Source organism: Streptomyces sp. NPDC028928, from assembly GCF_055564915.1.
Map to the genome: position 1 here is coordinate 1 of NZ_JBVHVI010000019.1, position 111,827 is coordinate 111,827.

Consider the following 111,827-nt stretch of genomic DNA (forward strand, 5'->3'; position numbering starts at 1 on the left):
CCCCCCCCCCCCCCCCCCCCCCCCCCCCCCCCCCCCCCCCCCCCCCCCCCCCCCCCCCCCCCCCCCCCCCCCCCCCCCCCCCCCCCCCCCCCGCCGCCGTAAAAGGAGGTGCGGCACCGCCGTCGTAGGGGGGTGCGGCCCCGCCGCCGTAAAAGGAGGTGCGGCACCGCCACCGTAGAAGGGGGGTGCGGCACCGCCGGCGTAGCAGAAACGTGTCCGCTCAGCCCTGGAGCAGCTTCTTCACCGCGGCGGCGACCCGGCCGCCCTCGGCCTGGCCGGCCACCTTCGGGTTCACGATCTTCATGACGGCGCCCATGGCCCGCGGACCCTCGGCGCCGGCCGCCTTCGCCTCCGCCACGGCCTGGGCGACGATCGCGTTCAGCTCGTCGTCGGACAGCTGCTTGGGCAGGTACTCGGCGAGCACCTCGCCCTCCGCCTTCTCCCGCTCGGCCTGCTCGGCACGGCCACCCTGCGCGAAGGCGTCCGCGGCCTCGCGGCGCTTCTTCGCCTCACGGGTGATCACCTTGAGCACCTCGTCGTCCGACAGCTCCCGCTTCTCCTTGCCGGCGACCTCCTCCTTGGTGATCGCGGCGAGCGTCAGCCGGAGCGTCGAGGAGCGCAGCTCGTCACGCTCCTTGATCGCGGCGTTGAGGTCGTCGTGCAGCTTCGACTTGAGCGTGGTGGTCATGGCCCGATTGTCGCAGGTGTACGCCCGGCCACGCCCGCCCATTTAACCGGGGGGCCGGTGCCGGTCGCGATCAACCGGAGGCCGATGCCGGTCTCACCGGGCCCAACCGGTCTGACACGATGGGCACATGCGCGCGCGATACGGAATTCCCCTGGGAGTAGTGGCGGCCGGCGCCGCCGGCCTGGTGTACGCGGCGGGTTTCGAGGCCCGCTCCTTCCGCCTCCGACGGGTCACCGTCCCGGTTCTGCCTCCGGGCATGCGCCCGCTGCGTGTGCTGCAGGTCTCGGACATCCACATGGTGGGCGGGCAGCGCAAGAAGCAGCGCTGGCTGCAGTCGCTGGCCGGGCTGCGCCCCGACTTCGTGATCAACACGGGCGACAACCTGTCCGACCCCGAGGGCGTCCCCGAGGTCCTGGACGCGCTGGGCCCGCTGATGGAGTTCCCGGGCGCGTACGTCTTCGGCTCGAACGACTACTACGGCCCCAAGCCCCGCAACCCCGCCCGCTACCTGCTGGAGAAGGTCCAGGGCCGCCACGGTCTGAACGGCAACCCGCCGGTCGTCGGCGCGATCCACAACCCGTGGGAGGACCTGCGGGACGGCTTCGACGCGGCAGGCTGGCTGAACCTCACCAACACGCGGGGCGTGCTGAAGGTCGAGGGCGTCTCCATCGAGCTGACCGGCCTGGACGACCCGCACATCAAACGCGACCGCTACGCCCAGGTGGCCGGCGGCCCGTCCGGGACGTACGACTTCTCGCTCGGCGTGGTCCACGCGCCGTACCTCCGCGCCCTTGACGCGTTCACAGCGGACGGCTATCCCCTGGTCCTGGCCGGCCACACCCACGGCGGCCAGGTGTGCATCCCCTTCTACGGCGCCCTGGTCACCAACTGCGACCTGGACACCGACCGTGTGAAGGGCCTCTCCACGCACACGGTGGAGGGCCGCACCTCCTACCTCCACGTCTCGGCGGGCTGCGGCACCAACCGCTACACCCCGGTCCGCTTCGCGTGCCCGCCGGAGGCCACGCTGCTGACCTTGGTGAGCCGGGAGCGGTAAGGGAACGGCAAGGGAGGGGTAACCCACCTGGGCGAATCCGCGTGGCCGCGCCCCTCCCCCCGCTCCTAGCGTGAGGGCATGACCGCCCCGATACCCAGGGACATCCCGGACCTGCCCGCGGTCCCGGGCCCGCCCCTGCTGCTGCCCGCCCCGGTCCCGGCCACGGCGGTGGTGGCCCCGGTCCGCCGCCCCGTGGCCGCGGTGTTCCGCCTCCTGACCGCCGTGGCGGCGGCCGGCGGCGTCGCCCTGGAACTCCTCCTGGGCCCCCCGACCCGCATGCTGAGCTACTTCAGCGTCCAGACCAACATCCTGCTGGCCCTGGTCATGTTCCTGTCGGCAAACCGGGCCTGGCGGGCCCGCCGCCCGCTCCCGTCGGCGGTGACAGGCGCCACGCTCCTCTACGCCCTCACCTCGGCCCTGGTCTACCACCTGCTCCTGGGCCACACGACGCCGCCGTTCTCCATGACCGGCGCGACGACACCCCCCGAACGCTGGCACGCCCAGTGGGCGACCCTGCAGATCCTCCACATCCTGGTGCCGGCGGCGGCCCTGCTGGACTGGCTCCTGCTCACCCCCGCGACCCGCCTCCACCTGCGCCAGACCGTGGCCTGGCTCCTCTACCCCCTGGCGTACCTGACCTTCTCCCTCACCAGGGCCGCCTTCCTCCCGCCCACCAGCCCGTCCCGCTACCTCTACCCCTTCCTGGACGTGACGGCCCACGGCTACCGCAGCACCCTCGCCAACGCCCTCCTCCTGGGCCTCGCGATCTACGCCCTGGCCGTCCTCCTGGTGGCCCTCGACCACACCCGCCCGACCCCGGTCCGCCACCCCGCCTGAATCGGATTTCGCCTACAGCCCCCGGTGGGCTAAAGTAAACGTCGTCGCCGCGACAAGCAGCGACACCGGGGTGTAGCGCAGCTTGGCAGCGCGCTTCGTTCGGGACGAAGAGGTCGTGGGTTCAAATCCCGCCACCCCGACGCTGGTCAGAGGCCCATTCACGTGATCGTGAATGGGCCTCTGATGTGTCCGGGGGCCAAACAGGGGGCCAAACGATTTTGATCAGGCCACCGCGTCGCCCTGTTCGTCGTCCGTCGCGTCATTCCCTTCCTGATCTTCAGCGAAGATGGCATCCATCGCTTCGGCACCCTGCGTGATCACGGGCCGCAGTTGCTTGCGGTAGACCGCCTCTGTGGTCGCCTGGCTGCTGTGCCCAACCAGCAGCGCGATCCGTTCCAGGGGGATGCCGTGATCGGAGAGCAGGGACACGAAGCTGTGCCGCAGCTCTCTCGGGGTCCACTCCGGCTTGAGCCCAGCCTTCTTCACGATGGCTTTGAAGTCGCGCCGGACGTTGGCCGCATCGAGCGGCTCACCGCTCCGGGTGGTGAAGACGCGGCCGGCCGGGTCCCACTCCATCCCCTTCGATGCCCGCTCCTGCTTCTGCCATCGCATGTGCTCTTCGAGGACGTCGACCACCTGCCTCGGCAGAGCGATGGTTCGGCGGCTCTTCCTGGTCTTGGTCTCGCCGTGCTTGCGCACCGAACGCCACACCGCGACGTGAGGCGGGATGCCGTCCGTCGTCTCCAGGAAGACGTGATCCCAGGTGAGGGGCCGCGCCTCTTCTGTGCGCACACCGCTGAGGAGCGAGAGCACGAGGTAGGCGTACAGCCGTGACGGACGCGCGGCAGTGAGCACGGCTTTCGCCTGCTCCAGATTCAGCGCTTTACTCGGTCGGCCAGGGCGCCCCTCCGGTGCGGTGACGAGTAGGGCGACGTTCCGCGCGGCCTTGTCCCTGCGCTGAGCGTGCGCGATGGAGCGGCGCAGGATGGCGAGCAGGTCACGCAGGCTGCGCGTCGCGAGGAATTCGGCCCTGCCGTCCAACCAGTCATCGACATCGTCCGCGCTGAGTTCCTTCAGCTTGGCCTTGCCGATGAACGGGATCAGGTGCTTATTCGCCATCGAGCGGTTCTTGCCGATGGTGCCCTTCTCGTCGCGCCCCTTCAGCCCACGCTCCAACCAGTCGTTCACCGCGTCCGCCACCGTGTAGTTGGCGGGCGCCTTGACGCCCGTCTGCACCTCCTTCTTCAAGTCCCGGATCTTGTTGCGGACTTCCGTCTTCGTCTTGCCGTACACCTTCGGCCGGCGGCGCTTGCCGTTCGGGGCGTATCCCAGGGAGACGGCTCCGACGTAGCTCTTCTTAGCAGGGTCCCAATAGATCGTGTCCGCACCGTGGCCGGCCCTTTGGGCACGCTTCGGGGTCTCGGTCATGCTGTGTTGTGCCTCCACATGGAACAGGGCCGCGCCCGGAAGACGCGGCCCTGTTGTTCGCGTTGCTGGGGATTCAGGCGGTGGCTTCCGCCTCGCTCTTGAGGAGTTCGACGTACTGCTCGATGTACTCAGGCGGCACAAGTCGGCGGCGGCCAATACGGACGGTCTTGAGGCGTCCGAGTCGGATCTCCTCGTAGACCATCGAGCGGCCAATCCGGAGAGCCTTTGCCGCCTCTTCAGGTCGGTAGAGGAGTTGTTCAGCAGGTTCAGCAACGGTGCTCATCCGGCGACTCCAGGGTGCTTCTGTCCGAGGTGCGGATTTCTGCGTCATCGCGTCACCTGCGTCATTCAGGGCGCTGACCTGCGGGTTTGAGTGACGAAGGGAGTTTCGGGGTGCGTCACCGGTGACGCGGCTGCCCGTCATCGGTGACGTGGATGACGCGGGGTGACGCACTCGCCGCGCGTCTGCGTCACCGCTCTCTCGGCAGGTCACGGGTCGTTTGCCGTCCGTGGGTGACGCAGGTGACGCAGCGTCTCTTTACTTCGGACAAGAGAGGGAGTGGTGTCTGTTGTAGTGCGCGGCTCAGAGCGTGACGAAGGAGCCGCTTCGCGGCGCGACCATCGCAGGGCGGCGCCGCCGCCGAACAGCAAGAGGAGCACGCCGGGCGGGTGCACGCCGGGCGGGTGCACGCCGGGCGGGTGCTCCTCTTGCTTGTGGCGACGGCAGGGTGCCGGCGGTCAGAATGCCGGTTCCTGCTCGTGTGCGGGCGGCGGGGCCGGGGGCCGGGTCATCTCGATGTACCGGGCCGCCTTGGTGCGTCCCCAGTCGATGAGGACGCCCCGGGCGGCGAGGGTGGGCTGAAGGCGCTTGAGCCGGTCTGAGAGGACTTTGCCGGTGGTCGGCCAGCCTTTTGGAAGGGGCCGGCAGTCCTCACCGCTGTAGAGGCCCGTGAGGGCGTGCAGCCACTCGGCAGAGGTCATCCGCTCCTCTGCCCCCGGAGCGATGCCGGCGGCGTGCTTCAGGACGGTCTGTGCCAGCAAGTCACCTTCAATGACGTCGTCGTTGAGGTCGTCCAGGCTGGCCCGGTAGGCGGCGAGGGCGCCGAACCCGGTGGCCGCGTCGAGTTGCGCGCACAGGTGGGCGAAGTCGGCCATGCGCAGGTCGGTGGGGATGTCCGCTTCGGCCGCACGCACCTTGACCGTGAGGTCGAGCAGGGAGCCGAGGATGATGGGCAGGGCTTGCGCGTACTCCGCCCACAGTTCCGCTTCGGTCCGCCGGACCTTGGGGCGTTCCAGGCGCAGCGGGAGGAGCCGTTCGGCGAGGTCGGGCCGGATGACACCAACGTCGATGCCGGTCAGCAGCAGGGGGCGGCGGTAGCGGGCCCGGACAACGTCCCCGTCCGTGTACAGGGCGCGTTTGACAGTCTCGGCCCCGGTGACGATGCAGCACATCGCGTCGGACAGGTCCGGCGCCAGGTGGGAGAGGTTGTCGAGGGCGGTGACCCATCCGGCGGCCACAGCCGCGATCAGGTTTTCCTCATCCTTCGGGGCGCGGCGCAGGTCTCCGCTCATGCCCTCGATGATCCGCACGAGCATCCGCCCGCCCGTCGACTTGCCCGCGCCCTGCGGGCCAGTGAGGAATGGGGCGGGGACGGGCACGGACGGACCGAGACAGCCGATCAGCCACGCAATGGCCAGGCATTCGGTCTCGGCGTTGGCGAAGTTGCACAGCCTCAGCAGGAGATCGATGCCCTTGCCGTCGGTGTCCTTGACCGGCATGGGCAGCTCGCCCGTGAGCTGCGTGCGGCGCCAGCACACCTCTGCCGGGTCGGGAGTGCGGATGTCCCACCCGGTGGGGTGGATGCGGACCGACTGTCCGTCGTCGCGGCCCAGGTCCAGCCATGTCGCCCCGTCGAACCCGGGCGCAACACGGATATGTACGGGCTGCACGTCCTGGCTCAGCGCGAGTGCCTCGATCAAGTCGAGTGCCTCCTTCAAGGCGGTGCCGTTGAAGACGCCATATCCGTCGCGGAAGAGGCCCACCATGAGTTCCTGTCGGTGGCTGCCCGAGGTGCCTTGGGAGCGGATCGGGCGGGCCACGGGGTGGCCGTTCTTCTGGGCGTACACGGTGCCGTCAGCGGTGCGGAAGTACCGGAAGTGCTCTTGCGCGTAGTCCGCGATGACGTCGCGGGCAGGGGTCTTGTCGTCGTCGGACATGACTCAGAGCCCCAACGCGGTGCGGGCGTTGGTCCACGCGTCCGTGCAGTGCCGCAGGGTCTCGCCTTTGGTCTGCGCGGCGGTGAATAGCCGGGTGACGTGAGCCTCGGTCAGGCAGCAGCACCGGCCGTGCCGGGACAGCACCGCGAGGAACGTCCGGTACACGGTCGCGTGGACCGCGCTGCGCGCCTCGGTGATGCGCTGCACGGCCATGGCGATGCCGCGTTCGAGGTAGGCGGGCGTGCGGTGCGGGCACTCACCGGGCCCGAACCTTGCGGGTACGGCGCCGGCGCGCGGCGCCGACCGGACGGGGGCAAGCTTCTTCACCGCGAGGACGCGCACGGCGTCCGGCAGCTCGGCCATCTGGCCGACACCGGGGCCGAGATAGCGGGCATAGGACATGGACGACTTGATGTCGACGCCGGGCCTGACCGCGTTGTGTGAGGTCATGGTGCCCCGGTAGATCCAGTGCTCACCGCGCGTCGTCGCCACCGTGCGGGTGGCCGCCAGGGCGGTATGGGCCCACGCGATGGCGTCGGCGTTGTCCAGGTCGACCACGGTCAGCCCGGCGGCGCCGGGGTGGTAGGCGACGCAGACGGCACGCCGCCACGCCGCCGCCCACGGGGGCGAGACGATGACCGCCGGATCGGTGGTGGCGGCGGCCCACGCGTGGCAGACGCCAGGGCACCGGCAGGAGCCCGGCGTTTTCATGTTCGGCCGACCGCCGCACGCGTTGGCCGTGCAGGTGGGGCAGTTGCCGAACGGGACCTTGCCCCGCCGCAGGGGCAGCACCGGCACACCGGCAGCAGCCAGTGCCAGCGCGGCCGGCAAGGGTTCGGGCAGCGCGCTCGTGCCGTCACGCCCTCGCCGGATCAGGGTCGGTTGCGTCATGCTGGGAGACCTCCACAGGTCAAGTGGTTGGCAGGTGGACAAGGGCGGCCCCGATTCTTTGGCGAGAGGGAGGGGCCGCCCTTGGCGTAGCTAGCTGTGGAAGTGGTTGCGCTTGATCACGGCCTTGCGAATGTTGACCGTGGTCCCGCCCCGGTGCCCGCTCGTGCCGAGCACCTGCACGGCGATCCAGCCGCCGAAGACCACGGCGGCGAGGATGATGAGCTGGCCGATGAACGCGGTCAGGGCGGCGATGAACGAGGAGAGCAGCACCAGACCGCCGCACACCGCGAGGAATCCGACGCCCCCGAGGGCGACGTTCACGGCCGTGCGGGACACGACCGGCTTGGCGGCGACCGGTTCGGGCTGTGTCGGTGCCACGGCGTAGCCGGTGACGACGCGGCCGTCCGGCAGGACGATGCTCGCCACGGCCGGGAGGTGGCCCGGTTGGACGGGTACGACCGGCGCCGCGTGCACGGCGGGGGTGATCGGGGTGGGGTGGTGGACCACGAGGGGCGTGCTGTGGTGGGTGGTGGTTTCGTTCACGGCTGGGGCTCCTCAGTTGCCGAGGGCGGACAGGGCGTCGGCGGATGCCTGCACGAGGTTGTGGATGGGCTCGTAGGCGCCGGTTCCGGCGGTGAAGAACCCGAAGAGGAACAGCACGAGCGCGGCGCCGCCGCCGGCGGACCTGGTCTTGACGGCGAAGACGGAGGCGGCGCCGAACAGCAGGACGGCGGAGATGTTGAGGATCATCGGGATCCTTCCGGGGTGTCGGTGCCGGCGCGGTAGATGCGCGCCCAGCGGTTGTAGAGCCACCGGCCGATGCGGATGCGCTTGCCGGTGGCGTAGCAGTGGCGGCAGTCCTTGCCGCGCTTCACGCGTCCCTTGCGGTCGGTCTTAAGGGCGTGGCCCATGCCACGGCAGCGGCGGCAGTCACCGAACGGCGACACCGCACACACACCGCCGTAACCGACCGTGATTGCGAGCAGGGAGGCGATAGCGAGCAGGGTGAGGGTCATGCGGGGCCCTTCCTGGCGGGTTTTCGGGGTTTGCGCAGGTGGGCCGCTATCCGCTAGCGGCCTGATCAGAGGCGGTTTGGTGCGCTAGCGGGGCCGCTAACGTTAGCGGGGGCTGCCGCTATCGTTAGCGGCCCCGGAGGCTCAGCCCGCGTCCCGCTTTCCGTCACGCTCCGCGATCACGGTCGTGATGTGGGAGCGGTCGACACCGCGCCGGTTGACGACCTTGCCGCTCACCCGGCGCCCGACCTGGATGGTGGACACGCCGTGCGGCTTGAGCGCGGCGGCGAGTGCGTCGGGGTCCCATCCGTCGTAGACCTCGGGGCGCAGGTCCGCGAGCCGGGTCACGATGGTTTCCGACCACGCCTTGGCCTCCTTGGCCGGGACCACCGCGAGGATGTCCGCGAGCAGGTCGTAGGCGGCCGTGGTCGGCTCGGGTGCCTCTCCGAGGGCGTGTCCGGCGAGCAGTCCGGCCTTCTCGCGGACGCGGCGGGCGCGGGCGGCGATGGTTTCGGCGCCGCCGGCGTCGACGTAGACGGAGCGCACGATCCGGGCGTCGGAGCCTTCGCCCACGAAGTAGTGGATGCCCTTGTCGCCCCAGGCGAACATGGTCGCCCGCACCCCGCGCTTGTAGGCGGAGGTGCCCAGCACCATGTCGTTTTCCAACTGGCCCATCACCTTCAGGCACCACCGCGCGGAGGCGTTCGCGCTGATGCCGGTGGGCAGCGACTTGGCGTCCGGGCGCTGCGTGGCCAGCAGGACCACGATGCCGGTGGCGGGGCCGCGCTTGACCAGGTCGGTGATGATCTCCTCGAACTCCTTGCCGTGCTCGGGATGTTCAAAGAGGACCTGGCACTCATCCACCCCGACCACGATCGGGTGCAGCCCCAAGGACCGCTTGTCCGCGAGAGCGCTGGTCACCTTGGATTCGGGGCAGATGTCCCGGGGCAGGGAGCGGATCACCTTCGTGCGGCGGCGCAGTTCCTCGCGCAGGGCCCGGAAGTCGTCCAACGCGTATTGCACGGGTTCGTCGTCGTCGCCGGCGGCGTGCCGGTAGCCGACCGCGTTGCCCACCGGGTCCAGGTCGCCGGTGCCCTTCATGTCGTACGTGTGCAGCTCCGCACGCGGGTCCAATGCCGCGATGAGCAGCAGCAACCGCAGCAGGAACGTCTTGCCCATGCGCGGGATGGCGCCGATGACGCCCGCGATGTACATGAGGGTGACCGCCGTCCAGCGTCCGCGCTGGTCGGTGCCGTAGGCGACCGGCTTGAACAGGTCCACCTGCCCGGTTTTCAGCAGCGGCCACGCCGGTTGCGACGCCCGCGACATGTCCTGGTCCCCGACCCACAGCACCAGGTGCCCGGTGTGCTCGTCGGGGACCGCCTCGGGCCACACGCACCCCAGCGGGCGGCGCAGACCGGACGCGAGCCGCTCACGGCGTTCGATGATGTCCGTCACGGTCACGCCGTAGGGCAGGTTGCCCTCTGCGCGCCAGCCAGGCCCGTCGCGGGTGATGGGGGCGGTGAACTCGAACCCGTCCCGGCCCTTGGCCTGCGCCTGGTTGATCGCGGGAATCCCCACTGCCCCCAGCGCCCGCAGCACAATGTCGCTGGTGAGCTTGGTGGCCTTGGGCAGTTCCACCGCCCGGTGCACGACCGGGGCGTCCGCCTTGCGGCCGGCGGCCCCCAGGGCGAGGACGACCGCGCTCACGGAGACGGCTTGCAGCCAGTCAGGGGCCAGCACGTACAGGGCGAGCGCCAGACCGAGACCGGTGAACATCGCGAGCGCGGCGACCAGGCTCCGCAGCCGGACCCGCCCGTCACGCTGCCGGGACAGCTTCAGGTACTCGGCGGCGTCCTCGCGGCGCACGGCGGCGAGCCGGACCGGCTCGCCCTCGCGGTCGGCCACCCACCGCAGCGTTCCCCCGACGAACTTCGCGGCGCCGGCCGGGGCCTGGAGGGCAAGGCGGGCGGCGTAGATGGGAGCACGCAGCGCGTGATAGCCGGCGGCGTGGGCGTAGTGGCGGGCCACCCACGCGGCGGCGGTGCGCAGCTCAGCCACGGACTTCAGCCAGAGGGGCACGACCGGGCGGCGACGGGCGCCGGCGAGCCGGCCGAGGTAGCCGGGACCGGTCGCCGCGGGCGCGGGCTGGTCGACCATGACCGGCGTGCCCGGGTCCGCCGGCTCCGGGCCGGTGGCGGGGGCCGGTTCGCGGGCGGCGCGGGCCTTGTCCAGGTCGACCACGTCGGCGCCCTGGTCGGCGGCCATCTCGGCTTCCAGGCGGTTGAACAGTTCGTGGTCGTCGTCGGGATGCTTCACTGAAACTTCCTTCTTTCGCAGAGGGAAGGCGGGGCCGGTCCGTCGCTGTAGGAGGTGAGCGGACCGGCCCCGCCGGGGCTTCAGGCGGCGTACTGCTCGGGGTAGGCGCACGGCACGCACGTGCCGAGCGTCGGGGGAATGACGTAGCCGGCGTCATGCCGGCAGGCGGGGCAGGTGCGCCGGGCGGTGTTGGCCTTGGCGAGCGCCGCCCACCGGGCCGGCGTCATCGGCCGGACCGGCTTGGCCAGGTCGACGCGGTAGAGGTAGGCGACCAGGGGCGGGCGGCCCCGCCGCCGGGGCCGTTCGAGCTGAGCGGCCACATCCTGACCACCGGGCCGCAGACCGAGGGCACGCAGTTGGCGGCGGGTGGCGTAGCCGTCCGGAGCCAGACGCCACCGGAAGACGGGCAGCGTGCTCACGCCGCGCCGCGCCGTCCGGGACGGCGGCCGGCAACCGACCCGAGCAGCCGCCCGAGACGGGCCCGGCGAGGACCGGACCGGCCGGACCGCTTCGCCGCGTACATGGCCTCATCGGCGCGGCGCAGCAGCGCGGACAGGTCCTCGCCCGGGTGATCGGCGGCCCGTACCCAACCCAGGGACACCGTGGTGTGCACCTCGGGGGCGGCGTCGACCGGCCGGGCCAGGACGCGGGCGAGGGTGTGCAACCGGTCGGCCATGGTGCCGTCACGGTCGACCACGACGGCGGCGAACTCATCCCCACCGAGCCGCCCGGTTACTCCGCCGGGGGTGGCGCCGTGGGCGAGGCGGGCGGCGACCGTAGTGAGTAGGACGTCACCAGCCGCGTGACCGTGGGTGTCGTTGATCCGCTTGAAGTGGTCGACGTCCGCCAGCACGACCACGGCGCGCGGGTCGCGCAGCAGGCGGCGGGCCCGCCGGGTGAACGCGTTCCGCGTCCACAACCCGGTGAGCGGATCACGTCGGGCGGTGGTCAGCCGTCCGTGCAGCCAACGGGCATGTACCGCCCACCCGATGACGGGCGGCACGGCCGGTAAGAGCGCGGCGAGGGTACTCACGCGGCCACCCGCTTCCACGCAGCCCGCAACCGGACCTCGGAGGCGGAGTGGCCGGCGGCGCGGAAGCGCACAGCCATCTCCCGGTAGGACAGGGGCGGCGTCTGGCTGTGCCGGATGTCGTGAACCAGCGTGTCCAGCGCACTATCCGACAGGGCCGGGGCCGCTGTCTCCAGCGCCGGAACCGGCTCGGTCGGTCCCCAGACGGGGAGTTCCCAACGGGACGTGACGCCAGGCGTGACGGAGGTCGTCACGCTGGTCAGCGCCCTGCCCGTCTCCTCGCCCCTGCGGGCGGTCTCCAGCGTCGACCAAGCCCCCGCGAGGGTCCGTGAGGTCTTGGCCTGGACGCGTGCGACGCGGGCCCCGGCTTCCGTCACGGCCGTCAGCCGCGTCTCCTCAGTGGCCGCTTCCGCCCGCAGCCGAGCACGGGCCACGGCCGCTTCGTCGCGCGCCTCCTGCTGGATTCCCCGGATCGCGTCCAGCGCGAGCGGCGTGAGCGCCGTGCGCTCCCACAGGCTGTGGACCAGCCACAGGGCCTTCGCCGCGATCGGCAACCACGCCACGGCCAGCCACGCGCCGGCGGAGTGCGCAGCGGTCAGCGCGTGCATGACCAGGACGCCGGCGGCGAGGATGCCGAAGGACCAGCCGACCGCCGTGACCGCACGGCTGTGGTCGCCCTGCGCGGCGAGACGCCGTTCGTAGGCGAGGGTGGCCAGCCATCCACCGTCGATGCCGAGACCCACGACCAGGGCAACCGGCCACGGCACCGCCGCACCCAGCCACATCATGACCACCGCGAGGGTAAGCACCATCGACACGGCCGTCATCGCAACAGCCGGAAGAACCGTCTTCGCCTTCACTGGGCACCTCCCGCCTGCCCCGCCGGGGCACGGTCGTTGACCGGCACGTCGGCATAGGCGGTCAGCATCATGACCGCGCCGGCGAACGGTCCCTCGGCCTTGAGCACGAGGGTGTGACCGTCGCTCTGGGTGCCGGAGTCGACCGCGTCCGGGGCGATGTGCAGTGCGGTGCGCCACTCCTCGAACGCCGCCAGGCTCTCGCACGAGGTGTCGTGGAAAACCAGCCGCAGCCGGTCCGGGTAGAGCGGGGACACGTCCACGTCGGGGGCGGGCAGGTGACCGAAGTCCACGGCCAGCAGCCGCAGCGCCCGCAGGGGGACCGCGAGGTCGTCCAGTGTCACGCGGCACCCCCGGGAAGGCTCGCACCCGCCGCGCGGTTGACCAGCGCGACCCGAGCGGCGAGCGCCCGACGGCGGGCCCGACGGATGCGCCGCTCGTCCAGCTCGGTCGGGGTGCGGTCCAGGGTGGTGATGTGCGCGTCCAACAGGTCGACGTCGGCCAGGATCACGGGCATTTCCAGCTCGATCGCGTCCAGCTCAGCAGCGGTCGGCTCGATGAAGTCGGCGAACGCCGTGATGGCGTCCTGAAGTGTGACAACGTGGTTCATGGGTCGTAGTTCCTTCCAGCGAGGAACGGCCCGAACAGAGCCCCCGGTGTTCCCGCACCGGGGGCTCGCGCCGTTGGAGTCATTCCGGCTCCCCGCACTCCCGCCCGTACGTCCCCGCGCAGCACGCGAGACGGACGGGCGAGAGAGGCAGCCGGCCGCAGCTCATCAGCTGCGAAACCAGAGACGGACCGGCTTGTCGTACAGCGCCGCCAGCCGGTCCGTCGCGGCGGCGCTCACGGTCTTCGTCGGTACATCAGGTGTCCTTTTCACGAGGTCAACAGAGGTGAAGCACTGCAAGGGGGACCACGTCCCCACTCTCCGGCCGTTGCTCGCGGTCGCCGGGCCACCTCGCCAGTACGGGCCGAAACCCTGTTCCACCTGGCCTTTAGCGGGATTGCAGCGTCCCCGCCCCGTGCGTTCGTGCAGATCCGGCGGCTAACTCCCGGAGTCCCAGAGAGGCCGCTCACTGACTAGCTTGCACTAGTGCGCTGTGGTGCACAACCTTTATGAGGTGATGCGCGCTAGTTCGCTGTGGTGGGTACGCTCAGAGCATGACTGTCACAGGAGGCCCCAAGCCGAAAGCGGTGCAGGTCGCGGACGCACTACGCGCTGACATCAAGAAGATGAAGCCGGGAGACAAGCTTCCGTCGCAGCGAGAGCTGATGGACCGATTCGGGTTCGCGAGCCAGACCATCCAGAACGGGTTGGCAGCACTTCGGGCCGAAGGGCTCATCGTCTCGGCCGGGAATCTCGGTAACTTCGTCGGTGACGGGTCGGCCCCCACCGGCGACGTACGCGACGACATCAAGGACATCCGCTCCCAGATTCAGGCATTGGCTGAACGGGTCGCAGCACTCGAAGAGCGCTCCGCCCCGGGTGGTGCGTGATCTGCAACCAGCATGCGAGGAACGGTAGTTGTGAGGTAAGTGACAGCCAGGGGACGGCACGGCGGAGGTGGGGACATGTCCAGTGACACCCCTCTGTCCCCTTCCCTGTCCCCCTGGCGCGCGGGTGAGACTCGGAGTAGGCACTCGGAGGAGGGCACATGACCGACGACAGGCCCGCATGGGCGCGGCGCATTGCTGCCGAACGAACGGCGCGCGACTGGTCGCAGCGTCAGGCAGTGAGGGCACTGCGGGCGCACGCTCCCACGGAGCTGCCGGCGGAGGACAGCATGATTCGCCAGTGGAAGCGCTGGGAGTCAGGCCAGATGCCGAACGACTTCTATCAACCGATCATCGCGGCCCTCTTCGGCACCGTGACGCACGCGCTCTTCCCGGCACCCTCGCGGCGGGATGGAGACAGGGAGATCCTTGCAGCGTCCGGCATGGAGACGCTGGAGATCGTGAGCCGTCTCAACCGGTCCGATGTCGACAACGCCACGCTTGATGCCTTGCGGATCACAGCGGACCGGCTTGCCTCGGAATACCCGTTCATGCCGAGTGAACAGCTCCTCATCGAGGGGCGGCAGTGGCTCCGCCGTGTCGTCGACCTCCACAGGAAGAGCCTCACGCTCGCACAGCACCGCGAGGTGCTCGCGCTGTCCGGCTGGCTCGCGCTACTGGTCGGCTGCGTCGAGTACGACACGGGCGACCGCCACGCGGCTGAGTCGACCCGGCAGGCCGCGCTCTCACTCGCGACCGAGGCTGATCACGCAGAGATCGCCGGTTGGGCACACGAGATGCGGGCGTGGTTCGCCCTGACGACCGGCGACTACCGGGGCGTCATCGCAGCGGCGCAGGCCGGAGCCGAGACGGCACAGCATCACGGCGTGGCCGTGCAGCTCGCAGGCCAGGAAGCCAAGGCGTGGGCGCGGATCGGAGACCGCCGGCAAGTCGAGGTGGCCTTGGACAAGGGGCGGCGGTTGCTCGAAGGGATGCCGTACCCCGAGAACCTGGACAACCACTTCGTGGTGGACCCAGCCAAATTCGACTTCTACGCGATGGACTGTTACCGCCTCGTTGGCGAAGACAAGCTTGCACGCACGCTCGCCGAAGAGGTGCTGAGGGCGGGAACGGACTTCGACGGCACCGAGCGTTCGCCGATGCGGAACGCCGAAGCGCGCGTCACACTCGGAGTCACAGCAGCGCGAGAGGGTGACTTGGAACAGGCGCTCGTCATGGGAGAGCGAGCGCTCGAAGGGGACCGTCAGTCGGTGCCGTCCCTCATCATGACCAGCCGGGAACTCGCCGCTGAGATGAGGCGCCGGTACAGCTCCGAACCGGCGGCACAAAACTACCTAGCGCGGCTTCACTCGCTCGCCGAGCAGAAGCCGGGGTTTATGCCACGGTGAGTGGCCGCGCTAATCAGCGAACTCGCCAGAAACAAGCTTCACCTTTACATACTTCGGTCGACGCGTCCCGGTCTCGACCAAAGCCCGCAATTTTCGAAGGTCTCTCTTCTTGGAGAAATCGAATTCGCGGGTCTCGAATGAAAGAAGTGGCCACCCGAGATTCCACACCCACTTGCGATACCCATACGGAACATTCGGGGGCCAAGGAATCTTCTGAGCAAGAAGATTCGAACCTCGCCAATCATGAAACTTTGCAGGCGGCAGCACTATCGGCTCTTTCTGCTCAGCCCTGAGTATCGGCAGGTCGACCCTAGGGGCCCCTCTCAATACAGCCATAATCCTCTTTGGGAAGCTACGCCTGATAGCGATCTCTACATACTCAACCTGCCCTTCCAGCCTACCCCAGTTGCGCACTCGAATGAGTACGTTTCCCCTAGAGTCGCGCCACGCTCGCACGCGCAGACGGTATCCAGAGGCGTATGCTGAAAACCAGAATAGCGCTCCCGCGGCCACAAGCGCACTAACCACCGAGCCGACTGAACTGATCCATTCGGTGATCTTCGGCGCGGTCGACGGCGCAGGCATAGGCGTGGGCGTAGGAGAAATCACTTCGGGCACCAACAGTAGAAAATAGAGCGTCCGTTTTCTCTGTAGTAGCCCTCACGGCACTGACTGGGGCAGCCCTTACCGCTCTTCGGCCTGCAGTCCGGCCTGCCGCCTCTCATCCCTTTCTCGCAGGCTCCGCTGTCTCCCACATTGACCGTAACGAAAGGGAATTCAGTCCATACGGGAATCAAAGCACAAAAGCCGTCGTCGTCGCGGCCCACGCTAAACAAAGAGAGCTTCCATACCCCCGAATAATCGAAGGGGATGAGGATTACATCGTCTCCATCATGGATCGCTTCCACGAACCAATGGGGAGACGTGAACCGCGGATATTTTTCGAACTCCTTAATCTCGCCCCGCCCGCGATCCCACTCCTCTGCAGACGTAATCACAAACGTGGCTCGCTGCGCCATCTCACTTTCCTGAAGTCGCACATATGCCTGCTCCAACTCCCACGGGAGATTCAGGCGCATGTCAAAATTACTCCAGAAATCTTCCTCACCGCGGAATGCCGATATGGCATTAGCGACATCACCAAGTGATGATCCATGCCTAGCCAAGTGAACGATTTCAGATTGCGTGAGCAATCTGCTCAGGATATTCATCCCGACCCCTTGGTCGATACCGCACAGTGGCAAAGGCTGTCACTGCTTGTCTATCAATATCCAAGCTGGGGGACTCCCTGCTCGCAGCTCAGACTGCGCCAGTCGGGCTAGCGTGCCGTAAGAGAGCCCGGTGCTGCTGCCACAGCGCGGATCCGAAACCGAGCGAGGTCGCTCCGTCGCCACCTGCTCTGAACAGCTCAGGCACCCCCCATGGTGGGTTCAACCAGTGGTAGACCAGGGGGCCAAACGGGGGGCCAATGGAGGCAACCGCACCAAGACCATCCCGGACGCTGGTGGACAGTCCCGGAGCCGAACGCGCAGGAGAGTAACCATGAACCGCGGTCACGCAAGGCCTTAATCGCGTTCGGGACGAAGAGGTCGTGGGTTCAAATCCCGCCACCCCGACGCCGTAGTACCAGGTCAGGGGCCTGATCCGCAGTGCGGGTCGGGCCCCTGAGTGGTTACTGGGCATCTTTTGGGAGCCGCTTGGGAGCCAACCTCGGAATCCGGCTCCCAAGGGAGCGCTGGTGACGCTCCTCAGAGGCCCGACACCTCCGAGCGCAGTCGACTCAGGTTCAAGCGGCCGACTCCTGCCCCCGGCCGGCTTCCTCCGGTGGATCGAGAAGCCTGAAGTCGCAGTCGCCCGGACGACGCCCCAAGCGCTGGACCATCAGAGCTCCGAGAAGTGCGCCCCCAGGGCCGCCCACCGGCCCCGCGTCCGTACCGACGTAGAAGATGCCGTTCTCATCGGGTTCCCGACCGCCGCGATCGGCACCGACGGCCAGCGCGATGGAGAAGCCGAGGAGGTCGACGCGCAGACCCGCGGGCAGATCGCCGCGGAGGAACACCAGCGGATGAGCCATCCCCTCACTGTCGTACCCGGCGGCGACAACTGCGCCCAGCCCGTCGGGCAGGGGATACATGTCCTCGGGAATGTACTCCACGACGCCCTTGAGGTGGTCGGCGGTGAACTGCTTCAGGTTCTCCCACACCTCGTCGTCACTCCGCCATCCGTCCTTCGGTGCCCAGTTTCCGGCCTCGTACAGAGGCAGAACGTCAGCCGGCACCTCTGGCGGGTCCCCCTGCCCCCAGTCCGAGGCGTCATCTGGTTCCTTCACCACCACGCCTTGCCCACCTGTCTCCGGCCAAAGAGTCAGGAGGGAGGCAGGCCGGTGAATGTAACGGCCGAGCAGCGACCTGATAGCGACCGCCGTCTCCTGCTCGCTCAGGCCGACCCGCAACAGCACGCAGAGCCGCCCCGAGACGACGGTCAGTGCGGCCTGCATGCCTTGCTGCCCCAGGTCGATCGCGACGGCCCGTGCGTTCATCGTGTCCATCAGAACGGACAGCTCCAGCGCCCAGGCGTCGTGTGCGCGCATCCTTCCGGACGCCGAGTCCTGGTGACGACTTTGCTCGGGCACGAGCCCCAGCGCTCGGTTTTGCATGGTTGCTCCTTTCCTCTACTCGGCTTGGAGCACCCAGTTTTCGCCCGTTTCCAGACCGTGCGCACGTAAAATCATGAAATGCCATTCCGTGCGCGTCACATCTGCCAGGCTGGTCAGCGTCAGCTCTTCACACACCGGGAATGAACTCTTCTCATACGGGTTGTGGTGAGGTGAGCACAGACGGTACGACGATCGCCATGCACCGATGGTCTCCGTTAAACGACCGGCAGCTCGCGCTCCTCACTCGCATCGGGGACGGAGCCGACCCCGTCACGTCGGACAGCCCAGAGTTCGCCCTCACCGCCCGCGCGCTCAAAGAGCGGCGTCTGATCACCATGCCCAAGCAGGATTGGAAGTGGCAGGCGGAGATCACTGACGCGGGGCGCTTCTACCTGGAACACGGCCATCACCCGGACCGGCCGGAACCGACGCCGCGCAAACAGCGGTCGGCGGGTTCCGAGCAACGGACACGGCCTGCCCCTCCTCCGCAGAAGCAAGACACAGCTCCGTCCACGACGAAGCCGGCGCCACAGCGCGCCGCCAAGTCCCCACAGGCGTCGCCGGCGGAAATCGGAGCCGCCTTGATCGCGGAAGTACAGCAGGCTGGGCGGTTCCTCCGGATCCCGAACCCCAGCGACCAGGAGCGAGCCCGCTACCGCAGGGCCTTCGACGCAGCCCGGCAGTGTGCGCCCGAGGGGTACCACCTGAAGTACAGCGGCCGGGCGAAAGGGGACTTCTTCCTCGGTCTACTCAGGGTGTCGGGTGAGGACGACACCGAGTGGAACCGGATCCGGCTGGCGCGCAGCCGGGTGATCAGCGATGTCGAGGACGTGATCGCCGCTGTCGCTGCGGACCACAGCGCCTTCGAGATCTCGGAGGAGGTCCTGCCGCGAGTCCTCTCGCTTCTCCGGCTCCTCGCCGAGCAGGCACTCGCCCGCCACGGCGAGATCACGGTGTCCAAGAAGCGCAAGCAGCCCAGGCCCCTGCTCACCGTTCACGGCAGGACGTACCAGGTCGGCTTCCGCGAACGGCAGAAGCAGGTCCGGTACGTGCCCAAGCAGCCGGGCCGACGTACGTACGACTGGCAGCGGGTGACGCCGGCGCACAGGTTCGAGCCATCCGGCGAGCTGGAACTGCTGATTAGCCAGCATTCGGGCTACGGCTACGGCCACAGCTACGGCTGGAAGAAGGAATGGGCCGACACCGCCAAGAAGCCGTTGGAGGAGCAGGTCGGTTCGGTGTTCCGGGCGCTGAAGGCGCGCGCGGAGGAGCAGGAGCGGGCTCGGCTGGAACGGGAGGCGGAGCAGCGACGCCTGCGAGAGGAGCGGGAGCGGCAGGAGGCGGAGCGTCGGCGTCTGGAGGCGGAGCGGGAGGAGCGCGAGAGGCGGGAGTGGGAGTCCGCCGTCAGTGCCGCCTCGATCAAGGCGGTTCACGCCCTACGAGCGGAGCACTTCGGCACAGCCCTGGAGCAGTGGAAGGTGGCTGGGGAGATCCGGGTGTTCTGCGTCGCTCTGGACGAAGCCGCCGCCACATCGGACGACGCCGTCGAAGCCGAGAGGCTGCGACAGTGGTCGGCTTGGGGGAAGGCGGAGGCCGACCGGCTGGACCCCACCATGAACGGCAGGGGCCTGGCCGTTCTCGACTTCCACGCGGAGCCGACGGGAGATCAGCTACGGCCCTTTCTCGGCGGCTGGCACCCGCACCGGCCGGAGAGGGAACAGCCTGCGGCACGGCCCGAGCCGCCGAAGTCGACCCCGGAGCCGTGGCGCGGCTCTATCGACGCACGTCAGGATCAAGGCTGGCGATATGGACGCCAAGGTCGCGCTCAATGGTGGAGGCGATGACGCCGTGCCCACGGTCACGTAGGGCCTTGACCGCCTTCTCCACCAGCTGGCCGAGCCGGATGACCTCTTCGCGCAGTGCGACCAGCTCGTCGTAGCGCTCAGCCTTGTCCTCGCCGCACCACGCCCGGACGGTCCGCAGGACGGCCGCCTCCGCATCCAACTTGCGGTCGTCCCGACGACGGTACGAGTACCAGGAGGGCTGTGCGCGCTCCTGCTCGATGTCCTGCTGCTTGCGGTCCACCTCCGGGAGGATCTCGTCGGCGAGGCGGCCCGCTACCTGACTGGCGACGCGTTCGGTGACCGGCCAGCCGGCCAGGCACATGCCGGCACGGTTCTCGTGCACCATCGGGTCACTGCGGATCGCGGTGGCGTCCATGCCGATGAGCGGCGCTGTCTCGTCGAGTCGGCTCAGTTCCAGAACTCCCGCGTCTGCCACCCCTCGGCGGAGGCGCAGCCTGTTCTTCGGCCGGACGAACCCGAGGATCAGGCGCGCGGCCTCGAAATCCGTGCTGCCGCGTACGTGGCGTGACGCCTCGGTCAGTCTGAGCTCTGCCTCGTCATCCGCGCGGAACGCGTCGACGTCTGGCCATGGCGCTACCAGGCAGCCGGGACTGACCCATTCCTGCAGTCCGGCGTCATCGCCTTCCAGGAACCGGACGTGGATCCAGTCAGACCTCCCACGGCCACCCACCCGAACGATCTCCACCTGCCTGACAGGGCCACCCAGCTCCTTCGGCCTCGCGCGGTATGCCCAGTGCTCGCCAATCTCCATGTCCCTATTGAGCCAGGTCCGTTGGCCCCGTTACTGGGCAATCGTCGCAACTGCTGGGGTATGGCGACCACGCCGAGTTGACGCGGCCTCGCGGAGGCATCGTGGACATGGCTGTGCCCTCCAGCAGTGGTCGCCGGAGGGCACAGCACTTTGCCTGCTACGACTTGGCGGGCACACGTGACACCTCGCGTGCCCGCAGGAGATCACTCAGTACCCGCACTGGTGACGTGGCGCTCATGGTCAAACGTGCGTCGAGTGCTGCCTCCCACTGCTCGGTCAGCCCCAGCATGAGGCGCTTGCGCATGCCCGGGGTGACGTGGGCGTAGCGTGCCGAGACAGAGCCGTCGATGTGGCCCATGCGTTCGTCCATGAGCACCTTCTCGGTTCCCAGGTCCTCCATGATCGTCCGGTGGGTGTGGCGAAGGCCGTGGGGCGTGAGTCCCTTTGCTATCGGGAGCCAGCAGGCGTCGGCTCGTTCGCTGGCACCCCGCCCCCGTGCCGGAACGCCGGGCCAAGGCTCGCCGAGCAGGGGTACCGGTCGCGGCTCCTGCGGTGCCTTCTTCGGGTACCAGCCGGAGACCGCTGGCGTGAACAGCCAGGTAGCGAAACCGTTCCTGCGCCAGTGGGCGGCATGCTCCGGCACGATGCCGCCCCGCACGAACCGGAGGTCCGCGATGGCCTGCGCGACCTTCTCTCGCGTGGCCTCGGTGACGCGTTCGGGATGGTTGAGGACGTTGGACACCGTGCCCGTCGAGACGCCGGCACGACGGGCGACGTCGACGAGCTTCGCGCCCTGGTGGCCCCCTGTGCGGGCCGCGCCCTGTCCTCGGAAGACGTAGGTCTTGCCGTGGCAGGGGCACGGCTTGGGCTTCGTGCGGGCGATGTGGTTGGCGACCAGCGCGGACAGCCAGTCCATCGAGTCGATGGTGCGGTAGCTGTCGTCCTTCGGCGGGCAGCGCACCAGCTCCCCCGTGTCGAGCTCGTACAGCTGCCACTCGACACGGACGGCTCCAGAGCGGACGAACGCGGTCTCCAGGCCGACGATCTCGCCCCAGCGCATGCCGGTGTACCCCTTGAGGACCACGGCGACGAACTCGTCGTCGCGGCCGGAGAGCAGGGCGGCGCGCTCGGCGGTCAGCAGGATGCCGAGCGCGTCGGTGACCACCTTCTCCGGACCACGGTCTCGGGAGCGGCCGGCGCGCTTACCCCGTCCGCGCCGGCGAGCGGCCGGGTTGGACGTGATCAGGCCCTCGTCAATCGCGTCCTCGAGGATCAGGTGGAGCGTCGAGCGCCAGGTCTTGACGCTGGAGGCCGCGTAGAGGGCCTTCTCCTTCTTCTCCCACAGGTCGACGTCTGTGCGCAGGATGCCCGCGAGCGCCTTGTCCTCGAACTCGGGGAGCAGGTGCTCCTCGATGTGGCGCTTGTAGTTCTGCATGGTCGAGGCCGCCAGGTCCTGGGCCTCGTACCAGCGGTTCGCGTACTCGCCGAAGGTCTCCTGGCCGAGGGCCGGGTCGCGCCAGTCGCCGCGACGGTACTTGTTCTCGGCCTCGGCCGCTGCCCGTTGGGCCTCGCCCTTGGTGGCGAACCTGATCGCCTTGCCGTTCTCGTCGACGACCGTGTTGTGCTTGCCGGGCGCGACCTTGTACCGGCCGCGCCAGTAGTTTCCGCGCTTCTCCGCGAAACCCAAGTCCCGCTGTTCCCCTCTTGGTTGTCCTCGGCTACGGCAGATTCGATCGGGTTACGCGACAGTGCTGTACTGCTGCTGTCGACGCGGCGGGCGGGCCCGCAGGCGAGTCGCCGGCGCAACGACAGGGCGGCGACGTTGCGCGGAGCCGGTCTGCGTACCGGGCTCGGAGAGCGGCTCGGCCGCCCGCGCGGCTGTGTGCGCAGGCTGTGCCGGCCGCTCCTCGTAGAGGCGGATGATCTCGGCGAGATGCTCGGCGGTGAAGCGGTAGGCGCGGCCAACCCGGGTGTGCGGTATCACGCGCCGTCGCGCGCGGTCCTTGACCCACCAGGCCGAGCAGCCGAGGGTGTCGGCGATCTCCTCGGGGCGGTAGAGGCGGGGCGGAGGGGCGTCGGACGGCCTGTGGGGGACGGGCGCGGGCGTGGATCGGTGCAAGGGGGCGGCTCCTGGTCGCGAGGGCGGGAGTGTGCGTCGGCGGCTCATGTGGCGTCCGGGCCCTGGAGGAGGGCGAGGGGTGATACCTGCAGGGCTGCGGCGATGGCGACGAGGTCGTCGATATCGCATCGTCGCTTGGCGAGTTCGATGCGGGACAGCATCGTGTTGGACATAGGGCGCCCCAAAGCGGTACAGCGTGCTGCGAGTTGACGCTGCCCAAGGCCGCGTTCGGTGCGGAGGATTTCAATGGTGCGAGCCGCCAGCATTCCTGCGGGTCCTATTTCCAGAGATCGCGCTGCCATGGCTCCAGTTGTAGCGTGCATTCACCGGTTTGGTTAACCGGCGATCGTCGGCTATGTTGCGCCGCGCTCAATCGGTGAGCGAGGCGGTCGGGGTGCCACGAAGGGCCGGATCCCCGAACGGGAACCGACACCAGAGACCTTCTCTGACGTGGGGTGTTGTGTTGTAGCTTCGTCGCTCGCAGGACGTCAACGGCTTGCCGATGTGATCCTTCTGGCTCGGGACGCGGGGCAACTATTTGGTCAACCGGCGATCGTGCCCTACCGTTTTCGCACCGCCCTCTCCGTCTCGATTTCCAGCGGCATTTCTGCCGTGAGAGATTGCGCCGGATAGGGCTGGACTTGCGCGCCGCGGGTGTGGCTATGTTGACGACGCCCGGAAAGCGCGAGCGGCCATCAACGCGTTCGCGTCGACGGCCGGACATCCCCCGCCCTTCACGCCCGTCTCCGCCCCCGACCGACGGTGAACCGTGGCACCCAGCCCACCGGTCACCGAGTGAGGACCGCCCCTCTTGGCACGAATCCGCACCATCAAGCCGGAAGCCTTCGTCTCCGAGTCCCTGGCAGCCGCCTCCCTGACCGCCGAGCGCACCTTCTTCGGCCTGCTCACCCAGGCCGACGACCAGGGGCGTCACCGCGACCACGCCGCGATCATCGCCGGGCAGCTGTGGGTCCTGCGCCCGGAACACACGCCTGGCGATGTCGAGCAGGACCTCGCCCAGCTCGCCGACGCCGGGCTGATATGCCGCTACAAGGGCCCGGGCGACAAGCGCTACCTGCACATCGTCACCTGGCGGCAGCATCAGAAGATCAACCGCCCCAGCGCGAGCCGTCTTCCCGCCTGCCCGCACCACGACACGCAGACTCGCACCGCGCCCGGCGTTGGCGCGCCGGCTGCGGGGGCCGGCATCACGGAGCCCGCACCGCAGCCTCATGGAGCCCTCCGTGAGGACTCCGGGCGAATACGCGAGCCTGCGGTGAATCCGGTCACCGATGATGAAACAGCAGGTCAGGGCGATTTCTGTGCGCCCTCCCTGAGACAGCGGGGAGGGCTCAGTGAGGGAGCGGTGACGCCTCACGGTCCGGATCTAGGACCTAGGATCATGGATCTAGGAAATACCCCTTCGGGGGGCGCGAGCGCCCCCGCACCCCACGCCGTCTCGACCAACCAGCTCATCGCCGAGTACGCCGCCGCTTGCACACACCGTCCGCCCAAGGACGTCCTGGGCCATCTCGCTCGCGAAGTGCGCAAGCTGCTCGGCGAGGGCATCGACCCCGCCCACATCCGGGCCGGCCTAGAACGGCACCGTGCCAAGGGCCTGCATCCCAGCACTCTGCCGAGCCTCGTGCACGAGGCCATGAACGCGGCCTCCGCCGCGCCGGTTGTCCACAGGGCGTGGACAAACCCCGCCGATGTCGAAGCCGCCTACGGAGGTGACCTCTGACCGCCACCCTCACCCGCGAGCCCCACCGGGTCGGCCCGCTCGCCGACCGGCTCAACGGCATCCTTGCCAGTCGCGGCATCGACCTCGCCACCGCCGCCGTCGAGGAAGGGCACGTCGAGCCCGTCACCGCGCTGGAACTCGCCGACGCCAGGATCCCCGCCCGCTACCGTCGAGCCATGGCCGACCACCCGAAGGTCACCGCCTGGGCCGACGAGATCGCCCGCGCCGGACGCCCCGGCCCCGGCGGGCCGGGCATCGCCGAAGGCCCGTCGCTGCTGATCGCCGGCCCCACGGGCACGGGCAAGACGTACCAGGCGTACGGCGCCATCCGCACCCTGCTCGGCCGAGGGGTCCGTCTGCGCTGGGAAGCGACCACCATCGCCGACTTCCACGCGCGCCTGCGCCCCCGCGCCGGCCACGACGCCGAACGGGAGCTGCAGACCCTGGCGCGCTGCCCGCTGCTGTTCCTGGACGACCTCGGCGCGGCCAAGACCAGCGAATGGACCGAGGAGCTGACCTACCGGCTCATCAATCACCGGTACGAGAACATGCTCCCGACACTCATCACCACCAACCTTCCGATGGAGCAGCTGCGCGTCACCCTCGGTGACCGCGTCGCCTCGCGCCTCGCCGAGATGACGGAGCGCGTCATCCTCGACGGCCCCGACCGGCGACGCCGCACAGCGCCCGCCGCCTGACTGGCCGCCTCAGCGCCCGCCCTCCTGGTCGGCCCCGCCGCATCACCCGCGCTCGCACCAGCCCTGCCCGCGCCAGCCACTCGCCTAGGCGGTTGCTCAGCGTTCCGTCGATTCACCCTTCGCCCTCATTCCTCGACGCCTTGGAGCCCCCTCCTGCCTCCTCTCAGTCCCGTCCCCCTCGCCATGCGGATCAGCGGCACGCCGCTCCTCCCTGACTGGGCCACCTCCCCGGTGATGACCGTGGCGCTCCTCATCCCGCCCGTGCTGCTTGGCCTGCTCGCCGGGTGGCTTGTCCGCCAGCAGCGCCGCCGACCGCATCACACCAAGCGCCGGCACGGAGCCGTCGCAGTGCCGGTCGCGGCCGTGGCCGCGCTCGGCTGCACCGCCTACAGCGCGGACACCAGCTGGCGGTTCGCCGCCGACTACCTCGAAATGGGCGGCACCGCCGAGCGCGTCGCCATGTTCGCCGCCGCCGAGCTGGCCCTGTTCGCCACCGCCCTGATGGCCCGGCAGAACCTCAACGGCCCGAAGCAGGCTCCCGGCTTGCCGGGCACCCTCACCTGGGTCATCACCGCAGTCCAGGTTCTGCCCGCCTACGCCGAGTCCGGGCTGGTCGGTGGCACCGTGCGAGCCTTCGTCGGCCCCGTCATGGCCGCGATGCTGTGGCACCTGGCCATGGGCATCGAGCTGCGCTACCGCGCCCCCGACGCCACCTCACGCGGCCTGGCCGCCGTCCTCGTCCGCCAGGGACGCGAACGCCTCCTGGCCCGGCTCGGCATCGCCGACCAGGACGCCGATGCCGCCCGCCTCATCCGCGACCGCGCGCTGAGCGAAGCCGTCGCCCTGATCCTGCGCGCCGAGTCGATGACCGACCAGCGGCGCGGCAAGCGGCGGAATCGACGCCTGACGAAGCGCCTGCACGAGGCGCTGGAGCGGGCCGACGTCGACGGCGACCCGCTCCAGGACGAGCTGCTGCTGCGCAAGCTCGCCACCCGCAAGCAGGCCCTTGACCTCGCGGCCATCACATTGCCGCCACGCTGGCAGATTCCGGCCTCGTCCTCCACCCGAGAGCCCGGGTGTAGCCACCCGCGCTCCGACCGCCTGGAAGCACTGCCGCGGGCAGAGGACGCTGCCCGTCCTCACCCATCAGACCCGAGTGACGACGAGGTGCCTACGGCTGCCCGCCCGCAGCCTGCCCGCCAGGTGCCCGGACTGCCCGCACGGGCAGAAGCCGAAGACAGCCCGGCACCGACGGGCAACAGGCCGGGCAGCGTGTCGGGCAGGCGCGAGCGGAAGGCGGCTGCCCGGAAGAAGCGCGACGCGGGCAAAGCCCGTGCCTCCGACGAGGTCATCCTCAAGCACGCTCGCCGCATCCACGAGGAGACCGGCAGCGTCGGACGCGACCGGGTTGAGGACGCCCTGCGCGCCGCCGGCTACACCGTCTCCAGCGACGGCGTCGGACGAGTCGTCCGCGAGTTCAAGGCTCAGCTCAAGGCAGCAACCGGCGATCCGCTCCGCTGATCCCCGCAGCACCAGCACTTCCGACCAGACCCCGACCCGAAGGGCCCCATGCACGCCCCGCACCACGAAGATCCCGTGCCTCACAAACAATCTCTGCTGATCACCCCTGCCCCAGGCGGAGCAAGTTGGAGGTCCGGACACTCCCCCGCGGGGGGAGCGCCCGAACCCGGTCCCGCCCCGGGGGTGGCGGGTCCCGTCCGGCACCAGGGGGCACCGGACGGGAAGGGTGCGACCGAGGGCGGACCGCAGCCAGGCAATGCCAGCCGCAAGGGCAGGGCCAGGAAGGGGAAGTCGCGTCCGCGTGACAAGAAGCAGCGCCCCGCGCACAGCGTCCGCCTCAACGACCAGGAACTCGCCGTCATCCAGTCCGGCGCCGATCTCGTCGGCATGAGCGTGGCCGGGTTCCTGGCCCACTCCGCGCTGGCCGCTGCCCGCGACCAGTCCCGCACCGCGGCGGCCATCGCCACCGAGCGGGACATCCTGACGGCCCTGTTCGGTGTGCGCCGCCAGCTCGGCTGGGCAGGCAGCAACGTCAACCAGATCGCCAAGGCACTCAACTCTGATGCCGACGTACCGCACTTCGCCGCCGCCCTAGCCGACCTGCAGCGTGCCGCGCAGGCCGTCCAGCGGGCAGCCGACAGGGTCGCCAACGGGCAGGAGGGCGAGGCAGCTTGATCCCGCGGATCCACCAGCAGGGCAGCAACACCCTCGGGCTCCTGCACTACCTGTACGGCAAGGGCACCCACGAGGAGCACATCGACCCGCACCTGGTCGCTTCCTTCGACGGCATGGCCCCCGACCCCAGCCGCGACCCCTCGGCGACGAAGAGGGACCTCCAGCACCTCCTTGACCAAACGCTGTCCCTGCTCGACGCGGACCGGCGTCCCGACAAGCACGTCTGGCACTGCTCGGTGCGCGCCGCCCCGGACGACCCGATCCTGTCCGACGAGCAGTGGGGCGACATCGCCCGCCGTATGGTCGCCGCCACCGGCATCGACCCTGGTGATGGCGCCGGCTGCCGCTGGGCAGCCATCCGGCACGCCGACGACCACATCCACATCGTCGCCACCCTCATCCGCGAGGACGGCCGCCGCCCCGACCACCACCGCTCCGGCAAACGCGCCCAGGCCGAGTGCCGCCTGATCGAAAAGAAACTCGGCCTGCACCAGGTCGCGCCCGGGGACGGCACCGCCGCCAAGCGGACCACCAGTGCGGAGCGGCACAAGGCCAAAGGCACGGGCAGGGAGCGTCCGGCGCGGGAGGAGCTGCGGGAGACCGTACGGCGCGCTGTCGCCGGCGCCGGCAGCGAGGAGGAGTTCTTCAACCGGCTGGCCGCCGCCGGTCTTCTGATCCGTAAGCGCGTCGCGCCCTCAGGTGACCTGCTCGGCTACAAAGTAGCCCTGCCCGACGACCACAACGGTGAGAAGGAGCCGGTGTTCTACGCGGGCTCGACGCTCGCACCCGATCTGTCCCTGCCCCGCATCCGCGAACGCTGGGCCCTGCCTGTGGAGGCTGTGGCCTCGGCGGACGGCTCCGGGCGGGAACAGCCGGTCCGGCCGGACGTGACAGGTCCCGCGTTCGCGCGGCGCCGGGCCACCGCAGCCACCTGGCAGGCCCTCCTCGTCATCGATCACGGTGATGACGGCGCGGCAGCGGCACAGATCGCTGCTGCGGGTGAGGTGCTGGACGCGCTGGCCAAGACCTCCGCCGCCCATACCCGCGCCGAGCTGCGCGAGGCGGCGTTCGTGTTCGAGCGGGCCAGCCGCTCCCACGTGAAGGCCGTACGCGGGCACGACCGCGCCCTGCGCCAGGCCGCCCGCGACCTCGTCCACAGCGGCCCCGCCCTGGGCCAAGGAGAAGACTGCGCCACCACCGCCATGCTCATCGACATGGCCTTCTTCCTCGTCATCGCCACGGCGAACTGGCACGCGAAGAAGCGCAACGGCCAGCAGGCCGCCGCAGCCCAGAAGGCCGCCGAACACCTCCGCGCCGCCTACCAAGCCGCCGCGGCCGAGTCCATGGCCGTCCTCCGCCAGCGAGGCCAACGCCTGGCCCCGCGTGCTCGGCAGCGGCAAGCCGACCTCCTGCACGAGGTGCTGCCGGAACTGGCCACACGTGTCCAGGCCGAACCCGGCTGGCCCGCCCTGGCCGCCACCCTCGACGACGCCCGGAAAGCCGGCCATGACCCGGCCGCCCTGCTGACCGAAGCCGCCGGACGGCGCGAGCTCGACACCGCCACCTCCATCAGCGACGTCCTGGTATGGCGCCTGCGGCGCAGCGCCCACCTGCCCGCCCTACCCGAGCGCCCCCACGACACACCCGCGCGAGGCAGTCGGCGCCAAGGGGCCTCGGCACCCCGCGCGCTGCCGAAGCAGGGCGGCCTGAACGACCCCAGCCGACGGCGCTGACCAGCGAAAAGCCAGCGGAACATAGCCGACGATCGGCGGTTGGGCAAACCGCCGATTCTCCGGATCATTGATGCCTCCACCCACCCCACTCCTGTGAGGAGCACCCGTATGCCCAAAACCCAAGCCCGGCCCGAGATCGTCGTCCTGCTCTGCGACGCGGACATCAAGCACAAGCGTGAAACCAACACGTGGAACCACCTCGACGGGCGCCCGTTCAGCAAGGAGGAACGGGCCCTCGTCCTCAGCGCCACCCGCGTCGAGTTGGAAGAGATACAGGAGCAGTTCAAGCGATACTGGGAGTACCGGCGCACGGTAGACGAAGCTCCGGATGCCCTGGAGCAGTTCCTGGGCCCATTCATGGAGCGGCTCGCCGAGAAGAAGCTCGGCAACGCCGTCGAGCTCATGAACGAGGACGAGCGAGCCGAGCTTGATCACCTCCTCGGCCTCATCGTCGAACCAGTCCGTCCCTTCGCCCCGTACACCTTCTAACCGGGATGACCAGCGTGGCGGTGTGTCCCGCTCCCAGGACGAAGCCAGCCTCTGACACAGCGCCATGGGGCGTTCAGGCGGAAGCCGGTACAACGCGCCGTCGCGAATGAAGCACGGACCGCTCCCTGTAACCGCGGACCGTGACGCCACGCAGACGCCGGCCGAGACACAGCAGCACGAAGCCGGGCCTCCCCCTCGGGGAGGCCCGGCTTCCATGCGTTGGACGGTCCCTCAGCTGGCTGGAGCGCGCAGGAGTCGCTCGCGTGTGCTCTCCGGCAACACCCGGCGCAGTACCGGGGCGCTGGAACTGAGGGAGCCGGCGAACGCGGCGACGAGGTCGTGCGGCACGCTGGCGCTGAACGACGCGGCCCACAGGTAACCCGCGCCGAACACCGGCTCGGCCCACGCCTGCCACCCCGCCAGGGCCGCATCGCCAGCCTCGGCCACCAGCGCGAGCGGGTCGCCATCCTGGATGAGGGACGGCACCTCACCCAGGTGGATGTGGGAGGCGAACGTCGGATCCACCGCGCCTGTGCCGGGCTGGTCGGCGTCGCGCAGCCACCCGTGTGCCGTTACCGCGTCGAGGACCAGCTCGGGGCCACCGCACGGCAGGGCGGGCTCATCGCGGGCGTCGAGCGCGGTAAGGAAGCCGGCGAGGATCTCTCCTGGGACGTCGGGGGTGAAGTAGGCCGACCACTGGGCGAGCGGGCTGCGCAGGTCCGTACGGGCGGACACTTGCCAGGCGATCGGCAGGTTCCCCAGGTGGAACGGCTCGTCCGGCAGAACCCACTGCGCCCACCGCAGGGAGTCGCGGCTGATGTGCAGGACGGTGTTGCGCAGGACCGGACGGCCTTCTGGCGCCTCATCCGGCTCCTGGCGCCCGCGGACAATCGTCAGGCTCGTCCACCCCAGGCCGGCGAGTGTGTCAGCGACGGCGTCGTAGAGGCGGCCGTCGTCACCGGCCAGGTGCCGAGGTCCGACCCAGTACGTGGACGGGACGCAGGCCGGAGCGGGTGGATCGATCGGTACGTCGGGATGCAGGTGCGTCTCCAAGGGGTTGGGGGCTGGAGGGCTGGATGCCGCCAGCGGTGCGTAAAGCTGGATGGGGGTGCCGGGCCGACTTCGCGGCGGCCTCGGGTGGCAGATGGCCGGCTACCCCGTCTCGCCCTCATAAGGAAGATGACAGGTTTCCCCAGGGCGCCGACTCGAGCCTGTGGCTGTCACACCCGCTGGGAGGTCTCCAGCACACGAGCGACTGCGGCGGCGACGACATCCGCCGGCGTCTCGGTGTCGAAGGACATCTGGTAGCCGCGCACCTTGGCCGTACCGGTGACGGCGATCTTCCATCCCTCGCCGTCGGTACCAGGACGCCCGAGCGGAAACCATCCAAGGTAGAAGCGACCATCCTTCGAGTTGACGTGCACGTCCGCGCGGTCGTCCACGACCAGGTGGAAGTCGTCGGCGGAGAACTGATCCATCACGAGCGTGGCCTGACCCGGGCCGAGCAGCCACTCACGCAGCCGCAGGGCCTCGACCGTGGTGGAGAATCCGGGGCCCTGGGGTGCGGCAGTCACGGGCAATCACCTCTTTGACCTGGAGCTTTTACGAGAAGGTCGTCCAGGTTCACATGCCCTTGCGGCGTTGGCCAGTCATTCATGGATCTTTGCTGTCTGCCCCCGGCGAACTGAGACACAGAGCGCCAGACCTCGCGGTTCAACCGCGGAAAGCGGCGTGCGCGCGGTGGGGGCAGTTCCACACCATGCCGATCTTCGGGCGGGGCCGCTTATACCGAGGGGCACTGACATCGCTCCCGTGACTGCGATCAGTTCAAGCCACCTTCGGGCTCTTCATCACGTGCCTTGACGATTGCGTGTTCTACGGCGCGCCCCATTTGACGAGGTGCTAGCCGAACCAAGAGCGTGCTCGTGCCGTACCTAATCGGCTGAAAAGCGTGCACCCTGGCGGTCGCTTGCGGCGCCGTGGGTCACCCTGATCAGCCATGGCGCGCGAACAGAAGGATGTGGCGCTGACCGACGCAGTCGGCGCACGAACGGCCACAGTGAAGCTGGTTGGTGACCTGACGACGGCCGGGCTGCGTGCCGCGCAGGCATGGGCGGTTCGCCGGGAGCAGCCAGAGGCATGGCGAGAGGTCTCGCGCATGCACGGGGTGTTCCTCAGCCTGCTGTCTCCCGGCTGCGGGCCGGCGACGCCGCGCGACCTGATCAAGTTTCTCCACCGCCCCATGAGGGAGTGGGTGCCGCTCACCTGGGACTCGCTACCCGACGAGGTCGGCTCCTTCAAGATCCTTGGGGCGGACGACTTGCTGACCGGTGATGCCGTCGAGTACGGATCCGACTACAGCGAGGCCCTCTTCGAGGACCACGAGGCCGGCATCGATTGGGTACCTCGGTGGGCCAGGCAGACGTTCGAAAGAGTCGAGCGCGCCATCTACACGGTGCTGTCGTCAGCTGGGCAGGAGGAGTACGTCGCCACAAGGGAGATGCTGATCGAGGTACCGGCGGGCACGGCGGACCGCGTCAGCGACGAACTACACGCGCGCGGCGCGCTGCACACCGAGGCATATGAGCCGCTGCCACCGGACCGGCAGTTTGTAGTGAAGTCCGAGTCCTGGTACGTGCCGTGTCCGACGTGCAAGTGGCCCATGCACGTCCAAGGCGCGTCGCTGGCCTGTCGTTATCCTCCACACTTCGGCCGGTTTCAGGTGACGGACGAGCGTGACGGCAGCGGCGCGCCGCGAGTCCGCGGTCCCGTGGCGGCGTCCGCGCTCAGCGTCGCCGACGTGGTGTGCGTGCACGAGGCGGTCTGGCGCTACATCACTGTCCCCGGCGTCACCGAGGTCGCCTTGATGACGTGGCTGGTGGATCAGCCTGGAATCGGCGAGGACGCGGTGACGAAGTGGCCGCACAAAGACAGGTGGGACATTACCGTGCGGGCTGGCGCCACCGTCTTCGAGGTCGACCTCAAGGACACCAGATCCCCGTCGAAGATCACCGCCAGGCCACCCCGGGCCCGGCACGTCGTGGTGCCCGACTACCGGGCCTGGCAGGTCGCCCAGCTGCGACGCTCACTGCCCGCGGGCTACGAAGTTCGTACGGTGCGCGCGTTCAAAACCGCGATCCGGAACGCCCTGAAGGAGGCGCGGTGAGCGGTCGCTCCCTGGCCACTATGAATGTGCAGCGTCTGAGCACGCTGGCCGCGCTGGCTCTGGCGGCACGACTGTTCCCGAACCGCTCGGAGGAGCCCTTCCGTCACGCTTCGGCGGTCCGCGACGCGCATTTCCTCCTGTCCGGGCATACCCACCTGTGGAACCGCTACGGGGAGCTGTCGTGCGAGGACACGCGGCGAGTCACCCGACTCCTGTGGCACCGCCCCGCTCGCCTGGCGATCCTCGCGGCCTTCCGCCGGGCAGTCGAAGACCTCTTCGACTCGCCCGATCTGCCCGAGGGATTCGCGGCTCTTGACGACGAGCACTACTTGGTGACCGTCCAGCAACGTCTTGCATCGCTGGTGGACCAGGTGTTGGAGGAGCTCGATGGTCGCCGGGCAGCGGCCGACGAGGGACGAAGCCGGGAGCTGGCCCTCCAAGGTCACTTCCGCACTGGCACCCAGATCCCCGACCCGAGCCGCCCCGGCAACGGCGTAATCCAGGCCCACTACGTAGTCGACTTGCCCCAGATTCAAGCGCCGCTGCCGGACCTCGGTAAGCCCAAGGAATGCCTCAGGCTGCAGGTGCCGATCGACGCGCTGCGCGCGATCGCGGACGCGCAGGACCGCGCCTTTGGGCAGAGCCACCGGCGCAAGAGCCTGGAACGGCTGTTCAAGCACATCCGTCGAGCCGACGGCTCCCTGCTTGCCGACGGCTTCGTCATTCTGGACGCCGGCTTGATCCGCGTACTGAGCGCCTGCACGGGTTCGGGCAAGAGCGTCCTGGCCAAGCTGCTTGCCGCGTGGGGCGTGAAGAACAACCTGGTGACGGGGATCGTCGTGCCGCGCAACGACAGCGTGCTCTCCTTCACCCGCGCGATCCGCGAAGAGCTGCACGCACTCGGTCTCCAGGACGCGGTCGTGGTGCCGCTGATCTCCCCGAACAGCATGCAGGAGGCGGCCGAGAAGGCCGCCCGCAGCCTCATTGAGGAAGGGCGAGCCCAGGAGGCGGATGAGGCGTACGGCGAGTTCGCCTATGGATGCGCCATGCAGGCGAAGTCCACCAACACGCAGGACGTCGACCTGTGGCAGCCCGGCCACGAGCGGTGCTCCGACTTCGAGGGCACCGATCCCGAGAGCGGTGAGACCCGGCGTCACCGCTGCCCGTGGTTCGCGCACTGCGGCAAGCATCGTCATCAGCTAAACCTCGACAAGGCCGACGTCATCATCACCAATCACATCAACCTGATGTCCGGCCGCCTGCATATCCCAGTCCTCGCCGAAGGCGACGTGCGCAACCATATGACCGTCGAGGAAGCGCTACTTCGGCTCACCCACGTTCTGCTCATCGATGAGGCGGACGCCTTCCAGGCCACTGGGTTCGCCAAGAGCGCCCACCACGTCACGCTGGCCCGCTACGGCAGCCGGCAACCCAGCGCTCTGCAAGAGCTCCACGACCAGTTCAGTGTCCGCGCCGGTGCCCTGATGTACGAGCTGGAGCGCTACGTCCACCCCAAGATCACCCAAGCGCGCTTCCTCGCCGAGAGCTACGTCAGCAACGCCGCGCACGGGCGTATCGCCCAGAGAGGACCCAACGAACGCAACCGCCAGCAGCTGGCCCGCCGTCGCCTGATCATCCCGCGCCGCTGGGACGCCTGGTGCACCGCACGCCTGTGGCGGGCACCTGACGGCGAGTCACCCACGCGCGAGCAGATCGATACCTTCCGCAAGCTGTTCAACCCTAAGGAGGAAGCACAGCTCGCGGGCGCGAAGGTCCCGGTCGTGCCGGGGGTCGGCGAGAGCACTCGCGAACACCTGACTCAGTTGCGCACCGAGTTGCTCGACGCCACCGCGCTGCGCGAAGGCACCGATCCCGTCTTCGACAACGTGCACGCGCGGATCGCTGCCGCCGCGCGCCCTCTCTTGGACGAACACCTTGCCGATGACGGCCGCGAACTTCTCGTCGATCTCCTCGTGCGCAGGGCGTACCTGGAACAGATCCGCGCCCAGATCGAGTACGTGACCAGGTCCGGCACCTCACTGAAAGCCTCCGGTATCACGGCGGCCAACGAGCTGACCGAGATGCTGGAGGACAACAACCAATGGCATGCCGCCCCCTACGGCCCCCTGGGAGCGCCGGTTTTCGGCTTCACGGCCATCCACGACATCGAGGACAAGCACCGCACCGAACTGGCCCTGACCTCCTTCGCGGGCGACCCGCACGCGTATACCGCACAACTCGGTGACACCACCGCGCTGGCGCTGTGCGGTCAGCGCCGCATCGTGCTCGGGCTGTCCGCAACCGCCTACATGCCCGGCGGGACCATGCACCACCTGATCACACCCCCCACCTGGTACGTCCCCGACGACATCACCGGCTCCCTCGTGCTGCGGTCGCTCACCTTGCGGGACGAGCGGAACAACCCCATCCGGATCTCGGGAACCTCCGACATCCACCGGGACCAAGCCCATCAACAGATGGGCCGCGCACTGTGGCCTCAACACATCATCCAGCACTTGAAGAAGCTCGCCAGCCGCCCTGCAACCGCACACCGCGCCCGTATCCTCGTCGCCTGCACCTCCTATGTCGGCGCCGCTCAACTCGCCGAAGGAATGATCTCCGCCGGCGCGGACCCGGAATTGATCGCGGTCGCCACCCGTGCGAGCGACGAGAACACGGTGCCGGCCCACTACCGGCGTCGCCCCGCCTGGTACGAGATCCCCTCGGACGCGCTCGAGCGTTTTCCCCACCACCCGACCGCCAAGGTCCTCATCGCGCCGCTCGCCATCGCCGAGCGCGGATTGAACATGGTCGACCACAGCGGCCGGTCCTTGGTGGGTGAGGTCATCCTCGCCGTTCGCCCAATCCCGCTCATGGACGAACCCGCCCAGCTTCTCGCCCTGATCTCAAGCCGCGCCTACAGCGGCGTCACCCACTCGGCCGACCCCGCCGAGACGCTCCGGGACCTGGCCATCACCTCCAGCTCCGTTCACGAGGAGCTGTTCCGCAGCCACCACTTCTTCCAGTCCCTGCCGAACAAGGTGCGGTTGTCGATCGTCGCCGAGATGCTCATCGGCATCATCCAACTCGGTGGCCGAGTACGACGGGGCGGCGACCGAGGCGTCCTCTACCTGGCTGACTACGCCTTCCACAACCCCGCCAGCGGCAGCGACCTGCCACGCCTGATCCGCGAACTGCGAGAGGGATGGAGCCGGAGCGGCGAGCTGGAGCTTCTCCAGAACATCTACGGCAGCACCCTCCGGGCGATCTTCGACTTCGCCGATGAAAGGACCAGCAACTGATGGCCGCCGCCCCCACGCGCCTCTACACCGCCGACTTCCCGCTCAGCCCGGATCTGATGGGGCAGGTGTGGCTCTACCCGCTAACCCCGGAGTTCGAGGACCTCTGGGGAATCTGCGAACGGCAGTGGGATCCCGAGGAAGGGTTCCGGACCCCACACGGCGCCCTGCGCGTCGCACTCGGCACGGTCACCGGCCGGATGATCGTTTTCACCGTCGCCCGCAGGCGCGACGTGCGGCCCGGTGAGGAACGGAGCCTGATCGTCGCCGACGGCCCTCTGGACCCCAGGCTCACCACGAGGTGCTTCGACGTCTGGCAGAAGCTGCACTTCCGCGGCGTCAGGGACGGGCAGCTCCTCAGCCACCACATCGACTTCGAGCGCGCCGTGTGCCGCCCCCTGTCCGATGTTCTCAAGCGGGACGAAGCCGGATACATCACCGGGCCCTGGTGGTGGAAAGACGCCGCCGGCTGGGCCGTCATCCAACGCCTCGCGGCACATCCCATGATCGACAAAGCCGATCCCGCCCAGCGCGCTACGACCTTCCGCGTCGGGCTGGCATACGACGCCAAGAGGCTGGTGGCGTGGGACTATCCCTACTACCGCACCATCTACCAGGGAAGGTCGAACGAACGGACGGGATGGGCGATGGCCTATGTCTCCGTCACCGGAGAAACTCAGCGCGGCCTGCCCGACCCGGTTCTCCGCTTCGACTGCCACGTCACGCGGGTTGCCGACCACTGGAGCAACGTCAAGACGGTCACCCTCAACCACCCGCAGTTCGACACCCTCCTGCGCGTCCCGGTACGCCACGTGCCCCAGCGCGGCCCTGACGGCGAAAAGCTCCGAGACAACAACGGCCGCCTCATCTGGAAGACGGAGTTCCGCGGCCACACCGCCGCCATCGTCCAGGCATGCGGACTCACCCCAGTGACATTGCCCGACAAGGCTGACGGGGACCTCGAACGCGTCCGCGCCGTCTTTCGCAACAAGGGCAGTCACCTCGTCGGCAAGGGCGTGGGTGCGTACTTCACCCTGCGCATGACCACCCACATCGCCGATGTCCTCGGCGTCCAGCCGATCACATACGACAAGTCCCGCTACACAATCCCAGGTGCCACCATCACCCGCGGACCCATCCCAGCCAAGAAACTGCCCCAGGCACTGGAGGCCGCCGGCTGGAAGTCCATGCGCCTGGTCGTCGTCCACGCCGCGGACACCACCCCCCGCCGCGTCATGCGCCAACTCCGCCAAGACTACGGAGTGCCGATCCCCGAAGCTCTCGTCGGATCGGACGCCAGGTTCGACGCGAAGATCGTAGACATCGCGCCAGCCATCACAGTGGAGTTCCGCAAGATCCCCGAACTGACCATGCACGGCTCCCACGACCGCACGAGCATCGTCCGCTCGAGTGGCTTCTTCCACTCTGACGACCCCGACCGGCTCGTCGCCGCCATCTGCGAAACCACCTGGGACGGCAAGCCCATCCCCAACGACGGCAAGCCCCCCACCCGCAAGGCGCTCGCCGCAGCCGGGGTCGTCAGCCAGTTCCTCACCGCGGCCGACGTCCCGGCGAAAGACGAGGAGACGGACTTCCGCGCCAGCGCGGCCTTGCGCCACATCTTCCAGAACGCCGGCATCATCGATGACCGGCTCGCGCGCGCGACGTGCGCCGCGCCGGACGTCCGCATGGAAGCGCCCCTCACCGAACCCGTCACCGTGGTCGGTATCCACCTGCGCCGCCACAACTACCGGCGTGTACACGGCCAGGCACCCCGGCGACCCAAGCTCGTCGCTTGCCTGGTCGCGATGCACTTCACACCCGACGCCGAGACCCCGCCGTACACCGAGATGTACCACAATGGCCAGTGGCTGCGCTTCGCCGAGGGACGGGCTGCCTACCATGCCAGCGAGATCGGCAACGAGAACTGGGGCCGGAACGGCAACGGGGCCCGCGCGGTCCGCGACCACATCGAGACCGCCTTGGACAGCCTCATCCTCCCAGAGGGTCACAACCGTGTTGTCCTCGTGCTCGACAAAGAGGGCAGCCGGAGCATCTACCCCGGCATGGGCGACAACCCGTTCACCGGTGGCCTGCTCCCCGGTCGCGGCCTCGCCCAGGACGGCGTTGACGTGGCCATCGTCCGGATCGCCTTCGGCCACCACGCAGCACGGCCTGCCACGGTCTACGGCGACGGCGCCGACGACCTCGCCACTATGAGCCCCAGCTACCGGCGAACCCTGATCTTCGAGAAGAGGCACCCCCACGAAACGGTCTGGATGCTCACGCAGCAGTCGCGTCAGCAGGCCGGCAACTCACCCATGCTGCGCGAGGGCAACCGGCGAACCCGGGAGGACTTCCACACCCTTCCCTTCAATCCGATGAACAAGGACCTCCACGCCACCAGCCGCATCGAGATCGCTATCCCCAGCCCAGGTGGCTGGGAGTCCGGCGACCTCGTGGCTTTCATCGCCCGCCAGTGCGACCAGGCCGTCGCGTGGGACCACCGCACCCTGCGCTCCGCCCCGCTCCACCTCGCCCACCACTCCGACAGGGACCACCCCGACTTCGGCAGCCACGATCCGGGTGACGGCGACGCAGGGGACGGCGAGCTGGAAGAGGAGCTGCTGTAGCTATGCGCGTCATGCGCCGTGCTCAAGACCGGTGCCATGTTGCTCGCCGGGGTTGGATCACTTGGTGGCCAGCAACGTCCGAGCCTCCTCGGCACAACCCCACGACAGCGTGACGCCGGCACCCCCGTGCCCGTAGTTGTGCACGACCACGGTGCCGTCCTCCCACCGGTCGCTCTCCACACGGACCGTGGCGCGGGTCGGTCGAGCGCCGACCCGGTGCTCCAGGACACGGGCCTCGGCGAGGCGGGGCTCGACCTCGGCACAGCGGGCGAGGATGCTGGCCGCCGCCTTGTCGTCGGGGGCCAGATCGCCTTCGCCGTCGATCGCTGTGCCGCCCAGGACCACGGTGTCGCCGTGGGGGTAGAAGCACAGGAGGTCCGGGGAGAGGCCGGTGTCCTCGGAGAAGAACTCGGTCAGCCCGGGGTTGGTGACGACGACGTGCTGGCCGCGGATGGGCCGGAGGTCAGGGTCCGGAACCAGGTCGCGTGCGCCAAGGCCCGCGCAGTTGATGATCGCCGAAGCCGGACCGGCCTCCGAGAACGAGGTCAGCCGTCGCCGCTCGACCACACCCCCGGCGTCGCGGAGCCGGCGCAGGAGGTAGTCGAGGTAGGTAGGCATGTCGATCAGTGGCACGGTGAACCGGTAGCCCGCCGTGAACCCGGCCGGTAGTTCGGCCCGCTCGCACGGTCGGAAGCCAGGCAAAGTGGTGGCCCAGTCCGGCGCGGCCTCGGCCGTGCGGGACGCTTCGATGCCACTGGTGAGCCGGACGCCCGTCGCCGGGTCCTGGGCCAGTTCCCGGAAGATCTCCAGGGACCGTTGTCCCCACTGGTCGACCTTGTCCTTCGGTTCGACCAGGTAAGGCCCCCACATCGCCCCGGCCGCCAGCGACGTGCCCCCCGGCACCTGCTCGGCGATCACGTGCACCGAAGCCCCGGCCTCGGCGAGAACGACGGCCGTGGTGAGCCCAGCCACCCCAGCCCCGACAACGACAACGCGCTCCCCTGCGGTCATGAACCTGACCCTAACGGCCGGGTTGCGTCGATGGGGCGTGTTGGGCGAGGGCGTTCTCCAGGGCCGGCAGGAAGCCGCGCACGTGAGGGTTGCGCTGTCGGCGACGGAGGTCGGCAGCAAGTTGGTGGAGCAGCGCGGCGCTGCGAGGCGAGCGGACGACATCGAGGCGGTCGGCGGCGATTCGGCCGATCTCGCAGGCTGCCTCCAGGTCTCCGTGCGCGCTGTGTCCCAGGGCCAGCCAGGCTCCCTCGAACATGGCTCGGCGCTGGCTTGGGTCGCCGCGCGGCACGTCGTACGCCCCGGACCTGAGCATCTCGGTCCCCTGGGCGAGAAAGCGACGGCTCTTCTTTCCGCTCTCCGCCTTTTGCTGTGCACGACCCATCTGGATGAGGCCGTAACCAGCCTGGCAGTCCAGGTGGTTGTCGGTGAGGAAGTACATCCAGCGGGGCTCTTCTTGGCGGCCGTCCCGGCTTGCGATCAGTTCGCGGGCAGCGCCACGAGTGTGGGCGAAGTCGTTGTCACGGCCGGCGGCGGCGTAGGCGTAGGCGAGCCGGGACAGGACGGACGCCCGGACGGCCAGCGGGGCGGCATCGCTCGCACGGCGCGCGGCCTCTCCGAGGGCGATGGCGTCCGCGGGGTGTCCTCGACTCGCCGCCTGGAAGGACAGGTCGCCCAGGATGTGGGCACACAGGGGAAGGTCATTGACCTGATGGGCGGCCCGAAGCGCCGTGACGAAGTAGCGCTGCGCCAGTCCGTGGTCGGCCGCGTCGAAGGCCATCCAGCCGGCCAACTGGCCGATCTCCGCCAGCGCGCGGATCAGACGGCTCGCGACAGCCGGAGAGTGGCCGCCTTCGCGAATCAGCAGCCCGACGGCCCGGAACTGGGCTCCAACGTAAGGCAGATGACGTGCCCCTCCGTGCTCGTCATCGAGCAACTGGAGCATGGGAAGATGCTGCTCGACTTGATCCACGAGCGGATCGGTGCCGAGCGACGACGTCATTCGAGGCGTGTACTGACCGCGTCCCGCAGTGCCGTCGAGGTACTGGGCGACGATCGCGAGGAGTCCCGCGCCCGAGATCGCGAGGAACCGGCGACGGTCGACGAGCCCTCCCATCACCCAGTCCTCCACGATCGCCTCCATGCCCTGCGCGGTCCAAGGCCGCGCGAGATCCGTGTCCGCGGGGACCAGCGCTGACGAGTCGCCCACACGGCCCTGCCACAGTTCGGCCACCGAGACATTCCTACCCAGCTCCTGGGAGAGCACGTAGGCGGCCATCACCGGCAATGGCGAACGCGGCAGGGACCCGGCGTCCCGCCAGTGGTACGGCGCCGACTCGGCCACCGTCCCCGCGCCGAACACTCGGTTGAGCTTGCGAGCGAGCGCCTTCGGACTCCACCCGAGTTCGTCGAGGCACCCCGCCAGTACGACATTGGGCTCGCCTGTCTGCGGTGCCACGTGCAACCACCCTTCGCTCCAGTGGTTTGTCCATCACTTCGCGGGCCCCATGGTGATGCCCCTGGACGGACGATTCACCACCGTCCCATGGAAGTTGACCGAGTTGACCCACTGATCGGGTCCTGTCTGACCTTCCCTCTCCTGTGTTCTTGGATCCCGGCGGAGGCGCCCGTCTTCCGAGCCGACGGAGAAAGAGGTGGGCCTTGAGACAGCACACGAGCACCTCCCCAGGCCGACCGGGCGGTGTGCTGGACCGTGACGCCGGACGACCAACCTCCGCCCCCGGACGAGGGCTTGCCGCTGGTGACGGCACGACCTCCCTGATCACGGATCTGCCGTACGGACCGGAAGCGGCCGAGGTCGCCCGGGGCGCCGTGACGCTGGCGCTGCGTGGCACTGAGGAGGACGTACTTGCCGATGCCCGCCTGATCGGGTCGGAGCTCGCGACGAACGCCTTCGTCTCGGGCAGTCCTCCGTTGGTTCTGTGCGTCGACCGCAGGAGTCTGGCCAGTGGCGGCCTGGAGATCGAGATCACCGTCACCGACGGCGGCTGTTCCCGCCCGGCACCCGCTTCTCCTACCGCTCCTGACGAGCAGGCCGAATCAGGACGGGGACTGGTCATCGTCCATGCCTTGGCCGATGCCTGGTCGCTGACGACTGGCACCAGCGGCTCTCGTGCCTGGTGCCGACTCACCCACAGGCCGTGCTCTTCGTCCGCCGGCGCCTGATGTCCACGCCTGCCCAAACCCGTCCTCCAAGGAGGCACCACACAGTGCGCATCGACCATGCGACTTCCCCACCCTCACTCACGGCTGTGCCGGAGGCCGCTCGCCAGCCCAGGGTCGTCGTCGCTCTCCACGAGGGCTTCTACGGCGCGGAGTCGGGCACCGGCTTCAGCAACCGCGCCTTCCTCACGGCACTGGCCCGGCTCCTGCCGGCAGGCCGCCTCTCAGTGATCACCCCGCACGTGCCCGAGGCCGCGGGAGCGCACGATCAGCGGTGGGCCGGCGAGGTGCGGCAGATGCTGCGGCAGGCCGCGGCCGAGGTCATCACGATCCCGAAGGTCAACGCGCCGCCGGACTCGGTCCGCGGCTCGGTTCAGCTGTGCGACCTGGCGGGCGAGGCGGCCATACGCATCGCCGCGCGGGGGAGCCGGTGCCTCCTCGTCGGCCTCGACATCCCGTTCCTCGGGCTCGCGCCCTACACGTCGCCGACCACGGACCTGCTGCTCGTGCCCCGCTCCACGACCGCGCTGACGCGGCCCAAGGACGTCTCCCGCGTCCGCTGGGAGCGGGACGCCCTGCGGGCGGCGACACTCCGAGGTGCGCGCGTCGGGGCTATCTCCTCCCACATGCGAGGCCACCTCGTCGTCAACTACGCCGTCCCTCGGTCGAGCATCGTGAGCATCCCGAACGGACTGATCCGTGAGGAGATGGTCAGGCCGACCACGGCTCTGCCGCTGCCTTTCAAGGCCCGCGCCGGATTCCTTCTCGCCATGGGCCGCGCAGTCCCGACGAAAGGCTTCGAAGATCTCCTGGAGGCGTTGCGCCTGCTGAAGGAACGCGGTGTCCCCGTTCCTCACCTGCTGCTGGCTGCCGTGACCTCGGAGGAACACAAGCACCCCTCCTCGTACCAGCAGGACCTGGCGGCACACATCCGCGCGCACGATCTGGACGCGACTCTGATCACTCGCTTCACCCCCGCGATCCGTGCCTGGCTGCACAGCCCGGCCCTACGCGCGGTCATCGTTCCCTCTCGCGAGGAGCCCTTCGGCCGGATACCCCTGGAGGCGTTCGCAGCCGGTGCTGGCCCGGTGGTCGCGACCACGGCCGGCGGCCTGGCCCAGACCGTCATCGACGGCGAGACCGGCTTCACGGCCGCACCGCAGGACCCCAGGTCCCTGGCATCCGCCCTGCACCGGGCCCTGACCGTCCTACCTCGAGAACGCGATCGGCTCCGGAGCGCCGGGGCGGCCCTGGTGCGCTCCCGCCACGACTACGAGGCCAGCGTCGGTTCCGTCATGGACCGCATCGCCCCTTGGGCGCTGGCGCGGTCAGCCACCGCGGAGGGCCGCGCGCGATGAACCAGCCGGTGGTGCTGATCAGCCTGGAGTCCCCGCACTCCTTCTGGCGGCTGTCCTCCGAACACGAGCGTGCGCTGTCCGCCGCCTTCCCCGGCATTGAGTTCCGCAGGGCGACCGAGGAGGCCGTGCCGCACCAGCTGGCCGAAGCACACGTCTACTTCGGGTGGCGATTCGCGCCCTCGTGGCTGTTCGCCGCGCCACATCTGAAGTGGATCGCTTCCCCGGCCGCCGGCACCGACCATCTGCCCGTCGCCGAGGCGCACTCCGTCGGGGTGGCCCTGACCCGCTCGTACGGCTTCCACGGCAGGCCCATGACCGAGCACGCCATGGGCCTGGTCCTGGGCTTCTCCCGCGGGCTGTTCACCAGCCAGCGCGTCCAGCGGAACCGCGGCTGGTGGAAGGACGACCTGGCCGAGGAGTTCTTCGACCTGGCGGGGGCGACGATGACCATCGTCGGCTGCGGCAGCGTCGGACGCCACCTCGCCCAGGCCGCTCGGGCCTTCGGCATGAACGTCATCGGAGTACGCCGGACGCCACCTGCGGCTTCCGAGGGCGGGATCACGTGGGTCCACACGACGGCGGTGCACCAGGCGGTGTCCGTCGCCGACGTAGTGGTCAATCTGCTGCCCGCGACCCCGGCGACGGACCGCTACTTCGACCATGACCTCTTCTCGGCGTGCAAGCCCCGCTCTCTCTTCCTCAACCTCGGCCGCGCGGCAACCGTCGACCAGCCGGCCCTCTTGGCCTCCCTCGACACCGGCCACCTTCGCGGCGCGGCCCTGGACGTTTTCGATCCGAAACCGCTGCCCGCCCGTCATCCGCTTCGGCTCCACCCCCGGGTCGTACTCACCCCGAAAAGCTCGGTGTTCTGCCGCGCGTACATGGACGGGGCGGTGGCGTTCTTCGCCGACAACCTCCACCGCTATCTCTCGGGCCAGCCCCTCAACGGCCTGGCCGAGGCGCCCGCCACCCGCTCTCCGCTCGTAGGAGGCTGACCAATGCCCACCGCAGACCACGACGATCTGGCCGCCGCCTTCGCCGCCGCAGGCCGCAACCACCCCTACCTGGCCTTCACCCTGAACTCCCTGTGCAACCTGGACTGCGTGTTCTGCAAGCCGCGGTGCATGCCGGACTACGGGCACAAGGACCGGCCCCTGACCGCCTCCGACTACGCGGCCATCGCCACCGAGGCCGGGACCTGGAAGATCAGGAAGGCACACTGCTCCGGCGGTGAACCGACCCTCCGAGCCGACATCCTCGACGTCATCGCGGGCCTCGCCGACGGCCTCGGGCCCGACGCCGCGATCGGCATGACCAGCCACGGCAACCTGCGCCGGGGGCTGAGCGTCGAACAGCTCCACGACGCCGGCCTGACCTACCTCAACCTCAGCCTCCACAGCCTCGACCCGGCACGGTCCGCTGCGATCATGGGCGGCGGCGACCCGCGTACCACCCGGAGCACCCTCGACGCCGCCCTCTCCCTCGGCCTGCGAGTGAAGATCAACTGCGTTCTTCAGCGCACCTACCTGGACGACGCCTTCGCCGTGGCCGAACTCGCCCGCGACCTGCCCGTCGCCGTCCGCCTGATCGAACTCCAGAACATCGGTCCTGCCCAGGCGCTGTTCAACACCGAGTTCATCACCGAAGCGGAGGTGCGTGACCGTCTCCACGAGTGGTTCGCGGACGCCGGCGAAGTCCCCCGGGACCAGCTGGGCGTCCGCAGCCCCGGGCAGTACCTCCGTCCCGACGGCTGGGCGGGGTCGATCGGCTTCATCTCCAACTCCAGCTGCGCCACCTGCTCCGACGCCAACCGGATCAAGATCACACCCACGGGTGTGGCGCGACCCTGCATCCTGCACAACCGCAACATCCCCCTGAAGCCTCACCTCGCCGACGGCACACTCGGCGACGCCTTCGCCCACCTCTTCCAGGCCATGCTCAACCGCAACACCAACGACGCCTGGCAGGGCTTCCACTACGTCGACTACGACCTGCGCTGGGACCGGCTGGAGCGCCCCGAAGGCACTCCGGTCCTGCCTCTGCTCCCCGTCCTGCCCACGGAAGCGGCTGGCCCCTCCTGCGCCCGCGCCTCCACCGGGGAGCGGTGATGGTCGTGGTCGACGCGCCGCCTCTCTACCAGGGACTCGGCGCTCTGTACGAAGGCGAGCTGGACGCTCACGGCGTCGGGGCCGTGATGCTCACCCACAAGTGGCAGCCGGCCGATCTGCTGGCTCCGCACTCCGACATCGACGTACGCGTTCTCCTGCGCCAGGCACCTGTGGACTGGGAAGAGTGGAATCACCGCCTGGCCGCCGCACACGCCGCCGCAGTCGGCCGGGAGGTCTCCCATCGACGTCTCCTGGAGCACCCGCCCGGCTTCGCGTTCACCGTGATCGAGGCGGACGGGCGGCTCGTGTCCGCGCCGGAACTCGCGACCTGGTCACTGATCAGCGGCAGCGCGCGGGACTTCCAGCGGTGGAAGTCCCGGGCCCAGATGGCGCCCTGGTGCGCGGTGGACGAGCGGTTCTATCGGGGGATCCTCCAGGCTCGGATGGGCGGCCGATACCAGCTGGCTGCGGACAGCACGGACAACGTGGTCGAGGACGTCGCCGCTTACCGGCGCCACTGCGTGGCGTGGCACTACCTCGCTCCGTGCTGGTTCGCCGCCGCGGCACTGGCGACCCGTACCCGCTGCCCCGGAAAGACGGCGGCCCTCACCCAGTGGCGGCCGGAGGGACTGGACGGATACGCCGAGCTGTTCCTCCGGCACTCGGAGCACCATGCCGATGTCCGACCACGGAGTCCGCGCCACCTGCTCCGCGCGGCCCATGTAGCTCTGGAGGCGGCCATGCGCCGCGTTCCTGACGGGGACCGCCCAGACGGCCAGGGGCATGAGCACGCTCGTACTGACTGGGTGATGACGGCCGGCATGCTCCGTGTACGTGTCGCCCGCTGGCTGTACTACCTCGATCCGCCGCCCGGCGTGGCGACCGAGTACCTGATCCGGCGGGAGGCGAAGGAACTCCGCTCCGCCGCCCAGACCTTGACCGCGCTGGCGGCAGAAAAGACCACACCGGCCCAGCAGCTGGCCGCCCGAATGGCGGCGTTGATCCCGACCGGACCGACCACCGCCGACACGCTGCGCGTGACCCTCGCGCGCTGGCACCGGGAGAAGACCACCGTCCAGGACTTCCTCAGTCTCACGCCCGATGACGTCCACCTCTGACCCAAGGAGTCTCGCCAATGACCGCGCGTGCGCCAGTGCCCCGCACCCTCAAAACCGCGAAGGTCAAGATCACCACGAAGTGCAACCGGCACTGCGACTTCTGCATCTTCGCCGACGGCGCCCAGGGCGAGAACATGTCCCTGTCGCTGTTCTCCACCATCCTGACCCGGCTGGAGACCATCCCCTTCCAGCAGCTGCACATCAACGGCGGCGAACCCACCGTGCACCGGGACTTCCCGGCGCTCAGCGACGCCGCCCGCACGCGGTTGCCGGACAAGGTCATGGTCCTGGGCACGAACGCCATAACCCTGGCCCGCAACCAGCCGATCATGGAGGCGACCCTCCGCTCATACGACCAGATCCTCATCGGCTGCGACGACGAACACGGGAACTACGACGAGGTGCGCGCCGTCGTGCCCCGCCTCCGCGAAGCCGGCAAGACCGTGGTCGTCAACAGTGTCCTGGAAGGCATCAGTTCCACCCGGCTCACGCAGCTCGGGGCGCTGTGTGAGCAGTACGGCGCCATTCATGTCACCAACCACGTGCACCACGTCGACGTGGGCCAGCCGGCGAACGAGCTGCGCGGCCTCTGCGACCGCTACCTCGACCAGCACCTGATGATCGAGATGGACGGGTCCTGCTACCGCTGCTTCAACGCCATGGCGAAGGACGACAGCGAGTTCAGCATCTGGGACGAGGACTTCGCGGCCAAGGTGTTCGCGCCGCGCGCGCACCACTTCCGGTTCTGCCTGCGCTGCCACGAGTACACCGACTCCGGCGCCGCACTCGTCCCCGCCCTCACCGTCTGACCGGGAGGTACACCACCATGCCCGCAGTCCTCGGACTGAACTTCCACCACGACACGGCCGCCGCGTTAGTCGTCGACGGCCGCATCTACGCCGCCGAGGAGGAGCGCTGGAGCGGCGTCAAGCACAACCACCCCACCCGCAAGGGCACGCTCACCGCCCCGACCCGCGCACTCCAGTGGTGCCTGGAGGCCGCCGGCATCGAACCGGAGGACGTGGACGCCGTCTGGGCGGCCTCCATGCGTCCCAACCCCGCGGCCGGCTGGTGGCTGGCCGAGGAGCGGGAGGAACTCGCCGTCCTCCTGCCCGCCCCTCTCGGCGAACACCTCCGCCTCCTCTCCCACCACACGGCCCATGTGCTCTCCGGCTACCTGCTCTCCGGGCACGAGCACGCCGCGGGCCTCGTCATCGACGCCGGCGGCTCCTCACTGGGCTCCGACTTCGGCCCGGGCCGGGAGCGCATCACGGGGTACGACCTGTGGCCCGATCGCATCGACCGCCTCCACCAGGGCATGCCGGCCGTCGTGCCGGGCCCGGTCGGGCCCCGGCGCGTCCACTCCTCCCTCGGGCACTTCTACCGGAACCTCGCCCGGCGGGTGATCCCGCCCGGCGATGAGCCCGAGGGCAGCATGATGGCGCTCGCGGCCTTCGGCGATCCCCAGCGCTACGGAACACACATCCGCGAACTGGTCCGGCTCGGCGACGAGGGCGAGGTCCGCATCGACCACCCGTGGGGTTCCGCGGACGGCAGCACGCCGCTGCTGCTCGATGGCCGGGCCTGGACCGTCGACAACGTCGCGGAACAGCCGGAGCACAAGCGTGCCGACCTGGCCGCCGCCGTCCAGGAGGTCTTCGCCGGATCGGTCGTCCACATCGCCCGCCACCTGCAACGACTCACTCGGGCCTCAGCGTTGGTGTTCTCGGGCGGATGCGCCCTGAACTCCCACCTCAACGGCCAGCTGGCCGCCGACAGTGGCTTTGACACCCTCTTCGTCGCACCGGCCCCACACGACGCCGGCACGGCCGTGGGCGCCGCACTCTACGGCTGGCACTACCAGCTCGGGCAGGAGCGCGTTCCGGTGCCGACCGACGCGGCCTGGGGCCCCGATCCGGGCGCGCTGCCGACGACGCCGAGGCCGTCCGGCTACCACGCCTTGCCCCGCCTCGGGCTCGGACTGGCACCCACAGTGGCGGCACTGCTCGCCGAGCACCGCATCGTCGGCTGGGTGCAGGGACAGCTCGAATTCGGGCCGCGTGCCCTCGGCCATCGCTCGATCCTCGCCCACCCCGGTCGCGCCGCCACGCGGGACCGACTCAACGCGATCAAGAAGCGAGCCGCGTACCGCCCGTTCGCGCCGGCCGTCCTCGCCGAGCACGCCACGGAATGGTTCATGTCGGCGGGCGACCCCTTCATGAACCGTGTCGCCACCGTCCGCCGGTGCCGAGCCGACCGCGTCGCGGGGGTCACCCACCACGACGGCACCGCCCGCGTCCAGTCCGTCGGCGCCGACCACCAGGGCCTGCGCGATCTCCTTGAGCAGTTCCGCGACCTCACCGGGCTGCCGCTGCTGCTGAACACATCCTTCAACCGCAAAGGCACCCCGATCCTGCGGACCGCTGAGCAAGCCCTGGCGGCGGCGGTGGAGCTGCGCCTCGACGCCCTCGCCGTCGGGGACACCCTGCTGCTCGCCGACCACGTCCCCGATCCCCGTGCCGCGTCCCTTCGTACGAGGTGAGGCGGATGGATCCCATCGATCTCGACCACGTCCTGACCGTGCTCGGTGCCGCGGCGTGGAGCCTGAACGAGCAGTCCCGCGCCCGCGTGGCCGCCGGCCTCGCTCTCACGGTCTACGACGGCCACACCCGCGACCAGGGCACGCCTTACCTGGAGCACCCGCTGGCCGTCGTCAGGCTTCTGCGAACGGAGATCGGCGTCCGGCGCCCCGAAACCCTCCTCCTCGCTCTCCTCCATGACGCCTTGGAGGTGTCCCCTGAGGCGGAGGCACTGCTCGTCCATCACCTCGGCGGCCCGTTCACCGCTCGCCTGCGTGCCATGACGGCCGACCACCGCCTCGAACAGCGCACGAAGTCCGTCGGCGACGAGACCCGCTGGCGCGCGAAGCAGGCCGCGCTCCCGCCCGAGGAGCTCCTCGTCCGGCTCGCCGACCGCCTGCACAACCTGCGCGACCTCGCCGCGTCCCCGAACCTCGACCGACGCCGACGGTTCCTCCAGACCTTGGGCGATTTCCACCTCCCCCTCGCCGACGCCGCCCGCGACCTCGGCCCCCATCTGGAGAGCATGCACGCGCGCCTGCACGCCGAGTACGTCCACCACATACAGGAGGTCCGTCCGTGAAACGGGTCGTCTACTCGATGGAGCCGGTCGGCCGGACCGGCGGCCGGGTCTACCTACGGATGCTCCACGAGGTGACGGCCGACGACGTGGAATGGCGCACGGTCCCGGACCACAAGCGGACCTACCGGGTCCGCCGCTGGCGCAAGCTCCGCCACCTCGCCCGCCTGGCACCTTCCATACGGGCGCTGCACGGCACCACCGGCACCTTCGTGTGGGACGACCTCAGCCTGCTGCTGTTCACGCCCGAGATGCGCGCCCGCACGGTGTTCCTCCTGCACCACTACGAGCCGCTCCAACATGACTCCGCCCCCATCGAGGCCATGCTCTGGGAGCGGCTGTTCCGCGTTCTGCCGCAGTGCGCCGCCGTCGTGTGCGTCGCCCCGTACTGGGCCGACCAGCTTCGCGCCCGAGGCGTCCGCAACGTACGGGTGATCTACAACGCCTTCGACATGGCCGAAGTAGAGCAGGCACGCGGTTACGACCGGGCCGAGTGCCGCGCCGAGTTCGGCCTACAACCCGACGTGATCGGCGTCTACGCGGGCAAGGCCGTGCACTGGAAGGGGACCGAGGAGGTCTCCGCAGCACTGGCCGGCGTTCCCGGACTGCGGGTGATCACCAGCGGCAGCAACACCATCGGCCTCGACAGCGCGCACTACGACGTCGAACGCGAGCGGTACCTGCGTCTGCTGCGCGCCTGTGACGTCGGTGTCTTCCTTCCACGGATGCGGGAGGGCTGGAGCCGTTGCGCCGCCGAGGCTTTACTCCTCGGCCTGCCCTGCCTCATCCGTCCGGTGGCCGGCCTGGGCGACCTCGCCGCACTGGCTGGCCAGCCGGCCCCGGACCTCCGCCGTCTCCCGGCACAGGTCCGGGAGCGTGTGGCGGCACGCCACACCGAGGCCAAGGCGGGGTACGAGGCCCTGGCCCGGTTCGACCTGAACTACTTCGGCGACGCCTGGGGCAACCTCCTGACGCAGGTCGCCTGACCAGCGGCTAAGCCTGCGCGACCAGCTTCTTGCTGGCAGCTTCCAGACGGGCCAGCACGCGGTCCCGGCCGAGCAGCTCCATGGACTCGAACAGCGGGAGTCCGATCGTCCGGCCGGTGACCGCGACCCGGATGGGCGCCTGGGCCTTGCCCAGCTTCAGCCCGTGCTTCTCCCCGACGGCGAGCAGGACGGCCTTCAGGTCGTCCGCCTTCCAGTCCGCGACGTCGGCCAGCTCGGCGCGGGCGTCCGACAGGATGTCGCCGGCGCCTGCCTTCATCGCCTTGTTCCACGACGCCTCGTCCTCGACCGGCTCGTCGAGGAACAGGAAGTCCACATAGCTGGTGATCTCGGAAAGCAGCGCCAGCCGGGTCTGGGCCAGGGAAGCCGCCGCCTCGAAGACGTCCTTGTCGAACGCCTCCGGCCGCCACGGCGCGTACGGGGCGACGAGCCACGGCGCGCAGGCGGCGGCGAACTGCTCCGGCGACAGGGCGCGGATGTACTCGCCGTTGAACGCCGTCAGTTTCTTCACGTCGAAGAAGGCCGGCGCGGTGTTCACGTCCTCGATCCGGAAGAGCTGCTCCAGCTCCTCGTACGGCCTGATCTCCCGATCGTCACCCGGACCCCAGCCGAGAAGCATGAGGTAGTTCACCATCGCCTCGGGCAGGAAGCCCTCGGCGAGGTAGTCCTCCAGCGCCACCTTGTCCCGGCGCTTCGACAGCTTCTGCCGCTTCTCGTTCACGATCACCGGCAGATGCGCCCACACGGGCGGCTTGGCACCGAGCGCCTCCCACAGCAGCTGCTGCTTCGGCGTGTTCGACAGGTGCTCCTCGCCCCGGATGACCTGCGTGATTCCCTCGTCCAAGTCGTCCACGACGTTGGCGATCAAAAAGACCGGGGACCCGTCGCCACGGGCGATCACGAAGTCCTCGATCGCGCTGTTCGGGAACGCCGGCTCCCCGCGGACCAGGTCGACCACGACGGTCTCACCCTCGTCCGGCGTCCGAAACCGCAGCGCCCGCCCCTCCTCGAAGGCCAGCCCCCGGTCCCGGCAGAACCCGTCGTACCCGAGGTGCTCCGACCCCGTGCGCTCCTTCAGCTGCTCCCGGGTGCAGTCGCAGTAGTACGCCCGGCCGGCCGCGAAGAGCTGCTGAGCCGCTTCCCGGTGCCGGTCGGCGTTGTGCGACTGGAAGTACGGCCCCTCGAAGGCCGGGTCCTCGCCATGGATGCCGATCGCCGCCAGCGCGCTGATGATGCCCTCGGTCCACTCCGGCTTGTTCCGGGCCGCGTCGGTGTCCTCGATCCGCAGGACGAACCTGCCGCCGGACTGTCGCGCCACCGCCCAGTTGTAGAGAGCGGACCGTGCACCACCGACATGGAACATGCCGGTCGGGGACGGGGCGAAACGAACGCGAACCGGGGCAGTAGACATGCGCTCCAGGGTACCGACGCCGGACCTGTACCCCGGACCACTCGCCCTACCCCCACACCGATGTTTTCGGCCTTACTCGCTACCGGACTGGGCCGTCGTTAGCCCAAGTGCTGCTGCTGGAGGATCACTCAGGTACGACTCCAGCGGCGGATACGGGGGCGCTTGACCGCGGATGCGCTCGTACCACGGAAGTACACCCCCGTTGCATCCCCAGCACAGCAATCCCCTGATGCATTGACCGCAGGACTCACCCTTGTCGGGGCAACACTCATGGTCGTGATCAAGATGCAGACCATCTCCGTCGCCGTGCACCACCGGGCAAATAGCACACTTGTACCCCTGATACTCAAAAAGGAGATACACATCCAAGAACGATCGCTTGTGCTTACCGGCTCGGGTCACGATCCCCTGACACAGCTTGCAGTTACCCCGGGGCAGGCCACCTCGCCCGGCATCGGTTCCGAAGTGAGTAAGCGGAAGTTCCTGCTGACACGAAGTACACCAGTAGACGCCTCGATCTATGAGCTGTCGGCCCGCGTCGGGCGGAGTCCTAAGCACAAGGGGGGTGAGCGACTGACCGCGTCTCTTCATCAGTGCATGTGATCGACATAGCCCTTCCGCATCTTCACGCGCCCTTGCACACTCCGGACCCCGGCACTGGTATTCCCTTCGAACAGGGGCAGGAAGAACGGAGAACGGCACTCCGCGGCGCCGCTGATCACTGTGTGTCCTGCACAGGCCACCGCTGTACACGGCGTGCTCGCACCCTGTCATCGCCACGCACTTGGCCTCGGGCTTGATCACCCAGTCGTACAGGGGAGTGAGTACCGCCCCCTTCCTGAGCTGCTGATAGTGCGCAGTGCAGAGCCCCCGAGCCTGGTGCGACCTGTCGCAACCGGTGAACCCACAGGTTCCACTCATGCCCTTGTTCACCAGCGGACGCAGGTCGCGCCCTCTCCGAATCTGGTCGTAGTGCCCCTTGCAGTAGCCCTTCGCAAGGTGTGGACGCTCGCACCCCTCGAAGTTGCACCCCCTCCAAGCGTTGCGAGTTTGGAGAGGGGTCAGTTGCTTGCCCTGGCGCTTCTGGTTGTAGTGGCTCTGGCAGAGCACCCCGCGGTTTGCCTCCCGGCCGCATCCGGCAAACTCGCACTCCCTGCGCCTACTCATGCTCATGGCGGCGCATGCTATTGGAAGGGACTGACAACGCCCGGCTCAAGGGAACGGGATGCCCATGCGGCCTCCACGCCGCCACTGACAGGGACAACAGGGCTGTCCGTTCCATCCTTCGGCCGGGCGACGTCGTCCTTCTGAAGGCGTCCCGCGGAGGGCAGCTGGCAGATCGCCCAGGCACTCACGGGACAACCCATCGCAGGGCTGTGAGCTGCGTCTCGTGCTTCCCTCAAGGCCGACCCCTATGGCGGCCGACTTCGAGGCCGTCTGTCAGGCGACAGCCGCAGAGCGCGTCCGCCCCAGCCAGCACCTCCAGATACTGCTCCAGACCGTTCACCCGGTGCCGCACACTGCACCAACGGATGACTGCCTATCCACACAACCGGGGAGTCGCCGTCACCGGCATGCTGACTGTCCCGTCAGATCTCCTTGAACGTCACCTTTATGCCGAGTTCTTCTAGGCGCTGCTGGATTTGTTCAGCCTCATCGGCCTGTATCACCAACTGGAGTGTTCCCTGCAGATAGCTGATCTGCCGTTCGTCCAGGGCCATGTAGAACGCCCGGAATAGTGCGGCGAAGCCGTCGGCGCTGTCACCGTTGGCCAGGAGGTTCTTGGTGAACGAGAAGGCGACCTGCCGGTCCTTAACCTGTTCCGTTTTCGGAGATTGGTCCGGACTCGGCCTGTCGGTCTCCCGCTGCCGGGGCACGCTTGGTGTGTCGACCCCTGAGCTGCCGGGCTTGCGCGGTGAGCCATTGTCGACGGTGTCGTCGGCGCTCACAAAGCATGAACCTTCGTGAACCGGCTGGTCGCAGTCGGCGCACGTCTTGGGTTGTGGCTTGGCGAGGCGCAGGCCCGTGCTCACGAGGTTGACCTGCCCTGGTGCTGTGACCTCCACCTCGGTGCCCGCTCCGTCGACGATGCTCAGCAGGCCCTGGCTGACAGCATCGTAGATCGCCTGCTGAAGGTCGCGGTCACCGCCGTACAGCAGCGGCAATCGTGGGGCGCTGTAGAAGGCGGCTCGGATGTCGGAGAGGGTCTTGCCGTAGTCGTGGTCGCGAAGGTTGTGCAGGAGAGCCTTGGCGCTGAACTGGCCAGTGTCGAAAACCTTGTCCCGAGCAGCGAGGCCCTTCCAGACGAGCATGCCGTCGAGGGCGGTGATGTTGTCCTTGTCGAACGTGAGCTGGTCGAGGTACCGCTCCCCGTCCGGATCGGGCTGGGCGAGGTAGGCGACATGCTGGTACGCCCGCTTGAGTGCCCTCTCCAACTGAGTCTTGGCCTCGGCGAGCTCCTTGGCGCCGATGGTCTTGAGCTCGTCGTCGTTCTGAATCTCGGGAGCCTGTAGAGCCTTCTGCCTCGCTAGATACTCCACCGCCAGGTTGCGTGCCAGGGCTCGCTGCTGGGTGTTCACGACGGCGTATACCGCACTGCTGGCCCACTGGACGGGGAGCTGCTGGGCACCTTGCCCGAGCCCCATGGCGACGGTGAGAGCCTCAAGGGTCGGCTTCTCCATGCCGTTGCGCAGGCTGTACTGCGCGGGGTCCAGCACGATGAGCCGGGTGGTGTAGGCGGTGTCCAAGCCTGCGGTGGCAAGGACGTCGGCAGGACTGCGTTGCGGGTCCGCCGAGACGAACTGCACCTCGCGGAAGGGGCCGTTGCTGGCCAGTCGCTTCGAGATGGCGGCGATGACTTGATCACGCTCGGCGTCGGTGATGGTGCGCCGGATGTTCTTGACCAGCATGCGGTGGGTGAGCCGGGTGGAGAGGAAGTAACGGGCCGGCTTGTTGTTGCCCTGGCCGGGAGTGATGTCGAGAGCACTCATCCCTCGGTTGGGGTTGACCAGCTCATCGACGACACCGTCGGCGTCGGTGACGGTGTACGTGGTCTCCGGCACGCTGGTGGCCGCCTTGACCTCAGGAGCACTGGCTCCGCGGCCCCGCCCCGGGCGCAGGGTGCCGACAACACTCGCCAGGAAGATAAAGGTGGCCGCACGTTCAGCCGCGCGTGGATTGTTCGGGCCCCAAGTGCTGGATGGCCGTTCAAGGTCCTGGCGGCGCGCTGCGCCCGACGAGCCGTCGTGGTTGATAACTTCGATCTCGGCCAGGCTCCGGTAGTTCGCGATGGTGCGGTCGTCCTCCACCAGGCCGCTGCCCAGGAGCGCCTCCCGGACGGTGCTGTCCGACAGTGGCAGGTCTCCGGGCCCAATGAGTGCTGGCACCCACTCGCCTGCCTTGCCGCGCTGCTGCAGGGCATAGACCGTGGCGGCGAAGATGCGGATCGTGGACCGGACTCGCTGGAAACCGGCGACCTTGCTCCACTCTTCCTGCGCCAGGCTCATCAGCATGGGGTGGAACGGGTAGCAAGCTGCCATCTGCGTGGGCCAGTTGCGGCGCCACCCCGCTCCGATCGGGTCCCAGACCTGCTTGCTCCAGGTCTTGTCCGTCAGCACGTCCTCGTAGAGCGCGGCAGTCGCGGCGAGCACCTCACCGGCGGGTTCGGCGTCGAACAGCCGGCGGCGGAGGATGTCGGCGAAGTCACCCACGCCGGTCACGGTGGTCGGCAGGCCGTTGCGGTCGAGCTGACTGTTCAGGTCGTCGCGGCGGGCCTGAGCGGCTGGCGAGAGCGCAGTCTTGTCGATGTCGGAGGCGATCATCACGACCAGCATCGAGACGTGGGGGACATCGTTGACGGCATCGAGCAGTGCCCGCAGGAACGCCATGTCCTGGGCTGCCAGGTCGGTCTGGTTCGCGCCATCGAGCCCGTTGCCGATGTAGTCGAGCACCTCGTCGATGATGATCAGAACGGGTCGGTTCACCGCGCTGATGGCCTCAGCGATCTTGTGCTTGTCGCTCCAGAACCGCCGGTAGCGCTCGAAGAGCGTGTAGTCCTTGGAGAACAGACGCCACAGGAAACGCTCATAGAGGTTGACCGCAGGCCCGTCGAGCTCCTGTACCCCGGCCCCCGGGGTCATGTTGTCGCAGGGCAGCACGACGACATGCGGACGTCCGAGGTCGCCGGTAAGGGGGTGGCCGATCCTGGCCCTCGCGCGCTCGGTCACCTTCTGACCGAGCTCGGTTCGCAGTAGCGCCCCTGGGTTGGCGGCCAGATGGTAGGCGCCGATGCACGCGTGCGACTTTCCGCCGCCCATGCCCTGGTCGAGTCGAGTGACTGCTCGGGCTTTCAAGTAATCGTTGCCACCACCGATGCGGACTGCAATTTCGCTGAGCAGGTCGATGAGTCGCTCGGTCGGATGCGTGATGTCACCGTAGTAGTCGGCGTCGGCATAGGGCGGCCGGTCCGCTCCCGTGGCGTGAACGGCCCGGAACAGCGACATCTGTACGTCATCGATTTGCCCGGAGGCACTGCGGATCTCTTGGCGGAGCTTGAGCGCCTTCCACCACGGCGTCACGCTGGTCGTCATGGCTGCTCTCCTGGGCTGGTGGATACGAGGTTCACGGGGATGAGGGTGGTGTTGGTCGTCATCACATGAGCCGCAATTGGACGTCGTCGGTCAGTTGGGGCTGGCCCTTTTCGTAGTCGCTCGCAGCAACGGCCTCAGCGGCACTGACCACGCCGGGCCGGTTGCGCAACACGCGGGTGAAGCGGACGGAGTCCGGGTCGTTGTCGGGAAGCCGGTCTGCGAGGAACTGGACGGCGGCCCACAGGAAGGTGTCGTCGGCCGTGTGCTCTGCGGCCGCCAGTACCTGCCCCATGGCCTGTAGGCCCTCCTCCGAGGCAGCTGCGAGCGCGAGGGCAATGTCGATCACGGTCGAATCTCCGTCGATCTTGCCCTTGTAGTCCCGGGAGGCGATGAACCGCACACCCTTGTCGGCATCAGGAACCAGGTCGCGTATCGCCGCCAGGTCGAGCGAGGAAGCCAGAGCCTGCCAGCGCAGTTCGGACTTCGCCCGGATCTGGCGGTTGTAGAGCGTGATCCACCACAACGCGAACCGCGTTCGAGCGTCAAAGGTCTCCAGCGGCTGGTGGTTGATCTCGACGGCCATGGCCTCCTGGACTGCAGCTCGCGCCAGCGGAAGAAACGTGTAGATGTCGACGGGTTCGCCCTTGGCGTCGAGGATCTCGCTGTAACGGCCGACGACCTCCATGGCGGGTCCGGCAGCGGCCATCAGCATGTCCGCCGGCGCCAAGCCCCACCGCTCCCAGTCCGGGTAACGCCGCTTGATCTCGGCCTTGATCTCGGCCTCGACCGCGCCCTTTCGCCCGGGGGATCGTCCGGGCGCCATGGGGCGGCACGACATGGTCAGGGTGGTCTCGATGTTCGCCTTGCCCTGGTGGTTGCTCGCCTCAGTGTTCGCGGGCCAGGAGCCCGTCATCACCAGGCCAGCCTTCTCGATGGCCGTGAGCAGGCGCTGCCAGACCTCCGGGTCTCCGGAGCCGAAGACGATAGTCACCAGTCCGTCGTCGCGGACCACGCGACGCATCTCACTGAATGCCTCGGCGATCTTCGTGTCGTAATGCTCGCGAGTTCGGTGCTCGTTGGGTGCCTCCCCCCGGACCCGCTTGACGATGATCTCTTCCGACTTCTCCTGGCAGCCGTGTTCGTCGGAAGTGATGACGAGTTCGGGCCAAGTGTTGTGCAGGGCTCGCTTCAGCCATGCGTAGATCAGATCGGAGGAGTCGGCGTACGCGAGCATCTCGTCGTACGGCGGGTCGGTGACCACAGCAGTGATGCACGCGTCCCGCAGATTCATCGAGGTAGCCGACCCCCGAGTCACGCTGACCGACGTCCCCTGGATATCAGCCATCAGATTCGAAAGCGTCGACATGCTGCTCTTGCACAGAGACGCCCAAGAGCCCGGCCCAGTGCCGATTCCCACTTCGAAGAAGTCCTGAGAGAAGGTAATTGACCCTTGATTGGCGTATATGTCATGGACTCCTGCGCGACTGATGTCGATCGTGCACCCGCGGGTAGCACGTCGAAGCTTCCGCGCAACGACTGACCCCGCGTATCCGCTCAGCGCCCGTGCGTAGTCAGCGCTCACCCCCGCCTTGTACATGAGTTCGTCGGCCACCTCAGCAATGGTCTGGGTGAGCATGACGAAGGCCAGGGTCTGCCGATCACACATGAAGTCGCCGTAGGTGCGCGCCCCGTAGATGGACGGCCCGATGATGTTGTTGTTGCCCGGTGCGATCCGTTCGTCGGGTACGGCACTCAGAAAGGGGCTTGGGTCGGACAGCTCACGTAGTGCCGCCGGCGTTGCGGCGACAGCCTCGAGCTCCGCTTCGGTGGGCTCCCGATACTCCTTGCCGAAGTCGTCCGAGTGGTCGGCCACCACTAGGAGCATGTCCGTGGCACGCCTCTCGTCGGTGAGTCGGCGATGCACATCGAGCGGGTGTACATGGCTGCAGAACGGACAGATCGCCGACTTCCCCGGCAGCGTCCGACCCTCAGCCGTACGAGCGCGTGTCAGCGTTGGGGTACGCCTTGGAGGTCCCTCGTGCACCACCGGTGCGCAGGTACCAGCAGCCGGGTCGGCTTCGATGTAGAACGACTGGCCGGGATCATTGACAGGCGGGGCGCCCTTGCGGCCACGTTTTTGACTCGGCCGTCGCAGCTCGTACGAGCCGACCAGAGGGAACCGGTTGCCGCACTCCTGGCACGGTATGGCGATCGCCCACAGGTACCCCCACGGTCGCTTGCCGTTGACCTCGGGGTAGTAGTCCGCCATGGCTGCCGTCCACCGGCGTCCCACCTCATCGAGAGTGGCGCGAACGTCAACAAGCAGCCGCGGCCGGTCGTCGTAGAGAGCGTCGCTCTCCTCGGCGAATGGCAGGCTCGGCTCCTGAGACCAGTCCCGGAAGGGGAAGTCGGTGAGGAGCGAGCTGGCCAGCACCGCGACCGGGCTGTAGTCGACACCGTGGGCTTCAAGCCCAAGCCGCCCCGCCTCGAGCGGGATCATTCCACGCCCACTGAACGGGTCCAGGACCGATGCGCCCTCAGGGTTCGCCTTGAGAATCTCGTCGTGGAGTACCTGCCAGGCGGCGTAGCGCCCAGACATGGCCGTGTGCACCAGCTCTTGAAGACGCTGTTGCTCGGCCTGATCCTCTGGCCAGGGCAGCAGCGAGCAGAGCACCGCTGCCTTGGCCTGTGCGACAGGACGCTTTGCGAACCACGGAAACAGCCCGATCTCGGTCGCACCGCTTCCCCACCCCGCTGAACTGTTCACCGAAACCTCGGCACAGGGGAACCAGCGTTCGATCATGCGGGTCATGCGTTGCTCCCGGGGGCGTTCTTGAGACTGCTGCCCGGGACGCGGAACACCGCGTTCCCGGTCATGACGTTCGCGAAGAGGGTGGCGGGGTCCTGATAGGCGCCGAAGAATCGGCCCTTGCCGTCGGCACACTGGTCGATGACGTACAGCCAGTACTCCTTGCGGTGCTGGGTAGCGATGAGGACTTCGTTGCCAGTCATCCGAATGCCGTCGCTGGCCGCGCTGCCGAGCACGCCCTTGACCTCGACATGGCGGACCTGGCTGTGGCGGCGGGCCTCCAGGTCGTAACCGCGGCCCTCGGTATGGACATCGGCCACTGTCCAGCCGTCATCCTCAAGGAGTTGCTGCACGCGTCGCATGGAGACCAGTTCGGCGTCGATCTCGGCCTGGACACTGATGTCGGCAGTGGCCAGGACCCGGATCCGACCCACCTGCTTCGGTTCGGTCAGCTGCACGTCTGCGAGCCGCTCGAGCTCTTCGAGGCGCTGAGCGGTCTGGGCCTGAAGCCGGTGCCTCAGCTCCAGCCGGGCAGCGCGATCATCGATGCGGTCGGTGAGGCTCAGTGGCAGGTTGGTCAGGTCACGGCGGGCTTGAGCGAACCAGTCGGCGCGCACCTTCCGGTGCTCTGCGACGGTCGCGGCGGCCACTCGGCGGGCAGCTGTGAGCGCGTGTCCTTCCCTGGCCGGATGCGGTGCACTGCCGTTCTGGTCGGTGGGCACGAGGTTGGCCAGGGACTCCCACCTCACCGGGCGGGCGGTGCCGCTGTCGTCAACCTTGATCAAGGTGGCCCATACGCTGGCGCGCTTGCCGTTGCTCTCGGTCATCGTGGCCTCGTACGCGTACAGGTCGTACGGGGTGAGGCTGGTGGGATCTGCCGCGGCGCCGGACTGGTAGAGGTCCTCGGCCAGGGTGTGCTCGGCTATGTCAATCAGGTCGCTGAAGCCGGGCTCACCGGGGCCGAGGGTGACGGTGTCGCCGACATCGATGCTCTCCGAGGCTTCGCGCACAACGTCCCCGCTGGTGGCGACGTGAACCTCGTTCTGTCCGCCCAACGTGGCCGGAAAGCTTGCCTTGCCGCTCCGGGAGAGCCGCCGGAAACCGGGCCCGGCCGCGGTGGGCGTGGACTTCAGTACACCGGCCGCTGCGAGCCGGTCGAGGTATGCCTCGACAATGGCCGGGTTGATGCGTGCGAATAAGTCACGCTGGAGTAGCGTCAGCGCGGCCACCGCGTCCACCTGGCTGGCGAGGCGTCGCTCGTTGTCCCGTACTTTCCGGGCCGCCCGAACGAGTTCCTGGGCCTGGACCGCCTGGACTGCGTCGATGGCCTGCTGCTTCTTCACCTCGTCGTTGCCGTAGAGGTCCGACAGCCACTTGTCGTAGTCAACGCCGGTCATTTCGGCGACCACCGACAGGCTATCGAACATCTGGCCGCGCAGTTCGTTCGCCGCCGTGACGAAGTTGTCCAGGAGGCGCAGCAAGGTCACGCCTTCTCGGGTGTCGGTGGCGACCAGGTTGTAGAGGTAGACGTCGCGCTGCTGACCCACGCGGTGGATGCGACCCATCCGCTGTTCGAGGCGGACCAAGGACCACGGGATGTCATAGTTCACGAGAACGTGCGCGGCCTGCAGGTCGATGCCCTCGTTGCCGGCATCGGTGGTGACGATGATCTGGAACTCGCCGCGCATGAATGCCTTGCGTGCCTCGTCACGTTCGGTCTTGCTCTGGCGGCCGGAGTAGAGCTGGGCGCTATATCCCTGGTCCTGGAGCTGCCGGGCGATCCACTCGGCAGAGTCGGCATACTCGGTGAAGACCACGGCCTGATCACCGCTTCCGGGGTGAATCCCGTGGAGTGCCAGGCAGTCGTCGGTGAGCCGCTTCCACTTAGACGGCTGCCAGCGGGAGTCGTTGAGCGTTGCCTCGATCTGCTGCACAAGGCTGTTGATCGCAGTTCGCTCCGCCCGCGTAGAAGCCGAGACCGTATGGATCACCTTGGCCTCGTCGACCTCGGCCTCGTCACCGTGGTCCTCACGGTCGGCGATGAGCGCCGCCTCAGCCTCGCTCATTGCCCCCATGTGCTCATGCCGCCGGCGCAGCGTCTGGGCCAGAGCGTAGAGGCTCGAGGCTGCTCGCTTGCCGTAGACCATGCGGGCAAGCGGCTGCGCCACCGGAGGGAAGAACCGGTCGACCATTTCCAGGGCGGCCTTGTAGAAGCCGTACTCGGTCTGCGACAGCGGGACGCTGTGGTTGTGCGCCGTGCGGCCCTTGAACAACCGGGTCGTGCCGTCGTAGTCGACCAAGTCCTCCTTCATCCGCCGCAAGAAGTGGATGGGGCCAGGGCGCAGGGCACTGAGCTCGACGTTAGGGTCGCTGCCCGGATCCGGGTAGATCTCCGGGTCGACCAGGTGCAGCAGGTGCCGGAAGAGCCACTCCTTGCCTCGGTGGGGCGTTGCCGTCATCAGCAACGCCCGCGGTGTGTTCTTGGCCAGCAGCCGTCCGACCTGGTGGAATCCGGCGGCAGTCGGAGTCAGCCGGTGCGCCTCGTCGAAGACGACCAAATCCCAGCCAGCTTTGTCCGGCCGGATGGCGTCCTGTACCGCGGGATTCACCGCTGCTAACTCAAGCGAAACCACCCACAGATCGTTGGAGTTCAGGGCGTCCTCACGCACCGTGGCTGAGGTTAACTGGCGCAGACCGCCCCCCAGCAGCCGCTGGAAGTCGTCCACCCACTTCGTGGCGAGGTTTGCCGGGCACACAATGATCGCCCGCTTGATCAGGCCGAGCCTCTGCATCTCACGCAGGTACAGACCGGCCATGATCGTTTTTCCGGTACCCGGCTCGTCGGCTAGGAGGAAACGCAGCAGGGGCTGGGGAAGCATCGCTCCGTAGACGGCCGTCGTCTGGTGCGCGTACGGCTTCAGCGGTGTGGCTGCCATCGCGCTGGACTCAGCGTTGGTCGCCGCGGCGTTCATCCACCGTGTCCACATGGCCGCCAGCACACGTGCGGAGTCAGCCTTCCCGTCGCTGACGAGAGGCCGCACGGTCTCCGTGTCTCCAGCTGCCAGATTCACTTCGTGACGACGGTCTTCGTCGTCGACCAGGATGAGGTCCCATGACCCCGGTTGATCTCCGGGCAGGGCGAACCTGACCGTGGCGAACTCCGGTACGCCCGCGGCCTGGACCCTTACTCTCTGACCACGCTCAAACGTGCCTGGGGCCTGCATGCTTATGCGTCAGCCTCAAGACCCGCCGGAACCCAGCCGAGACTGGCCAGGAGCCAACCCACCGCACGTGGATAAGCCATGCCCTGGTCCCTCCCCCTCGGCCAGCCGCGGTTCCCCCACCTGCGACTTACTAATGGAATGTCAAATTACTGTATCTCGTTGCTACTTCCAATATGAAGGGCACGAAGGGGGGCGCGCGGGCGCGACTCCGACCCCCGTAGCCACGGGCGCAAGGGGCGGTTGGAACAGATGCGGGTCGGTCGGTCAGGGCAGCTCGAGCGACAGCCAGGCAGCCGCCTTCCTCGGCGGCCGCCTCGCGTTCCGCCTCCAGTGCGGCGCAGGCGCCCCCGCTGCCGCTGAACGCACGTAACTAAGTTCAGCGATAGCAGGCTTTCAGCCGGATCTCCTCACTTGACGCCCTTGCGCGCAGGTGGGCGCCGATGACGGTGCGGTTGGGGTCTCCGACTCATACCTCGCCCACACCCCCTCAAGGCGCTATGCTCCGATCTCAGGCGACCACGCTCGCCGTTACGTCGGACCTGGGTTCCTCCCGCAACTACCCAGGGTTGAGGGCGCAAAGTGCCGCCGGGCGCGCGTGATTGAAAACTGTCGTTCCTCCTATGGGGCGCAGTGGGCGGGAGCACTGATACGCGCCCACCGGGAGCCGGACATGACGCTCGACAGGGACATCGCCACACTCGCACGCCGTATCCGGCGCGAGTCCGGGGACGTCATCCCCTTCCAACAGGCACGGTTGACCGCCGCGCGCGAGTTGGGCGGACTCCCCGTCCACACCATGGCGCCCAAGGAGCGGATCTCACTTCGCGTCCAGTACACCGGGGAGAGCAGAGCCGCTGCCCGATCCGCGATCAGCAGCAACACCCGCGGACTGGGCCTGGACGACTGCTCGGACGACCAGCGCGCCTTCCGGGCCCTACTAGCGCTCGCGCTTTTCAACGGCAACGTGTACACCGGTCCGACGGCGAAGTGGAACTACTCGGTTGTCGCCTCGTACGACCCAGTGATGTCGCCCCGCAGGGACCAGTTGGTGATGGTGGCGGAGCGCGCCCCGGAGAACGTGGCCACCCGGCTGCTGGCCACCGAGGGGGCCAACTCACGCGGCATCCCCGGGCTACGGCACGAGGTCAGCTACACGTGCCATGGGCAGCACTCCGTCTGTCTGCGCCATCTGCCCACCGGTGCGCTGCTGACCATCACCGGTGACCCGGCCGGATGTCGACGCGGCAACAGGCGCAGCCTCGTGCCCCGGCACCCCTATCTCACGCTGGACAACGACCTCACCACGCAGGAGCGCCGCGCACTGGCAGCGGTCCCCCCGATCTCGGGAGAGGCCACCACTCTGCTGGCAGGTCTCGTTTCCCGCTACAACCTGGTTGATCGGCGTGGCCACTGGGCGACCAGTCTGTCCTGGGACCCTCTGGAGCGCTCCGGAGTCGAACGCCGGAAGGAACCAGAAGTGATCCGGCACGGTCCCGTACGTCGACTCTGGGGCGCCGGCGACTCATGGGAGTACCGCTGGACCGGCTATCCCGAACCTCGCGACCTGGCTCTGGCCCTGACCCACCGGGAAGCCGGGGTCAAGGGTGCTGGATTTACCCGCCGCGGTGACACCTACCGAGTGGTGCTGGGCACCGCCTCGCTCGACCTGTGCGATGGGAAGGGCTGATCCATGCCGTTCCTCACCGACCACCCGGGGTCCGCACCCGTGCTGGTGGCTGCCGTTGTCTTGGGGGTCCTCCGCTTCACGTTCCCGAAGGATTCTCCCCACCGCCTGGAGCTCTGGAAGGCCGTCCTCGAACACCGACGTCAGCGTTGGCAAGTGACAGAGTGCTGCCGCGAGGTTGGAAGCTCCGAGAAGACTGGCCAACCGAATCGTCCTGCTGGAGCGGCGCTACGCGGCGGTCACCGATCAGCCCGGCCGCCCGGCGGCACCACTCCCCTCGACGTTGAAGAATGATTATTCCCAGTCGCCTGATTGATCGTCTCAGGAAGGATTGGGTGCGAGGCTTGGCTGTCAAAATGCGACCGAGCTCGCAGGACGTAATCACGGAGCAGCCACTGGCCATCGCACCGGCCCCGTAGGACCTCCCGGAGGTGTTCTCTGTCGTGTACCGCAGGGCCGAGCGCGTGTTCGCAGCCAGGGAGGCGGAACGAAACGAGTGGTTCCGAAAGGCCGCATCTTGCGTGATCCGTCCGAGCCTTTCGACACCGCTCGCGACCACGCGCTGGTCACCGAGCTAATGCGCAAGCTCGACGGCACACGCTGACCGCTTCCTGCTGGGAGCCACCTGGGAGCCAACCCGCTCCCCGAGCCCCTTCCAGGCCAGGCCACACCAACCGAGCCCACCCATCTGACCTGCGGAAACGCCATCGCGGCTGGCAGGATCACCAACCGAACCTCATTCGGGACGAAGAGGTCGTGGGTTCAAATCCCGCCACCCCGACGCTGGCCAGAGGCCCATTCGCATGATCGCGGATGGGCCTCTGGTGTACCTGGGGGCCAAAGCAAGTGGATCAGGGCATAGCGGGTCTGGCAGGGGCAGCACTCGGCGGGTTGATCGGCGTGGTGGGCACCCTGGCTTCCGCTCGGTTGACGGGCAGGGACCAGAGGCGTACTCAGCATGAGCACTGGCGGCGGCAGCAGCAGCGAGACGCTTACAGCCAACTGGTGACCCTGACGACAGAAGCGATCTCGAAAGGTTCTGAGGCCACCGACGCCTACATTGACCGCGAGTCCAGCGCCGAAAGCCTCTCTGAGCAGTTCAGCGAGGCAGTCCGCCAAACAGACAAGGCCGAGAGCCTCGTAATCCTGGAGGGCCCAGAAGAGGCAGCTAATGCAGCCATGGAACTCACGTCATCACTAAGCGTGTGGGCCAATGTACTGGAGCTTAGTCTTGCAGTAGACAGCGGGACCTACGTGCCCATGTCAGGCGAACCGCCGTTGGATGCGTCTGAGCTCGATCCCGAGGAGCGGAAAGAGAAGACGTACCAGTGCTCAGACGACTTCATCCTCACCTGCCGCCGCTTGCTGGACACATAGGACCGTAATCGCTGGCTCCCTCTCACTCCTCCGCGAAGATGTCATCCATCGCTTCGGCACCCTGCGTGATCACGGGTCGGAGCTGCTTGCGGTAGACCGCCTCTGTAGTCGCTTGGCTGCTGTGACCGACCAAGAGCGCGATCCGCTCTAGGGGAATGCCGTGATCGGAGAGCAGGGAAACGAAGCTGTGCCGCAGCTCTCTCGGGGTCCACTCCGGCTTGAGCCCAGCCTTCTTCGCGATGGCTTTGAAGTCTCGCCGGACGTTGGCCGCATCGAGCGGCTCACCGCTTCGGGTGGTGAAGACGCGGCCGGCCGGGTCCCACTCCATCCCCTTCGAGGCCCGCTCCTGCTTCTGCCATCGCATGTGCTCTTCGAGGACGTCGACCACCTGCTTCGGCAGAGCGATGGTTCGGCGGCTCTTCTTGGTCTTGGTCTCGCCGTGCTTGCGTACCGAACGCCACACCGCGACGTGAGGCGGGATGCTGTCCGTCGTCTCCAGGAAGACGTGATCCCAGGTGAGGGGCCGCGCCTCTTCCGTGCGCACACCGCTGAGGAGCGAGAGCACGAGGTAGGCATACAGCCGTGACGGACGCGCCGCGGTGAGCACGGCTTTCGCCTGCTCCAGGTTCAGCGCTTTGCTCGGTCGGCCGGGGCGCCCCTCCGGTGCGGTGACGAGTAACAACGGCTAACACAATGAGGTGGATCGGCGCTGGTTGCCGTGTCCGTGGCGGGAGTTGCACGTTCGGCTGGCGTGGGGACATCGCCGTGGATCGTGTCGGATGAGCTGTGGGACGGCCTGGAGCCGCTGCTGCCGCAGCGTGAGCGCCGCTTCCGGTATCCCGGCCGCAAGGCGTTACCGGACCGGGAGGTGCTGTGCGGGATCCTGTACGTGCTGCACACCGGCATCCAGTGGGAGTACCTCCCGAAGGAGCTGGGATTCGGATCGGGCATGACCTGCTGGCGACGCCTGCGGGACTGGAACGAGGCCGGTGTGTGGCAACGGCTCCACGAGGTCCTGCTGGCCGAACTGAACGCAGCCTCCCGGCTGGACTGGTCCCGCTGCGTGGTCGATTCTTCCCATGTCAGGGCGCTAACAGGGGGAGCCACACGGGCCCCTCGCCGGTCGACCGGGGCCGGGCAGGCTCGAAACACCACCTCATCACCGACGGACACGGCACCCCGCTCGCCGTCCTGCTGACCGGCGGCAACCGCAACGACGTCACCCAGCTCCTGCCCTTGCTCGATGCGATCCCGCCGGTCCGCGGCCGGCTCGGACGACCGCGCCGCAAACCCGACTCGCTCTTCGCCGACCGTGGCTACGACCACGACATCTCGAGATCAGGTCCGCGCTCGCGGCATCGTGCCGGCCATCGCCCGCCGCGGAACACGGCACGGCACTGGACTTGGCACCTACCGCTGGGTGATCGAGAGAAGCTTCGCGTGGCTGCACGGCTTCCGACGTCTGCGGATCCGCTGGGAACGCAGAGCCGACATCCACGAAGCGTTCCTCAAACTTGCCTGCTGCCTGATCGCACACCGACAACTCAGCTCATTGTGTTAGCCGCTGTTAGGCCCTGACGACGCTCCGCCGTGACTCCGAGGAGCCGTTGTGGTTACTCCGCGCACTCCACCTCGGTACCTACGGGGCGTCCAATCTGACGGACCACGGTCCCGATAGCCTGGACCTGGAGACCGGCGACTGTCACCGGGGACCGTGCTGGCTACCACATTCGAGAGCGCCGATGACTACCCAACGTCATGCCTCAGGTTAAAGTCCGCCACCGCCATATCCGGCGACTGGAACTCGTCATTCCGTACTGAAACGTTCACGTGCCTCTCTTGGCCAACGGCGATGCTGCTGACCACAGGCTGATGCCATCCGTCGAGGTCGTCGGTGTCGCAGGTTCGGCCCTCGTACAATCTTAGCCTTGAGATGGCGACAACCGCTTGGGAGCCACTGAGCCCCAGTCCGACAAACAGGTCGCCCCTGGTCTCACCAGCCGCGCACAGACTGAACTTGAAGGACGCACTGGGGGCACTGCGGGTAAGGCCGGCCTTCCTGGTGAATTTGCCCCCTCTCACGGTTGCGGGGAGTCCCAATCCACCCGCGTCGATCACCCGCAAAGACCCCTGGAATGTAACAGTGTGAATGTCATCAGCGGCAGCAGGCTCCGATATCCCCGCGAACGGTATGGAGGACAGCAGAACTGCAGCAGCCATGAAGTATCCGAGCTTCATCTCAAAGCCTCTCGGATCCTGGCCATAAGGGCATCGATGCGGCCCCGTAACACCAGAGTCCCACCGCCGTAAGCCTGCTGCATCCCGGGAGGGCGGTCGGCCGGGTTGTTGAACGCGTTGACGAATTGGCGCCCGTCAACGGCTGGAGTTGGCCGGCCGCGCTGATGAGCTTCAGGACGTGCTCCCCCGGCGGCGGGGTCAACCGTGATCACATCCGCAGCCAGTTGCAACATTCCTGGCGGACCCGGCAACGGCCTGCGGGTCAACCAATCCCTGGGCCCTTCTTGCTCATTCGCAACCGATGGGGACTGGCGTCGGCAGGAACTACGACATTGCCATTTAGCAAAACTGCCCCTGGAAGAAGCGTATCCATCTAGCCTCGGACTATGGACTGGTTCCAAGCGGCGATGGTTGGAGCGGCCGGCGGTGCCTCAATGGAAGCCGTCGACGTCATCAAGTCCATCAGGTGGCACCGCCAGATGCCGTGGTACGTCCAGTCAGGCACGATCGACCCGCCCCTCCGCCAACGGGATGTACGACCCGGTGAGGAGCACCTGCCGGCACCCGGTTGGAAGGCGCACTGCGACGCTGGAATGTTGCGGCTCCTGGTCGGCGGAGCCATGACAGGCGTCGTGGCGGCAACCTATCCGCAAAGCACCAACCCACTGGTGGCGTTTCTCACCGGGTTGGGCGCACTCTCGGCTGTCCAGCAGGTCACTTCCCTGGTGCCGCTGATGGTCAAAAGCGCGAGCCGGGCTGCCCTGGGCGGCGTAGTCGAAGAATCGCAGCAACAAGCGCAGGCTCTGCAGCAAACCAGGCAACAGCCTGACCCTAGTCAACCGAACGGTGCACTGCCAGCACCCCAGTGGGGTGGTAATGCAAGGGTCCGGGGTCTTCGTTGTGCTTCCTGAAGAGGGCCACAACTTCGCCAATCACGGCTCCCTGGTCCCGGTCTGACGGTCACCTCCCAACTCGCTTTACCGGGGCGGGCGCAGCGAGGCTGCAGCTCTATCCGGGGGGCCAAACGGGGGCCAAACGAAGCAGCCCGGTCAAGACGCTCCTGGACAGCAACGGACGGTGTCGAAGTCAGCCGCGCACGTCGAAGCCCATAAAGCGAGGGTATTGGTGGGCCGATCGCGTTCGGGACGAAGAGGTCGTGGGTTCAAATCCCGCCACCCCGACGCCGTAGTACCAGGTCAGGGGCCTGATCCGCTTAGCGGGTCGGGCCCCTGACGGGTTTCCGGTGACCGGTTGGGCGCTCCCGCCGCGCCGTGGACTCTGTCGTTCGCGGTCCCGCCCGGCTCGCTCACGAAAAGGGGGCACTTCTCTTCAATGCCTCCTCGGCTTTCCCGACTTCCGATACCGCAGAATCCCGCGCCTGCTGAGCGCGATCCGCCGCTCTTCCGCCCACCGCCAGGAACCCGACGAGTGCGGCCACGTACCCTGCGAGGACCGAGCTCATGTCGGCTGTCCGGGCCAGCAGTCGGGCGTGGCGCAGATTGAGACGAGCCGTGGAGCTCCTGCCTGCCTCGCCTTGTCCGACTGCCGCAGCGGCCGCGTTGCCGGCTCCCGCAGCACAGACTTCGGCGAGTGCGGCGAACATGAACGCCAGAGGAATCAGCCCACCGATGGCGAGGCCGGCCGCCAGGGGGACCGACACGACGCGCTCCGCTGTCGGTGTGCGCGCGGTGAACGTGGTTGCCGCTCCGACACCCGCGGATCCGAAGAGCATGAGTGCGCCTAAGGAATGACCTATCAGCGACCCGAGCCGACTGTGTTCGTCACCCTCGTTCTCGGTGGGCTCCTGGGCGTCAGGTGCCTTCGCACCCGTACCTGCGTCGGCTCCCCTCGACAGGGTGTCCGGCGGGTTTCGCCCGTGCGGGGGCGGCGAGTGATGATGCACGTCGCCGATGACATGGCCGGCGATGAAGATGCCGGGACCATGGTTGTGCTGGTCCCGCCGGGTCAGGGGCTCAGGCGTCTCTGCCATGCGTTGCGCCGTGATTGATCGTAAGGCCGCCTTCGATATTGCCGTTGATGAAGGTGCCCTGGCCGTGGTTGTGCTGGTTGATCACATTTGCCGGACGGCTCGTCCCTGTAAGAGCTCGTAGCTCCTGAAAGGCTTCCGGGTCTACTCGCATCAGCTCTTCCAGAGTCGGAGCCCACTCGGCTGCCGCACTGCGCGCCGCCTCATCGCGGTACGCCCCGGAGTATCGCTCCACACTCGCTCGATCCTCGTCGAGCCGCTCCAGAACGGCGCCGGCGTCCGGGCGGTCACCGCGTCGCAAGACACGCCGGATGATCTCCCCGGGCCTTCGCGTAGGTGTCCTGCGATGCCTCACTGAGGAGGGCCGCGAACACCGTCGTCACGGCGAATGTCAGCTCGTCCACGATCGTCGTCTCCCCCGCTGGTCTGAGCACTGTATCGGCGCAGGCGCCCGGCGGGGGCGGGAACGGCTCATCCCGCACCAGCCTGGCCGCGCAAGCCGTAGCCCCCTTGCCTTCCAGGTGGTGTGACCCAGACCACGTCCGCCCGTGTCACATCTCCCCGTCCCCCTCCGTCAATGAGGTGCAAGCAGCCGCAACGACCCAGGAGCACACCATGGAAGCTCGGCTCAACCTCCTCGCCAACCCGTTCGCCGGGAAGCTGTTCAAGCACTTCAACGCCGCGGGAAAGGTGATCGCGGAGTCGGCGCTGCCCGCTGCCACGCAGGAGCTGGTGAAGATCCGGGCCAGCCAGATCAACGGGTGCGGGTTCTGCACCGACATGCACACCAAGGACGCCCTGGACGCCGGGGAGACCCAGACCCGGCTGAACATGGTCGCCGTCTGGCGTGAGGCGACCGTGTTCAGTGACGCCGAGCGGGCCGCGCTGGAGCTGGCGGAGGAGGGGACGCGGATCGCCGACGCGGCCGGCGGGGTCTCGGACGAGGTGTGGGCGAACGCCGTCAAGCACTACGACGAGGAGCAGCTCGCCGCCCTGGTCGCCCTCATCGCCCTGATCAACGCGTACAACCGGGCGAACGTCATCGTCCGGCAGCCCGCCGGCGACTACGTGCCCGGCATGTTCGGCTGAGGAGGGGAAGCGGGCTCACGGGTGCATGCGGGCGCCCTTGAGGGTCTTGTCCACGGCGTTCCGGGGGCCGTGGAGCGCCAGGCCCACCAGGTCCAGGCCGGCCGTCGGGACGGCGCGGACCGCCGCGCGGTTGTCGCGGTCGTTGCCCGTGGCGAACAGGTCCGCCGTGAACACCGCGCGGGGCAGGGCACGGCTCAGTGCCCTGCCGTGGGCCGCCCTCAGGGTCTCCTTCGTGCCCTCGAAGACCAGCACCGGCTGCCGGAACATCGGCAGGTACGGCACCCCGTCGGCGTCCTGGTACGGCTCGCCGATCACCTCGGGGACCGTCGTGCCCAGGCCGCTGACCAGGAACGCGGTGACGTTCAGACGCTGCCAGGGCTCCAGGTCCGCGCGCAGCAGGACGGCGATCTTCGTGTCGAAGCGGAGGGGTTCGGTGTTCATGGGATGAGACTGGCCGACGGCCGCCGGCCCGGTCTTGTACGTTCCTTGCATGGCCGCCGGGCAGGAACTCGTCAGCGCGTGGCGTCCCCGGGTGTCCGGCGTCACCGAGGTGTTCCACGCCCGCTTCACCGAGTACGCCTATCCGATGCACGTCCACGACGCCTGGACGCTGCTGATCGTGGACGACGGGGCCGTACGGTACGACCTCGACCGGCATGAGCACGGCACCCCGCACGACACCGTGTCGCTGCTGCCGCCGCACGTGCCGCACAACGGCTCCCCGGCCACGCCCGGGGGGTTCCGCAAGCGGGTCGTCTACCTGGACGGCAGTCGGCTCGGGGAGGAGTTCATCGGCCCGGCCGTGGACTCCCCCGACCTCCGGGATCCCGTACTGCGGCTGCGCGTCGGGCAGTTGCACTCCGCCCTCGCCCGGCCCGGCGACGAGCTGGAGGCGGAGAGCAGGCTGACCCTCGTCGCGGAGCGGCTGCGGGACCATCTGCGGCGGCGCACCCCCACCGGACGGCCCCGGGATCCGATGCTCGCCCGCCGGCTGCGGGAGTTGCTGGACGCGCGGGTCGTGGAGGGGGTCTCGCTGGAGGAGGCCGGCCGGCTGCTGCACGCCCATCCGGCGCATCTCGTCCGGGCGTTCAGCGGCGCGTACGGCATCGCCCCGCACCAGTACCTGATGTCACGCCGGGTCGGGCGGGCCCGGCGGCTGCTGCTCGACGGGATGCCGCCGGGCGAGGTGGCCCCGGTGGCCGGGTTCTACGACCAGGCCCATCTCACCCGGCACTTCAAGAGGCTGGTCGGGGTGACCCCGGGGCGCTACCGGAGCAGGTCGCGCTGAGCCGCGCGTCAGTCCGCCGGGCGTTCGATCAGGTGCATGAACGCCTCCAGGTTCCGCGTGGACTCCCCGCGCGACACCCGCCAGGCGTACTCCTTGCGGATCGAGGAGGCGAAGCCCAGCTCCAGGAGGGTGTTGAAGGCGCCGTCGGCCGCCTCCAGGACCTGGCCGAGGAGGCGGTCGATCTCGTCCGGGGTGACGGAGGCGAGGGGCAGCCGGGAGGTGACGTAGACGTCGCCGAGGCGGTCGACGGCGTAACTGACGCCGTAGAGCTTGAGGTTGCGCTCCAGGAGCCAGCGGTGGACGCCGGCCTCGTTCTCGTCCGGGTGGCGGATGACGAAGGCGTTCAGCGACAGGGAGTGCCGGCCGACCAGGAAGGACACCGTGGTGGACAGCTTCCGGCTGCCGGGGAGCTTCACCACGTAGGTGCCGGGCGCGGGGCTCTCCCACTCCAGTTCCGCGTCCTTGAAGACGCCCTCCAGGACCTGCCCGGCCTTCTCCACATCACCCATGGTGGGAGGGTACGCGACGGCGGTGGGACTGGGTCGCGGCCGTGTAGACGTCGGCGGTGGCGGCGGCGGACGCGTCCCAGCCGAACGACTGGGCGTGCCCGGCGGCGGCCTCGCCCATGCGCGCGGACAGGCCGGGATCGTCGGCGAAACGGCGCAGCACGCGCGCGTAGTCGGCCGGGTCGTGGCCCTGGACCAGGAAGCCGGTCTCGCCGTCCCGCACCGCCACGGGCAGACCGCCGACCGAGGCCGCGAGCACCGGGGTGCCGGTCGCCTGCGCCTCCACGGCGACCAGGCCGAACGACTCGCTGTAGGACGGCATGACGAGGACTGAGGCGGCCCGGAACCAGTCCGCCAGCTGCTCCTGGCCGACCGGCGGGCGGAACCGCACGACGTCCGCGATGCCCAGCCGGGCCGCGAGCTTCTGCAGCCCCTCCGGCTTGGCGAGCCCGCTGCCGCTCGGGCCGCCGACGACCGGGACGACGATGCGCGAGCGCAGCTCGGGGCGCTCGTCAAGCAGGACGGCCACGGCGCGCAGCAGGACGTCCGGCGCCTTCAGGGGCTGTATGCGGCCGGCGAAGAGCGGGATCAGGGCGTCCCGCGGGAGACCGAGGCGGGCTCGGGCGGCGGCCCGGCCGTCGGCGGTGCGGAAGCGCTCCAGGTTCACGCCGGGGTGGACGACGGCGACCTTCGCGGGGTCGGCCGCGTAGTGCCGGACCAGCTCGCCGGCCTCCTCGGCGGTGTTGGCGATGAGCCGGTCGGCGGCGGCCACGATCTGGGTCTCGCCGATGACCCGGGCGGCGGGCTCGGGGGTGTCGCCGTCGGCCAGGTTGGCGTTCTTGACCTTGGCCATGGTGTGCATGGCGTGCACCAGGGGCACGCCCCAGCGCTGGGCGGCGAGCCAGCCGACGTGGCCGGAGAGCCAGTAGTGCGAGTGGACGAGGTCGTAGTGGCCGGGGCGGTGGCCGGCCCACGCCTGCATCACGCCGTGCGTGAAGGCGCACAGCTGGGCCGGGAGGTCCTCCTTGGCCAGGCCCTCGTAGGGGCCCGCGTCGACGTGCCGGACGAGGACGCCGGGGGCCAGCTCGACGGAGGGGGGCAGGCCGCCTGCCGTGGCCCGGGTGAAGATCTCCACCTCGATGTTGAGGGCGGCCAGCCGCTGGGCCAGCTCCACGATGTAGACGTTCATGCCGCCGGCGTCGCCGGTGCCGGGCTGGTGGAGTGGGGAGGTGTGCACGGAGAGCATGGCGACCCGGCGGGGCCTGCGGTACAGCCGGAGTCGCGCGCCGGCCGACGGGGAGCGTCGCCCGAGCCTGCTGACGTACTGGCTCACGTGGCGTTCCTCCTTGCTGCGGGCATGCCTGCCGGAGGACCGACCGCGCCCTCCACGGGGGTCCAACAGCAAGGGGGTGCCCGGCCATTTCCCTCTCAGGCCGCTTTACTGAATCATTACCTTGCCTCGGTCAACCGTTCGAATACGGAACGCGTCGGCGGACCGCGCCCCCGCACCCGCTTACTCTCGTACGCATGACAGCCCGCGCAGCGACCCGCCGACCCGTGGGAACGGTGACGCGCGGGACGACCAACCCCAACCGGCTCCGCCGCATGGACCGCTGGATCGCGGCCGTGCACGGCGCCGAGCTGCGCCGCGCGAACGATCCGGTGGCCGTCGACCTGGGCTACGGCGCCGCGCCCTGGACCGCCGTCGAGCTGCTGACCCGGCTCCGCGCGGCAGCGCCGCGCACGCGCGTGGTCGGCATCGAGATCGAACCGGAGCGGGTGGCGGGAGCCCGGCCGTACGAGCGGGAGGGGCTCACCTTCCGGCACGGCGGCTTCGAGGTGCCGATCACCGAACGGCCGCTGCTGATCCGCGCGGCGAACGTCCTGCGCCAGTACGACGAGGCCGAGGTCGCCGCGGTGTGGCGGCAGCTGTGCGCGCGGCTCGCCCCGGCGGGCGGCGGCTCGCGCGGCGGACTGCTGGTCGAGGGGACCTGCGACGAGATCGGGCGGCGGCACGTGTGGGTCGCGCTCGGCCCCGAGGGTCCGCGCACGGTCACCTTCGCCACCCGGCTGGGCTCCCTGGACCGCCCCTCCGACCTGGCCGAACGCCTGCCGAAGGCGCTGATCCACCGCAACGTCCCGGGCGAGCCGGTGCACGCCTTCCTCCGCGACTTCGACCGCGCCTGGGCCGCCGCCGCGCCGTTCGCCTCCTACGGCGCCCGGCAGCGCTGGCTGCGCGCCGTACGGGACCTGAGGGCCGACTGGCCGGTGACGGACTCCCCGGCCCGCTGGCGGCAGGGCGAAGTGACTGTGGCGTGGGGGGCCTTGGCGCCCCGGATCTGACCGGGGACGGAACGATCTTTGCGGGTCGTTCGTCACATCGGCGAGGAGATCGCCGTACGCGGCCGCGGACGGGGTAATTCCTGTTCCCGATGGCCTCTGTCGCTTTGCGCGCGGCCGTGGCACGATCCCTCGGACGACCGTAAGTTACTGACGGTAAATCAGTTTGGGGGAAGAGGTATGCGTTCGGCCAAGCGTGGCCTGCTCACGGCCGCCCTGACCGTGGTCTGCACGGTGACCGTCCTCTCGGCACCCGGCACGGCGTTCGCGTCCCCCACCCCCACCCCCACACCCACGGCGACTCCCGCCCCCGGCAAGGACCTTGAAGAGGTCCGCAAGAAGCTCGACAGGCTCTACCACGACGCGGCCGTGGCCACCGACGCCTACAACGCGGCCGAGGAGAAGGCGAAGAAGCAGTCCGCCGAGATCGTGGCGCTGGCGAAGAAGATCGTCGAGGGCCGGAAGAAGCTGGAGAAGCTGAAGGACCAGGCGGGCGCCGCGGCCCGCGACCAGTACCGCACCGGCGGGCTGTCCGCCACCGCCCAGTTCCTGCTCAGCGACGACCCGGGCCAGTTCCTGGACGGCGCCGGCCGGGTGCTCCAGGGCCAGCAGGCGGCGAAGAAGCTGATGGAGGAAAAGGCCCGCACCCAGAAGGAGTTGCAGGGGTACGCGGACGACGCCTCCGCCCGCTGGAAGAAGCTGGAGGAGGGCCGCAAGGCGAAGGCCGCCGCCAAGAAGAAGATCGAGAAGCAGATCGACGCGGCCGAGAAACTCCAGTCCCGGCTGGAGAAGAAGGAGAAGGAGCGACTCGCCCAGCTGGAGCGGGAGGCGGCGGACAAGGCGCAGACCGCCTGGCTGGACACCGGCGTACTCGAGGACGTCCACGGCAAGGCCTCCGCGCAGGGCGAGAAGGCCGTGAAGTACGCCACGCAGCAGCTCGGCAAGCCGTATGTGTGGGGCGCCGAGGGACCGGACTCCTTCGACTGCTCGGGCCTGACCTCCCAGGCCTGGGCGACGGCCGGCCACCCCGTCCCGCGCACCTCGCAGGAGCAGTGGAAGCAGCTGAAGCGCGTCGACGTCGAGGACATGCGACCCGGCGATCTCATCATCTACTTCGAGGACGCCAGCCATGTCGCGATGTACATCGGCGACGGCGCGATCATCCACGCCCCGCGCCCCGGCCGCACGGTGACGATCGCGGGCGCCGGCTCGATGCCGATACTCGGGGTCGTACGACCGGACGCCTGAGGCGCCTCAGGGCGGTCCCGGCGGCCTGCCGGCGCGGCTCATGCGGCCTGCGGGCGCGGCTCATGTGAGCTGGTGACGTGGCTCATGTGACCCACCGCACGGCCAACCCCCGCCCAAACCGGGGCAGGACGTGAGCTTCGTCATCCCGTCCGGGCCGTCGTCCTGTCCAACTGCGGTAGGGAACGCGGCATATGACAGTGGCGGGCACCGGAGCGACGGGGCTCACACCATTCCATCGGGGCGGCCCGAGCCGCTATGGTCCCGGTCGGTGGGTCGAGACCCCTCGACGCCGCCCCGTGCCCTCGGGGGGAGGGAAGGAACCCAAGACAATGCCCGTACCCGTACCGCGGCAGAGAGCGATCCCGGCCGTGGAGAGTGGTCAGGCGCAGGCCGCCCGCAGCGTGGGCGGCCCCCTCAAGGAAGAGGCCCACCGCGACGCCACCGCCGTGAACGGCACCGGCGCCACTCTCACCCTGCTGCTGATCGAGGACGATCCGGCCGGCTCGCCGATCGTGCCCGACCTGCTGGACTCGGCCGGCAAGCCGATCCGCGTCCGTACCGCCCGCAACCTCACCGAGGCCGAGCGGCTGCTCACCGACGACGTCCACTGCATCCTGCTGGACCTGGCGCTCCCGGCGCCCGGCGGCAGCGACAGCGACGACGAGCTGGCCGTGCTCAAGCACGTCCTCCAGCTCGCGCCCCGGCACGCCGTGCTCGCGCTGACCGCCTCCGGCGACGCCGAGCGCGGCGCCGAGGCCGTGCGCGTGGGCGCCCAGGACTACCTCTTCCGGGACGAGCTGGACGGCCGGCTGCTCAGCCGTGCCATCCGGTACGCGGTGGAGCGCAAGCGGTCCGACACCGCCGAGCGGCGGCTCGCCGAGGGCCGGCTGCGCGCGCAGGAGAACCGCCGGCTGGAGCGCGGTCTGCTGCCCACCCCGCTGCTGGAGGGCTCCCAGCTGCGCTTCGCCGCGCGCTACCGCCCCGGCCGGTCCCGGGCGCTGCTCGGCGGCGACTTCTACGACGCCGTGCGCACCCCCGACGGCACCGTGCACGCCATGATCGGTGACGTCTGCGGGCACGGCCCGGACGAGGCCGCGCTCGGCGTGGAGCTGCGCATCGCCTGGCGGGCGCTGACGCTGGCCGGGCTGTGCGGGGACGAGCTGCTGAACACCTTGCAGCAGGTGCTGGAGCACGAGCGGGCCGACGAGGAGATCTTCGCGACGCTGTGCACGGTCGACATCGCCCCCGACGGCCGCCGGGCGGGCCTGTGCCTGGCCGGCCATCCGGCCCCGCTGATCGCCCGCCCCGGCCGCCCCGCGCGGCTGCTCCCCTACGACAACAACGGCCCCGCCCTGGGCCTGCTCCCCGGCGCCCGCTGGCCGCGGATGCAGGTGGAGCTGGGTGCCGAGTGGAGCCTGATGCTCTACACCGACGGCCTGATCGAGGGCCGGGTCGGCGAGGGCGGCGAGCGGCTCGGTCAGGACGGCATGGTGGAACTGATCCGCCGGCAGCTCGCCGAGGGGCTGCGGGGGGAGGAACTGCTGCGGGCCGCGGTCCATGAGGTGCGCGAGCTGAACGGCGGCGAGCTGACGGACGACGTGGCGGTCGTCCTGCTGGACCGGGCGCCGTAGGGGCGCGGACGCCGCTAGCGGCCGCCGTTCCAGGGGCCGTACGGGCCGTCGCTGCTGCTCCCCCGCCGCCGGCCCCACCCGCGGCCGCCGCCGACCTGCTGGAGGGCGGGGCGTACGTCCACGATGTACACGATGCTCGCGACGGCGCCGGCGATGGGCAGGATGGACAGGATCGAGAACAGGTAGCTGACCACGAGGGCGATGCCGAGGATGATCAGCCAGAAGACCTTGTTCTGCTTGTCGGCCGCGCGGAAGGCGTCCTCGCGCCGGAACGCGGCGTCGAACAGCCCGAAGGCGGCCAGGGCCATCAGAATGATCTTCAGGATGCCCATGAACCCCGCGAAGCCCAACATCAGCATGCTGCCCACCGCCCGTTGATTGCCGAACCCTGCTACGCCGCCACCGTACCCATAGAACGGGCCGGACACCCCAAAGGTGCCCGGCCCGGACCCGTCCCGTCGGCCATGGTCACTTGGCCGGCGGCGCTGTCTTCTTCGCGGTGGTGGCCTTGCGGGCGGCCGGAGCCTTCCTCGCCGCGGGCTTCTTCTCCTCGGCGGGCCCGTCCTGGGCGCCGGCCGGCTTCGGCTCGTCGTCCTTGACCTCGACCGGCTCGGGCTTGCCCTCGACGGCGATCGCCAGGTCCTCGATCTCCTCGGCGGCCTCGCCGCGCCAGGTCTTCACGGCCTGCTCGCCGTGCTCGGCGACCCGCTCGTAGGTCTCGCGGGCCTTGACGGCGTACTCGGCGGCGACGCCGACACTGCGCAGGGCGAGGTCCTGGGCGGTCTCGCCGATCTTCTTCAGGTCGACGTCGAGGGTGCCGATGAACTCGTTGACCTTGGCCTGGAGGGTCTCCTGCGCCTCCTTGGCACGGGCGGTGGCCTTCTCCTGCACCGCCTTCGGGTCGGTGTTGCGCACGGCCTCGATGCGGGCCGGGGCCTCGGCGCGCAGCTGCTCGACCAGGGCTGGCACCTTCTTGGCCTGCTGAAGCGCCAGGTCGGCGGTGCCGGCGGCGAAGTAGAGCGGGGTCGGGTCGCTGAGGGTCTTGCGCAGGTCGTCGGTGATGGCCATGGTGAGGGTCCTCCCGGATCGGATTCGCGTTCGGCTGGGTCGGTGTGGTCCGCGGCGGGCGTCCGGAGCCCTGGTCCGGCGTCAGCCGGCCGTCCGCCGCGGGCCGGCGTCCGTGTCACTTCCGGCGGCATCGCCCGCGCCGGCCGTACGGCTGCCGCCGCCGGTCCCCTGGTCCACGGTCCCCTGTCCCGGCCCGTCCTCCTCGGCAGGCTCGCCGATCCCGAATCCGTTCTCCTTGCGGAAGGACTCGTAGATCTGGAGCAGCACCTGCTTCTGCCGCTCGTTGAGCGTGGGGTCGGCGAGGATGACGGCGCGCGTCTCCACCTCGTCCCGGCCCCGCTCGGCGTCGAGGATGCCGGCGCGGACGTACAGGGTCTCGGCGGAGATGCGCAGGGCCTTGGCGACCTGCTGGAGCACCTCCGCGCTGGGCTTGCGCAGCCCGCGCTCGATCTGGCTCAGGTAGGGATTGGACACCCCGGCGGCGTCGGCGAGCTGCCGCAACGACAGCTGGGCGTTCCGCCGCTGCTCGCGCAGGTACTCACCGAGATTGCCGACGTTCAGCGATGCCATGCCTCCACCATGCCCCACCCCCGCTAACAATTGCAAGCACCCCGCTTGCAAGAGTGTGTCGCGCGCCCCCCTAGGGTTCTCCCATGGCCTCTCCGGACAGTCACGGCGACAGCGCCCTCAACGACCAGGCATACGTAAACGTCCGCTGTCGGGACAACCCGGCCGTCGGTGTGCGGTTCTGCGACCGGTTCAGCTTCGACCAGGACTCCGTGCACTACGCCGTCGAGGCATGGGCGCCGGGGATGACCGCTCGCGTGGACGAGGTCGTCGCCTGGATCTGGGACAGCGATCTCGGGCTTTTCCTGCAGGAGCTGGCCACGGACTACCGAGGGTGGGACGGTGAGCGGAGCTGGCATACCGATGACCGGGACCTGGCCGTCTCGGCCGTGTTCCGGGCCGGTGGGTATGTCGGTCTGAGCTGGACCCTGCGGCCGTGGCCGACGGCGGCGGGGGGCTGGAGGGCCTCGGTGACCACGTGGCTGGAGGCCGGAGAGGAGATGTCCGCCTTCGCGGCCGACGTCCGCGGCTTCCTCGCGGCCCCTTGGTGACGGAGGTCAGGAATGGAGAAGCCGGCGCGGGACCGGCGCGGCTACCGTGGCCCGCATGGACGACGCCATCGCACAGCATGCCGCCGACAGTCATGACCTGATCCGTGTGCACGGGGCACGCGAGAACAATCTCAAGGACGTCAGCGTCGAGATCCCCAAGCGCCGGCTGACGGTGTTCACGGGTGTCTCGGGCTCGGGCAAGAGCTCGCTGGTGTTCGACACGATCGCCGCGGAGTCGCAGCGGCTGATCAACGAGACGTACAGCGCGTTCGTCCAGGGCTTCATGCCCACGCTGGCGCGGCCCGACGTGGACGTGCTCGACGGGCTGACCACCGCGATCATCGTGGACCAGCAGCGGATGGGCGCCGACCCGCGCTCCACGGTCGGCACCGCCACCGACGCCCACGCGATGCTGCGCATCCTCTTCAGCCGGCTCGGCACCCCGCACATCGGCTCGCCCAAGGCGTTCTCCTTCAACGTCGCCTCGATCAGCGGGGCCGGCGCGGTCACCGTGGAGCGCGGCGGGAAGACGGTGAAGGAGCGCCGCGAGTTCAGCGTCACCGGCGGTATGTGCGCGCGCTGCGAGGGCCGCGGCACGGTCACGGACATCGACCTGGCCCAGCTCTACGACGAGGACAGGTCGCTCAGCGAGGGCGCGCTGACCATCCCCGGCTACAAGCCCGGCGGCTGGAACTACCGCCTCTACACCGAGTCCGGCTTCTTCGACCCGGACAAACCGATCCGCACGTTCACCCAGCAGCAGCTGGACGACTTCCTGTACCGCGAGCCGACCCGCATGAAGATCGCGGGCATCAACATGACGTACGAGGGGCTGGTCCCGCGGATCCAGAAGTCCATGCTCGCCAAGGACCGCGAGGCGATGCAGCCGCACATCCGGGAGTTCGTGGACCGGGCGGTCACCTTCACGACCTGCCCGGACTGCGACGGCACCCGGCTCAGCGAGGCGGCCCGGTCCTCGAAGATCAAGGGGATCAGCATCGCCGACGCCTGCGCGATGCAGATCAGCGACCTGGCCGAGTGGGTGCGCGGACTCGACGAGCCGTCGGTGGCGCCGCTGCTGACCGCGCTGGGCGGGACCCTCGACTCGTTCGTGGAGATCGGCCTCGGCTATCTCTCCCTCGACCGGCCCTCGGGCACGCTCTCGGGCGGCGAGGCGCAGCGTACGAAGATGATCCGCCACCTCGGTTCCTCGCTGACCGACGTCACGTACGTCTTCGACGAGCCGACCGTCGGCCTGCACCCGCACGACATCCGGCGGATGAACGACCTGCTGCTGCGGCTGCGGGACAAGGGCAACACGGTGCTCGTGGTGGAGCACAAGCCGGAGGTCATCGCGATCGCCGACCACGTGGTGGACCTCGGTCCGGGCGCCGGCACGGCGGGCGGCACCGTCTGCTTCGAGGGCACCGTGGCGGGGCTGCGGGCGAGCGGCACGCTCACCGGGCGGCACCTGGACGACCGGGCGGCGCTGAAGAAGACGGTGCGCAAGCCGACCGGGGCGCTGGAGATCCGCGGGGCCACGACCCACAACCTCCGGAACGTGGACGTGGACATCCCGCTCGGCGTGCTCGTCGTCGTCACCGGTGTCGCCGGCTCCGGCAAGAGTTCGCTGGTGCACGGGTCCGTCCCGGCCCGCGCGGGCGTGGTCTCCGTCGACCAGGCGCCGATCCGCGGCTCACGGCGCAGCAACCCGGCGACGTACACCGGTCTGCTGGAGCCCATCCGGAAGGCGTTCGCCAAGGCCAACGGCGTGAAGCCGGCGTTGTTCTCCGCCAACTCCGAGGGCGCCTGCCCGGCCTGCAACGGCGCCGGTGTCGTCTTCACCGACCTGGCGATGATGGCCGGGGTGGCCACCACCTGCGAGGAGTGCGAGGGCCGGCGGTTCGACTCCTCGGTGCTGGAGTACCGCCTCGGCGGGCGGGACATCAGCGAGGTGCTGGCGATGCCGGTGACCGAGGCCGAGGAGTTCTTCGCCGGCGGGGAGGCCCGCACCCCGGCCGCCCACCGCATCCTGCGGAACATGGCCGATGTGGGCCTCGGCTACCTCACCCTCGGCCAGCCGCTCACCACCCTGTCCGGCGGCGAGCGGCAGCGGCTGAAGCTGGCCACGCACATGGCCGAGAAGGGCGGGGTCTACGTCCTGGACGAGCCGACCACCGGTCTGCATCTCGCCGATGTCGAGCAGTTGCTGGGCCTGCTGGACCGGCTGGTCGACGCGGGCAAGTCGGTGATCGTCATCGAGCACCACCAGGCGGTCATGGCGCACGCCGACTGGATCATCGACCTCGGCCCCGGCGCCGGCCACGACGGCGGCCGCGTCGTCTTCGAGGGCACCCCGGCCGACCTGGTCGCCGCGCGCTCCACCGTCACGGGCGAGCATCTCGCGGAGTACGTGGGCGCCTGACGCCTCCGGCGGGGGCCGCCAGCCACTCCTCCAGCACCGCGAAGTCGGCCTCCGTCAGGCCGTACCGGTGGTCGACGCGGTGCAGGAGGGCCGGGGCCGGGTGGTGGACGGCGATCCAGGCGCGGTCGGCCTCGGTGATCTCGTCGTCCACCCAGACGAAGGGCCGGCCCGCCGCCCAGCCGGCCAGCGGCCGGGTCTTCCAGTGCAGCAGGCCCGGCCGCTCGTCGGCGTCGGGCCACCGTACGACCGGCAGCGGCGGCAGGCCCAGCCACGGCGCGATGCAGTCGTTGGCGTCGTCCATCCAGGTCGTGGCCCACACCAGCTCGCAGCCCAGCGCCGTCAGCCGGGGGCCCAGCGCCGGGTCGAGACGGGCGAGCAGCGGGTGGTCGGCGGCGGGCACCGGCGGGCCGTCGTACAGCGGGTAGGCGCGGTCCGCCGCCCCGAAGGGGATGAGCGGACCGTCCACGTCGAGGAAGAGCAGCATCAGGTACAGGTTCGTCCTTCAGGCCCCGCGCCGCCAGGCCTTTCCGGGCGTGGTCAGAACGGCAGCGGCCGGCTGTGTACGACGTCCAGCCGGGACACCGCCCGGGTCAGCACCACGTACAGCCGGTGCGCGCCCCGCTCCTCGGCCTCGGCGACGGCGGCCGGTTCGACGGCGATGACGTGGTCGTACTCCAGGCCCTTGACCACGCTCGCGGGGACGACGGTCAGCCGGGCGCCGAGCGTGTCGGGGCCGGCCGGGTCGAGACCGGCCCGGTCGAGCGCCTGCCGTACCCGGTCGGTGTCGGCGTCGGCCGCGACCACCCCGACCGATCCCTCGCGGGCGAGGGCCTCGCGCACGGCGGTCACGGTGGTGCCGAGCAGGTCCTCGGTGGGCCGGAGGGTCAGCTCCCCGTCCGTGCGCAGGGAGCCGGCGGCGGGTACGGCGACGTCGAGGCGGGCGAGCAGCCGGTTGGCCAGCTCCAGGACGGCCGCCGGCACCCGGAACCCGGTGGTCAGCGGCACCACGGCCGCGTCCGGCCGGCCGAGGTGGCGCAGCTGTACGGACCAGTCGCGGGCGGCCCACGGGGTGGTGCCCTGGGCGAGGTCGCCGAGGACGGTCAGCGAGCCGAACGCGGCCCGGCGGGCGATGGCCCGGCACTCCATCGGCGAGAGGTCCTGCGCCTCGTCCACGACGAGGTGGCCGTAGCCCTCGGGGTGTTCGACGAGTCCGGCGAGTTCGTCCAGCAGGACCAGGTCGGCGGCCGACCAGCGGGCCGACTTGTACGAGCGCGGCGGGCGGGGCCAGAGCAGTGCCGCCTGCTCGTCCGGGTCCAGCAGGCCGTCGGCCGCACGCGCCAACGCCTCGCCGCCGCTGAGGAGTTCGGCGAGGATCTCCTCGGGACGGACCTTGGGCCAGACCGCGTCGAGCTGCGCGGTCAGCGGCCGGCAGCGCTCGATACGGCGCTCCCAGGAGGCGGGCAGCACTCCGGAGCGCCGCTCGGCCTGGTCGCGCAGCCGCCGTACCACCCGGGTGCGCACCCGCTCCCGTCCGACGGCGTACGGCGGCTCCTCGGCGCGCACCTTGGCGACCAGGTCGGCGAGTTCGGCGGCGGGCACCCGCCAGCGGTAGGACCCGTCGGGCACGGCGAGGTCGCCGACGCCCTCGGTGCTCACGCGCGCGTACAGCGCCCGGCGCAGCACCTCGGCCATGCGCGGGTCGTGCTTGACCGTCGACGCCTTCAGCGGATCGGTGCCGGTGACGGGGTGGCGGGCGATCTCGTCCAGCAGGGTGGACTGGCGGACGCCCGTTTCGCCGAGGGAGGGCAGCACCTCGGCGATGTAGGAGAGGAAGGTGCGGTTGGGGCCGAGGATCAGCAGGCCGGAGCGCTGGAGCCGCTTGGGGTGGGTGTAGAGCAGGTAGGCGGCGCGGTGCAGGCCGACGGCGGTCTTGCCGGTGCCGGGGGCGCCCTGCACGCACACGGAGTCGGTGAGGGCGGCGCGGACGAGGTCGTCCTGCTCGGGCTGGATGGTGGCGGCGATGTCCCGCATGGGCCCGACGCGCGGCCGCTCGATCTCGCGGGCCACGATGTCGCTGGTCCGGCTCTCGCCCCGGCCCAGGTGCTCGTCCTCCAGGCCGGTGAGGTCGGCGGAGTCGCCCCGGCTGCCGGGTGCCCAGCCGAACCGGCGCCGGACGTCCACACCCTGTGGATCGCGGGCGCTCGCCTGGTAGAAGGCGCGGGAGACGGGGGCCCGCCAGTCGACCACGAGCGGCGGGGCGGCCGGGTCCTCGGTGATCCGCACGCGGCCGAGGTGGTAGCTCTGCCCGCCGTGTGCGGGGTCGCCGGCGGCGAAGTCGAGGCGGCCGAAGAACAGCGGGCCGGGCGGGAGTTCGCGCATGGCCTTGGCCTGGCTGCGCAGCCGGCGGCCGAGGACCTCGGCGTCGGCTCCGGAGGCGGAGACGTCCTCGCCGACGACGACCTGTTCGGCGGCGCCCTCGACCATCGCGGCGAGGGCCGTACGGCAGTGGTCGTGGTAGGCGCGCTCGGTGTGCAGGGTGTCCGTGAGGGCGGGTTCGAGTGACGTCATGCCGCCAGCGTACCGCCAAAGCGTTACCGAGTTACATTTTTAACCGAGTCTCACAGCCGGGCCGATCCGCCGGGCCGGCCCCGGCCTCAGGCGCGCCCCCTCAGCTCCGGCAGCCCCTCCGCCAGCCGCCGGAACGCCCGCTCGGCCGCCTCCACCGCGTCCCGCTCCACCACCTCGACCGGCTCCCCGGCCGCGATCCGCCGCCAGTTCTCCTGGGCGAGGATCCGCTGCACGGCGATGATCTGCCCGGCGGCGAGCCGCGCCTGGAGACCGCCCCCGAGCGCCTCGGCCAGCGCCTCCTCCGACCGCTCCTGATGGGCGTACGCCCGCGCCACCAGGGACGGGGTGCCGTAGAGCAGGCGGTGGAAGGCGAGCACGTCGGGGTGGTCGTTCAGGCCGGTGACCGGGTCGCGCCGGTCCAGCCCGGCCAGGAAGTTCCGGCGCAGCGCGTCCACCGGGTCGGCCGCCCCCGCGACGATCCGCGCGGCCTCCGTCTCGTGGTCCGCGATCCGGTGCAGGACCAGGTCCTCCTTGGCCGGGAAGTACCGGAAGAGCGTCGGCTTGGAGATCCCGGCCGCGGCGGCGACCTCGGCCACGGACACCGCGTCGAAGCCCCGCTCCAGGAACAGCCGTACGGCGGTGTCCGACACGTCCTGGTACATCCGCTGCTTCTTGCGCTCACGCAGGCCCATCTCACCCATGGGGGGAGCCTACGCAGCGCCGCCCGGCACCGGCGGCCAGGCCAGGTCCGGACCGCCGCGCCGCCGGGAGGACAGGCCCAGGGAGGCGGTGGCCGCGGCCAGCGTCATGGCGTACGACTCCACCGCGCGCCGTACGTTCGGCGCGTCGAGGGCGGCCCCGGTGACCAGGCGGTCCAGGTCGACGTAGGCCGAGCGGACGATCTCGGTCCAGCGGTACACCCGCCAGTCCTGCTGCCAGCCCCGGGTGAAGCGCGGCTCCAGCCGGGTCTCCCAGCGGCGGAACATCCGGTCCCGGATCTCCGGGCGGGTCGGGGTGAGGTGCATGTGCCGGACCAGGTCGTACAGCGGGTCGCCGACCAGCGCCATCTCCCAGTCGATCAGGGTGAGCGGCGGGCCGTCGTCGCGGCGCACCAGGTTCCAGGGGTTGAGGTCGCCGTGCAGCAGGGCGGGGGCGCGGTGGGTGACCCGGTGCCGGGCGAGGATCTCGCGCAGCCGGGGCGCGTCGGGCAGCCCGAGGAGGCGGGCCAGCTGCTGGGACTCCCTGGGCAGGCCGGCGACCAGGGCCACGAGCTGGTCGCTGAGCCATTCGTAGAAGCGGGGCGGTCCGCCGAGCGGGTCGAGCGGGGCGTGGTCGACCCGGGTCAGCGCGGCCAGCTGGTCGACCAGGCAGTCCGCCTCGTGCGGCCGCAGGCCGTGCACCGGGTGCTCGGGACGGCGGCCGAGGTCGGCGGCGCCCTCGTAGGTGTGGACGGCGAAGCGGTCCCCGCGGTAGCGCAGCCCGGGGTCGGTCGCGTGGCTCTCCCCCAGCGCCAGCACCCGGGGCGCGGCCACCGGCACCCCGGACCGCTCGATCGCCCGGAGTACGGCGTGCTCGCTGAGGAAGCCGGTCTCGCGCCGCAGCACGACGGTCGCCTCGCGGCGGACGACGACCGGGAACGGCGTACCCGGCACCCGCAGCACCGTGTTCAGGTGCGCGGCCCCCTTGAACACCCGGCCGGCCGGGGCGGCGCCCTCCAGGAACAGCGCGTCGGCGACCGCGGAGCGGGGGAAGTCGGGGTGCTCGGGGACGCGCCGGTCCGGGGTCCAGCCGAGGACCCGCTTCCCCGGCCTGCCCGACGCCCCGCGCCGGAACAGGATCCGCTCGATCTCGTCCGGCTCGGGCACCCGGCCCAGCCGCAGCGGCCCGGCGGCGGCGCGCAGGGCGTCGCGGACGGTGGCCGTCGCCCGCGCCAGGCGCTCCCCGCCGAAGGACTGCTCCAGCGAGCGCGCGGCGCGGATCACGTCGGCGTAGAGGGACCGGGCGTGCTCAAAGGCGAGGTAGTGCCGCAGGTCCCGGGAGAGCCCGGCGGTGGCGGCGGGCCGTACCCGGTGGACGGCCTCGGCCCAGGCGTCGACGACCTCGCGCCGCTGGTGCTCGGGGTAGCGCATGCGCACCAGGTGGACGGCGAGGTCGTGCAACGGGTCGCCGTAGCAGGCCAGTTCCCAGTCCACGCAGTGCAGCGGCCCGCCGCCGGCCGGCAGGACCAGGTTGCCGCGGTGCAGGTCGCCGTGGAGCAGCCCGTACGGCCGCCGGGTCATCGCCGGGACCCGGTCGGCGAACCGCACCAGGGCGTCCTCGGGCACGCCGAGGGCCGTGAACAGGCCGCCGTACCGGTGCCGGCCCGGCCGCCGGATCTGCTGGTCGGCGAGGTGGGCGAGGGTGCGCAGGAAGCCCTGGGAGTCGGTGTGGTTGCGGGGCCAGTGGGCCGGGAGGGGCGGCAGGACGCCGCCGCGCACCTGGACGACGGCCGCGAGCAGCTCCGCCAGCTCCGTCAGCAGCGGTCCGTCGACCGGTTTGCCGGGGCCGCAGACGTCGGCGAGTACGGCGCCGTCCACAAAGCTGTGGACGGCGAAGCCGGGCCCCGCGGCCAGGCACTCGGGCACCCGCGGGAGCACCCTGCGCACCGCCCGCAGGATCTCCGGCTCGCTGGGCCAGGTCCGGATCACCACCGGCACCGCGTCCGGGCGCGGCACCCGCACGGTCACCAGGGTCCCCGGCTCCCGGCCCAGCAGCCGGGCCGGCGGCTCGGTCAACGGCACGACGTGGTTGTAGTGGTGGAAGCCGCTGCTCGCCCGGCCCTCCATGACGGTGCGGGCCACGAACTCCCGGAGGACGGCATCCGTCCGGGCGGCACGGGGAACAGGCGGTGCGCCCACTGGCCGCTCCGGGGTCGGTCGCGCGAAAAGGAAGGGTCGAAAGGCCAGTCGAGCAGCCGCGCGGGTGGTCCGCCACTCGTCTGTGCCCGGCGGGCGCCCGAGGACCGGCTCGTCGCCGCTCCCTACGCGCGAACACACGCATGCGTCACGGACATGGGCACGCGCCCCGAGCGGTGACTCGGACGAGCCGAATGCTAGCCGACCGGACGCCCCCTCCGGAGCAGCCGCAACAGCGGCTCCAGCGACCGTACGACGTGTCCGGCGCCCGCCGCGCGCAGGTGCTTCTCCTTGCTCTCGCCCTGCGCGTACCCGAGGAACGGCACCCCGGCCTCGCGGGCCGCCGTCAGGTCCGCGAGGGAGTCACCGATCATCAGGGCGGCGTCGGGGGCGGCGCCCATCGCGTTCAGCGCCCGGTTGAGGCAGTGCGGGTGCGGTTTGAGGTGGTGCAGGTGCTCGGTACGGCCGTACAGGTGGGGGGCGAAGCAGCCGGTCAGGCCCCGGGATTCGAGGTAGGTGCGGGCGGCGCGGGGCGAGTTGTTGGTGGTGACGGCCAGGCGGGCGCCGACGGCCGTCCAGGTGCGGATCAGCGGGTCGGCGTAGGCGGTGGGCAGCGCGGAGGCGGCGGCCCGCAGTTCCTCCTGGGTGAGCCGCTCCTCCAGGCCGGCGACGAGGTCGCTGCCCGGCCGCCGGCGGCCCACGGCACGCAGGACCACCTGGGGGTCCAGCGTCTCCCGCTCGGTGTCGCTGAGCAGCCCGCGCAGGCCCTGCCGCTCCAGCCAGTCGACCAGGTCCGCGGCCACCCGCTCGGCGCGGTGCCGGGCGAAGAGCCGGCAGATCGGCCCGTCGAAGTCCCACAGCACGACCCGGACCGATGTGATCAGTTCCCGAAGCTTCTCGTTCTCACTCGCAACAGAAGGCGCATCAGAAGTCGCATCAGAAGTCACTAGGAGAGTGTCAGGTCCGTCGTGATGGTTTCCCAGAGGGCGTCGAACCACATCTGCGACTGCTCCACGAACACCGCGTCCCGCTGCCCGGCCCGTTTCTCGAAGGAGAAGAGCAGGGATTCGGAGCCGAGGGTGTCGTACATCTCCAGCGTTCCGCTCTCCGTGGGCTCCTCGCGGCGCTCGACCATGTAGTACGCGAACAGCGCCTCCGCGCCGTTGAGCAGGTACAGCTTGGCCGGAGGGGTGAACGGCAGGGCCCGGAAGGTGACGTGGACGTCGATGTCGTGGGTGCCGCGCAGGGCCTGGAGGTTGTACTGGAGCACCTGGCCCTGGGCGTTGCGCATCGCCAGCCAGCGCTGGTGCACGGCGTCGTCGGCGCTGCCGGAGTCGACCGGGACCGGGAAGGCGAGGTTGATGTCCCGGGACGGCAGCAGGATGCGGACGTCGACCCGCTCGGGCCTGAGCCGGCCGTCGTGGATCAGGCGCAGCGGCTCACCGAGGGCGGGGATCAGGCTCTGCGCGGTCAGGCAGACGGCGTCGATGCGCACGTGCGGCACGGAGAACGCCTCGGTCAGCCGGGGGGCGAGGGCCACCATGGTGGGCTGTGGCTCCTCGCGCGCGGGGGCCGGCTCGGCGACCCGGGGCGGACTGCCCTTGCTGACGTTGCTGAGCAGGCCGTCCTCGTGGAGCGCGCGCAGGGCCTGGCGTACGGCGCTGCGCTCCACGCCGAACTCCTCGGCCAGCTCGGCCTGTGTGGGCAGCCGCGTACCGACGCGGAGGACGCCGGTCCGGATGCGTTCGCGCAGGGTGTCGGCGATCTGCCGGGGCGTGTGCCTTCCGCTGCCGTTCACTGCCGCGTTCTTCGCCACGTCCTCCGCCACGTCCTCCGCCACATCCCCCGCCGCCTTCTCCTGGGCCACGACCAAACGCTACAACCCTGATCCATCTACAGGGAGTTGTCGAGAAGTTGTTTGTTGATGATGACCAAGTGTGGACAACTCAAGCAGAGTTGGTTGCCAACTTGGTCGAGTTGGCAGACCGAAAGGGGGAACGTCCATGCCCGTCCTCGCGCTCCTCTCCGCCCTCTTCGTCGTCGGCTTCGAGCAGCTGGTCGAGTGGCGGTTCGGGGCCACCGGCATCGTCGGCGTGCTGCTGCTCACCGTCGGCCTCAAGGCCAAGAGCCCGGCCGTCAGCTCGGCCGGCGCGGTCCTGCTGGCGATACTCCTGGCCGGTCCCGCGCTATGACGTCAGCACCAGGTCCGAACTGATCGTCCCCCACAGCGCGTCGAACCACAGCCGCGACTGCTCCACGAACGCCGCGTCCCGCCGCCCGGCCCGCTCCTCGAAGGCGAACAGCATGGACCGGGTGCCGTCGGCGTCGTACATCTCCACGTGCTCCTGCCCGATCTCCCGCTCCCGGCGGCCCAGCGTGTAGTACGCGAACAGCGCCTCGGAGCCGTTGAGCAGGTACAGCTTCACCGGCGGGGTGAACGGCAGCGCCCGGAAGGAGACCCGTACGTCGACGCCGTGCGTGGTGCACAGCGCCAGCAGGTTCTGCCGCAGCACCAGGCCCTGGGCGTTGCGCTGGGACAGCCAGCGCCGGTGCAGCAGACCCCCGTCGTCGGCACCCACCGGCGTCGGGAAGGCGAGGTCGATGTGCCGGCTGGGCAACAGCAGCCGTACATCGATCTTGGCCGGTTTCAGCCGTCCCGCGTGGATCTGTCGCAGCGGTTCGCCGACCGCCAGGGTGAGCGAGACCGAGGTCAGACAGAGCGCGTCGATGCGCACGTGGGGGGCGGCGAAGGCGGCGGCGATGCGCGGGGCGAGGCCCACCATGGTGGGCTGCGGCGGCGCGGCCGGACCCGCCGGGGGACGCGCGGGCCCCGGTACGCCCGCCACGGTGGCGGGGCTGCCCTTCGAAACGTTGGTGAGCAGATGCTCCGACTGCAGGATGCGCAAGGCCTGCCGTACGGCACCGCGTTCGACGCCGAACTCGTCGGCCAGCTTGGCCTGCGTGGGCATGCGCTCGCCCGGCCGCAGCACACCGGACCTGATCCGGCTGCGCAGTTCGTCGGCGATCTCGCGGTGGGACGAACGGTGCCGCTGGGGCTTCGTCCGCCCACTGGCGGAGACGTGCTCCGGGTCCACGAACAAACCGTACAACTTCGCGCCAACTTCCGGCAGTTCCCCTGCAGCTGGTTATAAGCCGCATCCCGCCGGAGATAAGTACAGTGAAGTTGGCAGCCAACTTGTGGGACATGGTCGAGCTTCCCAGTGGTTGGCCGACCGGGTTCCCTTCCGGAGGGGAGCCGGGAGCCCGGACAGGGGGCGGCCACCGGAGCGCACAGTCACAACTGAACAGCGACATCTGAATACCGACATCGCACAGCCACAACTGAACAGCTCGCTACGGATGCACAGGGCGCCGGCCTCCCAGGAGGCGGCGCCCATTCCGTGTCACCTCGGCAGGTGTCACATCAGCAGATCATCCACCTGCGCCTCACCCACCCGGTACCGGCGGGCGATCTCCCCGCTGCAGTCGTCGGCCGTGCGCTGCAGCCGCTGGCGGCACCGCGAGACCTGCTGCTCGTACCGGACCAGGCGCCCCATCGCGGCGCTGAGTTCCAGATCGGTCCGCGCCGTCAGATCGGACAGCTCGACCTCGGCGAGCATCTCGGTGGCCAGCCGCCGGTACTCCTCGTTGTGCGGGGTGCCGAGCGTGACGTGACGGGCCGAGGAGCGCTGCCGGGCCGGAGCGTCCTTCAGGATCTCCGGGAGCCGGTCCACCACGGACCCGTCGACCGGCGCCGGCACGGACGCCCGCCCGCGCCGGCCCAGCTCCGCGCGCAGGATGTCGATCCGCCCCTGGAGCAGCCGCCGTACATAGCTGAGGTCCGCCTCGTCCCGCTGGGCGTCGCGGCGCAGCGCGCGCAGCTCGGGCAGGCTCAGCCGGGCCAGTTCGGGCTCGGGAGGCTCGGCGGGCGGCGCCGGGTCCGCGACGGCGTCGGCGCGCTGCGCGGGCGGCCGGTACGTCCCCTGCGTCCCCAGCCGCCCGCTGGTACTCGGTGTGCTCATCTGCTTCTGACCGTCCCCTCGACCGGCGTGTGGGAAGCATCGTGCCACCCCAACCGGCCGCTATGTGACCGAGTGCCCCCGAACGGCCCTAGATGGGCGCTAACAGATCCAAATTGGGCCCCGCGCGGGCGAGTGCGCGGTACCGGGCATGATGGTCCGCATGCGTGCGGTGGTGCAGAGGGTGGACGGCGCGAGCGTCGTCGTGGACGGCGAGACAGTGGGCGCGATCGAGGGCGAGGGCCTGTGCGTCCTGGTCGGGGTCACGCACGAGGACACCAAGGAGAAGGCGGCCCAGCTCGCCCGGAAGCTGTGGACGATCCGCATGCTCCAGGACGAGAAGTCGTGCAGCGACATCGCCGCCCCGCTCCTCGTGATCAGCCAGTTCACCCTCTACGGCGACGCCCGCAAGGGCCGCCGTCCCACCTGGAACGCGGCGGCCCCCGGCGAGGTCGCCGAGCCCCTGGTGGACGAGGTGGTGGCCCAGCTGCGCGCCCTCGGCGCCACGGTGGCGACGGGCCGCTTCGGCGCGCAGATGAGGGTGTCACTGACGAACGACGGCCCGTTCACGGTGCTGCTGGAGATCTAGGAGGCGGCCCCCTTGATCCCACCCACGAACCCCGCCCAGGCCTCCGGCCCGAAGACGAGGGCACCGCGGGAGGGGGCCTTACTGTCGCGGACGGGGACGAGGGAGGGGATGTTGTCGGCGACCTCGACGCAGGCGCCGCCGTCCGGGTTGCTGTAGCTGCTCTTGCGCCATGTTGCGTCAGTCAGGTCGGTGACTCGCACGGTATTCCTCCAACATCCGCAGGATGAACTCGCGTGACTTGGCCGGGGACAGCGCCGCGTCGCGCACCGCATCGTACGCGCGTTGCAGTTGCTCAACTGAACCGTTTTCCTCGATCAGTTCGCCCCGGTACGCGTGCTCCACGTACGCCACAGTCCGCCCGTCAAGCCGCAGGAACATCACGTCGCTGCTCACCAGTCCGTGCAGACCACAGCTCTGCGGCAGTACCTGGATCGTGATGTTGGGGCGATCCGACATCTCCAGCAGGTGCTCCAACTGCTCCTGCCACTCCCGCGGCTCACGCAGGGGGGTACGCAGCACCGCCTCCGCCAGAATGGCGCGGAACGGTGGCGCCTCCGCCGCCTCCAGCAGTGACCGTCGTCCGACGCGAGCCTCGACTTGCTGGTCCAGCTCCGCGCCCTTGGCGCCGCCCAGACTCAGCAGCTCGCGCGCGTACCCGTCCGTCTGGAGCAGACCGTGCACCGTGCTCACCGCGTAGTGCCACAGGTTCACCGCCTCCGACTCCAGAACCATGTACCTGCGGTACTGCTCCTTGAACTGAGTCGGGTCCAGCAGCGCTAACTCCCACAGCGTCACCAGCAAGCCCGGCGTCCCATAGAACTGATCCAGCGCCTGTACGACCTCCGGCCCGCCCAGTGTCTGGCCGTTCTCCATCTTGCTGAACAGAGACGAGTCCCAACCCACCTGCTTCGCAAGCTCCCGCAGGCTCAGCTTCCGCTCTGTCCTCAGCCGCCGGAGCTCCTCGGCGAACCGCTCCCTCGGTTCCTGGCTCCGTCCTGTCACCATCGATCGCTGCGGCATCGCGCTCCTGTTGAATTTGTTGAATTTGGCAGGCCCCGCGTTGAATTTGGGCCGCTCAACAGCCCGGACGCCCTTTCCGTGCGCCATGCTCTCAAGTACCGCCCGAACACGCAGCGTAGCTGCCGCTTCGCGCTGCGCACACGCGTTCTTGGAAAGGAGCTGGCCGCATGAGCCACGAGCCGGGACACCTGCTCTACGACCCCGCCACCGACAAGGTCGGCGAGTACCGGGACAGAGCCGGTCCGTACGTGATGCTGCGGCCCGTCGGCGGTGGCGTGGAGTGGCAGGCCGATCCGGAGATGGTGCGTCCGGCGACGGACCGGGAGCGGCTCGGGGCGAGTGTGCGGGCCGTCAACCACCGCACGCGGAGCCAGCCCTCGCTGCCGCCGCCGCTGGACGAGGCCAGCCGGCCGCCGCGGCCGGTGCCCGGCTGTGCCGCCTGCCTGGAGCTGGCGGAGCGGCGGGAGGCGGCGCGGGCCGCGTACGACCGCAGTGCCGAGAGCGACGCGAACGTCCTGCTGCGCCAGCACCAGCGGACGGAGCACCGCGCATGACGGCCCCGGAGAACGCGAGACCCCGGGAGGAGGGGGCCTTGTGGCTGGGCTACGCGGTCCCGCCGTTCCATCCCGCGTACGCGCCCGCCGCCGAACCCGCCCCTGCCCCCGCCGTCCCTGCCCCCCGGCCCGGCCGCCGCCGCAGGCGTCGGATGCCCGACGGCGCGGCCGTGAGCGGTCTGCTCGCCGTCCTCTGCGTGGCCTCGCTGCTCGCGGCGATCGGGCTGGCGGCCGTACGGGCGCGGTGCTGACGGGACCCCGTGGGAAAAGCCGAAGGGCCGCACCCCCACTGGCGTCCAACCCAGGGGATGCGGCCCTCAGCCGTCACAGAGCCCTACGGCTCACCCTCAGACCGCGATGGCGACCTCGGCCAGCGCGCCCTTCTCCGCCACGACGACCGTGCGGTCGGCGGTGCCGCCCGGCACCAGCGCGCGCACGGTCCACGTGCCCTCGGCCGCGTAGAAGCGGAACTGGCCGGTCGCGGAGGTGGGGACCTCCGCGGTGAACTCGCCGGTCGAGTCGAGGAGACGGACGTAGCCCGTCACCGGCTCGCCGTCGCGGGTCACCTGGCCCTGGATCGTGGTCTCACCGGGCTTGATCGTCGAGGCGTCGGGGCCGCCGGCCTTCGCTCCGCACATGTTGCAACTCCTTGAGGGGTAAAGGTCGGGGAGGTCTTACTTGTTGGCGCCGAGCTCGATCGGCACGCCGACGAGGGAGCCGTACTCGGTCCAGGAGCCGTCGTAGTTCTTGACGTTCTCCACACCGAGCAGCTCGTGCAGCACGAACCAGGTCAGGGCCGAGCGCTCACCGATGCGGCAGTAGGCGATCGTGTCCTTGGCGAGGTCGACGTTCTCCTCGGCGTAGAGGGCCTTCAGCTCCTCGTCCGACTTGAACGTGCCGTCGTCGTTGGCGTTCTTCGACCACGGGATGTTGCGCGCGGTCGGGACGTGGCCCGGGCGCTGCGACTGCTCCTGCGGGAGGTGGGCCGGGGCGAGCAGCTTGCCGGAGAACTCGTCGGGCGAGCGGACGTCGACGAGGTTCTGGGAGCCGATGGCGGCCACGACGTCGTCGCGGAAGGCGCGGATCGAGGTGTCCTGCGGCTTGGCCTTGTAGTCGGTCTTGGCGCGCTCGGGGACCTCGTCGCCGGCGACCAGCTCGCGGGCGTCCAGCTCCCACTTCTTGCGGCCGCCGTCGAGGAGCTTGACGTTCTCGTGGCCGTACAGCTTGAAGTACCAGTAGGCGTACGACGCGAACCAGTTGTTGTTGCCGCCGTAGAGGATCACCGTGTGGTCGTTGGCGATGCCCTTCTCCGACAGGAGCTTCTCGAAGCCCTCCTGGTCGATGAAGTCACGGCGGACCGGGTCCTGGAGGTCCTTGGTCCAGTCGATGCGGATCGCGTTCTTGATGTGGTTCTTCTCGTAGGCGGACGTGTCCTCGTCCACCTCCACGATCGCGATGGTCGGGTCGTCCAGGTGCTCCTGGAGCCAGTCGGCGTCGACCAGGACGTCGCTGCGGCTCATGCTCTTTCTCCTCCGGGGCAGTCGCGGCGGGGCGTGCGAGTAGAGAGGGGCGCGCTCGGGGTCCGAGCGACGCACGGATGCCCTGGCAGCAGGGCGGGTGAGACGCGGAAGCGGGGCTTCCGCTCAGAAGGGGCGACAGAGCATGGCGGCAACGCGGCACAGGTCCACTGCCCGCCGCTTCGTGAGATCCGCCTGTCGCTTCATGGGGCCGATCGTAGGGACGTCCGGGCGGACATGTCACCGGTGTGTCATATGACGAGACGCGATCGTCCGAATGGCGGAACAAGAAGAGCGCCCGAGGGGTCGGCCGACGGCCCCCGGGCGCTCGCGGGCGTCCTCGCATCTACGCTACGGACGTGATCGTCTCGCCAGTCGGACAGGGCGTGTCGGGCCGGCGTCCGTGGCCCTACCCGGCCAGCTTGACGTTCGAACCCTTCACGCTGATCTCCACGCCGTCCGGCGCGGCCTGCACCTTGTCCAGCTCGATACCGCCGGGCAGCTGGTCGATGGCCTGCTGGAAGTCGGTGATCTCGCGGATGCGGTTCTCGGCGATCGCGGCGGCGCCCAGCTTGGGCAGCGAGTCCGCGTGCACCTCGACCTTGTTGTTCACCACGGTCACCGAGCTGAGCACGGACACGGTCTGCTTGAGCCCGAGGGAGGAGACGGTCCCCTCGACCTTGACCTTGATCTTCCCGTTCCCGCCGTCGGAGAGGCCGACGACCCGGGCGGTGACGCCGGGGGCGACCTCGGTCGGCTCGGACTTGGCGGTCTTCAGCAGCTCGGCGTAGGAGATCGTCGCGGTGCCGGTCGCGGTGTCCGCGGTGGCGGAGCTGTAGTCGCCGGAGAACTCGACGCCCTTCATGTCGGCCTTGAGGTCGTCGATCCGGATGGTCTGGCCGGGCTTGCCGGTGGCCGCGTCGTAGTCCTTGATGCTCACCTCGACGTCGTCCAGCGAGCCGCCCGCGACCTGGGTGAGGAACGGGAAGCCCTTGATGTCCACGTCCGGGGTCGAGGCCAGGTTCTCGGTCGACTTCAGCTTGTCCGCGGCCTCGCCCTCGGCGAAGTGCACGGCGACCCGGTCCACGACCACGAAGAGTCCGCCCAGGATCACGACGATGATCAGAAGTATTCGCAGGGCGCGCATGTGGTGGTTCCCCCGGTCGGCGACGGTGTTCGGAATCGACGGTGTTCGGTGTGTCGACGGTGTTCGGAATGCGGTGCTTCTACGCCACGGTAACCCTGCCGGGCCCGGCCGAAGGGGAATTGTGGATCAGTTGTGACAGGGCGCGCCGGTCCTACCCTGTACGTATGTACGCCCGGCGACGGCACGTCTACTTCGCCATGATGGGGACCTGCATCGGGCTCTTCGTCCTGGCCTGGGGTGTCGTACGCCTGTGGTCCGTACCCGCGGCCGTCGGGATGTGCGTCGTCGCCATGGTCATCCCGCCGGTCGCCGCGATGATCGCCAACCGCCGGGGCCCGGAGGACCGCTGGTGGGACGACCCCTCCGGGGACCCGCAGTCGGACGAGTGGTGGGACGAGCTGGACGGCAAGAAGCGCCCGCGGCCGTAGCCGGGCCGGGCCGTCGGCTACAACGGGGGGATGGACACCGCCGTACTCCGGGAACACCTGGAGATCGCCGCCGACCGGACCGTCGTGTACCACGGCTACACCGCCTACATGCGCGACTACGAGATCGTCTTCTACATGACCGCGGACCCCCGCACCGGTGTCCCGCCCGCCCACGTGCGGTACCTCTTCCGGCACTGCGTGCGGGCCCACTGCGAGACGACCGTGGCACCCGACACCTGGCGCGTCTCGCTGGACGACCGCCTGCTGGACCATGAAGCGGCCACCGGCCTCGACGGATACGTCTGGGGCGTCAACTGTCACTCCGTCTGGGAGACGCGCCTGCTCCCCGAGACCGAAGAGGCCCGCCGATGGGCGCAGGCCCTCGGGACCGACTTCCACGAGGTGCGCATCGAGACCAACGCCCACGACCTCACCCTGCTCTTCTCCGAGCTGGAGGTCAGCGAGGTTCCGGCGGGGTACGCCCCCTTCGTCACCGACTAGCGCGGCTCAGTAGACGAGCGCCTGCGTCCCGTCCGCCAGGGACTCCTGCACGAACACCTGCGCGCCCGCGATCCGCACGCCCTCGATGACGTCCTTCTCCGTGATCTGCCGGCGCGCGGCGCACTGCGTGCACAGCGTGATCCGCCCGCCGGCCAGGACCGACTCCAGCAGGTCCGGCAGCGGAGCGGCGTGCGGCAGCTCGAACTCGGCGGCCCGCCCCGGCAGCGCGAACCAGGACGACTCCCCGGTCAGCCACAGCGAGACCTCGACCCCGCTGGCCACGGCCACCGCGGCCACCGTGAACGCCTGCGAGCACCGCTCGGGAGCGTCCGCCCCGGCCGTCACCTTGATCACGAGCTTCTTCGCCATGCGGGAAGCGTAGCCCTCCCGGCGGCGCCGCCCCTCGCACAGAGCGCCCGCGCCCGGCCGCGTAAGCTGGTCAGCGGCTCTGTCGTTCGCCCACCCTCGCTCAAGGAGCACCCGTGGAGATCTTCTTCGAAATTCTGCTGGTCCTGGTCTGCGTCGGCGTGCTCGCCTTCGCCGGTCTGACCGTGAAGAAGCTGTACCAGGGCCAGCGCTGACCCACCCTCTAGGAAAGCTTCCGCTCATGATCGAGATCCCGTCCGACCTGCACAAGGACCTCGTCCCGCTCGCCTTCCTGCTCGGCAACTGGGCCGGCGCGGGCGTGCACGACTTCCCCGGCTCGGAGAAGTGCAACTTCGGGCAGGAAGTCACCTTCACCCACGACGGCCGGGACTTCCTGGAGTACCACTCGTACACCTGGGTGCTGGACGAGAACGGCAACAAAACCCGCCCCCTGGAGTCGGAGCACGGCTTCTGGCGGATCGACGCCGGCCGCAAGGTCGAGGTGACGATGACCCGCGACGACGGTGTCATCGAGATCTGGTACGGCGAGATGGCCGACAAGAAGCCGCAGATCGACCTGGTGACGGACGCCGTCGCCCGCACCGCCGGCTCGGGTCCCTACAGCGGCGGCAAGCGGCTGTACGGCTACGTCAAGAGCGACCTGATGTGGGTCGGTGAGAAGCAGACCCCCGAGGTCGCGCTGCGCCCCTACATGTCGGCCCAGCTGAAGAAGGTCGTCACCCCGGAGGACGTCGAGCGCTGGGCGAAGGCCCTCCCGGACGACCTGCCGGACGACGGCATCGCCTTCTTCAAGTGAGCCACCCCTGCCCGTAGCTCTAGACTCGTCGGTGTGGTGAGCACCGACTGGAAGAGCGACCTCAGGCAGCGCGGCTACCGGCTGACGCCGCAGCGGCAGCTTGTCCTCGAAGCCGTGGACACCCTTGAGCACGCGACCCCCGACGACATCCTCGTGGAAGTGAGGAAGACGGCGTCGGGGGTCAACATTTCCACCGTCTACCGGACGCTGGAGCTGCTGGAGGAACTGGGCCTGGTCAGCCACGCCCACCTCGGACACGGTGCCCCGACCTACCACCTGGCCGACCGCCACCACCACCTCCACCTGGTGTGCCGGGACTGCGAGAACGTGATCGAGGCGGACCTGGAGGTGGCGTCGGAGTTCACGGCCAAGCTGCGGCAGCAGTTCGGCTTCGACACCGACATGAAGCACTTCGCGATCTTCGGCCGGTGCGAGGACTGTCTGCTGAAGAGTTCAACTACCACGTCGTAGGCTGGCGGTATGAAGAGCCCTCTGCTGTCCCTGCCCGGCGCCGTCCCCGCCGAGGGCGTGGACGAAGGTGTCGCCGCCCACTACGGCGACCTGTTCCGCGAGCAGCGCGCCCTCGCCGACGGCACCGGTTTCGTCGACCTGTCCCACCGCGGTGTCATCACCGTCAGCGGCGAGGACCGGCTGAGCTGGCTGCACCTGCTGCTCACCCAGCACGTCAGCGAACTGCCCGCCGGCGAGGCCACCGAGGCCCTGATCCTCTCCGCGCACGGACACATCGAGCACGCGCTGTACCTGGTGGACGACGGGACGACCGTCTGGGCGCACGTGGAGCCCGGCACCCAGGACGCGCTGATCGCGTACCTGGAGTCGATGAAGTTCTTCTACCGGGTGGAGGTCGCCGACCGGACCGGTGACATCGCCGTGGTCCACCTGCCCGCCGGTTCGATCGCCGACGTCCCGGACGGGGTCGTCGTACGCGAGACGGCGTACGGCCGTGACCTGTTCCTGCCGCGCGCCGACCTGGAGTCCTTCGCGGCGGCCCACGGTCCCGCCGCCGGCCTCCTCGCCTACGAGGCGCTGCGCGTCGAGCACCACCGCCCCCGCCTCGGCTTCGAGACCGACCACCGCACCATCCCGCACGAGCTGGGCTGGATCGGCACGGCCGTTCACCTCCAGAAGGGCTGCTACCGCGGCCAGGAGACCGTCGCCCGCGTCCAGAACCTCGGCAAGCCACCCCGCCGCCTGGTCTTCCTCCACCTCGACGGCAGCGAGGTCCACCTCCCGGTCCCCGGCACCGAGATCCGCCTCGCGGACGAGGGCCCGGAGGGCCGCAAGATCGGCTTCGTGACGACGTCCGTACGACACCACGAGCTGGGCCCGGTCGCCCTGGCCCTGATCAAGCGGAACGTCCCCCTCGACGCGAGGCTCCTGGCCGGAGAGACGGCGGCCGCACAGGAGGTCGTGGTCGAGCCGTAGCTCCGCCGCTCGCCCGACCTCGATCAGCCGCCGGACCCCAACGCCTGTCGTGCGGCGCCGACCAGCCCCCCAACTCCGCGTGCCAGTTCTCCCCAGTCACCTGGCGGTCGTCGTAGATCCAGAAAGCGGTGGCCGGAAGATCGACCGCGCGTAGTCCGGCGTCTGCCAAGGTCCCCGACAGCCACTGATCAGGCCTACGCCGGCCCTGTCCCCGGTCCCCCCGGAGGACAGGGCCGACCCTTGCGAAGAGGATCTCCTTGCCCGCAGAACACGACATCGCCGCGGAGACGGAACTGTGGGACACCTACGCCGCTTCCGCCTTCAAGAGCGACGCCGAGCCAGGCTTCTGCTGGACCCAGTACGCCGGTCATGGACCCGGCCCGGAACTACTCGGCGGCCCACGCTCCGTCCTGGAGATCGGCTGCGGCACCGGACGCGCCCTCGCCCACCTCGCACAGCTCGGCATCGCCGCCCGGGGCGTTGACCTGTCTCCTGTGATGGTCGAGAAGATCACCACCAAATGGGCCGACACCGGTGCGGAGTTCGTGTGCTCCGAGGTCCTGCAGTATCTGAGCGAGAACCAGGACGCGTAAGACGCCGTCTACTCGATCTTCGGAGCCGCCTGGTTCACCAACCCGAACCTTCTCTTCCCCCTCGTCCGCCAGAGGCTCAACCCCGGCGGCGTCTTCGTCTTCTCCCAGCCCCCGGCCATCCCCGGCGCCTACGGGCCGCAGGGCATGTACAAGGGAGGCTTCGCGGGCAAGGCGATGTTCACCTACCGCTACAGCTACCGCCCCGCCGTTTGGGAACGCCTGCTCACCAGGGCCGGATTCCTCACGGCTCACGCAGAGCTGCTCGAAGCACCCCGGCCGGGACACATCGGGACTCTGCTGGTCCGCGCGGTCGCCCCGTGACGGTCTCCGCCCGGTGCAGGGACCGCCCCGGCCGCAAGGAGAGTGCGCCGGGCGCGGAGACGGTGGTGTCGGTTGCCTCCGGACTTCCGGGCATATGTGTTTCAACGGGGCGAAGCACCTGATGGCATGAAAGGTCACCGGAAAATCTGGCGAATCGTTACCCCTTCGCTACGTTCGTCTCGTCGGGAAGAACCACGAGAAGGGGTTTTCATGCAGCGCTTCCTCACTCGCCTGACCCTCCTCATCGGCCTGCTCACCGCCCTGCTGGGCGCGGCGACCGTCTCGGGCGCCCAAGCGGCCGACCAGACGTACAGAATCCTCAACAACGCCACCGGCGGAAGCCTGTTGCCCCAGGACTGGGGCAACAACCCGAACGAGGGCATCTTCATGTACGCCTGGAACCCGGACGTCACCGCCAACGCGGACCACTGGGACCTGGAGAGTTCCTCCGGCGGCAACTACCTCATCCGCAACACCAAGACCGACAAGTGCCTCAAACCGGGGGGACTGTTCGCCGGCAAGACGTACGTGACCCAGGGCTCCTGTAGCCAAGCACCCCAGTTCCAGTGGGACCTTCAGCAGCGGAACGGTCTGTACAAGCTGAAGAACATCGGCTCGCAGCAGGTCATGGCGCCGTACTACGGCCTGAACCTGAACGAGGTCGTCGTCCTCGAACCCGACTCCAACATCGCCAAAGTCTGGTGGTCGCTCGACCAGATCTGAGCCGGGGCCCGGAACGCCGCTGCGCCGGACGGTGGCCCGTCAGCCCGTCCGGCGCAGCGGTCAGGAGCTAGCCCAGCGCCCGTCCCAGCACCCACACCACCGGTGCCGCCGCCGACAGGGGCAGCGCCACGCCGGCCGTGAAGTGGACGAAGCGGGACGGGTAGTCGTAGCTCGCCACCCGGTGGCCGATCAGGGCGCACACCCCCGCGGCGGCGCCCAGCAGCGCGCCCTTCGAGCCGAAGTCCGTCATGCCGCCGGCCGCGAGCCCCGCGCCCGCCGCCGCCAGCAGGGCGGCCACGACCGACACGGGGGTGGGCAGGGGGAGGGCGCGGGCCAGGGCCGCCGCCGCCACCGCTGCCGCGCCGAGCGTCACCGCGTGCGGGTCGGCGGCCAGGTAGCCCGTGGCCAGGACCGCGAGCGCCGCCGAGGCGACCGTCGCCATCAGGCCGTACATCCGCTCGTCCGGCGAGGCGTGCGAGCGGAGCTGGAGGACCAGGGAGAGCAGCACCCACAGGCCGAGCGAGCCCAGGATGGCCACCAGGGCGTGGTCGCGGCCGGCCGCCAGGACCACCGCGTCGGCCGTCAGCGCGCCCGCGAACGCCAGGGCGATGCCCTGCCGGGCGGGCCACATGCCGTTCAGCCGGAACCAGCCCGCCGCCGTCACCGCCTGCAGCACCACGAGCGGTACCACGAGGGCGTACGAGGCGACCGGCGCCGCCGCGGCCAGCAGCAGGCCCAGCACGGCCGTGAGCAGCGCCGGCTGCATGCCGGGCTCGATGATCGGGGAGCGGCCCTCCAGGCGGGCCCGCTGGGCGTCGGTGATCCGCGCGTTGCCGGCGAGGGTGGCGGGGCCGTAGGCGGGGCCGTCTTCCGGTTCGGCCGTCGGCTCAGCGGCCGGACCGGACACCGGCGGTGCCGGTTCGGGCGCGTATGTCGCCGGGTACGGCTCCGCGTACTGCTGCGGCTCCTGGTACTCGGGGTGCTGGTAGTGCGGCTCCTGGTACTGCGGCTGCTGGTACTGGGGGTACGCCGGCTGCTGTTCCTGCCGTGGCAGGTACGCCGTCTCCGCCGCCCGCACCGGTGCGTGCGTCTGGGTCTCCCAGGTCTGGCCCTGCCACTGCTGGGTGAGTTCCGGGTCGTGGCCGGGCGCCTGCGCGTAACCCTGGTCGTGCGCGGGCCACTGCTGCTGGTAGGGGTCGTAGCCCTCGTAGGGGCCGCCCTGATAGGGCTGGTCGGTCATCGCTCACCCTCCTGCGAACGGCGGGAGCACCTCGACCGTGCCGCCCTCGGCCAGCCGTACCGTCTCATGCGCGCGGGTCCCGACGGGGTCGCCGTCGACGAGGAAGGAGCATCGCTGCAGCACGCGCGTGAGTTCGCCGGGGTGTCGCGCACGCACGGCGGCCAGCGCGTCGGCCAGCGTGTCCGCCTCGTACGGCTCCTCGGCGACCTGGGCCGCGGCCTTGGCGGCGGCCCAGTAGCGCACCGTGACCTGGGGCATCTGAATCCTCAATCGACGGCAGGGACAAGAACAAACAAGAGAAAGATAAGGACAGTGTGGGGCAGGCTAGCCCGCCGCCGACACCGACCAGTCCCCGATCCGGGCCATCAGGGCGTCGTCGGCCGCGTTCTCCGCGTGGCCCATGCCCGCCTCGATCCAGAGTTCGGCGTGGTCACCGGCCGCCTCGGCGAGCATCCGGGGGTGGTCGAGGGGGAAGTAGCCGTCCCGGTCGCCGTGCACGATCAGGAGGGGGGTCGGAGCGATCTTCGGAGCCGCCTGGGCCGGGGAGAGCGGGACCGGGTCCCAGTCCCGGTGGTGGATGCGGGTGCGCAGGCCGTAGCGGCCGACCAGGCGGCCCTCGGGGCGGGTGACCAGCCAGTGCAGGCGGCGCATGGGGGCCGTGCCCCGGTAGTACCAGCGGGCGGGGGCGCTGACGGAGACGACGGCGTCCGTGCCGCCGTACAGCGCCGCGTGCCTGAGGACCACCGAGGCGCCCATGGAGAAGCCGACGGTCACCACGCGCGCGTGCCCGAGGCCGCGGGCCCACTCCACGGCGGCGGCTAGGTCCAGCACCTCCCTGTCGCCGACCGTGGAACGGCCGCCCGAGCGTCCGTGGCCGCGGAAGGAGAAGGTGACGACCGCGCCGTAGCCGCGCAGGACGCCCGCCACGCGGCGCACGTGCGGGCGGTCCACGTCCCCGGTGAAGCCGTGCGCGATCACGAACACCAGGTCGCGGGAGGGTGGACGGGAGGCATCCGGGACCGTTTTGTATACGGCGGACGGCGGATCGTATACGGAATCGATCGGAATTCCGTCGGCCGTGCGCAGAAACGTCCGGATAGGGCCCTGCCTGCCTGTCTCGGGATTCGGACGAACGGTGGAATGCGCCACTTCACCTGCCGGACGGTTGCTCATGTGGGCTATTCTGCTGGGCAGAGGACTCGGGCAGCGTAGCCCCCGGGTCCTTTTGTGCTTTCGGAAGCGTTGTATACGAAGCGGGAAACCACAGGTGACCGCCGGTGTACGGGGCCTTCGGGATCGCAGAGCAGTACCCGTCCGCACAGTCCTCGCAGGGACCGAGGAGGAACCAGACGTATGAGTTCTCTGCTGCTCCTGACCAACGCCCTCCAGCCGTCGACGGAGGTGCTCCCCGCACTCGGCCTGCTGCTGCACAACGTGCGGGTCGCCCCCGCCGAGGGCCCCGCCCTGGTCGACACCCCGGGTGCCGACGTCATCCTGGTCGACGGCCGCCGCGACCTGCCCCAGGTCCGCAGCCTGTGCCAGCTGCTGCGGTCCACCGGCCCCGGCTGTCCGCTGCTCCTCGTCGTCACCGAGGGCGGCCTCGCCGCTGTCACCGCCGACTGGGGCATCGACGACGTACTGCTGGACACCGCCGGTCCGGCGGAGGTCGAGGCGCGGCTGCGGCTCGCCATGGGACGCCAGCAGATCGTCAACGACGACTCGCCGATGGAGATCCGCAACGGCGACCTGTCCGTGGACGAGGCCACCTACTCCGCCAAGCTCAAGGGACGGGTCCTGGACCTGACCTTCAAGGAGTTCGAGCTGCTCAAATACCTCGCCCAGCATCCGGGCCGCGTCTTCACCCGCGCCCAGCTGCTCCAGGAGGTGTGGGGCTACGACTACTTCGGCGGCACCCGGACGGTCGACGTGCACGTACGACGGCTGCGCGCCAAGCTCGGCCCCGAGCACGAGTCGCTGATCGGAACCGTCCGGAACGTCGGTTATCGATTCGTCACGCCCGAAAAGACCGACCGGTCCGCCGAGGACGCCAAGGCCAAGGCCGGCCGGGCAAAGCCGGAGGATGCGGACGCGCCCGCCGTCCTGGACGGCACCGAGATCCACGCCGAGGCATAGCCGGGGCACGGCGGAGGTACGGCGGAGGCATGAGCGGCGCCGGGGCGGGGCATCGTCCTCGCACGGCCGCCATGTGATACGCCCTGCCCAGAGCGGGTCAATCCGCGTAGACTCCGCGCGTGGCCAAGGTGACTCGGGATGACGTGGCACGGCTGGCTGGAACCTCCACCGCCGTCGTCAGTTATGTCATCAACAACGGACCCCGGCCGGTCGCCCCGGCCACGCGCGAGCGTGTCCTCGCCGCGATCAAGGAACTGGGGTACCGGCCCGACCGGGTCGCCCAGGCCATGGCCTCCCGGCGCACCGACCTGATAGGCCTGATCATCCCGGACGCCCGCCAGCCGTTCTTCGGCGAGATGGCGCACGCGGTCGAGCAGGCCGCCTCCGAGCGCGGGAAGATGGTCCTGGTCGGCAACACCGACTACATCGGCGAGCGCGAGGTCCACTATCTGCGCGCCTTCCTCGGTATGCGCGTCTCGGGCCTGATCCTCGTCTCGCACGCCCTGAACGACCTCGCCGCCGCCGAGATCGACGCCTGGGACGCCCGGGTGGTACTGCTGCACGAGCGTCCGGAGGCCATCGACGACGTCGCCGTGGTGACGGACGACCTCGGCGGCGCCCAGCTCGCCGTGCGCCACCTGCTGGAGCACGGGTACGAGTACGTCGCCTGTATGGGCGGTACGGCGCAGACGCCGGCCGTCGGCGACCCGGTCTCCGACCACGTCGAGGGCTGGAAGCGGGCCATGGCCGAGGCGGGCCTGAGCACCGAGGGCCGGCTGTTCGAGGCGCCGTACAACCGCTACGACGCCTACCGCGTGGCCCTGGACGTCCTGTCCGGCCCCCACCGGCCGCCCGCGATCTTCTGCTCCACCGACGACCAGGCCATCGGTCTGCTGCGGGCCGCCCGCGAGCTGCGCATCGACGTGCCCGGGCAGCTGGCGGTGGCCGGCTTCGACGACATCAAGGAGGCCGCGCTCGCCGACCCGCCGCTGACCACGGTCGCCTCCGACCGCTCGGCGATGGCCCGGGCGGCGGTCGACCTGGTGCTGGACGACGGGCTGCGGGTCGCCGGGTCCCGGCGGGAGCGGCTGAAGACGTTCCCTTCGCGGCTGGTGGTACGGACGAGCTGCGGCTGCGAGCACTGACCGGCGGGGCCGTCTTTATATCGGGCAAACGAGGTTCTGCCGGGCTTCTCAGTCAGCACTCAGGAAGCTCTCATGGTCGCGGGGGAGTCTTTTCCCATGACCGAGAGCCAGGGCATATACGAGCAGCCGCACCACTCCTCCTCCGCCCCCGCGCACCCCGAGTGGCCGCCCCCGCCGCCGTATGAGCCGGTGGCCACGGCTCCCGGGCCGAAGAAGAAGCGGACCCGGGGCCCGGTGGCCCTGCTCGCCGCGGTCGCGATCGTCGCGGCGGCGGTCGGCGGCGGCACGGCGTACGCCTTCCAGGAGCTGACCGGCCAGGACGCGGTCGCCACCGCCGGCAGCAGCACCACCGTGGTGCCGTCGAGCAAGAAGGGCGACGTCGCCGCGATCGCCGCCGCGGTCAGCCCGAGCGTGGTCGAGATCAACGCGACGCTCGCGAGCGGCTCCTCCACCGGCTCCGGCGTGGTCATCACGTCGGACGGCGAGATCGTCACCAACAACCACGTCGTCTCCGGCGCCACCTCGATCAAGGTGCGCACCAGCGACGGCAAGAGCTACACCGCCGAGGTGGTCGGCACCGACAGCTCCAAGGACCTCGCGCTGATCAAGCTCCGGGGCGCCTCCGGTCTGAAGCCGGCCGCGCTCGGTGACTCCAGCGGCGTCCAGGTCGGCGACACGGTCGTCGCGATCGGCTCCCCCGAGGGCCTGACCGGCACGGTCACCAGCGGCATCGTCTCCGCCCTGAACCGGGACGTCACCGTCTCCACCGACGAGAGCCAGGGTCAGGGCCAGGGCGGCGACGGGCAGTGGCCGTTCCAGTTCGGCGGCCGTGAGTTCAACGGCGACACCGGCTCGTCCACCACCACCTACAAGGCCATCCAGACCGACGCGTCCCTGAACCCCGGCAACTCCGGCGGCGCCCTGATCGACGCGAGCGGGCACGTCATCGGCATCAACTCCGCGATGTACTCCTCCGGCTCGCAGGCCTCCTCGTCCTCGGACGCGGGCAGCATCGGCCTCGGCTTCGCCATCCCCATCGACACCGTCAAGTCCGACCTGGCCAAGCTGCGGGCGGGCTCCGACAGTTAGCAACACAGAGTGCAAGGAGCAGGTCATGATCAAGCACGTTCCCCACCGGTTCAGCGAGCGTGGTCCGGCCGGACTCACCCTGGCCCTGTCCATCGCCTCCGAACTGCACGTGCCCGTTCCGGCGCCCCGCGCCCCCAAGCAGCCGGCACCGGTGACGCCGGTCCCCCAGCTGATGGGCCTGCGCACCTCCGCCGCCCGGCCGCACCGCCGCAAGGTCCCGCTGCACCGTCTGACCACGGTGGCCGCCTGACCGCCCCATGTGTCCCCGGCGCCCCGACATGGCACGCTGAGAGACACCCGTCCACCGCACCCCGAGGAAGCGAGCGATGAGCCCCGCCGAAGGCGACCGTGACCCCCAGCGCATCCTGATCGTCGACGACGAGCCGGCCGTACGCGAGGCCCTCCAGCGCAGCCTCGCCTTCGAGGGGTACGACACCGAGGTCGCCGTCGACGGCGCGGACGCCCTGGAGAAGGCCACGGCCTACCGGCCCGACCTGGTCGTGCTGGACATCCAGATGCCCCGCATGGACGGCCTGACGGCGGCCCGCCGCATCCGGGGTGCGGGCGACACCACCCCGATCCTGATGCTCACCGCCCGCGACACGGTCGGCGACCGGGTCACCGGCCTGGACGCGGGCGCGGACGACTACCTGGTCAAGCCGTTCGAGCTGGACGAACTCTTCGCCCGCATCCGCGCCCTGCTGCGCCGCAGCTCGTACGCGGCGGCGGTGTCCGCCCAGGCCCAGGAGGACGAGGCGCTCACCTTCGCCGACCTGCGCATGGACCTCGCGACCCGGGAGGTCACGCGCGGCGGCCGGCCGGTCGAACTGACCCGCACGGAGTTCACGCTGCTGGAGATGTTCATGGCCCACCCGCGCCAGGTCCTCACCCGCGAGCAGATCCTGAAGGCCGTCTGGGGCTTCGACTTCGAGCCCTCCTCCAACTCCCTCGACGTCTACGTCATGTACCTGCGCCGCAAGACCGAGGCGGGCGGCGAGCCGCGCCTGGTGCACACCGTGCGCGGGGTGGGGTACGTCCTGCGGCAGGGCGGCGCCGAGTGAGGCAGCTGGCGCGCCGGTACCGGGCGCTGCCGCTGAGGGCACGGCTGGCGATGCTGGTCGCGGCGGCGGTGGCGTTCGCGGTGGCGGCGGTCTCGGTGACGTGCTGGTTCATCGTGGAGCGGAAGCTCTACAACCAGCTCGACCAGGACCTGCAGAAATCCCTGCGGAACACGACGCAGACGGACCAGCTGGACTTCACCCTCAACCACTGCACGGACACGCCGCAGGACGGCAGCTTCCTCCTCCGGGACCGGTACTCCCAGGTGGTCACGGAGGACGGCAAGGTCTGCCTCTTCGGGGGCGCCTCGGGCACGATCAAGGTCACCCAGGCGGACAGGACGGAGATCAAGGACCTCGTCCCGGACATCCTGTACTTCCGCAACGGCAGCGACGACGAGGGCAACGAGCTGCGGGTGCTCACCAAGCCCGTCGGCCCCACCGCGACCATGAGCGGCGGGCGCGGGCCCAACGTCGGGGTGCTCATCGCCGTACCGCTCAAGACCACGCAGAAGACCCTCAACGACCTCGCCCTGATCCTGCTCCTGGTGTCCGCCGTCGGTGTCGTCGGCGCCGGGGCCGCGGGTCTCGCGGTCGCCCGGGCCGGGCTGCGGCCCGTCGACAAGCTCACCGAGGCCGTGGAGCACGTCGCCCGGACCGAGGACCTGACCATCCGGATCCCCGTGGAGGACCTCAGCGAGGACGAGGTGGCCCGGCTGTCCCGGTCGTTCAACTCGATGACCGCCTCGCTGGCCAGCTCCCGCGACCTCCAGCAGCAGCTGATCGCGGACGCCGGCCACGAACTGCGGACGCCCCTGACCTCGCTGCGGACGAACATCGAACTCCTCACCCGCAGCGAGGAGACGGGCCGCCCGCTCCCGCCGGAGGACCGCAAGGCGCTGCTCGCCTCGGTGAAGGCGCAGATGACCGAACTGGCCGCGCTGATCGGTGACCTGCAGGAGCTGTCCCGCTCGGAGGGGCAGCGCGGCGAGCGGGTCCAGGTGGTCGCCCTGCAGGACACCGTCGAGGCGGCCCTGCGCCGGGCGCGGCTGCGCGGTCCCGAGCTGTCGATCACCGCGGACCTGGAGCCCTGGTTCGTCCGGGCGGAGCCCTCCGCCCTGGAGCGGGCGGTCGTCAACATCCTGGACAACGCGGTGAAGTTCAGCCCCGGGGGCGGCACGGTCGAGGTGCGGCTGAGCAGCGGTGTGCTGACGGTCCGCGACCACGGCCCCGGCATCGCCGAGGACGAGCTGCCGCACGTCTTCGACCGCTTCTGGCGCTCCCCCAGCGCCCGCTCCCTGCCCGGCTCCGGCCTCGGGCTGTCCATCGTCGCCCGTACGGTGAAACAGGCGGGCGGCGAGGTCACGCTGGCCCGCGCGAAGGGCGGCGGCACGGTGGTGACGGTCCGACTGCCGGGGGCGCCCACGCCGCCGCCGGACACGCCGGAGCCGCAGCAGACGCCCGAGACGCCGCAGACCTCCGGGGCCGGCGAGACGTCCGAGGCGCCGAAGCCGTCGGTCGGCTGAACCGGCGGGCTCAGTCCGGCGCGGGCATGGCGCGCACGCGCTGGATCTGGGTGTGGCTGAAGTCGCTCGCCCGGCGCATGTGCCGGGTGATCGTCCTCAGCTCGTCCTCGGTGTGGTCCTCGAAGACGGTGCTCCAGGTTTCCCCCAGCTCTTCCCACAGCGCGGTGACGCGGGCGACGCGCTCCGGGACCGGGGTGACCAGCACGCGGCGGCGGTCCTGCCGGTCGGGCGTGCGGGTGACGTAGCCCCCGCGCTCCAGCCTGTCCACGAGGCGGGTGGCGGAGCCCGTGGTGAGACCGGTCAGCTCCGCGATCTGCTTGACGGTGACCGGTTCGGGCTCGGCCGTCAGCAGGCTGAGGCACTGCACGTCGGTGGGGTGCATGCCGAGGTGGTCGGCGACGGCCTGGTTGAACAGCACGTAGGCGGCCAGGTAGCGGCGGGACTCCACGGCCAGTTCCTCGTACAGCCGGGCACGGCTCGGGTCTGCCACGGGACATCCCTCCTCCGATAATCGCTGCGCGGCGCAGCAAACTCACTGTATTCTGCTGTGCGGCGCAGCTAATGCGCCGCACAGCAATGCTATTCCACTGGGGGACAACCATGCTCACCATCGCCGTCACCGGCGCCACCGGCGCCCAGGGCGGGGCCACCGCCCGCGCCCTGCTGGCCGCCGGCCACCACGTCCGCGCCCTCACCCGCAGGCCCGGGTCACCCGCCGCCGACGCTCTGCGCGGCCTGGGCGCCGAGGTCCGGCCCGCCGACTTCGACGACCGCGCCTCCCTCGACACCGCGCTGGCCGGCGCGGACGCCCTCTTCGCGGTCACCACCCCCTTCGGCACCGACACCGGCACGGAGGTCCGGCAGGGCACGGCCCTGGTGGACGCCGCTGCCGGGGCCCGCCTCGGGCATGTCGTCCTCACCTCCGCCGCCCACGCCGACCGCGGCACCGGCATCCCGCACTACGAGAGCAAGTGGGCGGTCGAACAGCACCTGCGCACCTCCGGCCTGCCCTGGACGGTGATCGCCCCGGCCGCGTTCATGGACAACTTCGCGAGCGGCTGGAGCCTCGACGGGCTGCGCGCCGGCGTCTTCGCCTGGCCCATGCCGGCCGACCGGCCGCTCACCCTCATCCCCGCCGCCGACATCGGCGCGTTCGCCGCACTGGTCCTCGGCCGGCGCGACGACTTCGCGGGCCACCGCATCGACATCGCCTCCGACGCGTGCACCCCCGCGCAGATCGCGGCCGCCCTCACCACCGCCCTCGGCCGCCCGGTCAGCCACGAGGAGGTCCCCCTCGCCCAGGTCCGCGCCCACTCCGCCGACCTGGCGGCGATGTTCGCCTACTTCACCGACGCCGGCCTCGACGTCGACGTCCCCGGCCTGCGCCGCGCCCACCCCGAGACCGGCTGGCACAGCTTCGCGGACTGGGCGGCCGGGCAGGAATGGCCCGCCCTGCTGAACGCGCCCCGCACCGAAGGAACCCCCGCGCGATGAACGGCGTGCTGTCGGAGTTCGGGCTCACCCGCCTCGACCGGCAGGTCCTCAACGTCCTCCGCGACACGGCACCCGAGGC

At 69.6% G+C, this 111,827-nt stretch carries 107 protein-coding genes, 1 tRNA gene and 3 pseudogenes (1 of these 111 running past the window's edge); 54 read left to right on the plus strand and 57 right to left on the minus strand.

Features of this window, described 5'->3' with window-relative positions; all coding sequences use genetic code 11:
• Positions 1-220: 220 nt before the first annotated feature.
• Positions 221-688: a GatB/YqeY domain-containing protein gene (locus ACZ4U1_RS34985; RefSeq protein WP_467908202.1), complete on the minus strand. Its 468-nt coding sequence runs from the start codon at positions 686-688 to the stop codon at positions 221-223.
• 127 nt (positions 689-815) lie between these two features.
• Here ACZ4U1_RS34985 and ACZ4U1_RS34990 point away from each other — a divergent pair, with 127 nt between their 5' ends.
• The 3 genes from ACZ4U1_RS34990 (at position 816) to ACZ4U1_RS35000 (ending at position 2,722) form a co-directional block, all read left to right on the plus strand.
• The gene (locus ACZ4U1_RS34990; RefSeq protein ID WP_467908203.1) at positions 816-1,745 is read left to right on the plus strand and encodes a metallophosphoesterase; all 930 of its coding nucleotides are present in this window, start codon (positions 816-818) and stop codon (positions 1,743-1,745) included.
• Positions 1,746-1,823: 78 nt separating this feature from the next.
• The gene (locus ACZ4U1_RS34995) at positions 1,824-2,582 is read left to right on the plus strand and encodes a Pr6Pr family membrane protein (RefSeq protein WP_467908204.1); all 759 of its coding nucleotides are present in this window, start codon (positions 1,824-1,826) and stop codon (positions 2,580-2,582) included.
• A gap of 66 nt (positions 2,583-2,648) precedes the next feature.
• Positions 2,649-2,722: transfer RNA gene (locus tag ACZ4U1_RS35000), tRNA-Pro, on the plus strand.
• A gap of 82 nt (positions 2,723-2,804) precedes the next feature.
• Here the strand turns inward: ACZ4U1_RS35000 and ACZ4U1_RS35005 are convergent.
• The 13 genes from ACZ4U1_RS35005 to ACZ4U1_RS35065 form a co-directional block, all read right to left on the minus strand.
• Positions 2,805-4,010 carry a site-specific integrase gene (locus ACZ4U1_RS35005; RefSeq protein ID WP_467908205.1) on the minus strand — a complete coding sequence of 402 codons (1,206 nt, stop codon included), beginning with the start codon at positions 4,008-4,010 and terminating at the stop codon, positions 2,805-2,807.
• 73 nt (positions 4,011-4,083) lie between these two features.
• Entirely contained in the window at positions 4,084-4,293 is a 210-nt protein-coding gene (locus ACZ4U1_RS35010) for a helix-turn-helix domain-containing protein (protein WP_391049300.1), read from the minus strand.
• Between the two features lie 455 nt (positions 4,294-4,748).
• Complete coding sequence (locus tag ACZ4U1_RS35015; RefSeq protein ID WP_467908206.1) at positions 4,749-6,227, minus strand: ATP-binding protein; 1,479 nt, start codon at positions 6,225-6,227, stop codon at positions 4,749-4,751.
• Positions 6,228-6,230: 3 nt separating this feature from the next.
• Complete coding sequence (locus ACZ4U1_RS35020; RefSeq protein WP_467908207.1) at positions 6,231-7,118, minus strand: bifunctional DNA primase/polymerase; 888 nt, start codon at positions 7,116-7,118, stop codon at positions 6,231-6,233.
• Positions 7,119-7,208: 90 nt separating this feature from the next.
• Positions 7,209-7,661 carry a hypothetical protein gene (locus ACZ4U1_RS35025; protein ID WP_467908208.1) on the minus strand — a complete coding sequence of 151 codons (453 nt, stop codon included), beginning with the start codon at positions 7,659-7,661 and terminating at the stop codon, positions 7,209-7,211.
• A gap of 12 nt (positions 7,662-7,673) precedes the next feature.
• Positions 7,674-7,868, minus strand: a complete 195-nt coding sequence (locus tag ACZ4U1_RS35030) for a hypothetical protein (protein ID WP_467908209.1) — start codon at positions 7,866-7,868, stop codon at positions 7,674-7,676.
• Positions 7,865-8,134 carry a hypothetical protein gene (locus tag ACZ4U1_RS35035; RefSeq protein ID WP_467908210.1) on the minus strand — a complete coding sequence of 90 codons (270 nt, stop codon included), beginning with the start codon at positions 8,132-8,134 and terminating at the stop codon, positions 7,865-7,867. The genes ACZ4U1_RS35030 and ACZ4U1_RS35035 overlap by 4 nt, the downstream gene beginning before the upstream one ends.
• A 141-nt stretch (positions 8,135-8,275) precedes the next feature.
• The gene (locus ACZ4U1_RS35040) at positions 8,276-10,450 is read right to left on the minus strand and encodes a cell division protein FtsK (protein WP_467908211.1); all 2,175 of its coding nucleotides are present in this window, start codon (positions 10,448-10,450) and stop codon (positions 8,276-8,278) included.
• An 80-nt stretch (positions 10,451-10,530) separates the two neighbouring features.
• Entirely contained in the window at positions 10,531-10,869 is a 339-nt protein-coding gene (locus ACZ4U1_RS35045; RefSeq protein WP_391049287.1) for an RRQRL motif-containing zinc-binding protein, read from the minus strand.
• Positions 10,866-11,483 carry a GGDEF domain-containing protein gene (locus ACZ4U1_RS35050; protein ID WP_467908212.1) on the minus strand — a complete coding sequence of 206 codons (618 nt, stop codon included), beginning with the start codon at positions 11,481-11,483 and terminating at the stop codon, positions 10,866-10,868. Before ACZ4U1_RS35050 ends, ACZ4U1_RS35045 begins: the two co-directional genes overlap by 4 nt.
• Positions 11,480-12,340, minus strand: a complete 861-nt coding sequence (locus ACZ4U1_RS35055; protein ID WP_467908213.1) for a protein spdB — start codon at positions 12,338-12,340, stop codon at positions 11,480-11,482. Before ACZ4U1_RS35055 ends, ACZ4U1_RS35050 begins: the two co-directional genes overlap by 4 nt.
• Positions 12,337-12,681 (minus strand): hypothetical protein, encoded by a 345-nt coding sequence (locus ACZ4U1_RS35060; protein ID WP_467908214.1) that lies wholly within the window; start codon positions 12,679-12,681, stop codon positions 12,337-12,339. The genes ACZ4U1_RS35055 and ACZ4U1_RS35060 overlap by 4 nt, the downstream gene beginning before the upstream one ends.
• Complete coding sequence (locus ACZ4U1_RS35065; protein WP_467908215.1) at positions 12,678-12,947, minus strand: DUF6284 family protein; 270 nt, start codon at positions 12,945-12,947, stop codon at positions 12,678-12,680. Before ACZ4U1_RS35065 ends, ACZ4U1_RS35060 begins: the two co-directional genes overlap by 4 nt.
• Before the next feature lie 551 nt (positions 12,948-13,498).
• Here ACZ4U1_RS35065 and ACZ4U1_RS35070 point away from each other — a divergent pair.
• Complete coding sequence (locus ACZ4U1_RS35070) at positions 13,499-13,834, plus strand: winged helix-turn-helix domain-containing protein (protein WP_467908216.1); 336 nt, start codon at positions 13,499-13,501, stop codon at positions 13,832-13,834.
• Between the two features lie 158 nt (positions 13,835-13,992).
• Entirely contained in the window at positions 13,993-15,240 is a 1,248-nt protein-coding gene (locus ACZ4U1_RS35075) for an XRE family transcriptional regulator (protein ID WP_467908217.1), read from the plus strand.
• Between the two features lie 605 nt (positions 15,241-15,845).
• Here the strand turns inward: ACZ4U1_RS35075 and ACZ4U1_RS35080 are convergent.
• On the minus strand, positions 15,846-16,451 hold the full coding sequence (locus ACZ4U1_RS35080) for a hypothetical protein (protein ID WP_467908218.1): 606 nt from the start codon (positions 16,449-16,451) through the stop codon (positions 15,846-15,848).
• Between the two features lie 575 nt (positions 16,452-17,026).
• Entirely contained in the window at positions 17,027-17,896 is an 870-nt protein-coding gene (locus ACZ4U1_RS35085; protein WP_467908219.1) for a hypothetical protein, read from the minus strand.
• A 170-nt stretch (positions 17,897-18,066) separates the two neighbouring features.
• On the opposite strand from ACZ4U1_RS35085, the gene ACZ4U1_RS35090 reads away from it, so the two are divergent.
• Complete coding sequence (locus ACZ4U1_RS35090; RefSeq protein ID WP_467908220.1) at positions 18,067-19,740, plus strand: PE-PGRS family protein; 1,674 nt, start codon at positions 18,067-18,069, stop codon at positions 19,738-19,740.
• Here ACZ4U1_RS35090 and ACZ4U1_RS35095 read toward each other — a convergent pair.
• The 4 genes from ACZ4U1_RS35095 to ACZ4U1_RS35110 all read right to left on the minus strand — a co-directional run bounded on the left by ACZ4U1_RS35095 (position 19,670) and on the right by ACZ4U1_RS35110 (position 22,933).
• Positions 19,670-20,512, minus strand: coding sequence for a PE-PGRS family protein (locus tag ACZ4U1_RS35095; RefSeq protein WP_467908221.1), 843 nt, complete (start codon positions 20,510-20,512; stop codon positions 19,670-19,672). The two genes, ACZ4U1_RS35090 and ACZ4U1_RS35095, sit on opposite strands and share 71 nt — an antisense overlap.
• Positions 20,513-20,669: 157 nt before the next feature.
• Positions 20,670-22,199, minus strand: a complete 1,530-nt coding sequence (locus ACZ4U1_RS35100) for a LacI family DNA-binding transcriptional regulator (RefSeq protein WP_467908222.1) — start codon at positions 22,197-22,199, stop codon at positions 20,670-20,672.
• 51 nt (positions 22,200-22,250) lie between these two features.
• Positions 22,251-22,631, minus strand: coding sequence for a helix-turn-helix domain-containing protein (locus ACZ4U1_RS35105; RefSeq protein WP_166000910.1), 381 nt, complete (start codon positions 22,629-22,631; stop codon positions 22,251-22,253).
• Between the two features lie 44 nt (positions 22,632-22,675).
• Entirely contained in the window at positions 22,676-22,933 is a 258-nt protein-coding gene (locus ACZ4U1_RS35110) for a helix-turn-helix domain-containing protein (RefSeq protein ID WP_166000908.1), read from the minus strand.
• Between the two features lie 509 nt (positions 22,934-23,442).
• Between ACZ4U1_RS35110 and ACZ4U1_RS35115 the strand changes: the two genes are divergently transcribed.
• The 6 genes from ACZ4U1_RS35115 (at position 23,443) to ACZ4U1_RS35140 (ending at position 29,491) form a co-directional block, all read left to right on the plus strand.
• Positions 23,443-24,375, plus strand: a complete 933-nt coding sequence (locus ACZ4U1_RS35115) for a hypothetical protein (protein WP_467908223.1) — start codon at positions 23,443-23,445, stop codon at positions 24,373-24,375.
• Positions 24,372-25,073, plus strand: a complete 702-nt coding sequence (locus ACZ4U1_RS35120; RefSeq protein WP_467908326.1) for an ATP-binding protein — start codon at positions 24,372-24,374, stop codon at positions 25,071-25,073. Before ACZ4U1_RS35115 ends, ACZ4U1_RS35120 begins: the two co-directional genes overlap by 4 nt.
• 183 nt (positions 25,074-25,256) lie before the next feature.
• Positions 25,257-26,594, plus strand: coding sequence for a hypothetical protein (locus ACZ4U1_RS35125; protein WP_467908224.1), 1,338 nt, complete (start codon positions 25,257-25,259; stop codon positions 26,592-26,594).
• Between the two features lie 183 nt (positions 26,595-26,777).
• The gene (locus tag ACZ4U1_RS35130; RefSeq protein WP_467908225.1) at positions 26,778-27,269 is read left to right on the plus strand and encodes a plasmid mobilization protein; all 492 of its coding nucleotides are present in this window, start codon (positions 26,778-26,780) and stop codon (positions 27,267-27,269) included.
• A complete protein-coding gene (locus tag ACZ4U1_RS35135; protein WP_467908226.1) occupies positions 27,266-29,002 on the plus strand; it encodes a relaxase/mobilization nuclease domain-containing protein in 1,737 nt (578 codons plus the stop codon). The genes ACZ4U1_RS35130 and ACZ4U1_RS35135 overlap by 4 nt, the downstream gene beginning before the upstream one ends.
• Positions 29,003-29,110: 108 nt before the next feature.
• Complete coding sequence (locus ACZ4U1_RS35140) at positions 29,111-29,491, plus strand: hypothetical protein (protein WP_467908227.1); 381 nt, start codon at positions 29,111-29,113, stop codon at positions 29,489-29,491.
• 231 nt (positions 29,492-29,722) lie between these two features.
• On the opposite strand, the gene ACZ4U1_RS35145 is transcribed toward ACZ4U1_RS35140, so the two are convergent.
• Positions 29,723-30,544, minus strand: a complete 822-nt coding sequence (locus ACZ4U1_RS35145) for an SPDY domain-containing protein (RefSeq protein WP_467908228.1) — start codon at positions 30,542-30,544, stop codon at positions 29,723-29,725.
• Between the two features lie 167 nt (positions 30,545-30,711).
• Positions 30,712-31,065, minus strand: coding sequence for an SPDY domain-containing protein (locus tag ACZ4U1_RS35150; protein ID WP_037850635.1), 354 nt, complete (start codon positions 31,063-31,065; stop codon positions 30,712-30,714).
• A gap of 425 nt (positions 31,066-31,490) precedes the next feature.
• Between ACZ4U1_RS35150 and ACZ4U1_RS35155 the strand changes: the two genes are divergently transcribed.
• From ACZ4U1_RS35155 to ACZ4U1_RS35165, 3 genes are read left to right on the plus strand one after another with little or no spacing between them, the layout of a single operon-like run.
• Positions 31,491-32,657, plus strand: a complete 1,167-nt coding sequence (locus ACZ4U1_RS35155; protein WP_467908229.1) for a pPIWI_RE_Y domain-containing protein — start codon at positions 31,491-31,493, stop codon at positions 32,655-32,657.
• Positions 32,654-35,959, plus strand: coding sequence for a hypothetical protein (locus ACZ4U1_RS35160; protein ID WP_467908230.1), 3,306 nt, complete (start codon positions 32,654-32,656; stop codon positions 35,957-35,959). Before ACZ4U1_RS35155 ends, ACZ4U1_RS35160 begins: the two co-directional genes overlap by 4 nt.
• Positions 35,959-38,589, plus strand: a complete 2,631-nt coding sequence (locus ACZ4U1_RS35165) for an RNaseH domain-containing protein (protein ID WP_467908231.1) — start codon at positions 35,959-35,961, stop codon at positions 38,587-38,589. The genes ACZ4U1_RS35160 and ACZ4U1_RS35165 overlap by 1 nt, the downstream gene beginning before the upstream one ends.
• 57 nt (positions 38,590-38,646) lie before the next feature.
• On the opposite strand, the gene ACZ4U1_RS35170 is transcribed toward ACZ4U1_RS35165, so the two are convergent.
• Both ACZ4U1_RS35170 and ACZ4U1_RS35175 read right to left on the minus strand, forming a co-directional pair.
• A complete protein-coding gene (locus ACZ4U1_RS35170) occupies positions 38,647-39,600 on the minus strand; it encodes an FAD-dependent oxidoreductase (RefSeq protein ID WP_467908232.1) in 954 nt (317 codons plus the stop codon).
• Between the two features lie 10 nt (positions 39,601-39,610).
• Positions 39,611-41,056: a carph-isopro domain-containing protein gene (locus ACZ4U1_RS35175; RefSeq protein WP_467908233.1), complete on the minus strand. Its 1,446-nt coding sequence runs from the start codon at positions 41,054-41,056 to the stop codon at positions 39,611-39,613.
• A gap of 374 nt (positions 41,057-41,430) precedes the next feature.
• Here ACZ4U1_RS35175 and ACZ4U1_RS35180 point away from each other — a divergent pair, with 374 nt between their 5' ends.
• Genes ACZ4U1_RS35180 through ACZ4U1_RS35220 form a run of 9 tightly spaced genes read left to right on the plus strand, consistent with a single transcriptional unit; the run spans position 41,431 to position 50,510 of the window.
• Positions 41,431-41,784: an ATP-binding protein gene (locus ACZ4U1_RS35180; protein ID WP_391791508.1), complete on the plus strand. Its 354-nt coding sequence runs from the start codon at positions 41,431-41,433 to the stop codon at positions 41,782-41,784.
• A gap of 44 nt (positions 41,785-41,828) precedes the next feature.
• On the plus strand, positions 41,829-43,139 hold the full coding sequence (locus ACZ4U1_RS35185; RefSeq protein ID WP_467908234.1) for a glycosyltransferase family 4 protein: 1,311 nt from the start codon (positions 41,829-41,831) through the stop codon (positions 43,137-43,139).
• Positions 43,136-44,134, plus strand: a complete 999-nt coding sequence (locus ACZ4U1_RS35190) for a D-2-hydroxyacid dehydrogenase (RefSeq protein ID WP_467908235.1) — start codon at positions 43,136-43,138, stop codon at positions 44,132-44,134. Before ACZ4U1_RS35185 ends, ACZ4U1_RS35190 begins: the two co-directional genes overlap by 4 nt.
• A 3-nt stretch (positions 44,135-44,137) precedes the next feature.
• Positions 44,138-45,247 carry a radical SAM protein gene (locus ACZ4U1_RS35195; RefSeq protein ID WP_467908236.1) on the plus strand — a complete coding sequence of 370 codons (1,110 nt, stop codon included), beginning with the start codon at positions 44,138-44,140 and terminating at the stop codon, positions 45,245-45,247.
• Positions 45,247-46,365 (plus strand): hypothetical protein, encoded by a 1,119-nt coding sequence (locus tag ACZ4U1_RS35200; protein WP_467908237.1) that lies wholly within the window; start codon positions 45,247-45,249, stop codon positions 46,363-46,365. The genes ACZ4U1_RS35195 and ACZ4U1_RS35200 overlap by 1 nt, the downstream gene beginning before the upstream one ends.
• 17 nt (positions 46,366-46,382) lie before the next feature.
• The gene (locus ACZ4U1_RS35205; RefSeq protein ID WP_467908238.1) at positions 46,383-47,174 is read left to right on the plus strand and encodes a radical SAM protein; all 792 of its coding nucleotides are present in this window, start codon (positions 46,383-46,385) and stop codon (positions 47,172-47,174) included.
• A gap of 17 nt (positions 47,175-47,191) precedes the next feature.
• Complete coding sequence (locus tag ACZ4U1_RS35210) at positions 47,192-48,907, plus strand: carbamoyltransferase family protein (protein ID WP_467908239.1); 1,716 nt, start codon at positions 47,192-47,194, stop codon at positions 48,905-48,907.
• Between the two features lie 5 nt (positions 48,908-48,912).
• Entirely contained in the window at positions 48,913-49,527 is a 615-nt protein-coding gene (locus ACZ4U1_RS35215) for an HD domain-containing protein (protein WP_467908240.1), read from the plus strand.
• Complete coding sequence (locus ACZ4U1_RS35220) at positions 49,524-50,510, plus strand: glycosyltransferase (protein ID WP_467908241.1); 987 nt, start codon at positions 49,524-49,526, stop codon at positions 50,508-50,510. The genes ACZ4U1_RS35215 and ACZ4U1_RS35220 overlap by 4 nt, the downstream gene beginning before the upstream one ends.
• A gap of 7 nt (positions 50,511-50,517) precedes the next feature.
• Here the strand turns inward: ACZ4U1_RS35220 and gltX are convergent, their stop codons facing one another.
• The 5 genes from gltX to ACZ4U1_RS35245 form a co-directional block, all read right to left on the minus strand.
• Positions 50,518-51,891: a glutamate--tRNA ligase gene (gltX, locus tag ACZ4U1_RS35225; protein ID WP_351890810.1), complete on the minus strand. Its 1,374-nt coding sequence runs from the start codon at positions 51,889-51,891 to the stop codon at positions 50,518-50,520.
• A 120-nt stretch (positions 51,892-52,011) separates the two neighbouring features.
• Positions 52,012-52,341 (minus strand): endonuclease domain-containing protein, encoded by a 330-nt coding sequence (locus tag ACZ4U1_RS35230; protein WP_461698685.1) that lies wholly within the window; start codon positions 52,339-52,341, stop codon positions 52,012-52,014.
• A gap of 1,187 nt (positions 52,342-53,528) precedes the next feature.
• Positions 53,529-56,528: a DUF499 domain-containing protein gene (locus tag ACZ4U1_RS35235; RefSeq protein WP_467908242.1), complete on the minus strand. Its 3,000-nt coding sequence runs from the start codon at positions 56,526-56,528 to the stop codon at positions 53,529-53,531.
• A 61-nt stretch (positions 56,529-56,589) separates the two neighbouring features.
• The gene (locus ACZ4U1_RS35240; protein WP_467908243.1) at positions 56,590-59,340 is read right to left on the minus strand and encodes a DUF1156 domain-containing protein; all 2,751 of its coding nucleotides are present in this window, start codon (positions 59,338-59,340) and stop codon (positions 56,590-56,592) included.
• Positions 59,337-62,309, minus strand: a complete 2,973-nt coding sequence (locus ACZ4U1_RS35245; protein ID WP_467908244.1) for a helicase-related protein — start codon at positions 62,307-62,309, stop codon at positions 59,337-59,339. The genes ACZ4U1_RS35240 and ACZ4U1_RS35245 overlap by 4 nt, the downstream gene beginning before the upstream one ends.
• Positions 62,310-63,231: 922 nt before the next feature.
• Here ACZ4U1_RS35245 and ACZ4U1_RS35250 point away from each other — a divergent pair.
• Both ACZ4U1_RS35250 and ACZ4U1_RS35255 read left to right on the plus strand, forming a co-directional pair.
• On the plus strand, positions 63,232-64,248 hold the full coding sequence (locus ACZ4U1_RS35250) for a hypothetical protein (RefSeq protein ID WP_467908245.1): 1,017 nt from the start codon (positions 63,232-63,234) through the stop codon (positions 64,246-64,248).
• A gap of 1,002 nt (positions 64,249-65,250) precedes the next feature.
• Positions 65,251-65,622 (plus strand): hypothetical protein, encoded by a 372-nt coding sequence (locus ACZ4U1_RS35255; RefSeq protein WP_467908246.1) that lies wholly within the window; start codon positions 65,251-65,253, stop codon positions 65,620-65,622.
• Between the two features lie 22 nt (positions 65,623-65,644).
• Here ACZ4U1_RS35255 and ACZ4U1_RS35260 read toward each other — a convergent pair.
• A pseudogene (locus tag ACZ4U1_RS35260) lies at positions 65,645-66,298 on the minus strand (site-specific integrase); the annotation flags it as partial.
• A 37-nt stretch (positions 66,299-66,335) separates the two neighbouring features.
• On the opposite strand from ACZ4U1_RS35260, the pseudogene ACZ4U1_RS35265 reads away from it, so the two are divergent.
• Together ACZ4U1_RS35265 and ACZ4U1_RS35270 are read left to right on the plus strand one after the other, a co-directional pair.
• Positions 66,336-67,183: pseudogene (locus tag ACZ4U1_RS35265) on the plus strand (IS5 family transposase).
• 1,063 nt (positions 67,184-68,246) lie between these two features.
• Positions 68,247-68,771 (plus strand): hypothetical protein, encoded by a 525-nt coding sequence (locus ACZ4U1_RS35270; RefSeq protein ID WP_467908247.1) that lies wholly within the window; start codon positions 68,247-68,249, stop codon positions 68,769-68,771.
• Between the two features lie 395 nt (positions 68,772-69,166).
• Here the strand turns inward: ACZ4U1_RS35270 and ACZ4U1_RS35275 are convergent, their stop codons facing one another.
• Positions 69,167-69,850 carry a hypothetical protein gene (locus ACZ4U1_RS35275; RefSeq protein ID WP_467908248.1) on the minus strand — a complete coding sequence of 228 codons (684 nt, stop codon included), beginning with the start codon at positions 69,848-69,850 and terminating at the stop codon, positions 69,167-69,169.
• The gene (locus ACZ4U1_RS35280; RefSeq protein ID WP_467908249.1) at positions 69,834-70,148 is read right to left on the minus strand and encodes a hypothetical protein; all 315 of its coding nucleotides are present in this window, start codon (positions 70,146-70,148) and stop codon (positions 69,834-69,836) included. Before ACZ4U1_RS35280 ends, ACZ4U1_RS35275 begins: the two co-directional genes overlap by 17 nt.
• A gap of 314 nt (positions 70,149-70,462) precedes the next feature.
• Between ACZ4U1_RS35280 and ACZ4U1_RS35285 the strand changes: the two genes are divergently transcribed.
• On the plus strand, positions 70,463-70,936 hold the full coding sequence (locus ACZ4U1_RS35285; RefSeq protein WP_467908250.1) for a carboxymuconolactone decarboxylase family protein: 474 nt from the start codon (positions 70,463-70,465) through the stop codon (positions 70,934-70,936).
• A 15-nt stretch (positions 70,937-70,951) separates the two neighbouring features.
• On the opposite strand, the gene ACZ4U1_RS35290 is transcribed toward ACZ4U1_RS35285, so the two are convergent.
• A complete protein-coding gene (locus ACZ4U1_RS35290) occupies positions 70,952-71,377 on the minus strand; it encodes a DUF2000 family protein (protein WP_467908251.1) in 426 nt (141 codons plus the stop codon).
• A 49-nt stretch (positions 71,378-71,426) separates the two neighbouring features.
• On the opposite strand from ACZ4U1_RS35290, the gene ACZ4U1_RS35295 reads away from it, so the two are divergent.
• Positions 71,427-72,224 carry a helix-turn-helix domain-containing protein gene (locus ACZ4U1_RS35295; RefSeq protein WP_467908252.1) on the plus strand — a complete coding sequence of 266 codons (798 nt, stop codon included), beginning with the start codon at positions 71,427-71,429 and terminating at the stop codon, positions 72,222-72,224.
• An 8-nt stretch (positions 72,225-72,232) separates the two neighbouring features.
• On the opposite strand, the gene ACZ4U1_RS35300 is transcribed toward ACZ4U1_RS35295, so the two are convergent.
• A complete protein-coding gene (locus ACZ4U1_RS35300; RefSeq protein WP_467908253.1) occupies positions 72,233-72,733 on the minus strand; it encodes a type III secretion system chaperone family protein in 501 nt (166 codons plus the stop codon).
• Positions 72,726-74,063, minus strand: a complete 1,338-nt coding sequence (mshA, locus tag ACZ4U1_RS35305) for a D-inositol-3-phosphate glycosyltransferase (RefSeq protein WP_467908254.1) — start codon at positions 74,061-74,063, stop codon at positions 72,726-72,728. The genes ACZ4U1_RS35300 and mshA overlap by 8 nt, the downstream gene beginning before the upstream one ends.
• 194 nt (positions 74,064-74,257) lie before the next feature.
• On the opposite strand from mshA, the gene ACZ4U1_RS35310 reads away from it, so the two are divergent.
• The 3 genes from ACZ4U1_RS35310 to ACZ4U1_RS35320 all read left to right on the plus strand — a co-directional run bounded on the left by ACZ4U1_RS35310 (position 74,258) and on the right by ACZ4U1_RS35320 (position 77,949).
• Positions 74,258-75,073, plus strand: a complete 816-nt coding sequence (locus ACZ4U1_RS35310) for a class I SAM-dependent methyltransferase (RefSeq protein WP_467908255.1) — start codon at positions 74,258-74,260, stop codon at positions 75,071-75,073.
• 177 nt (positions 75,074-75,250) lie between these two features.
• Complete coding sequence (locus ACZ4U1_RS35315; RefSeq protein ID WP_467908256.1) at positions 75,251-76,318, plus strand: C40 family peptidase; 1,068 nt, start codon at positions 75,251-75,253, stop codon at positions 76,316-76,318.
• 329 nt (positions 76,319-76,647) lie between these two features.
• Positions 76,648-77,949, plus strand: coding sequence for a PP2C family protein-serine/threonine phosphatase (locus ACZ4U1_RS35320; RefSeq protein ID WP_467908257.1), 1,302 nt, complete (start codon positions 76,648-76,650; stop codon positions 77,947-77,949).
• Positions 77,950-77,963: 14 nt separating this feature from the next.
• On the opposite strand, the gene ACZ4U1_RS35325 is transcribed toward ACZ4U1_RS35320, so the two are convergent.
• From ACZ4U1_RS35325 to ACZ4U1_RS35335, 3 genes are all read right to left on the minus strand, one after another.
• Positions 77,964-78,308 (minus strand): DUF2516 family protein, encoded by a 345-nt coding sequence (locus ACZ4U1_RS35325; RefSeq protein WP_059255130.1) that lies wholly within the window; start codon positions 78,306-78,308, stop codon positions 77,964-77,966.
• 109 nt (positions 78,309-78,417) lie between these two features.
• Entirely contained in the window at positions 78,418-79,017 is a 600-nt protein-coding gene (locus tag ACZ4U1_RS35330) for a hypothetical protein (protein WP_467908258.1), read from the minus strand.
• A gap of 81 nt (positions 79,018-79,098) precedes the next feature.
• Positions 79,099-79,587 carry a helix-turn-helix domain-containing protein gene (locus ACZ4U1_RS35335; RefSeq protein ID WP_467908259.1) on the minus strand — a complete coding sequence of 163 codons (489 nt, stop codon included), beginning with the start codon at positions 79,585-79,587 and terminating at the stop codon, positions 79,099-79,101.
• 83 nt (positions 79,588-79,670) lie between these two features.
• On the opposite strand from ACZ4U1_RS35335, the gene ACZ4U1_RS35340 reads away from it, so the two are divergent.
• Both ACZ4U1_RS35340 and ACZ4U1_RS35345 read left to right on the plus strand, forming a co-directional pair.
• Entirely contained in the window at positions 79,671-80,135 is a 465-nt protein-coding gene (locus tag ACZ4U1_RS35340) for a DUF6228 family protein (RefSeq protein ID WP_467908260.1), read from the plus strand.
• Positions 80,136-80,190: 55 nt separating this feature from the next.
• On the plus strand, positions 80,191-82,560 hold the full coding sequence (locus ACZ4U1_RS35345) for an ATP-binding cassette domain-containing protein (protein ID WP_467908261.1): 2,370 nt from the start codon (positions 80,191-80,193) through the stop codon (positions 82,558-82,560).
• On the opposite strand, the gene ACZ4U1_RS35350 is transcribed toward ACZ4U1_RS35345, so the two are convergent.
• The 6 genes from ACZ4U1_RS35350 to ACZ4U1_RS35375 all read right to left on the minus strand — a co-directional run bounded on the left by ACZ4U1_RS35350 (position 82,523) and on the right by ACZ4U1_RS35375 (position 89,820).
• Positions 82,523-83,044, minus strand: a complete 522-nt coding sequence (locus ACZ4U1_RS35350; RefSeq protein ID WP_467908262.1) for an HAD domain-containing protein — start codon at positions 83,042-83,044, stop codon at positions 82,523-82,525. The two genes, ACZ4U1_RS35345 and ACZ4U1_RS35350, sit on opposite strands and share 38 nt — an antisense overlap.
• 53 nt (positions 83,045-83,097) lie before the next feature.
• On the minus strand, positions 83,098-85,128 hold the full coding sequence (locus ACZ4U1_RS35355) for a HelD family protein (RefSeq protein ID WP_467908263.1): 2,031 nt from the start codon (positions 85,126-85,128) through the stop codon (positions 83,098-83,100).
• 86 nt (positions 85,129-85,214) lie between these two features.
• A complete protein-coding gene (locus ACZ4U1_RS35360) occupies positions 85,215-85,829 on the minus strand; it encodes a TetR family transcriptional regulator (RefSeq protein ID WP_467908264.1) in 615 nt (204 codons plus the stop codon).
• Between the two features lie 9 nt (positions 85,830-85,838).
• Positions 85,839-88,025, minus strand: a complete 2,187-nt coding sequence (locus ACZ4U1_RS35365; RefSeq protein WP_467908265.1) for a phosphotransferase — start codon at positions 88,023-88,025, stop codon at positions 85,839-85,841.
• Between the two features lie 194 nt (positions 88,026-88,219).
• A complete protein-coding gene (locus ACZ4U1_RS35370; RefSeq protein WP_467908266.1) occupies positions 88,220-88,969 on the minus strand; it encodes an HAD family hydrolase in 750 nt (249 codons plus the stop codon).
• On the minus strand, positions 88,969-89,820 hold the full coding sequence (locus tag ACZ4U1_RS35375) for a winged helix-turn-helix domain-containing protein (protein WP_467908327.1): 852 nt from the start codon (positions 89,818-89,820) through the stop codon (positions 88,969-88,971). The genes ACZ4U1_RS35370 and ACZ4U1_RS35375 overlap by 1 nt, the downstream gene beginning before the upstream one ends.
• 205 nt (positions 89,821-90,025) lie before the next feature.
• Here ACZ4U1_RS35375 and ACZ4U1_RS35380 point away from each other — a divergent pair, with 205 nt between their 5' ends.
• The gene (locus ACZ4U1_RS35380) at positions 90,026-90,214 is read left to right on the plus strand and encodes a hypothetical protein (RefSeq protein ID WP_467908267.1); all 189 of its coding nucleotides are present in this window, start codon (positions 90,026-90,028) and stop codon (positions 90,212-90,214) included.
• Here the strand turns inward: ACZ4U1_RS35380 and ACZ4U1_RS35385 are convergent.
• On the minus strand, positions 90,209-91,123 hold the full coding sequence (locus ACZ4U1_RS35385; protein WP_467908268.1) for a winged helix-turn-helix domain-containing protein: 915 nt from the start codon (positions 91,121-91,123) through the stop codon (positions 90,209-90,211). The two genes, ACZ4U1_RS35380 and ACZ4U1_RS35385, sit on opposite strands and share 6 nt — an antisense overlap.
• 318 nt (positions 91,124-91,441) lie before the next feature.
• Positions 91,442-92,044, minus strand: coding sequence for an RsiG family protein (locus ACZ4U1_RS35390; protein WP_467908269.1), 603 nt, complete (start codon positions 92,042-92,044; stop codon positions 91,442-91,444).
• Positions 92,045-92,204: 160 nt separating this feature from the next.
• On the opposite strand from ACZ4U1_RS35390, the gene dtd reads away from it, so the two are divergent.
• Positions 92,205-92,630 carry a D-aminoacyl-tRNA deacylase gene (gene dtd / locus ACZ4U1_RS35395; RefSeq protein WP_467908270.1) on the plus strand — a complete coding sequence of 142 codons (426 nt, stop codon included), beginning with the start codon at positions 92,205-92,207 and terminating at the stop codon, positions 92,628-92,630.
• Here the strand turns inward: dtd and ACZ4U1_RS35400 are convergent.
• Both ACZ4U1_RS35400 and ACZ4U1_RS35405 read right to left on the minus strand, forming a co-directional pair.
• Positions 92,627-92,902, minus strand: coding sequence for a DUF397 domain-containing protein (locus ACZ4U1_RS35400; RefSeq protein ID WP_467908271.1), 276 nt, complete (start codon positions 92,900-92,902; stop codon positions 92,627-92,629). The genes dtd and ACZ4U1_RS35400 overlap by 4 nt on opposite strands.
• Positions 92,808-93,737 (minus strand): helix-turn-helix domain-containing protein, encoded by a 930-nt coding sequence (locus ACZ4U1_RS35405; protein WP_467908272.1) that lies wholly within the window; start codon positions 93,735-93,737, stop codon positions 92,808-92,810. The genes ACZ4U1_RS35400 and ACZ4U1_RS35405 overlap by 95 nt, the downstream gene beginning before the upstream one ends.
• An 80-nt stretch (positions 93,738-93,817) precedes the next feature.
• Between ACZ4U1_RS35405 and ACZ4U1_RS35410 the strand changes: the two genes are divergently transcribed.
• A complete protein-coding gene (locus ACZ4U1_RS35410) occupies positions 93,818-94,204 on the plus strand; it encodes a hypothetical protein (RefSeq protein WP_467908273.1) in 387 nt (128 codons plus the stop codon).
• Positions 94,201-94,455, plus strand: coding sequence for a hypothetical protein (locus ACZ4U1_RS35415; protein ID WP_467908274.1), 255 nt, complete (start codon positions 94,201-94,203; stop codon positions 94,453-94,455). Before ACZ4U1_RS35410 ends, ACZ4U1_RS35415 begins: the two co-directional genes overlap by 4 nt.
• A gap of 96 nt (positions 94,456-94,551) precedes the next feature.
• On the opposite strand, the gene ACZ4U1_RS35420 is transcribed toward ACZ4U1_RS35415, so the two are convergent.
• The 4 genes from ACZ4U1_RS35420 to ACZ4U1_RS35435 form a co-directional block, all read right to left on the minus strand.
• Complete coding sequence (locus tag ACZ4U1_RS35420; RefSeq protein WP_043502058.1) at positions 94,552-94,842, minus strand: DUF1416 domain-containing protein; 291 nt, start codon at positions 94,840-94,842, stop codon at positions 94,552-94,554.
• 36 nt (positions 94,843-94,878) lie between these two features.
• A complete protein-coding gene (locus tag ACZ4U1_RS35425) occupies positions 94,879-95,724 on the minus strand; it encodes a sulfurtransferase (protein ID WP_467908275.1) in 846 nt (281 codons plus the stop codon).
• Positions 95,725-95,847: 123 nt separating this feature from the next.
• Positions 95,848-95,928, minus strand: a complete 81-nt coding sequence (locus tag ACZ4U1_RS35430; protein ID WP_350751515.1) for an Ms5788A family Cys-rich leader peptide — start codon at positions 95,926-95,928, stop codon at positions 95,848-95,850.
• A 202-nt stretch (positions 95,929-96,130) separates the two neighbouring features.
• Positions 96,131-96,868, minus strand: a complete 738-nt coding sequence (locus ACZ4U1_RS35435; RefSeq protein ID WP_467908276.1) for an LmeA family phospholipid-binding protein — start codon at positions 96,866-96,868, stop codon at positions 96,131-96,133.
• Between the two features lie 125 nt (positions 96,869-96,993).
• Here ACZ4U1_RS35435 and ACZ4U1_RS35440 point away from each other — a divergent pair, with 125 nt between their 5' ends.
• Positions 96,994-97,296: a DUF3099 domain-containing protein gene (locus ACZ4U1_RS35440; protein ID WP_467908328.1), complete on the plus strand. Its 303-nt coding sequence runs from the start codon at positions 96,994-96,996 to the stop codon at positions 97,294-97,296.
• Positions 97,297-97,326: 30 nt separating this feature from the next.
• Positions 97,327-97,797: a YxiG-like protein gene (locus ACZ4U1_RS35445; protein WP_467908277.1), complete on the plus strand. Its 471-nt coding sequence runs from the start codon at positions 97,327-97,329 to the stop codon at positions 97,795-97,797.
• A gap of 6 nt (positions 97,798-97,803) precedes the next feature.
• Here ACZ4U1_RS35445 and ACZ4U1_RS35450 read toward each other — a convergent pair whose 3' ends face one another.
• Entirely contained in the window at positions 97,804-98,166 is a 363-nt protein-coding gene (locus ACZ4U1_RS35450; protein ID WP_467908278.1) for a DsrE family protein, read from the minus strand.
• A 238-nt stretch (positions 98,167-98,404) separates the two neighbouring features.
• Between ACZ4U1_RS35450 and ACZ4U1_RS35455 the strand changes: the two genes are divergently transcribed.
• From ACZ4U1_RS35455 to ACZ4U1_RS35475, 5 genes and pseudogenes are all read left to right on the plus strand, one after another.
• The gene (locus ACZ4U1_RS35455; protein ID WP_467908279.1) at positions 98,405-98,980 is read left to right on the plus strand and encodes a heme-binding beta-barrel domain-containing protein; all 576 of its coding nucleotides are present in this window, start codon (positions 98,405-98,407) and stop codon (positions 98,978-98,980) included.
• 33 nt (positions 98,981-99,013) lie between these two features.
• Positions 99,014-99,451, plus strand: a complete 438-nt coding sequence (locus tag ACZ4U1_RS35460; RefSeq protein WP_467908280.1) for a Fur family transcriptional regulator — start codon at positions 99,014-99,016, stop codon at positions 99,449-99,451.
• Positions 99,452-99,460: 9 nt separating this feature from the next.
• Positions 99,461-100,426 carry a CAF17-like 4Fe-4S cluster assembly/insertion protein YgfZ gene (gene ygfZ, locus ACZ4U1_RS35465; RefSeq protein WP_467908281.1) on the plus strand — a complete coding sequence of 322 codons (966 nt, stop codon included), beginning with the start codon at positions 99,461-99,463 and terminating at the stop codon, positions 100,424-100,426.
• Positions 100,427-100,683: 257 nt separating this feature from the next.
• Positions 100,684-101,340, plus strand: a pseudogene (locus ACZ4U1_RS35470) (class I SAM-dependent methyltransferase).
• 210 nt (positions 101,341-101,550) lie between these two features.
• The gene (locus tag ACZ4U1_RS35475) at positions 101,551-102,063 is read left to right on the plus strand and encodes an RICIN domain-containing protein (protein ID WP_467908282.1); all 513 of its coding nucleotides are present in this window, start codon (positions 101,551-101,553) and stop codon (positions 102,061-102,063) included.
• 67 nt (positions 102,064-102,130) lie between these two features.
• Here ACZ4U1_RS35475 and ACZ4U1_RS35480 read toward each other — a convergent pair whose 3' ends face one another.
• From ACZ4U1_RS35480 to ACZ4U1_RS35490, 3 genes are all read right to left on the minus strand, one after another.
• A complete protein-coding gene (locus ACZ4U1_RS35480; RefSeq protein WP_467908283.1) occupies positions 102,131-103,303 on the minus strand; it encodes a hypothetical protein in 1,173 nt (390 codons plus the stop codon).
• Between the two features lie 3 nt (positions 103,304-103,306).
• Complete coding sequence (locus tag ACZ4U1_RS35485) at positions 103,307-103,561, minus strand: MoaD/ThiS family protein (RefSeq protein ID WP_059251257.1); 255 nt, start codon at positions 103,559-103,561, stop codon at positions 103,307-103,309.
• A gap of 66 nt (positions 103,562-103,627) precedes the next feature.
• On the minus strand, positions 103,628-104,476 hold the full coding sequence (locus ACZ4U1_RS35490; RefSeq protein ID WP_467908284.1) for an alpha/beta hydrolase: 849 nt from the start codon (positions 104,474-104,476) through the stop codon (positions 103,628-103,630).
• 180 nt (positions 104,477-104,656) lie between these two features.
• On the opposite strand from ACZ4U1_RS35490, the gene ACZ4U1_RS35495 reads away from it, so the two are divergent.
• The 6 genes from ACZ4U1_RS35495 to ACZ4U1_RS35520 all read left to right on the plus strand — a co-directional run bounded on the left by ACZ4U1_RS35495 (position 104,657) and on the right by ACZ4U1_RS35520 (position 110,254).
• Positions 104,657-105,436 (plus strand): winged helix-turn-helix transcriptional regulator, encoded by a 780-nt coding sequence (locus ACZ4U1_RS35495; RefSeq protein ID WP_467908285.1) that lies wholly within the window; start codon positions 104,657-104,659, stop codon positions 105,434-105,436.
• A 119-nt stretch (positions 105,437-105,555) separates the two neighbouring features.
• Positions 105,556-106,581 carry a LacI family DNA-binding transcriptional regulator gene (locus ACZ4U1_RS35500; protein ID WP_467908286.1) on the plus strand — a complete coding sequence of 342 codons (1,026 nt, stop codon included), beginning with the start codon at positions 105,556-105,558 and terminating at the stop codon, positions 106,579-106,581.
• 96 nt (positions 106,582-106,677) lie between these two features.
• Complete coding sequence (locus ACZ4U1_RS35505) at positions 106,678-107,670, plus strand: S1C family serine protease (RefSeq protein ID WP_467908287.1); 993 nt, start codon at positions 106,678-106,680, stop codon at positions 107,668-107,670.
• Positions 107,671-107,695: 25 nt separating this feature from the next.
• Positions 107,696-107,920 (plus strand): hypothetical protein, encoded by a 225-nt coding sequence (locus tag ACZ4U1_RS35510; RefSeq protein ID WP_467908288.1) that lies wholly within the window; start codon positions 107,696-107,698, stop codon positions 107,918-107,920.
• Between the two features lie 76 nt (positions 107,921-107,996).
• Positions 107,997-108,731, plus strand: a complete 735-nt coding sequence (locus tag ACZ4U1_RS35515; RefSeq protein WP_467908289.1) for a response regulator transcription factor — start codon at positions 107,997-107,999, stop codon at positions 108,729-108,731.
• Positions 108,728-110,254, plus strand: coding sequence for a HAMP domain-containing sensor histidine kinase (locus ACZ4U1_RS35520; RefSeq protein WP_467908290.1), 1,527 nt, complete (start codon positions 108,728-108,730; stop codon positions 110,252-110,254). Before ACZ4U1_RS35515 ends, ACZ4U1_RS35520 begins: the two co-directional genes overlap by 4 nt.
• Before the next feature lie 10 nt (positions 110,255-110,264).
• Here the strand turns inward: ACZ4U1_RS35520 and ACZ4U1_RS35525 are convergent, their stop codons facing one another.
• Positions 110,265-110,744 carry a MarR family winged helix-turn-helix transcriptional regulator gene (locus ACZ4U1_RS35525; RefSeq protein ID WP_467908291.1) on the minus strand — a complete coding sequence of 160 codons (480 nt, stop codon included), beginning with the start codon at positions 110,742-110,744 and terminating at the stop codon, positions 110,265-110,267.
• 110 nt (positions 110,745-110,854) lie between these two features.
• On the opposite strand from ACZ4U1_RS35525, the gene ACZ4U1_RS35530 reads away from it, so the two are divergent.
• The gene (locus ACZ4U1_RS35530; RefSeq protein WP_467908292.1) at positions 110,855-111,748 is read left to right on the plus strand and encodes an NmrA/HSCARG family protein; all 894 of its coding nucleotides are present in this window, start codon (positions 110,855-110,857) and stop codon (positions 111,746-111,748) included.
• Positions 111,745-111,827, plus strand: partial view of a hypothetical protein gene (locus ACZ4U1_RS35535; RefSeq protein WP_467908293.1) — the beginning only. The gene runs 97 nt beyond the window's last position; the window shows 83 of its 180 coding nt (coding positions 1-83); its start codon is at positions 111,745-111,747; the stop codon falls past the right edge of the window. The genes ACZ4U1_RS35530 and ACZ4U1_RS35535 overlap by 4 nt, the downstream gene beginning before the upstream one ends.

What these genes read in the sequence shown, in the direction of transcription:
- ACZ4U1_RS35410 (WP_467908273.1), top strand. Translation starts at nt 93,818, where the DNA reads ATGAGCCACGAGCCGGGACACCTGCTCTACGACCCCGCCACCGACAAG.
- ACZ4U1_RS35515 (WP_467908289.1), top strand. Translation starts at nt 107,997, where the DNA reads ATGAGCCCCGCCGAAGGCGACCGTGACCCCCAGCGCATCCTGATCGTC.
- ACZ4U1_RS35355 (WP_467908263.1), bottom strand. Translation starts at nt 85,128, where the DNA reads ATGACGTCACTCGAACCCGCCCTCACGGACACCCTGCACACCGAGCGC.
- ACZ4U1_RS35350 (WP_467908262.1), bottom strand. Translation starts at nt 83,044, where the DNA reads ATGCTGCTCTTCCTCGACGTGGACGGTCCGCTCATCCCCTTCGGGGCG.
- ACZ4U1_RS35450 (WP_467908278.1), bottom strand. Translation starts at nt 98,166, where the DNA reads ATGGCGAAGAAGCTCGTGATCAAGGTGACGGCCGGGGCGGACGCTCCC.
- ACZ4U1_RS35140 (WP_467908227.1), top strand. Translation starts at nt 29,111, where the DNA reads ATGCCCAAAACCCAAGCCCGGCCCGAGATCGTCGTCCTGCTCTGCGAC.
- ACZ4U1_RS35400 (WP_467908271.1), bottom strand. Translation starts at nt 92,902, where the DNA reads ATGCGGTGCGCGACGCGGCGCTGTCCCCGGCCAAGTCACGCGAGTTCA.
- ACZ4U1_RS35435 (WP_467908276.1), bottom strand. Translation starts at nt 96,868, where the DNA reads ATGCGCGCCCTGCGAATACTTCTGATCATCGTCGTGATCCTGGGCGGA.
- ACZ4U1_RS35110 (WP_166000908.1), bottom strand. Translation starts at nt 22,933, where the DNA reads ATGGCAGCGCGATCTCTGGAAATAGGACCCGCAGGAATGCTGGCGGCT.
- ACZ4U1_RS35165 (WP_467908231.1), top strand. Translation starts at nt 35,959, where the DNA reads ATGGCCGCCGCCCCCACGCGCCTCTACACCGCCGACTTCCCGCTCAGC.
- ACZ4U1_RS35530 (WP_467908292.1), top strand. Translation starts at nt 110,855, where the DNA reads ATGCTCACCATCGCCGTCACCGGCGCCACCGGCGCCCAGGGCGGGGCC.
- ACZ4U1_RS34985 (WP_467908202.1), bottom strand. Translation starts at nt 688, where the DNA reads ATGACCACCACGCTCAAGTCGAAGCTGCACGACGACCTCAACGCCGCG.
- ACZ4U1_RS35205 (WP_467908238.1), top strand. Translation starts at nt 46,383, where the DNA reads ATGACCGCGCGTGCGCCAGTGCCCCGCACCCTCAAAACCGCGAAGGTC.
- ACZ4U1_RS35080 (WP_467908218.1), bottom strand. Translation starts at nt 16,451, where the DNA reads ATGAATATCCTGAGCAGATTGCTCACGCAATCTGAAATCGTTCACTTG.
- ACZ4U1_RS35345 (WP_467908261.1), top strand. Translation starts at nt 80,191, where the DNA reads ATGGACGACGCCATCGCACAGCATGCCGCCGACAGTCATGACCTGATC.
- ACZ4U1_RS35475 (WP_467908282.1), top strand. Translation starts at nt 101,551, where the DNA reads ATGCAGCGCTTCCTCACTCGCCTGACCCTCCTCATCGGCCTGCTCACC.
- ACZ4U1_RS35445 (WP_467908277.1), top strand. Translation starts at nt 97,327, where the DNA reads ATGGACACCGCCGTACTCCGGGAACACCTGGAGATCGCCGCCGACCGG.
- ACZ4U1_RS35285 (WP_467908250.1), top strand. Translation starts at nt 70,463, where the DNA reads ATGGAAGCTCGGCTCAACCTCCTCGCCAACCCGTTCGCCGGGAAGCTG.
- ACZ4U1_RS34995 (WP_467908204.1), top strand. Translation starts at nt 1,824, where the DNA reads ATGACCGCCCCGATACCCAGGGACATCCCGGACCTGCCCGCGGTCCCG.
- ACZ4U1_RS35200 (WP_467908237.1), top strand. Translation starts at nt 45,247, where the DNA reads ATGGTCGTGGTCGACGCGCCGCCTCTCTACCAGGGACTCGGCGCTCTG.
- ACZ4U1_RS35030 (WP_467908209.1), bottom strand. Translation starts at nt 7,868, where the DNA reads ATGATCCTCAACATCTCCGCCGTCCTGCTGTTCGGCGCCGCCTCCGTC.
- ACZ4U1_RS35495 (WP_467908285.1), top strand. Translation starts at nt 104,657, where the DNA reads ATGAGTTCTCTGCTGCTCCTGACCAACGCCCTCCAGCCGTCGACGGAG.
- ACZ4U1_RS35360 (WP_467908264.1), bottom strand. Translation starts at nt 85,829, where the DNA reads ATGGGTGAGATGGGCCTGCGTGAGCGCAAGAAGCAGCGGATGTACCAG.
- ACZ4U1_RS35430 (WP_350751515.1), bottom strand. Translation starts at nt 95,928, where the DNA reads ATGAAGCGACAGGCGGATCTCACGAAGCGGCGGGCAGTGGACCTGTGC.
- ACZ4U1_RS35070 (WP_467908216.1), top strand. Translation starts at nt 13,499, where the DNA reads ATGACTGTCACAGGAGGCCCCAAGCCGAAAGCGGTGCAGGTCGCGGAC.
- ACZ4U1_RS35210 (WP_467908239.1), top strand. Translation starts at nt 47,192, where the DNA reads ATGCCCGCAGTCCTCGGACTGAACTTCCACCACGACACGGCCGCCGCG.
- ACZ4U1_RS35415 (WP_467908274.1), top strand. Translation starts at nt 94,201, where the DNA reads ATGACGGCCCCGGAGAACGCGAGACCCCGGGAGGAGGGGGCCTTGTGG.
- ACZ4U1_RS35065 (WP_467908215.1), bottom strand. Translation starts at nt 12,947, where the DNA reads ATGAACCACGTTGTCACACTTCAGGACGCCATCACGGCGTTCGCCGAC.
- ACZ4U1_RS35095 (WP_467908221.1), bottom strand. Translation starts at nt 20,512, where the DNA reads ATGGAGATTGGCGAGCACTGGGCATACCGCGCGAGGCCGAAGGAGCTG.
- ACZ4U1_RS35480 (WP_467908283.1), bottom strand. Translation starts at nt 103,303, where the DNA reads ATGACCGACCAGCCCTATCAGGGCGGCCCCTACGAGGGCTACGACCCC.
- ACZ4U1_RS35485 (WP_059251257.1), bottom strand. Translation starts at nt 103,561, where the DNA reads ATGCCCCAGGTCACGGTGCGCTACTGGGCCGCCGCCAAGGCCGCGGCC.
- ACZ4U1_RS35510 (WP_467908288.1), top strand. Translation starts at nt 107,696, where the DNA reads ATGATCAAGCACGTTCCCCACCGGTTCAGCGAGCGTGGTCCGGCCGGA.
- ACZ4U1_RS35035 (WP_467908210.1), bottom strand. Translation starts at nt 8,134, where the DNA reads ATGACCCTCACCCTGCTCGCTATCGCCTCCCTGCTCGCAATCACGGTC.
- ACZ4U1_RS35330 (WP_467908258.1), bottom strand. Translation starts at nt 79,017, where the DNA reads ATGGCCATCACCGACGACCTGCGCAAGACCCTCAGCGACCCGACCCCG.
- ACZ4U1_RS35290 (WP_467908251.1), bottom strand. Translation starts at nt 71,377, where the DNA reads ATGAACACCGAACCCCTCCGCTTCGACACGAAGATCGCCGTCCTGCTG.
- ACZ4U1_RS35010 (WP_391049300.1), bottom strand. Translation starts at nt 4,293, where the DNA reads ATGAGCACCGTTGCTGAACCTGCTGAACAACTCCTCTACCGACCTGAA.
- ACZ4U1_RS35015 (WP_467908206.1), bottom strand. Translation starts at nt 6,227, where the DNA reads ATGTCCGACGACGACAAGACCCCTGCCCGCGACGTCATCGCGGACTAC.
- ACZ4U1_RS35250 (WP_467908245.1), top strand. Translation starts at nt 63,232, where the DNA reads ATGACGCTCGACAGGGACATCGCCACACTCGCACGCCGTATCCGGCGC.
- ACZ4U1_RS35505 (WP_467908287.1), top strand. Translation starts at nt 106,678, where the DNA reads ATGACCGAGAGCCAGGGCATATACGAGCAGCCGCACCACTCCTCCTCC.
- ACZ4U1_RS35425 (WP_467908275.1), bottom strand. Translation starts at nt 95,724, where the DNA reads ATGAGCCGCAGCGACGTCCTGGTCGACGCCGACTGGCTCCAGGAGCAC.
- ygfZ (WP_467908281.1), top strand. Translation starts at nt 99,461, where the DNA reads ATGAAGAGCCCTCTGCTGTCCCTGCCCGGCGCCGTCCCCGCCGAGGGC.
- ACZ4U1_RS35170 (WP_467908232.1), bottom strand. Translation starts at nt 39,600, where the DNA reads ATGACCGCAGGGGAGCGCGTTGTCGTTGTCGGGGCTGGGGTGGCTGGG.
- ACZ4U1_RS35005 (WP_467908205.1), bottom strand. Translation starts at nt 4,010, where the DNA reads ATGACCGAGACCCCGAAGCGTGCCCAAAGGGCCGGCCACGGTGCGGAC.
- dtd (WP_467908270.1), top strand. Translation starts at nt 92,205, where the DNA reads ATGCGTGCGGTGGTGCAGAGGGTGGACGGCGCGAGCGTCGTCGTGGAC.
- ACZ4U1_RS35335 (WP_467908259.1), bottom strand. Translation starts at nt 79,587, where the DNA reads ATGGCATCGCTGAACGTCGGCAATCTCGGTGAGTACCTGCGCGAGCAG.
- ACZ4U1_RS35455 (WP_467908279.1), top strand. Translation starts at nt 98,405, where the DNA reads ATGATCGAGATCCCGTCCGACCTGCACAAGGACCTCGTCCCGCTCGCC.
- ACZ4U1_RS35300 (WP_467908253.1), bottom strand. Translation starts at nt 72,733, where the DNA reads ATGGGTGATGTGGAGAAGGCCGGGCAGGTCCTGGAGGGCGTCTTCAAG.
- ACZ4U1_RS35315 (WP_467908256.1), top strand. Translation starts at nt 75,251, where the DNA reads ATGCGTTCGGCCAAGCGTGGCCTGCTCACGGCCGCCCTGACCGTGGTC.
- ACZ4U1_RS35405 (WP_467908272.1), bottom strand. Translation starts at nt 93,737, where the DNA reads ATGGCGCACGGAAAGGGCGTCCGGGCTGTTGAGCGGCCCAAATTCAAC.
- ACZ4U1_RS35325 (WP_059255130.1), bottom strand. Translation starts at nt 78,308, where the DNA reads ATGCTGATGTTGGGCTTCGCGGGGTTCATGGGCATCCTGAAGATCATT.
- ACZ4U1_RS35340 (WP_467908260.1), top strand. Translation starts at nt 79,671, where the DNA reads ATGGCCTCTCCGGACAGTCACGGCGACAGCGCCCTCAACGACCAGGCA.
- ACZ4U1_RS35490 (WP_467908284.1), bottom strand. Translation starts at nt 104,476, where the DNA reads ATGAGCAACCGTCCGGCAGGTGAAGTGGCGCATTCCACCGTTCGTCCG.
- ACZ4U1_RS35310 (WP_467908255.1), top strand. Translation starts at nt 74,258, where the DNA reads ATGACAGCCCGCGCAGCGACCCGCCGACCCGTGGGAACGGTGACGCGC.
- ACZ4U1_RS35020 (WP_467908207.1), bottom strand. Translation starts at nt 7,118, where the DNA reads ATGACGCAACCGACCCTGATCCGGCGAGGGCGTGACGGCACGAGCGCG.
- gltX (WP_351890810.1), bottom strand. Translation starts at nt 51,891, where the DNA reads ATGTTCCATGTCGGTGGTGCACGGTCCGCTCTCTACAACTGGGCGGTG.
- ACZ4U1_RS35245 (WP_467908244.1), bottom strand. Translation starts at nt 62,309, where the DNA reads ATGAACGCCGCGGCGACCAACGCTGAGTCCAGCGCGATGGCAGCCACA.
- ACZ4U1_RS35320 (WP_467908257.1), top strand. Translation starts at nt 76,648, where the DNA reads ATGCCCGTACCCGTACCGCGGCAGAGAGCGATCCCGGCCGTGGAGAGT.
- ACZ4U1_RS35075 (WP_467908217.1), top strand. Translation starts at nt 13,993, where the DNA reads ATGACCGACGACAGGCCCGCATGGGCGCGGCGCATTGCTGCCGAACGA.
- ACZ4U1_RS35420 (WP_043502058.1), bottom strand. Translation starts at nt 94,842, where the DNA reads ATGTGCGGAGCGAAGGCCGGCGGCCCCGACGCCTCGACGATCAAGCCC.
- ACZ4U1_RS35215 (WP_467908240.1), top strand. Translation starts at nt 48,913, where the DNA reads ATGGATCCCATCGATCTCGACCACGTCCTGACCGTGCTCGGTGCCGCG.
- ACZ4U1_RS35195 (WP_467908236.1), top strand. Translation starts at nt 44,138, where the DNA reads ATGCCCACCGCAGACCACGACGATCTGGCCGCCGCCTTCGCCGCCGCA.
- ACZ4U1_RS35275 (WP_467908248.1), bottom strand. Translation starts at nt 69,850, where the DNA reads ATGGCAGAGACGCCTGAGCCCCTGACCCGGCGGGACCAGCACAACCAT.
- ACZ4U1_RS35295 (WP_467908252.1), top strand. Translation starts at nt 71,427, where the DNA reads ATGGCCGCCGGGCAGGAACTCGTCAGCGCGTGGCGTCCCCGGGTGTCC.
- ACZ4U1_RS35155 (WP_467908229.1), top strand. Translation starts at nt 31,491, where the DNA reads ATGGCGCGCGAACAGAAGGATGTGGCGCTGACCGACGCAGTCGGCGCA.
- ACZ4U1_RS35085 (WP_467908219.1), bottom strand. Translation starts at nt 17,896, where the DNA reads ATGCAAAACCGAGCGCTGGGGCTCGTGCCCGAGCAAAGTCGTCACCAG.
- ACZ4U1_RS35240 (WP_467908243.1), bottom strand. Translation starts at nt 59,340, where the DNA reads ATGACCCGCATGATCGAACGCTGGTTCCCCTGTGCCGAGGTTTCGGTG.
- ACZ4U1_RS35380 (WP_467908267.1), top strand. Translation starts at nt 90,026, where the DNA reads ATGCCCGTCCTCGCGCTCCTCTCCGCCCTCTTCGTCGTCGGCTTCGAG.
- ACZ4U1_RS34990 (WP_467908203.1), top strand. Translation starts at nt 816, where the DNA reads ATGCGCGCGCGATACGGAATTCCCCTGGGAGTAGTGGCGGCCGGCGCC.
- ACZ4U1_RS35390 (WP_467908269.1), bottom strand. Translation starts at nt 92,044, where the DNA reads ATGAGCACACCGAGTACCAGCGGGCGGCTGGGGACGCAGGGGACGTAC.
- ACZ4U1_RS35190 (WP_467908235.1), top strand. Translation starts at nt 43,136, where the DNA reads ATGAACCAGCCGGTGGTGCTGATCAGCCTGGAGTCCCCGCACTCCTTC.
- ACZ4U1_RS35235 (WP_467908242.1), bottom strand. Translation starts at nt 56,528, where the DNA reads ATGACGACCAGCGTGACGCCGTGGTGGAAGGCGCTCAAGCTCCGCCAA.
- ACZ4U1_RS35125 (WP_467908224.1), top strand. Translation starts at nt 25,257, where the DNA reads ATGCGGATCAGCGGCACGCCGCTCCTCCCTGACTGGGCCACCTCCCCG.
- ACZ4U1_RS35270 (WP_467908247.1), top strand. Translation starts at nt 68,247, where the DNA reads ATGGACTGGTTCCAAGCGGCGATGGTTGGAGCGGCCGGCGGTGCCTCA.